Source organism: Pseudoalteromonas sp. ASV78 (assembly GCF_047806705.1).
Taxonomy (GTDB): Bacteria; Pseudomonadota; Gammaproteobacteria; order Enterobacterales; family Alteromonadaceae; genus Pseudoalteromonas; species Pseudoalteromonas prydzensis_A.
The window spans coordinates 1,095,102-1,210,444 of sequence record NZ_JBLOPA010000001.1 but is presented as its reverse complement, the minus strand read 5'-3'; the positions used below and the strand labels follow the sequence as shown (position 1 = coordinate 1,210,444).

General features: G+C 41.0%; 98 protein-coding genes and 2 tRNA genes (2 of these 100 cut by a window edge). 53 read left to right on the top strand and 47 right to left on the bottom strand.

The features are described 5' to 3' along the window. Positions 1–740, bottom strand: partial view of a LysR family transcriptional regulator gene (locus ACMVDV_RS05500; RefSeq protein ID WP_304185643.1) — the 5' portion only. Its footprint begins 208 nt before the window's first position; the window shows 740 of its 948 coding nt (coding positions 1–740); it begins with the start codon at positions 738–740; its stop codon lies beyond the left edge, outside the window. A 104-nt stretch (positions 741–844) separates the two neighbouring features. Here ACMVDV_RS05500 and aceK point away from each other — a divergent pair, with 104 nt between their 5' ends. From aceK to ACMVDV_RS05480, 4 genes are all read left to right on the top strand, one after another. Beyond that, positions 845–2,635, top strand: coding sequence for a bifunctional isocitrate dehydrogenase kinase/phosphatase (gene aceK / locus ACMVDV_RS05495; RefSeq protein WP_416157464.1), 1,791 nt, complete (start codon positions 845–847; stop codon positions 2,633–2,635). Positions 2,636–2,717: 82 nt separating this feature from the next. Beyond that, positions 2,718–3,110 carry a hypothetical protein gene (locus tag ACMVDV_RS05490; RefSeq protein WP_304185546.1) on the top strand — a complete coding sequence of 131 codons (393 nt, stop codon included), beginning with the start codon at positions 2,718–2,720 and terminating at the stop codon, positions 3,108–3,110. A gap of 27 nt (positions 3,111–3,137) precedes the next feature. Further along, positions 3,138–4,100: a zinc-binding dehydrogenase gene (locus tag ACMVDV_RS05485; RefSeq protein ID WP_416157463.1), complete on the top strand. Its 963-nt coding sequence runs from the start codon at positions 3,138–3,140 to the stop codon at positions 4,098–4,100. Between the two features lie 76 nt (positions 4,101–4,176). Next, complete coding sequence (locus tag ACMVDV_RS05480) at positions 4,177–4,431, top strand: DUF2999 family protein (protein ID WP_304185542.1); 255 nt, start codon at positions 4,177–4,179, stop codon at positions 4,429–4,431. Between the two features lie 89 nt (positions 4,432–4,520). Here ACMVDV_RS05480 and ACMVDV_RS05475 read toward each other — a convergent pair whose 3' ends face one another. After that, complete coding sequence (locus tag ACMVDV_RS05475) at positions 4,521–4,979, bottom strand: GNAT family N-acetyltransferase (RefSeq protein WP_416157462.1); 459 nt, start codon at positions 4,977–4,979, stop codon at positions 4,521–4,523. Positions 4,980–5,117: 138 nt separating this feature from the next. Continuing rightward, positions 5,118–5,816: a flagellar brake protein gene (locus ACMVDV_RS05470; protein ID WP_304185540.1), complete on the bottom strand. Its 699-nt coding sequence runs from the start codon at positions 5,814–5,816 to the stop codon at positions 5,118–5,120. Between the two features lie 190 nt (positions 5,817–6,006). Between ACMVDV_RS05470 and lepB the strand changes: the two genes are divergently transcribed. Beyond that, positions 6,007–6,654, top strand: coding sequence for a signal peptidase I (gene lepB, locus ACMVDV_RS05465; protein WP_416157461.1), 648 nt, complete (start codon positions 6,007–6,009; stop codon positions 6,652–6,654). 124 nt (positions 6,655–6,778) lie between these two features. Here the strand turns inward: lepB and ACMVDV_RS05460 are convergent, their stop codons facing one another. Further along, positions 6,779–6,955, bottom strand: a complete 177-nt coding sequence (locus tag ACMVDV_RS05460) for a DUF6435 family protein (protein WP_416157460.1) — start codon at positions 6,953–6,955, stop codon at positions 6,779–6,781. Between the two features lie 202 nt (positions 6,956–7,157). Beyond that, a complete protein-coding gene (locus ACMVDV_RS05455) occupies positions 7,158–7,946 on the bottom strand; it encodes a hypothetical protein (protein WP_416157459.1) in 789 nt (262 codons plus the stop codon). A gap of 287 nt (positions 7,947–8,233) precedes the next feature. Between ACMVDV_RS05455 and ACMVDV_RS05450 the strand changes: the two genes are divergently transcribed. Beyond that, complete coding sequence (locus ACMVDV_RS05450; RefSeq protein ID WP_304185534.1) at positions 8,234–8,641, top strand: hypothetical protein; 408 nt, start codon at positions 8,234–8,236, stop codon at positions 8,639–8,641. Positions 8,642–8,714: 73 nt separating this feature from the next. Here the strand turns inward: ACMVDV_RS05450 and ACMVDV_RS05445 are convergent, their stop codons facing one another. After that, the gene (locus ACMVDV_RS05445; protein WP_416157458.1) at positions 8,715–9,884 is read right to left on the bottom strand and encodes an MFS transporter; all 1,170 of its coding nucleotides are present in this window, start codon (positions 9,882–9,884) and stop codon (positions 8,715–8,717) included. A 301-nt stretch (positions 9,885–10,185) separates the two neighbouring features. Between ACMVDV_RS05445 and ACMVDV_RS05440 the strand changes: the two genes are divergently transcribed. The 3 genes from ACMVDV_RS05440 to ACMVDV_RS05430 all read left to right on the top strand — a co-directional run bounded on the left by ACMVDV_RS05440 (position 10,186) and on the right by ACMVDV_RS05430 (position 14,666). Then, the gene (locus ACMVDV_RS05440) at positions 10,186–11,103 is read left to right on the top strand and encodes a Gfo/Idh/MocA family protein (protein WP_416157457.1); all 918 of its coding nucleotides are present in this window, start codon (positions 10,186–10,188) and stop codon (positions 11,101–11,103) included. A 48-nt stretch (positions 11,104–11,151) separates the two neighbouring features. Beyond that, positions 11,152–11,661, top strand: coding sequence for a M23 family metallopeptidase (locus ACMVDV_RS05435; protein ID WP_416157456.1), 510 nt, complete (start codon positions 11,152–11,154; stop codon positions 11,659–11,661). Positions 11,662–11,747: 86 nt separating this feature from the next. Continuing rightward, positions 11,748–14,666, top strand: coding sequence for a UvrD-helicase domain-containing protein (locus ACMVDV_RS05430; protein ID WP_416157455.1), 2,919 nt, complete (start codon positions 11,748–11,750; stop codon positions 14,664–14,666). Between the two features lie 43 nt (positions 14,667–14,709). Here ACMVDV_RS05430 and ACMVDV_RS05425 read toward each other — a convergent pair whose 3' ends face one another. Beyond that, complete coding sequence (locus tag ACMVDV_RS05425; RefSeq protein ID WP_416157454.1) at positions 14,710–15,657, bottom strand: sodium-dependent bicarbonate transport family permease; 948 nt, start codon at positions 15,655–15,657, stop codon at positions 14,710–14,712. A 145-nt stretch (positions 15,658–15,802) separates the two neighbouring features. Here ACMVDV_RS05425 and ACMVDV_RS05420 point away from each other — a divergent pair, with 145 nt between their 5' ends. After that, positions 15,803–16,747, top strand: a complete 945-nt coding sequence (locus ACMVDV_RS05420; RefSeq protein WP_416157453.1) for a LysR family transcriptional regulator — start codon at positions 15,803–15,805, stop codon at positions 16,745–16,747. A gap of 25 nt (positions 16,748–16,772) precedes the next feature. Here the strand turns inward: ACMVDV_RS05420 and ACMVDV_RS05415 are convergent, their stop codons facing one another. From ACMVDV_RS05415 to ACMVDV_RS05375, 9 genes are all read right to left on the bottom strand, one after another. Then, entirely contained in the window at positions 16,773–17,774 is a 1,002-nt protein-coding gene (locus ACMVDV_RS05415) for a LacI family DNA-binding transcriptional regulator (protein WP_416157452.1), read from the bottom strand. Between the two features lie 68 nt (positions 17,775–17,842). Next, complete coding sequence (locus tag ACMVDV_RS05410) at positions 17,843–19,369, bottom strand: MFS transporter (protein ID WP_416157451.1); 1,527 nt, start codon at positions 19,367–19,369, stop codon at positions 17,843–17,845. Positions 19,370–19,435: 66 nt separating this feature from the next. Further along, the gene (locus ACMVDV_RS05405; RefSeq protein WP_416157450.1) at positions 19,436–20,764 is read right to left on the bottom strand and encodes a GH1 family beta-glucosidase; all 1,329 of its coding nucleotides are present in this window, start codon (positions 20,762–20,764) and stop codon (positions 19,436–19,438) included. A 183-nt stretch (positions 20,765–20,947) separates the two neighbouring features. Further along, positions 20,948–21,079, bottom strand: a complete 132-nt coding sequence (locus ACMVDV_RS05400) for a hypothetical protein (protein ID WP_416157449.1) — start codon at positions 21,077–21,079, stop codon at positions 20,948–20,950. Positions 21,080–21,144: 65 nt separating this feature from the next. Further along, entirely contained in the window at positions 21,145–22,647 is a 1,503-nt protein-coding gene (locus ACMVDV_RS05395) for a tryptophan halogenase family protein (RefSeq protein WP_416157448.1), read from the bottom strand. Beyond that, entirely contained in the window at positions 22,644–24,197 is a 1,554-nt protein-coding gene (locus tag ACMVDV_RS05390; protein WP_416157447.1) for a tryptophan halogenase family protein, read from the bottom strand. Before ACMVDV_RS05390 ends, ACMVDV_RS05395 begins: the two co-directional genes overlap by 4 nt. Positions 24,198–24,287: 90 nt before the next feature. Then, complete coding sequence (locus tag ACMVDV_RS05385) at positions 24,288–27,260, bottom strand: TonB-dependent receptor (RefSeq protein ID WP_416157446.1); 2,973 nt, start codon at positions 27,258–27,260, stop codon at positions 24,288–24,290. 281 nt (positions 27,261–27,541) lie between these two features. Further along, positions 27,542–28,672: a GGDEF domain-containing protein gene (locus ACMVDV_RS05380; RefSeq protein ID WP_416157445.1), complete on the bottom strand. Its 1,131-nt coding sequence runs from the start codon at positions 28,670–28,672 to the stop codon at positions 27,542–27,544. A 119-nt stretch (positions 28,673–28,791) separates the two neighbouring features. Beyond that, positions 28,792–29,685, bottom strand: a complete 894-nt coding sequence (locus ACMVDV_RS05375; RefSeq protein ID WP_416157444.1) for a TIGR01777 family oxidoreductase — start codon at positions 29,683–29,685, stop codon at positions 28,792–28,794. A gap of 130 nt (positions 29,686–29,815) precedes the next feature. Between ACMVDV_RS05375 and ACMVDV_RS05370 the strand changes: the two genes are divergently transcribed. Continuing rightward, a complete protein-coding gene (locus ACMVDV_RS05370) occupies positions 29,816–30,847 on the top strand; it encodes an AI-2E family transporter (protein WP_416157443.1) in 1,032 nt (343 codons plus the stop codon). 12 nt (positions 30,848–30,859) lie between these two features. On the opposite strand, the gene ACMVDV_RS05365 is transcribed toward ACMVDV_RS05370, so the two are convergent. From ACMVDV_RS05365 to ACMVDV_RS05345, 5 genes are all read right to left on the bottom strand, one after another. Then, positions 30,860–31,267, bottom strand: a complete 408-nt coding sequence (locus ACMVDV_RS05365; RefSeq protein ID WP_304185509.1) for a hypothetical protein — start codon at positions 31,265–31,267, stop codon at positions 30,860–30,862. Next, positions 31,254–32,591 (bottom strand): ATP-binding protein, encoded by a 1,338-nt coding sequence (locus tag ACMVDV_RS05360; protein ID WP_416157442.1) that lies wholly within the window; start codon positions 32,589–32,591, stop codon positions 31,254–31,256. Before ACMVDV_RS05360 ends, ACMVDV_RS05365 begins: the two co-directional genes overlap by 14 nt. Continuing rightward, positions 32,585–33,259, bottom strand: a complete 675-nt coding sequence (locus ACMVDV_RS05355) for a response regulator transcription factor (protein WP_016709350.1) — start codon at positions 33,257–33,259, stop codon at positions 32,585–32,587. The genes ACMVDV_RS05360 and ACMVDV_RS05355 overlap by 7 nt, the downstream gene beginning before the upstream one ends. Before the next feature lie 3 nt (positions 33,260–33,262). After that, complete coding sequence (locus ACMVDV_RS05350; protein ID WP_304185504.1) at positions 33,263–33,526, bottom strand: PepSY domain-containing protein; 264 nt, start codon at positions 33,524–33,526, stop codon at positions 33,263–33,265. Between the two features lie 217 nt (positions 33,527–33,743). Continuing rightward, positions 33,744–34,046: a YciI family protein gene (locus ACMVDV_RS05345; protein ID WP_304185502.1), complete on the bottom strand. Its 303-nt coding sequence runs from the start codon at positions 34,044–34,046 to the stop codon at positions 33,744–33,746. A 212-nt stretch (positions 34,047–34,258) separates the two neighbouring features. On the opposite strand from ACMVDV_RS05345, the gene ACMVDV_RS05340 reads away from it, so the two are divergent. Continuing rightward, positions 34,259–35,683, top strand: a complete 1,425-nt coding sequence (locus tag ACMVDV_RS05340; protein ID WP_304185500.1) for a sodium-dependent transporter — start codon at positions 34,259–34,261, stop codon at positions 35,681–35,683. Between the two features lie 61 nt (positions 35,684–35,744). Here the strand turns inward: ACMVDV_RS05340 and ACMVDV_RS05335 are convergent, their stop codons facing one another. Further along, positions 35,745–36,386, bottom strand: coding sequence for a CPBP family intramembrane glutamic endopeptidase (locus tag ACMVDV_RS05335; RefSeq protein WP_416157441.1), 642 nt, complete (start codon positions 36,384–36,386; stop codon positions 35,745–35,747). Positions 36,387–36,446: 60 nt separating this feature from the next. After that, positions 36,447–37,040, bottom strand: a complete 594-nt coding sequence (locus tag ACMVDV_RS05330) for an inner membrane-spanning protein YciB (protein WP_416157440.1) — start codon at positions 37,038–37,040, stop codon at positions 36,447–36,449. Between the two features lie 173 nt (positions 37,041–37,213). Here ACMVDV_RS05330 and ACMVDV_RS05325 point away from each other — a divergent pair, with 173 nt between their 5' ends. Then, positions 37,214–37,483 carry an HU family DNA-binding protein gene (locus ACMVDV_RS05325; RefSeq protein WP_192540707.1) on the top strand — a complete coding sequence of 90 codons (270 nt, stop codon included), beginning with the start codon at positions 37,214–37,216 and terminating at the stop codon, positions 37,481–37,483. A gap of 59 nt (positions 37,484–37,542) precedes the next feature. On the opposite strand, the gene trpA is transcribed toward ACMVDV_RS05325, so the two are convergent. From trpA to ACMVDV_RS05295, 6 genes are read right to left on the bottom strand one after another with little or no spacing between them, the layout of a single operon-like run. Next, a complete protein-coding gene (gene trpA, locus ACMVDV_RS05320; protein ID WP_416157439.1) occupies positions 37,543–38,373 on the bottom strand; it encodes a tryptophan synthase subunit alpha in 831 nt (276 codons plus the stop codon). Further along, positions 38,370–39,554 carry a tryptophan synthase subunit beta gene (gene trpB / locus ACMVDV_RS05315; protein WP_304185489.1) on the bottom strand — a complete coding sequence of 395 codons (1,185 nt, stop codon included), beginning with the start codon at positions 39,552–39,554 and terminating at the stop codon, positions 38,370–38,372. Before trpB ends, trpA begins: the two co-directional genes overlap by 4 nt. A gap of 7 nt (positions 39,555–39,561) precedes the next feature. Then, positions 39,562–40,926 carry a bifunctional indole-3-glycerol-phosphate synthase TrpC/phosphoribosylanthranilate isomerase TrpF gene (gene trpCF, locus ACMVDV_RS05310; protein ID WP_416157438.1) on the bottom strand — a complete coding sequence of 455 codons (1,365 nt, stop codon included), beginning with the start codon at positions 40,924–40,926 and terminating at the stop codon, positions 39,562–39,564. After that, the gene (trpD, locus tag ACMVDV_RS05305; protein WP_416159054.1) at positions 40,919–41,947 is read right to left on the bottom strand and encodes an anthranilate phosphoribosyltransferase; all 1,029 of its coding nucleotides are present in this window, start codon (positions 41,945–41,947) and stop codon (positions 40,919–40,921) included. The genes trpCF and trpD overlap by 8 nt, the downstream gene beginning before the upstream one ends. A 56-nt stretch (positions 41,948–42,003) precedes the next feature. Beyond that, positions 42,004–42,618 (bottom strand): aminodeoxychorismate/anthranilate synthase component II, encoded by a 615-nt coding sequence (locus ACMVDV_RS05300; RefSeq protein WP_416157437.1) that lies wholly within the window; start codon positions 42,616–42,618, stop codon positions 42,004–42,006. 1 nt (position 42,619) lies between these two features. Then, positions 42,620–44,188, bottom strand: a complete 1,569-nt coding sequence (locus tag ACMVDV_RS05295) for an anthranilate synthase component 1 (protein ID WP_416157436.1) — start codon at positions 44,186–44,188, stop codon at positions 42,620–42,622. A gap of 427 nt (positions 44,189–44,615) precedes the next feature. On the opposite strand from ACMVDV_RS05295, the gene rnm reads away from it, so the two are divergent. The 5 genes from rnm to ACMVDV_RS05270 all read left to right on the top strand — a co-directional run bounded on the left by rnm (position 44,616) and on the right by ACMVDV_RS05270 (position 48,261). Further along, positions 44,616–45,473, top strand: coding sequence for an RNase RNM (rnm, locus tag ACMVDV_RS05290; RefSeq protein WP_304185484.1), 858 nt, complete (start codon positions 44,616–44,618; stop codon positions 45,471–45,473). Further along, positions 45,466–46,086 carry an L-threonylcarbamoyladenylate synthase gene (locus ACMVDV_RS05285; RefSeq protein ID WP_304185482.1) on the top strand — a complete coding sequence of 207 codons (621 nt, stop codon included), beginning with the start codon at positions 45,466–45,468 and terminating at the stop codon, positions 46,084–46,086. Before rnm ends, ACMVDV_RS05285 begins: the two co-directional genes overlap by 8 nt. A 9-nt stretch (positions 46,087–46,095) precedes the next feature. Next, positions 46,096–46,923, top strand: coding sequence for a segregation and condensation protein A (locus ACMVDV_RS05280; protein ID WP_416157435.1), 828 nt, complete (start codon positions 46,096–46,098; stop codon positions 46,921–46,923). A 201-nt stretch (positions 46,924–47,124) separates the two neighbouring features. Then, positions 47,125–47,679 (top strand): cytochrome b, encoded by a 555-nt coding sequence (locus ACMVDV_RS05275; RefSeq protein WP_416157434.1) that lies wholly within the window; start codon positions 47,125–47,127, stop codon positions 47,677–47,679. 3 nt (positions 47,680–47,682) lie between these two features. Beyond that, positions 47,683–48,261, top strand: coding sequence for a YceI family protein (locus ACMVDV_RS05270; protein ID WP_304185476.1), 579 nt, complete (start codon positions 47,683–47,685; stop codon positions 48,259–48,261). A gap of 37 nt (positions 48,262–48,298) precedes the next feature. On the opposite strand, the gene ACMVDV_RS05265 is transcribed toward ACMVDV_RS05270, so the two are convergent. Next, positions 48,299–49,144, bottom strand: coding sequence for a TIGR02285 family protein (locus ACMVDV_RS05265; protein WP_416157433.1), 846 nt, complete (start codon positions 49,142–49,144; stop codon positions 48,299–48,301). Positions 49,145–49,271: 127 nt separating this feature from the next. Then, the gene (locus ACMVDV_RS05260) at positions 49,272–49,415 is read right to left on the bottom strand and encodes a hypothetical protein (RefSeq protein WP_167542961.1); all 144 of its coding nucleotides are present in this window, start codon (positions 49,413–49,415) and stop codon (positions 49,272–49,274) included. Between the two features lie 443 nt (positions 49,416–49,858). Between ACMVDV_RS05260 and ACMVDV_RS05255 the strand changes: the two genes are divergently transcribed. The 6 genes from ACMVDV_RS05255 to icd all read left to right on the top strand — a co-directional run bounded on the left by ACMVDV_RS05255 (position 49,859) and on the right by icd (position 60,190). Then, positions 49,859–50,410, top strand: coding sequence for a dienelactone hydrolase family protein (locus tag ACMVDV_RS05255; RefSeq protein ID WP_304185474.1), 552 nt, complete (start codon positions 49,859–49,861; stop codon positions 50,408–50,410). A 135-nt stretch (positions 50,411–50,545) separates the two neighbouring features. Continuing rightward, on the top strand, positions 50,546–51,436 hold the full coding sequence (locus ACMVDV_RS05250; protein WP_349768660.1) for an acetoacetate decarboxylase: 891 nt from the start codon (positions 50,546–50,548) through the stop codon (positions 51,434–51,436). Between the two features lie 10 nt (positions 51,437–51,446). Then, a complete protein-coding gene (locus tag ACMVDV_RS05245; protein WP_416157432.1) occupies positions 51,447–53,690 on the top strand; it encodes an NAD(P)-binding protein in 2,244 nt (747 codons plus the stop codon). Positions 53,691–53,799: 109 nt separating this feature from the next. Beyond that, the gene (locus ACMVDV_RS05240; RefSeq protein ID WP_416157431.1) at positions 53,800–56,064 is read left to right on the top strand and encodes a TonB-dependent receptor; all 2,265 of its coding nucleotides are present in this window, start codon (positions 53,800–53,802) and stop codon (positions 56,062–56,064) included. A 30-nt stretch (positions 56,065–56,094) separates the two neighbouring features. Beyond that, a complete protein-coding gene (locus tag ACMVDV_RS05235; protein WP_416157430.1) occupies positions 56,095–58,797 on the top strand; it encodes a 7TM diverse intracellular signaling domain-containing protein in 2,703 nt (900 codons plus the stop codon). A 133-nt stretch (positions 58,798–58,930) separates the two neighbouring features. Then, on the top strand, positions 58,931–60,190 hold the full coding sequence (icd, locus tag ACMVDV_RS05230; RefSeq protein ID WP_416157429.1) for an NADP-dependent isocitrate dehydrogenase: 1,260 nt from the start codon (positions 58,931–58,933) through the stop codon (positions 60,188–60,190). Position 60,191: 1 nt separating this feature from the next. Here icd and ACMVDV_RS05225 read toward each other — a convergent pair whose 3' ends face one another. Further along, positions 60,192–60,641 carry a hypothetical protein gene (locus tag ACMVDV_RS05225; RefSeq protein WP_416159053.1) on the bottom strand — a complete coding sequence of 150 codons (450 nt, stop codon included), beginning with the start codon at positions 60,639–60,641 and terminating at the stop codon, positions 60,192–60,194. Between the two features lie 280 nt (positions 60,642–60,921). Further along, complete coding sequence (locus ACMVDV_RS05220) at positions 60,922–61,665, bottom strand: YciK family oxidoreductase (RefSeq protein ID WP_304185462.1); 744 nt, start codon at positions 61,663–61,665, stop codon at positions 60,922–60,924. A 250-nt stretch (positions 61,666–61,915) separates the two neighbouring features. Here ACMVDV_RS05220 and ACMVDV_RS05215 point away from each other — a divergent pair, with 250 nt between their 5' ends. Both ACMVDV_RS05215 and sohB read left to right on the top strand, forming a co-directional pair. Next, positions 61,916–64,384: a VolA/Pla-1 family phospholipase gene (locus tag ACMVDV_RS05215; protein WP_416157428.1), complete on the top strand. Its 2,469-nt coding sequence runs from the start codon at positions 61,916–61,918 to the stop codon at positions 64,382–64,384. A 96-nt stretch (positions 64,385–64,480) separates the two neighbouring features. After that, positions 64,481–65,497 carry a protease SohB gene (sohB, locus tag ACMVDV_RS05210; protein WP_416157427.1) on the top strand — a complete coding sequence of 339 codons (1,017 nt, stop codon included), beginning with the start codon at positions 64,481–64,483 and terminating at the stop codon, positions 65,495–65,497. Positions 65,498–65,564: 67 nt separating this feature from the next. Here sohB and ACMVDV_RS05205 read toward each other — a convergent pair whose 3' ends face one another. Beyond that, positions 65,565–66,896: a dicarboxylate/amino acid:cation symporter gene (locus ACMVDV_RS05205; protein ID WP_304185458.1), complete on the bottom strand. Its 1,332-nt coding sequence runs from the start codon at positions 66,894–66,896 to the stop codon at positions 65,565–65,567. A gap of 205 nt (positions 66,897–67,101) precedes the next feature. On the opposite strand from ACMVDV_RS05205, the gene ACMVDV_RS05200 reads away from it, so the two are divergent. Together ACMVDV_RS05200 and topA are read left to right on the top strand one after the other, a co-directional pair. After that, positions 67,102–70,527, top strand: a complete 3,426-nt coding sequence (locus ACMVDV_RS05200) for a hypothetical protein (protein ID WP_416157426.1) — start codon at positions 67,102–67,104, stop codon at positions 70,525–70,527. Positions 70,528–70,786: 259 nt separating this feature from the next. Next, positions 70,787–73,489 (top strand): type I DNA topoisomerase, encoded by a 2,703-nt coding sequence (gene topA / locus ACMVDV_RS05195; RefSeq protein WP_416157425.1) that lies wholly within the window; start codon positions 70,787–70,789, stop codon positions 73,487–73,489. 127 nt (positions 73,490–73,616) lie between these two features. On the opposite strand, the gene ACMVDV_RS05190 is transcribed toward topA, so the two are convergent. From ACMVDV_RS05190 to ACMVDV_RS05180, 3 genes are all read right to left on the bottom strand, one after another. Continuing rightward, the gene (locus ACMVDV_RS05190) at positions 73,617–73,859 is read right to left on the bottom strand and encodes a hypothetical protein (RefSeq protein WP_416157424.1); all 243 of its coding nucleotides are present in this window, start codon (positions 73,857–73,859) and stop codon (positions 73,617–73,619) included. Between the two features lie 177 nt (positions 73,860–74,036). Beyond that, complete coding sequence (locus tag ACMVDV_RS05185) at positions 74,037–74,534, bottom strand: ABC transporter permease (RefSeq protein ID WP_416157423.1); 498 nt, start codon at positions 74,532–74,534, stop codon at positions 74,037–74,039. Between the two features lie 104 nt (positions 74,535–74,638). Further along, on the bottom strand, positions 74,639–75,016 hold the full coding sequence (locus ACMVDV_RS05180) for an ATP-binding cassette domain-containing protein (protein WP_416157422.1): 378 nt from the start codon (positions 75,014–75,016) through the stop codon (positions 74,639–74,641). 145 nt (positions 75,017–75,161) lie between these two features. On the opposite strand from ACMVDV_RS05180, the gene ACMVDV_RS05175 reads away from it, so the two are divergent. Next, a complete protein-coding gene (locus ACMVDV_RS05175; RefSeq protein WP_416157421.1) occupies positions 75,162–76,580 on the top strand; it encodes a sigma-54 interaction domain-containing protein in 1,419 nt (472 codons plus the stop codon). A gap of 144 nt (positions 76,581–76,724) precedes the next feature. Continuing rightward, on the top strand, positions 76,725–78,107 hold the full coding sequence (ccoG, locus tag ACMVDV_RS05170) for a cytochrome c oxidase accessory protein CcoG (RefSeq protein ID WP_416157420.1): 1,383 nt from the start codon (positions 76,725–76,727) through the stop codon (positions 78,105–78,107). Position 78,108: 1 nt separating this feature from the next. Here ccoG and ACMVDV_RS05165 read toward each other — a convergent pair whose 3' ends face one another. The 3 genes from ACMVDV_RS05165 to ACMVDV_RS05155 form a co-directional block, all read right to left on the bottom strand. Continuing rightward, entirely contained in the window at positions 78,109–78,534 is a 426-nt protein-coding gene (locus ACMVDV_RS05165) for a hypothetical protein (protein WP_416157419.1), read from the bottom strand. Between the two features lie 175 nt (positions 78,535–78,709). After that, complete coding sequence (locus ACMVDV_RS05160) at positions 78,710–79,624, bottom strand: M14 family metallocarboxypeptidase (RefSeq protein WP_416157418.1); 915 nt, start codon at positions 79,622–79,624, stop codon at positions 78,710–78,712. A gap of 112 nt (positions 79,625–79,736) precedes the next feature. Further along, positions 79,737–80,303: a hypothetical protein gene (locus ACMVDV_RS05155; RefSeq protein WP_416157417.1), complete on the bottom strand. Its 567-nt coding sequence runs from the start codon at positions 80,301–80,303 to the stop codon at positions 79,737–79,739. Between the two features lie 517 nt (positions 80,304–80,820). On the opposite strand from ACMVDV_RS05155, the gene ACMVDV_RS05150 reads away from it, so the two are divergent. After that, positions 80,821–82,104 carry a diguanylate cyclase domain-containing protein gene (locus ACMVDV_RS05150; protein WP_416157416.1) on the top strand — a complete coding sequence of 428 codons (1,284 nt, stop codon included), beginning with the start codon at positions 80,821–80,823 and terminating at the stop codon, positions 82,102–82,104. A 62-nt stretch (positions 82,105–82,166) separates the two neighbouring features. Here the strand turns inward: ACMVDV_RS05150 and ACMVDV_RS05145 are convergent, their stop codons facing one another. The 6 genes from ACMVDV_RS05145 to ACMVDV_RS05120 are packed head-to-tail and all read right to left on the bottom strand — an operon-like array spanning position 82,167 to position 84,870. Continuing rightward, positions 82,167–82,844 carry a pseudouridine synthase gene (locus ACMVDV_RS05145; protein WP_416157415.1) on the bottom strand — a complete coding sequence of 226 codons (678 nt, stop codon included), beginning with the start codon at positions 82,842–82,844 and terminating at the stop codon, positions 82,167–82,169. Between the two features lie 2 nt (positions 82,845–82,846). Continuing rightward, complete coding sequence (locus ACMVDV_RS05140) at positions 82,847–83,176, bottom strand: TusE/DsrC/DsvC family sulfur relay protein (protein ID WP_304185438.1); 330 nt, start codon at positions 83,174–83,176, stop codon at positions 82,847–82,849. A gap of 3 nt (positions 83,177–83,179) precedes the next feature. Further along, complete coding sequence (locus ACMVDV_RS05135; protein ID WP_304185436.1) at positions 83,180–83,446, bottom strand: DsrH/TusB family sulfur metabolism protein; 267 nt, start codon at positions 83,444–83,446, stop codon at positions 83,180–83,182. Next, complete coding sequence (tusC, locus tag ACMVDV_RS05130) at positions 83,443–83,799, bottom strand: sulfurtransferase complex subunit TusC (RefSeq protein ID WP_304185434.1); 357 nt, start codon at positions 83,797–83,799, stop codon at positions 83,443–83,445. Before tusC ends, ACMVDV_RS05135 begins: the two co-directional genes overlap by 4 nt. Further along, on the bottom strand, positions 83,796–84,149 hold the full coding sequence (gene tusD, locus ACMVDV_RS05125) for a sulfurtransferase complex subunit TusD (protein ID WP_304185433.1): 354 nt from the start codon (positions 84,147–84,149) through the stop codon (positions 83,796–83,798). Before tusD ends, tusC begins: the two co-directional genes overlap by 4 nt. Before the next feature lie 55 nt (positions 84,150–84,204). Next, complete coding sequence (locus ACMVDV_RS05120; RefSeq protein WP_304185431.1) at positions 84,205–84,870, bottom strand: Bax inhibitor-1/YccA family protein; 666 nt, start codon at positions 84,868–84,870, stop codon at positions 84,205–84,207. A gap of 253 nt (positions 84,871–85,123) precedes the next feature. Between ACMVDV_RS05120 and ACMVDV_RS05115 the strand changes: the two genes are divergently transcribed. From ACMVDV_RS05115 to ACMVDV_RS05015, 21 genes are all read left to right on the top strand, one after another. Next, positions 85,124–85,214, top strand: a tRNA-Ser gene (locus tag ACMVDV_RS05115). 53 nt (positions 85,215–85,267) lie between these two features. Then, positions 85,268–85,358, top strand: a tRNA-Ser gene (locus ACMVDV_RS05110). Between the two features lie 143 nt (positions 85,359–85,501). Beyond that, on the top strand, positions 85,502–85,897 hold the full coding sequence (locus ACMVDV_RS05105) for a hypothetical protein (RefSeq protein WP_304185429.1): 396 nt from the start codon (positions 85,502–85,504) through the stop codon (positions 85,895–85,897). A gap of 125 nt (positions 85,898–86,022) precedes the next feature. Then, entirely contained in the window at positions 86,023–86,484 is a 462-nt protein-coding gene (locus ACMVDV_RS05100) for a GAF domain-containing protein (protein ID WP_304185427.1), read from the top strand. After that, positions 86,481–86,759: a hypothetical protein gene (locus ACMVDV_RS05095; RefSeq protein ID WP_064666123.1), complete on the top strand. Its 279-nt coding sequence runs from the start codon at positions 86,481–86,483 to the stop codon at positions 86,757–86,759. The genes ACMVDV_RS05100 and ACMVDV_RS05095 overlap by 4 nt, the downstream gene beginning before the upstream one ends. A 15-nt stretch (positions 86,760–86,774) precedes the next feature. Beyond that, entirely contained in the window at positions 86,775–87,425 is a 651-nt protein-coding gene (gene proQ, locus ACMVDV_RS05090; protein WP_304185424.1) for an RNA chaperone ProQ, read from the top strand. A 28-nt stretch (positions 87,426–87,453) separates the two neighbouring features. Continuing rightward, a complete protein-coding gene (gene prc, locus ACMVDV_RS05085) occupies positions 87,454–89,493 on the top strand; it encodes a carboxy terminal-processing peptidase (protein ID WP_416157414.1) in 2,040 nt (679 codons plus the stop codon). Between the two features lie 172 nt (positions 89,494–89,665). Continuing rightward, on the top strand, positions 89,666–91,129 hold the full coding sequence (nhaC, locus tag ACMVDV_RS05080) for a Na+/H+ antiporter NhaC (protein WP_416157413.1): 1,464 nt from the start codon (positions 89,666–89,668) through the stop codon (positions 91,127–91,129). Between the two features lie 44 nt (positions 91,130–91,173). Continuing rightward, positions 91,174–93,768, top strand: a complete 2,595-nt coding sequence (gene pepN, locus ACMVDV_RS05075; protein ID WP_416157412.1) for an aminopeptidase N — start codon at positions 91,174–91,176, stop codon at positions 93,766–93,768. Positions 93,769–93,771: 3 nt separating this feature from the next. After that, a complete protein-coding gene (locus ACMVDV_RS05070) occupies positions 93,772–93,993 on the top strand; it encodes a DUF2835 family protein (RefSeq protein ID WP_416157411.1) in 222 nt (73 codons plus the stop codon). 246 nt (positions 93,994–94,239) lie between these two features. After that, complete coding sequence (locus tag ACMVDV_RS05065; RefSeq protein ID WP_304182287.1) at positions 94,240–96,336, top strand: DUF1302 domain-containing protein; 2,097 nt, start codon at positions 94,240–94,242, stop codon at positions 96,334–96,336. Between the two features lie 10 nt (positions 96,337–96,346). Continuing rightward, entirely contained in the window at positions 96,347–97,711 is a 1,365-nt protein-coding gene (locus tag ACMVDV_RS05060; RefSeq protein ID WP_304182307.1) for a DUF1329 domain-containing protein, read from the top strand. Positions 97,712–97,842: 131 nt separating this feature from the next. Further along, positions 97,843–98,844, top strand: coding sequence for a WD40/YVTN/BNR-like repeat-containing protein (locus ACMVDV_RS05055; protein WP_416157410.1), 1,002 nt, complete (start codon positions 97,843–97,845; stop codon positions 98,842–98,844). Continuing rightward, on the top strand, positions 98,844–101,168 hold the full coding sequence (locus tag ACMVDV_RS05050) for an efflux RND transporter permease subunit (protein WP_416157409.1): 2,325 nt from the start codon (positions 98,844–98,846) through the stop codon (positions 101,166–101,168). Before ACMVDV_RS05055 ends, ACMVDV_RS05050 begins: the two co-directional genes overlap by 1 nt. A 210-nt stretch (positions 101,169–101,378) precedes the next feature. Continuing rightward, positions 101,379–106,220: an NAD-glutamate dehydrogenase gene (locus ACMVDV_RS05045; protein ID WP_416157408.1), complete on the top strand. Its 4,842-nt coding sequence runs from the start codon at positions 101,379–101,381 to the stop codon at positions 106,218–106,220. A gap of 114 nt (positions 106,221–106,334) precedes the next feature. Next, positions 106,335–107,345, top strand: coding sequence for a quinone-dependent dihydroorotate dehydrogenase (gene pyrD / locus ACMVDV_RS05040; RefSeq protein ID WP_304182291.1), 1,011 nt, complete (start codon positions 106,335–106,337; stop codon positions 107,343–107,345). A 121-nt stretch (positions 107,346–107,466) separates the two neighbouring features. After that, entirely contained in the window at positions 107,467–107,997 is a 531-nt protein-coding gene (locus tag ACMVDV_RS05035) for a cell division protein ZapC domain-containing protein (protein WP_304182292.1), read from the top strand. A 90-nt stretch (positions 107,998–108,087) separates the two neighbouring features. Continuing rightward, positions 108,088–110,205 (top strand): bifunctional 23S rRNA (guanine(2069)-N(7))-methyltransferase RlmK/23S rRNA (guanine(2445)-N(2))-methyltransferase RlmL, encoded by a 2,118-nt coding sequence (gene rlmKL / locus ACMVDV_RS05030; RefSeq protein ID WP_416157407.1) that lies wholly within the window; start codon positions 108,088–108,090, stop codon positions 110,203–110,205. Then, positions 110,198–110,434 (top strand): glutaredoxin family protein, encoded by a 237-nt coding sequence (locus ACMVDV_RS05025; protein ID WP_416157406.1) that lies wholly within the window; start codon positions 110,198–110,200, stop codon positions 110,432–110,434. The genes rlmKL and ACMVDV_RS05025 overlap by 8 nt, the downstream gene beginning before the upstream one ends. A gap of 15 nt (positions 110,435–110,449) precedes the next feature. Beyond that, entirely contained in the window at positions 110,450–112,369 is a 1,920-nt protein-coding gene (locus ACMVDV_RS05020; RefSeq protein WP_416157405.1) for an ABC transporter ATP-binding protein, read from the top strand. Between the two features lie 11 nt (positions 112,370–112,380). After that, positions 112,381–114,117, top strand: a complete 1,737-nt coding sequence (locus ACMVDV_RS05015) for a DUF3466 family protein (protein WP_416157404.1) — start codon at positions 112,381–112,383, stop codon at positions 114,115–114,117. Between the two features lie 104 nt (positions 114,118–114,221). Here the strand turns inward: ACMVDV_RS05015 and ACMVDV_RS05010 are convergent, their stop codons facing one another. Then, positions 114,222–114,728: a DUF2062 domain-containing protein gene (locus ACMVDV_RS05010; RefSeq protein ID WP_304182297.1), complete on the bottom strand. Its 507-nt coding sequence runs from the start codon at positions 114,726–114,728 to the stop codon at positions 114,222–114,224. Between ACMVDV_RS05010 and ACMVDV_RS05005 the strand changes: the two genes are divergently transcribed. Beyond that, a protein-coding gene (locus ACMVDV_RS05005) for a DNA internalization-related competence protein ComEC/Rec2 (protein WP_416157403.1) crosses the window boundary here: on the top strand, positions 114,708–115,343 show its beginning. 1,644 nt of this gene lie beyond the right edge of the window; 636 of the gene's 2,280 nt are visible here — the first part of the coding sequence; it begins with the start codon at positions 114,708–114,710; its stop codon lies off the right edge, out of view. The two genes, ACMVDV_RS05010 and ACMVDV_RS05005, sit on opposite strands and share 21 nt — an antisense overlap.

Genomic DNA, 115,343 nt, shown 5'->3' with positions numbered 1-115,343 from the left:
CAGAGCAAGCTGGCGACCATATAGTGGCGAGTAAACACCCGAATATGACGGGTTTGTTCAAGTTGCCACAATGCTTCATCTACCCAACCGAGCTTTTGGCTGCCCGATTTATTGGTCACTGCCGCTTCTGCTCCCCAACCAGCACGATTAACCCAAATATGCTCACTCGCTAAATACTGCGCTAAATCAGGTTGTTTTAAATAAGGGTTTGCAGGGTGCATTAAACAACAGTAATTGTCACGCCACACACTGGCTTGGTGAAACGAGCGGGGCAAGCCATTAAAGCGATTGATAGCTAAATCTATAGTGCCTTTTTCCATATCTTGTAGGCTCACATCGCTTGGGCTGAGTACATCAAAATTAAGTCCTGGGTGTTTGTTAAGTTGCGCGGTGATAAAAGGGGCGACTAAGGTTGATTCTAAGTAATCGTTGGCCATTATACGAAAGGTCATTTGCGCAGTGCTAGGGTCGAAAATATCACTGGGTTGAGTGATCGCTTCGGCCATCTTTAATAAAGCCTCAATTTCAGGCTTTAAACTCAGTGCTTTTGCGGTTGGAGTCATAGAGCCTGCGGCGCGTACCAACAAAGGATCATCAAATAAATCACGTAAACGCTTCAGGGCATTACTCATCGCAGGTTGAGTGAGAGCCAGTTTATTCGCCGCTTTAGAGACATTTTGCTCATCTATGAGTACATTTAAGTACACCAGCAGGTTGAGATCGACATTACGTATATTCATTTGATCAATCTTATTCATTCGCTGTATTAATTACCTAAATTAAAGCCTGCTTGCTAAGGTGTGTAAACCTATAATGATAAATAGTCGCCATAAGTGATAAAAATATGCCTGAATTAGAGCCGCAAACCCCCTTATTAATTGAGCAAGAAAACGCGCTACAACAAGTGATTGCGACTAAGTTAGCCCGTGCGGTATTTGCAGGTTTTGAAGCCATGTTTGCAGAGTTTTTAAATATCACGCTGGGGGCGCAAAGTCGTTTTGAGCAACAGCAATGGCAAGCTGTGCAGTCGGCAATGCGCGAGCGATTACAAGTCTACGAACGGCAAGTTAAAAATGTCAGTGAAGCCGTGCGGATCATTGCTTTTCAAGAACTGCACGAGCCACTACTTTGGCAACGGGCAAAACACATTTATGGGCAAATGGTTGCTGAGCATGAAAACCAGCCGATTGCGCATACTTTTTTTAATTCGACCTTTGGCTCGATTTGGGACGATAAAAAAATTCGCACTGTGCATTTGTTTGTACTAAAAGCCAAATATCGCGCCAAGCCACGACCATTTGATAAGTTAGTGAGCCGTATTTCCTTACAAGCTGGCTTTACCCACGCAGTGCAGCAACTTATTTACCGCCAAGCTTTTCGGGTTAAATTTACCGATTTAGCTAAAGACATTGATAATTTACAAGCTACGCTCAGACTAGGCGCAAAGCAGCAGTGCCGCCAAGTGTATGAATTAATGAACTTGAACGACGGCTATATTGAATACGCTAATTCACTGTTTTTTAGAAATAAAGCCTGTTATGTGATTGGCCGCTGCATTGCTAAAAATGGCGATAATATGCCCTTTGCAATCGCCATTTTAAATACAGATGACGGCTTAAAGCTTGATGCAGTAATGATGGGAGCCGATCAACTGAGTTTATTATTTGGCTTTGCGCGCACTTACTTTATGGTCGATACCGATCAACCTGCGCGTTATGTTGATTACTTATCAGTACTGATGCCTCACAAACAACGCTTTGAACTATTTAATGCCATTGGCTTTATTAAACATGCCAAAACAGAGTTTTATCGCTACAAGGTAGACACCACAAAAAATAGCCCAATTGAGGATAAGTATATTACCGCCCCAGGTACGCCAGGCATGGTGATGCTGGTATTTACCACCCCAGGCTCTGACTATGTGTATAAGGTGATAAAAGATAAGTTTAATGCACCAAAAACAGCCACCAAAGCACAAGTTATGGCGAAGTATGATTTTGTAAAGCAAGCCGACAGAGTGGGGCGCTTGGTCGATACCCATGAGTTTCGTTATTTAGCGTTTGATTTAAGTCGTTTTAGTGATCAGCTACTTGCGCAAATGCACGGTAATATTTCCAGTAGTATGTCGATTGCAGACAAAGCATTGGTACTTAAACATGTGTATGTTGAGCGTAAAATGACCCCGCTTAATTTATATATTAATCAGTGTGATGATAACCAATTGAAGAAGGTAATGCATGATTATGGCCAAGCAATTAAAGACTTAGCGGGGGCGAATATTTTCCCTGGTGACATGCTGATGAAAAATTTTGGCGTTACCCGTTGGGGGCGCGTGGTATTTTATGATTATGATGAGATTTGCCCACTCACACAGTGTAATTTTCGGCAATTACCCAGCAGTGAAAATAGCTTTGATGAACTCAGTAATGAAAGCTATTTTGATGTTGCCGAGAATGACGTGTTTCCTAGTCAATTTAAGGTATTTTTTAGTGCTGATCAGCGTGCATTCAGCTATTTTAGTGAGCAGCATAACGACTTATTTAGCCCTGAATTTTGGCAGCAATGCCAAACGCAAATTAATGCCGGCTACGTGTATGATGTTTACCCTTACAAACAGAGTTGGCGATTTGGATAAATTAGCCACAAGTCTGATAGGTGTTTTTTACAGCAACAGGTACAATTTATAAACAATATAAAAAAACATCAAAGGACATACCATGAAAACACTGATTTTAACGGGGTTATTAGTTGCCTCTCCTCTGGTTTTGGCTAACCCGCTACTCGGCAGTTGGGAATTTGTAGAAGGAAAATACGCGGTAGAGCAGGGCTATGTAACCGCTAAAGCACCTGAGCTTACGTCAATTAAGTTAATTACCGCCACCCACTTTAACTACATTACGCAAAAAAACGGTGCATTCCATTATGCTGGCGGCGGCAAGTATACCCTGAAAAACCAACAGTTTGTTGAAACATTTGCGTATGGCAATATCCCCTCGTTACTGGGTAAAAGCATGGCTTTTGATTACAAAATTGAGGGTAATTTATGGCATCATTCTTTAACCGAAAATGGTAAGTTAGTGGAAGCCGAAGTATGGCGTAAAATCGATTAAATTTAGCCAACCTAGCTAGGAGCCACAATGCAATTTATATCTCATCACGATCAGCAACTAAGCTTAAGCGAAACAGACAAACCATCATTGCAGCCTCATGAGGTATTAGTAAAAGTGGCGGCAATAGGGGTCAACCGAGCCGATTGCATGCAGCGCCAAGGTAAGTACCCCGCGCCAAAAGGCGATAGCCCCATTTTAGGACTTGAGTGCGCAGGTACTGTGGTAGAGCTTGGTGCTGAGGTAGATAGCAACTGGCTTAATCAAGCAGTGTTTACTTTATGCGCCGGCGGTGCATACAGCGAATATGTGGCTGTGGATGCAAGCCAACTGATGCCGTTACCCGAGAGTCTCACGATGGCGCAAGGTGCGGCAATCAGTGAAGTCTATTTAACCGCCTTTGGCGCACTGTTTCAGCTTGGTAATTTACAACAAGGGCAAACTGCACTTATTCATGCCGGTGCCAGTGGAGTAGGCGGCGCGGCTATTCAATTGGCAAAACGTGTTGGGGCAACGGTGGTGATCACCGCAGGCAGTGATGAAAAATGCCAGCATGCTAAAGAGTTGGGTGCCGATCACGCCATCAACTATAAAAGCAATGACTTTGTTGAATATATGCAACACCATCAGTTAACAGCCAACGTCATTGTTGATCCTGTCTCTGGGCGCTATTTAAATAAAAATGCTGAGATTGCCGCATTGGATTGCCAAATCATTATGTTAGCATTTTTAGATGGTCGCTTTGCAGAAGTAGACTTTGGCCGTTTATTGCAAAAGCGAATTTCCTTTCATGCTTCAACACTTCGTAACCGCAGCCAAGCATTTAAACGCCAACTTAGGGATCAGTTTGTTGCACAGTTTTATGATGATATTGCCAATCAACGCTTTGATTTTAATATTTATAAAACGCTACCATGGCAACAGGCTGCTCAAGCCCATGAAATATTAGAACGTAACGAAAATGCCGGAAAAGTGGTATTAGAAGTTCAGTAATTCAATTGTGCAGGTTTAAAACCAGCAATTTGCCCATATAACTGTGCGTAACTAAAAAGCGATTTAAGGCAAAAATATGAACCCAATTATAGCAACATTGCAAGAACATAACGTCAGCGACGAAAAAGTGCATGAGCTTTTTCAAGCATTTACCCAAAACCCAATGATGGCAATGGCGCTTGTGCAGCAGCTTGGTATTCCACCAGAGAAACTGCAAGCGTTAATGGGGTTGGTAATGACTCAGCCACAGTTAATTAAAGAAGCCGCAGCGTCTTTAGGTATTGCCGATGGTGAGCTTGAAAAAGCCAAACAGCAGTATAAAAATCAATAAGCGTTGATTTGTAAGCTGTCAGCTTTGGTTTGTAATAGAAGTAGAGCTGACAGGTGATTTCAGTAATTTATAGTATTAAACTGCTGAAACTATGCTTTAACCATATATAAGCAATTGGCTAAGGGGATTTGCTCTGGATAGTCAGTAAATGAGAAGCCAAATTTTTTATACGATTTGATAGCACTTTCATTATGGGCTAAGACAAACAAAGAGCAGCTTGTTAATTTTAACTCTCGTCGTCCTCGCTCACATAAATGAGACATTAGCTTTGCTGCGATCCCTTTACCGCGAAACTTAGGGTTTACTATTAAGCGCCCTAAATGGCATTTATCTAAACGTTGATAATATTGCCCAAATGCTAAAAATTCAGACTCATTTGATGTAAGTACACATGAACTAATTGAGTTCATTTTTAGATCTTCAGTAAACGAAGATAAATTAAATGGATACCTGAAATTTGGACCCGACCAATTTTGTAGCTCTTGTTCATCAGAAAACCAATTCATCATTTCTATTAAGTGATGCTCTTTGGCTTTAATCAATTTCATATTTATCAAGTACTCATTTAAATACATGGCAATAGTCTCATAAAGACGCTTAAGCTGATCTGTTGATAAGGTTTCCCGCCACTAACGTACCGTTTTAACTAACCAAAAAATGACTGCTTGTGCGTTTATTGAGCAGTATTATTGGCCAATATCAATTGCGTAAGCGGCCAGTAAATTATGCATTTTCTGCTGCTCTGACTCTGCAAATTCAATCCCAACATTTAAACGGTTGCCTTGCATTTGGTTATTACGAATATGAGCACTGATCACTACAGATTCATTGTCGATGGGGGATAGTAAGTGCACGAATACTTGGCGTTTTTTTAGGGCTAAAAATCCAGAGTTAACGTGCACGGTAAAACGACAGCCGGTGGCGGAAATATCAATGATGATCCCTTGCAGTAGGTTTTCGCTGTCATAATGTTGATCTTTGTTGATACTAATTTTTGCTGGGATGTGGGTTTGTAATCGGTTTACTTCTCGCAGTTGCCGGCTTTCAATTTGTTTAGGGTAAGCAAGGTAGATTAATTTTTCTGGTCGAAATGCAATGGCTAAAATTGTGGTTGAAAATGCCACACACTCACCCCGTTCACCTTCAACAATGTAACGTACTATCGCGCCATTACCTTCTTTTAACACATCGCTATATTGATTGTTTTTTGCTTGAGGAGGGTACTTTAAAATTAAGTATTTTCCTGCCTCATAGCCAATCAAGGTTAATTTAAACCTGACCGTTAATGGGTTGGTAAATTGAATATCAATTATTTTGCCAGGTAATAAATCTAAACAAAACTTGGTTTTGTTATTCTGGCTTGGTTTGGCTTGAGTAATTTCCATATATTTTGTAGTAATTATTATTTGTTTCCAAATAGTATCCTTTAAAATAGATTAAAAATCACTACGACAAACGAGTGGTATTAACTGTTTATTTTAAGTAGAACAAAGACATACTTTGTTACAAAGTTAACTGAACGGATTGGTGCAGAATTTGTCTATCGAACACTAGTAAATTGAATGGATCAACACAATGAAATACCTTTATAAAATATGGAAAAATAACCGCTCCCTAATCGTATTTATTTCGCTTATGTGTGTTTTTAGAAGCGCAGTAGCAGACTGGTATGAAGTGCCTACAGGGTCGATGAAACCGACAATTGTTGAAGGAGACCGTATTTTTACAGATAAAATGGCCTACGATTTACGAGTGCCATTTACGAAAATTTCATTGCTACAACTAGCCGAGCCGCAAGCGGGTGATATTATCGTATTTGATTCTGTTGCAGCGCAAAATCGCTTGATAAAACGGGTTATCGGTGTGCCAGGTGACAGCGTTGCTTTGGTAGATAATCAGTTAGTGATCAATGGTGAAAAATTAAATTATGATCCAGTGAGTGAAACCGCTATAAATCGCGTAGAGATAGAGAATCTTAATGGTATAAAGCACGCCGTTGAGTTGTCTAAACAGCGCTCTGCAATGCAAAATCTTGCACCTGTTATCATTCCTGAAAACATGTACCTAGCAATGGGCGATAACCGTGATAATAGCGCTGACTCTAGAGTAATAGGTTTAGTCCCCAGAGCTGAATTACTTGGTAGAGCAAAGCGGGTTATCGTGTCCCTTGATTACGATGATTATTATTTACCCCGTAAAGATCGGGTTTTAAAAGCACTTTAACTACAAAATTCATACAGGCATATTTACTCTAGTGGTTTAAAGTTTTCTATTGTCCATGCTTGATAACAGCACTGCAATAACGTGCTGTTATCAAAAAACAAGTGACACTGATAAGATTTTGTATTTAAAAGATTTTACTTTCAAGGACTTTAATTTTATCGAGTATTTGCTCCGCTTCAAAGGTTAGTTGCGAGTAGCTTCTTATATCGCCATTTCGCTGCGATTGCATCGCTTGCTCAAGCTTTGCGCTGTATTGTTTATTAAGTTGTTTTAACGGGTCTTTTTTAAAAAATGAAAACATTATTGTTCCTTGCCTTTTAAGAAGGTCCTATACCTTTGCAAGTAATACGTAAAATGAACAATAATCGATTAGTTATGAGTTGGATTAAGTAACTACCTTATAAAATCGGATGATAATTACAGCATAGCTGGGAATTAAATAGACTGTCTTGCAATCAATTTGATTCTTTATTTATCAATCAGGTAGTTATAAAAACCATTTATTAAGGGGTCGGGCAAGCTGGGTGTTCTGCAAGCACTTGAGTGACAATTTGCCCAAACAGAGCTTGTTGCTGTTGATCTAATTCAAGAGCCGAAGTATAGGGGATTGCATCGGCTAATTCACCGCTGATAATTTCATAAAAGGTCATTGCAGTCAGTATATTACCCGCATATGAGGCATGGTTTCCATCAGCATTATACAACTTAGCTGTTGGCATAACAGCTAATAAGCGGTTCCAAACCAAACCTACTGGCGCAATACAACTTGGTTCTTGTTGGCTAATCGATTGATGTAAATTATAGACACGCTCTGCTTCAGCAGGGTTACCACGTTGAGGATGCTCTGGGAATAAAATAGGCATGATATTGTTTGACTTCGCGGTTGCGATTAAACGCTGCGTTGCTTCTGTTGAATAGTTTGTAGTTCCGGATTGGGAGTATTTTTGTCCTTGAAATATAGCGTGACTCCAACTGCTTTGTTGCAATTGTGCTAAATTTCCAGAAACGGCGACAATCTCATCTAAAAACCGGCCACTTATTGTTACTGTTTCAATTGTACTGTTTGGCAGTTGACTAGTGACAAGTATTTTAAGTATTGAGCCTAATTGTGCACTGTGACTGTTACCATAAATAATCACCCGGTAATCTGCGCGAGCGCTATTATCAACTGGGTTGGTCGTTTCGGGTTGCGTTGCTTGCTTTGGCTTATCACTTGTAGTGCCAGAACCACAGGCTGCCAGGTTGAACAAAATTAACATCCACAATGTAAAAGCTAAGCATTTTGACAGCATGATTACTTCCGAATAAGTGTTTTAAAGTACATAGGGAGTTAGAGATAGCTGAGTGTATATGTAAATTCATAAGTTATCAATTTAGTAACAAAAATGCTACTTTGATAGGTTTAACTGGAGGCAGTTTTATTTGTTATCAATTACTCATCACATGGTATTAGACTAAAGTCTATAAGTTAATTTTATTCACCTATTAGGTTTATTTTTATCGTTTGTCGAGATTGCCCCAACGCACTAAAGTTTAATTGTCGGCAACAGATACGACGTAACCAAATAGGAATATAATCATGAAACGTACACTTATCAAAACCATTGCTCTTTGCTCATTATTTACTTGCTCAGCGGCTGTTATGGCTGATCAGAGTGATTACAAACTAGTGGTTATCGAGCAAGAGACTGCACCTTTGCAATTAGAAGAGTCATTTAATAGTTGCGCATTAAATGTGAAGTCAAAAAATTATGAGCAAGCTGAAGCTATTTGCACAAAAGCAATTGCCTTGTTAAAGCAAAGTGACGGGCCAAGAATGAAAGTGCGTGAGTTAACCTCATTTGCATTTAGTAATCGCGGTGTGTCTCGTATGATGGCAAACAATGATGCGGCTGGCCTTTCTGATTTTTATGAAGCAGCGCAAATAGCAGATAGTGTAATGGTTTCTCATAACCTAGCGCGGGCTAAAGAAAACCTTTCTTTATAGATAGTTGTTATAAAAGCAAAGTATTTTAGAAAACCCCATACTGGGCATATCAGTATGGGGTTTTTGTTTTTCATTATCCAGCCACTGGGGTATTGTCAGTGGAGATACCTTTAAGGCTTTTGATCAGCATATAAATACAGGTGGTGAATAAACAGCCGCCTAAATACAACATGATGCCGTGAGCTGAAGCAAATAGATTGGCAGCAAGCAACGGGCCAAAGACCGAGCCAAAGCTGTAACTCAGTAACATGATTTCCGTTGCTGAGACTATTTTTTCGATTGGCAACGCGTCACAGGCTAAGGTGATGGCAATGGGGTAGAGTGCAAAACTTGCAGTCCCTAAAATAAAATAACTCGCCATTAATACGTTGAAGTGCACAGCTTGCATAATACCAACTACGCCCATCGCGCCAAATAAACAAAACAGTGCCATTAATAAGCTTTTTGCCATTCGTGTAGATAAATAGCTCACTAGCGGTTGTACTAGCATGCCGCCTAAAATGATCACCGCCATTAATGTACCAGTGAAAGCGGCCTGTTCGCTCTGTGCGGCAATATATACCGGCATTAAACCGTAAATTGGCCCAAGTACTAATCCTGATACTAAGCAGCCTAAAATTGCTGGGCGACTGAGCTTTTTTAATTCCGTTAATTGCAGCTTTTGCGAGTGCTGACTTTGCGGTTGCCCTGATTTAATCAGTAGCGGTGCTAACATCGCTAAAAATAACAGAGCAATAACAAACAAATAGGGAAGTGCGCCACTGGTGCCAAGTGGATCGATAGCCAGTTGACCAACGGCGCTGCCACCGTAAAGGGATGTCATATACAAGCCTAACCGTTTTGCTCGGGCTTTGGCTGTGTCGGTCATTAGTAGCCAGGATTCAACCACCACAAATACGCCAGCGACGGCAATACCTGCCACAAAGCGGGCGAAAAGCCACACGCTGGCTTTAGGTAAAATCAGCTGCGCTGCAACACTGAAAATTAATAAACCTAGAAATGCCATAAAGGCATGGCGATGGCCTATTTTTGTAACAATACGCTCAATAAAAAAAGCACCAATTAACAAGCCTAGATAAAACACACTGGCCAGCCATGAGGCAAGCTCACTATCAAGCCCAAAGGCGCTCAATGATAAAGGAATTAGGCTCATTAAAAAGCCTGATGCGATAGCAAAAAAAGACAAACCAATAACAGGCGCAAGTGGGTTATTTGGTTTATGATCTGCTGTGAGCTCAACCATTAAAGTATCCGATGTAAAGGGCATAAATAATTGCGTTAGAGTGTTTTAATGGCTGGCAATTATTTTTGATTGGTTAATTTTGCGGCGAATTTAAGCCGATTTTGAACACAAGTAAAGTTATATTTGCATATTCAGCCAACATTTTATTTAGAGCGATCAGTTAAGTAAAACAATCGGTTATTTGCGTCATTTTGGTATAAATTATTTAGCAAGATTGTTTCAAATTTGTAGTTGTTTTATCAATCTAAATAATAACTTGGTATGCTATATTTGGGTTTTCTTTATCTAGTAAGGCAGTAAAATGAGTCAGCTGACAATCGCTTTAGTAGGGCTTGGGGATATAGCACAAAAAGCATATTTACCGATTGCCACGCAACATGCGCAGATCGATCCTATTTTTTGTACACGAAACCTCACAACATTAACGCAGTTGGCAAAGCAATATCGGGTAGAAAAATACTTTACAGATTACCAAGATGTACTTGCGTGTAAGCCCGATGGGGTGATGATCCACACTAATACTGAGTCTCACTTTACGTTTGCAAGGCAAGCGCTTGAGCAAAAAATTGCCACGTTTGTAGATAAGCCTTTAGCGTATAGTTTTAGTGAAGTTACACAGCTAGTTGAGTTAGCAACTAAACAGAATACACCATTATTTTTAGGTTTTAATCGCCGCTTTATACCAATTATGGCTGACATTGCAAAGCCACAGATACGCCATCTTAAATGGCAAAAAAACCGCTTGAATTTACCAGCACAGCCGCGCACATTTATTTTTGATGACTTCATCCATGTGGTTGATAGCTTATGTCACTTTGCAAATGTAGAACGTTTTGATCAACTTACTCAGTTACAGCTGTTTTCACAGCTGGATCCACAAGGACTCTTGGCAGCTATTCATGTTAGCTTTGAGTTTGAAGGGCGGTTATTTCAAGGTGCTATGGACAGGTTAAGTGGCTGCAATGAGGAAGTGGTTGAAATAACAGCTTTGAATGAAAAATGGCGGATTGAATCGTTAACTAATATGACTTACATGGTAAATGGAGTACAGCAGGCAAGTTTACAAAATGACTGGCAGTCAACACTATATAAACGGGGCTTTGCGTCTATGTTAGAGGCATGGTTAACGGCGGTTAAAGCTAAGCGGGTTGACTTAGTACAGCTTAAAAAAGATAGCTTAACCCATGAGCTGTGTGAGTGGCTGGTTGCACAAGTTTAAACCAAATCGCGGGCCATTTTATTGTTAAACGTTTGCAAGGGATGAACAATGAAAATGATAAAGTATGTGGGACTAGCACTGGTTATTTTACTTGCTATTGGGCTACTCATACCTGAAAAAATAGTGATCCCAGTCAAAGGTGCTACAGCAAATGATTGGCATCACAACACCTTTTGGTACGCCCCTTGGGGGAAATCAGGTGTGCATAAAGGCATCGATATTTTTGGCAAAAAACACACCCCGGTGGTGTCATCCGTCAGTGGTATTGTTGTTTACGCTGGTGAGCTAAAGCGTGGTGGTAATGTAGTGGCATTACTTGGGCCTAAGTGGCGACTGCATTACTTTGCCCACTTAGAAAGTTATTCGGTAAGTGCAGGAGACTATGTTGCAGTCAATGAGGTGATTGGTAGCTTAGGAGACACGGGGAATGCAGCCGGTAAACAACCTCATGTGCATTACGCTATTTTATCGCTGCTGCCATATCCATGGTTAATGACCACACAAAACCAAGGCTGGAAAAAAATGTTCTTTTTAAATCCTGATGAAAAACTACGTTAAAATAATTGCTGTTATTTTCACACTTATTCTGCGGATTAACTTAAAATACCGATAATTCACTCTTTTCATTTAGGAATTCAGCAGTAATGAATTCTATTCCAGTTAGTCTGTTTGGCAGGATGTTTGCTACTAAAGCCATGTTGGCGTTTGATCAGCATATGCTGATTATTCGCCAAGGCAACTCAACCATACAAATAAGTTGGAGTGAGTTGGAGGCACCGCCGTCGTTTGCTTACGGTTTGTTTGGGCAAACGATTTCTTTTATTACGGCGCAACAAAATTATACATTTTCGCTGCTGGCATATGGTGTTCACCGTAAATTTCAAGCTGAATTTGAACGGTATTGGCTGAACGCTAATGTCGCTAAGCTTGATACTTTTCTTAATAAAATAACAAAACTGGTCAAGCAGCGATATTTACGCCAGTCCTATGTTAGTCGTATTCAGCGGTTGGCGCAGCAAGAGCATGATCGTTGGTTACCGTGGATAAAAAACAGCCCCGCATTGACTCTAGTTGCTAACAAAATCAACGTATTAGAGCAATATGCAAACTGGGATGCTGCACTTACGCAGTATCTACAACAAAAATACGTGACTAAGCAACTTGACCTACACCACGCTTTTTTTGACAGTGTTGAAGCTAATCCATTAACACTAAGTCAAAGGCGTGCTTGTGTGATTGATGACGATAATAACTTGTTATTGGCGGGCGCTGGCACCGGTAAAACCAGTGTTATGATTGGCAGGGCTGGGTTTTTAGTGCAAAGCCAGCAGGCAAGTTACAGTGATATTTTATTGCTAGCCTATGGTCGCAAAGCTGCCGATGAAATGGATCAGCGGATCCAAAATAAGCTCGCCACCGATAAAATAAAAGCCGCGACGTTTCATAGTGTAGGACTGGCGATTATCTCACAAGTTGAACATGCTAAACCAAATATGAGTGTGTTTGCAGAAGACGAACAAGCGAAAGCAAAATGGGTGCAGCAGTGCTTTGAAGCACTGATTGAAACCAGTGCCGAGTATCGTCGTCTGGTTTTAGATTATTTTAGTAAATACTATTATGTTGAAAAAAACGAATTTGATTTTAAAAGCTTAGGTGATTACTACAGTTACTTAAATGATAACGACATCCGTAGTCTAAAAGGCGACAAGGTAAAAAGCTTTGGTGAGTTATATATTGCTAATTGGCTGTTTTATCACGGTATAGATTATCACTACGAAACGCCTTATAAAATTGCCGTAAAAACCATTGAACGCAGCCAATATAAGCCTGATTTTTACTTACCTGAGTACGATATTTACATTGAATATTACGGCATTGATGAAGCTGGCAATACGGCGCCTTACATTGATAAAGCGCAATACCATGGCGCAATTGACTGGAAAAATACCACTCATGCCAGTAATAACACTCACTGTATAGCTTTGACTTATGGGCAACATAAACAAGGCAAGCTGTTAAGTGAACTTCAACAAGCGCTTTTAAGTGCGAACATACAAACGCAGATATTGCCCGTAGAATCACTGCTCGAAAGCTTAAAAGAAACTGGCAGGATCACCGTATTAGCTGCGTTATTTAGTCAACTGCTTAGTTTATATAAGGCGGCTTATTTAACTGATGCCGATGAAGTTGATGTCATTAAACGCTCCCTTGATGCCAAGCAAACAACGCAAGCGTTGGCGCTATTAAAACCAATTATATCTAACTACAACGCTCACTTGCAGCAGCGCGGTGAAATAGACTTTGAAGACATGATCAGCAAAGCAATTAGCTATGTAGAGTCAGGGCAATTTGTATCGCCTTGGCGTTATATTATGGTTGATGAATTTCAGGATATATCACATGCACGAGCGCGATTAGTTAAAGCGCTACGTGATAGCCGCAAAGGTTGTTCAGTATTTGCTGTGGGCGATGATTGGCAAGCGATTTACCGATTTAGCGGCGCAGATATAAAGTTAACCACTGAGTTTACCAAGCACTTTGGTTTTACCAGCCAAGCGCAGTTGGATGTTACTTTTCGTTTTAATAATAAAATTGGTGAAGTTGCCTCAGCATTTATTAGTAAAAATCCCGCGCAGCTTAATAAAACCATCACGTCTTTGGCTCAAGTAGCTCAGCCTGCGATATCAATATTAAGACGCGGCAATAAAGCGCCGACTACTTTAAATCATTATCACAGCGAGCTACCTGAGCTTGCCAATGGCGCGATAGATGATGTGCTTAATGCAATTTGCGGCACAGTGTGTAAACCAACCTCGGTCTATTTTTTAGCCCGCTTTTGGTTTCAACTACCTACTAATGCAGATATTAAAGCCATGCAAGTGAAGTATCCGCTGTTAAACATTCAGTCGCAGACTTTTCATGCAGCGAAAGGTAAAGAAGCCGATCATGTAGTGATCATCGGCTTACAAAAAGGTAAACATGGTTTCCCCTGTGAAAAAGTAACGCCCGCAATTATTGATGCTTTATTACCAGCGCCAGAAAACTTCGCTTACGCAGAAGAACGGCGGTTATTTTACGTTGCCCTAACGCGGGCAAAACAGCGCGCCTACATCATTGCTGATATGGCCAATAGTAGTTGTTTTGTCTCGGAGTTAATTGCTGAACATGACATCGAACTGGATGAATTTACCAGTGATGTTGATCAATTACATATCGCAGATATAAACTGTATGCGCTGTGATACTGGGGTTTTAAAAAAGCAAACGGGGCGTTTTGGGCCATTCTACGGCTGTTCGTTATTTCCGCGTTGCGAGCATAAAGAAAACCCCTGTCAGCAGTGCCAAAGCCCAATGACCCGCAGCCGCTATACAGGGTTTAAACTATGCGTTAATCAGTCGTGCAATCACATGCAGCCTATTTGTGATAAATGCGGCGCTGAGATGGTGTTACGGCAAAGTGCTAAAGGGTCGTTTTGGGGGTGTAAAAACTATCAAGGTAATGATCCACTGAGCTGTAAAAATGGCAAAGACAATAAAGCAATTCAATGGCCAGAGCTGGTTTAAGCGGGCTCGTTGTATGAGCCCCTTAAAATGATTATTAAGTAATTTATTGCATTGCTACTGCCAGTTGATGATACAAACCAATCCCTATAGTGACGTTAAATGCGAAGGTAATACCAAGTGAGCTAAGCATGGCTAAGCCTATATCCGCTTTTGGGATCGCAGCTTTAATAGCCGCAGGAGCTGCTATGTATGAGGCGCTGGCCACTAAGCTTGCTAACACAACCACAGATCCTAGCTCGAGCTTTAATGCTGTGCCGACAGTGACGCCAATCACGCCTAACAACAGCGGTGTGACTAATGCAAACAGCGCAACTCGCCAATGGTGCCAAGGAATAGGGCGCAGTGTTTTGGCTGCGGTTAATCCCATCTCCAGTAAAAATAATGCCAACACCACTTTAAAACTGCTAGTAAGAAGGGTGGTGACTTGGCTACCCTGTTGCGTGCCGTAAAGCATGCCGATAATAACGCCACCGACTAAAAGAATGATGCTTTTATTGGTAAGCGTCTCATGCCAGAGTGTTTTTAATGAAAGCGTGCGTGTAGTGTTGTTTTCTTTATTAAGACGTCTGTAAAGTAATAACCCTACAATGATTGCCGGTAATTCTAGCATCACCAAATAAAGTGTGACCTCTGCACCAACGATGAGCTGATACGATTCTGCATAAGCAAGCGCAACGGCAAAAGTCCCTGCGCTGACTGAGCCGTAGTGCGCTGCAATACTTGCGCTATTAGCGACAGAGAGTCTCACTAGGTATTTTAAAACAGGGTAGAGCATTAACGGAATAAACGCGCCCAACAACATTACAGTGCCCATTTCTGGTAGCAACTGCCAGCTTAAATTACCGTGTAAAACCATGCCGCCTTTTAAACCAATTGTTAGCATCAACAACAAACTGAGCGTTTCGTAGGTCGCTTGCGGTATTTTTAAATCAGATCGCAATATCCCAGCAACTAAGCCTAAAACAAAAAACATCACAACAATATCTGGCACACTTTTCCCCTTTGTATTTGAAGTGGCGCTATTGTAATGAAAATTTTGTATAGTAAATAATAAAATGATTGGTGGTTATATATAGGTTATTATCTATGGGTTGTTATTTCTAAGTTGCTTATTAACTTTGCTTTAAGGGGCAGGCATGGACTTAAGACACATATCATTTCGACTCCTTGAAGTATTTATGAGTGTGGTAAAAACTGGCTCAATCAGTGAGACTGCAAGAGCGCTGCATTTAACTCAGCCTACGGTATCGCTGCAAATTAAGCGCTTACAAGAGGCGGTTGGCGAACCTTTAATTTTGATGCAACAGCAAAAGTTAACGGTTACTGAAGCTGGGCTGGAATTATTTAAAACCGGCCAGCAAGTGTTTGGTCAATTTGATGATTACAAAGATTTTTTAGCCGAGCTTAGAGGGGGTGAACGCGGTCGTTGCAAAATCGCCATGGTCAATACGGCGCAATATATTTTGCCGAAATTACTTGGGCCATATAGTAATTTGCACCCACATGTTGAGCTGCCCCTAGAAATAGGTAACAGGGCTGAGGTATTAGCACGGTTTGAACGCGGTGAGGACGATATTTATGTATTTAGTCACCCGCCATCCCTTGAGCATGCAAAAGCAGCACGATTTTTACAAAACCCACTTGAATTTATTGTGCCTAGTGAGCATCCACTTGCAGCAGCAACTGATATTACATTGGCTGAGCTGACACGCTATCGGTTTTTATTAAGAGAGCCCGGCTCAGCGACGCGAATGTTGTTTGAAAGTGAGTTACAGGGGCGGGGCTTAGTGTTAAGTGACAGCGTACAAATGGCCAGTAATGAGGCGATTCGGGTTGCGGTGTCATCAGCAATGGGCGTAGCAGTGCTTTCGCGCCATGTTCTACCAAAAGGCGATGAGGGTTTCAAAGTACTCAATGTCAGCGATACGCAACTTGCCAGTCATTGGTATTTTGTTATTCGCACCGACCGACATCTATCCCATGCTGCGCGCAGTTTTTTACAATTTGCAGAGCACAACTTAGAACGTTATTTAGATGCTCGCTGGGTTTGCAACGAGCTCTGCGGGCTTGAGCTAAACTGAGTCACTATTGTTATTTGCTCACAGGTTATTTAACCGTGGGCGTTGAGTCGCGTAAAATTAAATTTGGCTGAAATATGTGGTTAATGGTAATGCCGCTGTGCTTATAAATATCTTTAAGCACTAAATTAGCAGCCATTTTGCCCATCTCTGGTACTGGGTTATTGATAGTTGTAAGCGTTGGGTACAAGTAATTAGTAAAAATGACGTTATCGTAGCCCATAATGGCAAGATCGCTAGGCAGGTTAAAGCCGTGCTCTCGGGCATATTTCATGGCTCCCGAGGCCATTTCGTCATTGGCACACACCAGTGCTGTAAAGGGGACTTTGCTCTCTATAAAGTACTTCAAACCATCATTGCCACCCGTTTCTTTAAAATCGCCAATGTAAAATAAGTTTTCATTAAACTCGATAGCAAATTCACTAAGGGCTTGTTTATGGCCTTTTAGTCGATCAGATGCATCTATTTTAAATTGTGGGCCTGCGATATAGGCAATATTTTTATGACCTCGGGTGATCATGGTTTTAGTCGCTAAGTAACCGCCCATTACGTTATCTAAACTAATGCAGTTGTCTTTAATTTCTTCAACATAGCGGCTCATTAAGTAAATCGGTGTTTTACCTTTACTCAGTTCAATTAAGTACTCGTTTGAGACGGCTTCAACATGGGCAATGATGGCATCGCAATTACGACTGATCAAAAATTCAAAGCCGCTTTTTTCCTTGCTTTCATCACTGTGTCCTGGGGTTATAATGACGTGCTTGCCTGCTGCCCGCAGTTGCTCTTCAATCGCTGACATCATTTGCCCGAAAAATGGGCCATCTAACTCAGAGACTAAAATACCAACACTGCTGGTTCTGCTTGAAGCGAGTGAACGCGCGATAGAGCTTGGTTGATAGCCAAGCTGTTGCATTGCTTCCATTACTTTCTTTTTAGTTTTTTTACTCACATAGTCATTATTGTTCAGAACTCTGGACACAGTCGACAGGGAGACACCTGCAAGCTCTGATACCTGATAAATTGTAGCCATTGCTTTCCTAACGTTAATGCTCTGTTTTATATGATATTTTATAAATCAGTATTGAGTGTTAAGGTAATTTACACATTACTGCGCCTAATTGCCAAGTCTTCTGTAATTTTTTGTGTCATTAGTGAAGTAAGTGGGTATATTAGCATCAAAATAGCCCCTAAGAAGGCAAATGCAGCCGGTATCCAGCTCATTAATAGTTGCATGCCGGGCAGCGACTGCGCAATGCTGGTTTCATCCATGCCGTTATAACCGTAACCTGCTAACACAACCAGCACGAGCGCGCCTGCAAAACCTCCTCCAGTTTTTTGTACAAAGGTGCCAGCAGAATAAATTAAGCCAGTGGCACGGCGTTTGTTTTTCCACTCAGAGTAGTCGGCTGCATCACCCAGCATACTAAAGAACAAGGTTGGCATCATCGCGGCAAAAAACTCAGCAGCGCAACCGAAGGTAAATATCGCGACAATATTGCCACTTGGCACCCAATAGAATGCGGTAGTTAATAAACCACTTAATATGAGTGAGAGGATAAATAAATTACGTTTACCCATCAACTCGGCTAATTTACCGGTGGCGAGCGCACCAAAAATAGAGACAATTAATAATGCGACAAAATATTGCCCAGCCATAAGTTCATTTGCGACCTGATATTTAAAATAATAGGCTATCACACCATATTTAATGCCGTTAAACATCATAGTTAAAAAACCAATACCGAGCAGAATAAGCCAAGGTTTGTTGGTTAATAAGTCAACCATATCTTGCTGCGTGCCTGTTAAATTGGACTGCTCTTTGTTGAGTAATTTTTTGATTACGAAAGTCATGGCCGCCATAACTAAAGCGAAAAATAAGCCACTGTAAATATCACGATAGTAAAAGAATAAAGTGGTTGCGAGCAGCGGTAAAATAATAAACGGCAGGTTCTTTGTTAGATCTTTTAGCTCTGACTTTAAACACCTGCCGTTTGCTGCATGGGGAATAACACGCTCTTTTGTCGAGACAAAAGTGATCACCATCAATGCAATTAATAGCGCTGCAAATAAATACATGGTTAATTGGTAGCCTTTGGCATTGTCGCCCCCCCCAAAGTAAGCCACTAGTTCGGGTAAAAATCCCATTACCAGTAATCCGCCTGTAAAGGCTCCTGCAAATCGAAAGCTTGATAGTTTAGTCCGCTCTGTATCATCAGGACTCATAACGCCCATTAAGGCAGAGTAAGGCACATTACTAACTGTATAGGCTAGAGTTAAACCAATATAAGTAACGTAGGCGTAAATTAATTTATTGGTTTCATTAAAGTTAGGAGTGGTAAAACACAACACCATAAATAAGCCTAAGAAGGGGGCCGACCAAAGTATCCATGGCCTAAATTTACCGAAGCGGGTGTGAGTTCTATCAGCAATCATGCCCATAATAATATCGGTAACGCCATCAGATAGACGCACCACTAAAAATAACATGGCAGCTGCCGCCGCTGATATACCAAAGGTATCGGTATAAAATACCGCAAGGTAGGCGAGGGCACCACGCCAAACTAAATTGGCACCGGCATCGCCCATGGCGTAGCCGATTTTTTCATATAAAGGTATTTTATTCACTGTGTGTTTCTTATCGTTGTTTTAAGTGACTAGCCGATTTTATTTTTAATCATCGGCTAGCATAAATTACCGGCTTGTGATCAAGTTACTGTATGCGAGGCCACTGGCTTTAACTGTACGTTGTTGGGTGTGATAATCAACGTATACAATACCAAAACGCTTTAAATAGCCCTCAGCCCATTCAAAGTTGTCCATTAAGCTCCAAGCAAAATAGCCATCAACGCGCACACCTTGTAAAGTTGCATTGTGCAGCGCAGTTAAATGTTGTTGATAGTAGCTAATACGGTCTAAATCGTTTACTTCGCCATTATCGAGCGTATCCTTCATTGCAGCACCATTTTCCGTAATATAAACAGGCGGTAGAGTATACTTTTCGTTTAATGAGACTAACAACTCGGTTAGTGCTTGTGGGTATATTTCCCAGCCAATATCTGTCAGCGGCCCTTGATGTGGACGTTCGTCGTAAAAGTCATCATCACTTGCTTGATAATGCAGACGAGTATAAAAATTAACGCCAAGGTAGTCTAAAGGTTGTGCGATGATCTCCATGTCACCGGGGTGAATATCTGGGCGCTGTTCAATTGGTAATTGTGCAATAATATCAGGGTATTTACCTTCCATTACAGGGCGCATATACCATTGATTTATGTAGTCATCCGCAAATGCAGTGGCTTTTAAGTCAGCTTCACTTTGGCTCACTGGGTAGCAAGGCGTAAAATTCAGCACAATACCGTTTAAAGCGTTAGGGCTGTTTTTAGCAAGTACTTGCATTGCTAGACCATGGCCCAGTAATAAGTGATGCGCAGCTTTTCGGCCAAACTCTCGACCAACTTTACCTGGTGCATGAACACCAATTTCGTAACCTAAGTAGGAGCTACAAAATGGTTCGTTTAGTGTTGCATACGAATAAACACGTTCAGCAAAGGCTTTGCTTACCAAATCTACATATTTTGCATATGCAAAGGCGGTATTACGATTAAGCCAGCCACCTTTATCTTCTAAATGCTGTGGTAAATCCCAGTGATAAAGGGTTACAAAAGCTTTGATGTCGCGGCGTGCCAACTCATCTAAAATATCTGTATAAAACTTAACCCCAACAGGGTTTAGACTGCCATCAGCTTTGATCACGCGCGGCCAAGATATTGATAAACGATAAGCATCAACACCCAAAGAGTCAATTAACTCAATATCGTTTGCCCAGTTGTTATAGTGATCACAAGCAACTAAACCGTTTGAATTATCGGCAATCTTACCTGGTGTGGCACAAAATTTATCCCAAATACACGGAAGACGGCTATCTGCACCACCTTCAATTTGAAATGATGCTGTAGCAACACCAAAAGTAAACTCTTTGCTAAGTAGCGGTGAGTTAGCGGGTAAAGATAATTGTTTCATTAATTGAAAACCTCTGCTTGCTTATACAGTTTGTAGATACGTTTTTATAGTAAAAATGCAATATATGTGAAAGCGCTTCCATAATTAATTTGATTAATGCTCTAGTATGGTATTCAACGTTGTTTCGGGAAGCGCTTCCATATTTAGGTTAGTGACTATTTCTTAGCAGGTCAATAGTTAAATTTAGATAACAATAAATACTTGTTTATTGGTCATAGCAAAAGCGGCACGCTGATTTAGCGGCAACGGTACTATTCCCCAGCCAACGCTGTTAAACCAATCACTGATAAATGCTAGGTATATAAAAATGATCAAACACTTACCCCCAACAACGTTAGCTGTGTTTACCAAGCATTATGCAAAGGGCTGTTTTCATCGTTTTATGGCTGCTTCAGATCAGTAGGGCAATATTGTTGTAAAAACGTTTTATGGGATGGCAGTGCTGCCACCCGTTGCGTGATCTGCTGTTTAATGCTACTTAGAAAACGGGTTAACTCTGCATCACTCATTAAACTGGCAATTAAATGATGTTGCTCAGGTTTAATGCCTTGACCAAGCATTACTTGCACCCATGAGTCGACTCGAAAGATATCGCCATCATCTAAGAATACCCGTCCTGTGTGTTTAAATAAGCTAATTTTATGCGCTAGGGTGTCGGGTATCTCCATGCTATTACAGTGGCGCCAAAATTCACTGTCGGTGCGATCAGTCACTTTGTAATGCAACACGATAAAGTCGCGAATATTTTCGATTTCACTTTTTAGCTGCTTGTTATATTCACTGACTGCTTGCTCGGTAATGCCATTGAACGGAAATAGCCGCATAAAGCGAATAATTCCCGACATGATCAGGTGAATACTGGTGGATTCGAGCGGCTCAACAAAGCCACTGGCAAGCCCTAAGGCAAGGCAGTTTTTATTCCAACCTTTACGCCGGCGACCGGTTTTAAACTTGATGATTTTTGGTTCAGTTAAAGTGTCACCTTGAATGTTTGCAAGCAATAACTGCTTTGCTTGATCATCCGCTAAATAACGGCTGCAATAAACTAAACCATTACCAACACGCTGTTGTAGCGGTATTTGCCATTGCCAGCCTGCATCGTGGGCTATGGCGCGGGTGTAGGGTTTTATATCCTCATCAACGGCGGTTGTTTGCACTGCAATGGCGCTGTCGCAGGGCAGAAAATGAGACCAATCTTCATAACCGGTATGCAGTGCTTGTTCAATTAGTAAGCCACGAAAGCCCGTGCAATCAATAAAAAAATCACCCGCTATTGTGCTGTTATCGCTAAGGGTTAAGCTGTTAATAAAGCCTGAACTAGGGCATTTATTTACATGAGTAATTTTACCTTCGCGGCGAGTAACCCCCAATTGTTGTGTAAATTCACGTAAAAATAATGCATAACGACTCGCATCCATGTGAAATGCATAGTTAATCGGGTTTTGTTGACTAAAGGCAAACTTATTTTGCTTGGCCGCTTGCAGTTCATAGCAGTATTGACCAAATTCAGACTCTAACCCTAACGATAAACTGTGTAGCCAAAAATGATGAAATTCACCAGCCCAACACTCTTTACCGGTCATACCGAATGAGTGAATGTATTGTGTATTTGTTTGCCCCCAGTTCTCAAAGCTAATGCCTAATTTGAAACTCGCTTGAGTGGCTTGCATAAATTCTTGTTCATTAATACCGAGCAATTTATGAAAGGTGCGAATGGGCGGAATTGTCGCTTCACCAACGCCAACCGTGGCTATTTCGTCAGATTCAATTAAGGTGACATTAATATTTTTACCGACTAATTTACTCAGTGCAGCCGCGGCCATCCAACCGGCAGTGCCGCCGCCAGCTATTACTACGTTTTGAATAGTGTTATTGTGCTTCATAGCAGGGCCTTTTCGTTAGTTGTTTGCTCAATCAGTTGCTTTAATAATGCGCGATTTGTTGGCAGGGCGTGTAAATATTGCGCTATTTTTTCACGGTTTTGCTGATAAAAGTAGTGACCCGTTTCAGGGTTATTAAACGCATTATTGGCTTTATTATTTTCGGTATTAAACCCCATGCCATACAGTACATATTGGTAACTTGCTGAAGGAAATATTTCTTCATTTTCAATAAAGTCAAAGCGACTGGGTGGTTGATATTGCCAAAGTTCCATAAGTTCTGCTAAACGGGGTGGGGTACTTGCTGCGGTTTTTATATCCTGCCAATATTGGCTGTCATCACGCTTACTTAAGATATAGTGTAACTTTAAAAAGTCGATCACTCGTTGCCAGCGATAACTAAAGCGTTGATTGAACCGAGTCGCTAATAAGGCCATATGCTTACGGTCTTGCGGCATTTGTTCGCTTAACATCGTTAGCGATAACTCTACCATCGCAAGCGCTGATGCTTCCAACGGCTCTATAAATCCTTGCGACATGCCAACAGCAAGACAGTTTTTTATCCAAAATTGTTTTCTGTAGCCGGGGGTAAAACTCAGTTTTCGGGTTTGTAGTTGCTCGGCAAGTTCTGCGCCTACCGATTGTGCAGCATAGCGTTTTAAGGTATTAATTGCAGTTTGCTCGTCACAGTATTTATCGCAGTAGGTATAACCAATACCGCGGCGGCTAGGTAAGCCTATATCCCAGATCCAACCATGTGACTGCGCCGTTGATAACGTTGCACTAGCAATCTCTTGTTGTTCATTTGCATACGGAAGGTGTGCGGCAATAGCAGTATTATTAAACAGGGTATGCTGTTGATTGATAAACGCTGCATTATAATGCTCAGCAATTAAGCGAGCGCGTGCACCAGAGCAATCAATAAATAAGTCACCCGTTATTTCACCATGCAGTTTAGTTGTTAATGAGCGAATATAGCCGTCACTGTCATTATTTACAGCCACTACATCATCGACAATATGGCTTACGCCCAGCTGGTTTTGGCAATGGTTTTTTAAAAAGCTTGCAAATTTACCAGCATCTAAGTGATAACCGTAATTAGTCACCGCTGCATATTCTGGTGTGGTGACTTGTTTTGGAGCAAGACCTGCTTGGCAAACAAAGCTTTGCATATTTAAGGCGTCAGCGTATTTTTGTGTTGCAGCATGTTGTTGCCAATAAGCATGCAGGTTGGTTGCTAAATAGCCGTGTGGCGTCATAAAAGGGTGATAGTAGTTTTCACCCGGATTTAAATTGCGCCAGTTTATAAACTTAGAGCCTTGCTTGAATGACGCATCACAATGCTTTAAAAAATCGACTTCTTTAATACCGATGCGCTTTAGCGTATTTCGCATTGATGGCCAAGTGCCTTCGCCGACACCCGAAATAGCAATAGTGGCAGATTCAATCAGGGTGATATGTTTATCAGGATGCTCAGCGCCAAGCAACCCTGCACTTAGCCAGCCTGCAGCACCACCGCCTAGTACCACAATGTGTTGGATGTTGTTATTCATTGTGTGCTCTTCTATGTCTAATTTGAACGACAAAAGCCGCTAACAGGTAGCGGCTTGATACTCATTGATTTGCTGAGTAAATACCATTACTTAAAAGTTATAGCGCATGCCAATGTTATAACGCGCGCCATTTTGCTCCAAGTTCCATAGTTGAGCTTGGTAACGGCCATGCTGACGCATGTTTTGCTCAGTAATATTAAGCCCTTCAACGAAGAATGACATTTTTTCATTGAAGTTATAGGCAATATTAAAGTCGATTTGATAATACTCTTCAGTGAAGCTTGGCTCATTAACATAACGTGCTGCACTATTTAAGAACTTATCACGCCAATTATAGGCAATACGTGCTTGAAACTTATCGTTTTCGTACATAGCTATGAAGTTAGCGGTATCACTTAACCCCACCAGTGCAAATTGTGTGGTTGTTGGATCCGCTGCTACATTAAAGTCGATATCACCATTTACAATGGTGTAGTTAGCTTGCAGGCCAAAACCACTTTCGCCAAAAAAGTGTTGTACTGCAAACTCGTAACCATCGATTTTGGCATCTTTGTTATTGGTTGGCACCTGCGCTGTAAAGTCCATTAGTGGGTCATCACTGTTTGGTAAAACATCGTAGGCGGCTTCAAACTCTTCATAACTCATTGAGTCAAAAGCAACACCGTTTTCCATTGCGGCGACCATTTGGAATAAGTTTGCATCGGTAAATGCTAAGCCTCTTGCTTCAAGCTCCGCTCTTGCAGCTTCGGCGCGCGGGCCTGCTGATGCATCACGTAAACCATAGTAGTTTTGTGTCATTGGCGATAGGCCAATAAAGTTATCCACTTTTTTATTAAAGTAGCCTACTGACACATAGCTTAGATCAGTAAAGTACCATTCAGCAGAAACATCAAAGTTGTCAGATTCTAGTGGCACAAGCCCTGGGTTGCCCGTCGCAGCGGGTGCATTGGTAGTGCCTGGAATAATACTCGGGCCTGTTGGAACACCTACGGTTGCCGCAGAGCTTAAATTATCATAAGTAGGGCGGGCAATCGTTGTGCTATAAGAAGCACGCAGCGTGACATCTTCAACCACATTAATGTCAAAGTCTAAGCTGGGTAAAAAGTGGTTATAGCTGGAACTTAAAGAGTAATCATCTTTATTGGTACCGTAGCGTACATTGAAATCGTTGTTACCTTCCCATGCCACAGCATCCGGTAAATCAATATTAGCAGTTGAAGTAATATCGGTTGTTTCATAACGAGCACCTATTACTAAATTAAATGGCATACCACTAATTTCGTTACTGTAGTTGTATTGTACAAAGGCTGCCTTGATATCTTCTTCAATTGTGCGGTTGGTTGCAAATGCGCCATCCGCAGCAAAATTAAAACCATATTGCTCTGCTGCCCAATAACCAATTTGTGAAGCACTTCCGGTAAAACCTTGATCAAATGAGCCACTGGTATCGTAATCGTCAAATTCAGCTAAAAAATTAGTTGGATCTAAATAGCCATCAGGTAGTTCGCCTGGGTTTTCAATGCCCCAGTTACCCATGGTATTACGGGTAAGCGATTGTAAAGAATGACTTTCCATAGAGCGCGATTCAATACCGAAATCTATGCTGGCGTTGTCCATTACATAGTTACCCTGTAGACGAAACTCATCAACGGTTGACTCTTGGCTGGCAAAGTTTGCATCTAAGATAGAGGTTCCTACATCAGCTTGCTCTAATGCGCCTGAGCAGTTTAGGTTTGCACGACTACAGTCATCAAAATCGATAATCATAGATGGCAGCTCTTTGCTGAAATCAACCTGTTGTGCCGCAACCACATTTGCGCCTAAACCGGCATTTATCCAGCTGCCATATGGCGCATCGGGTTTGCTGGTGGCTTTTGAGCTATGGGCGTCAAACATAAAACGAAGTTGGTCGCTAAAGTAGTACTCAAGATTTAAACCAAGCGATTTATTTTCATTTACTTGGTTTTGTTCTTGTAATGCTAAACCTAAATCGCGGGTTGCTAAATCACGACGTTCTTCACGGTAATAAATAGGGGTTTTAACGTCATTATCATCAAATATTAACTGGGTTTTATAGTTATCCATCCAAATTGATTGCTCTGCTCGCGCTTCAAATAACTCTTGTTGAGAGTAAGTATAATCAAGCGTTGCAGTGAGTGAGTCTACAGGGCTGTATTGCAAGGTAAGTTGTGCATTAGTACGGGTACGTTCACGGTCAGCAATTGTGTAACGTAAATCTGATGGCATAGAATAATATTGGCCCATGGCAGGGGCGTTTTCTAGCACAATGTCATCAGCTGCTTGTAGAATTGTGCCATCGTATTCGGTGGTTCGCCACTCGCCGACAAATGCACCCGTAGCAGAGCTATCACGTTGCTGCATACTGGCGGTAAGCGATGCACCAAATTTAGCATCTTCATCTGTCCAGCTGAAGATGCCAGAAATTTCTGGCGTAACATCATCGCCAACACGGTTGGTAGTATCGTGCTGTGCTTTCACACCAACATTAGCGATTAAGCCTGGATTATCAAGTGGGCGAGCTGTGTTGATATTGATTGTTGCGCCAATACCACCTGATGCAATACTGGCTTTACCGGTTTTATATACTTCAACCGATTTAACACTTTCAGAAGCAAGGTTAGCAAAGTCATAAGCGCGAGAGTTTGGTGCACCGCCACCTGCAGGCAGTGATGCCGCTGGCATAGTACGACCGTTTAACGTCACCATATTATAATCAGGGCCAAAGCCACGGACGGTTACTTTAGAACCTTCGCCGTTGCTACGATCAATCGATACACCAGTAATACGTTGCAAAGATTCTGCGAGGTTAGTATCAGGGAATTTACCAATGTCTTCAGCAGATATTGCATCAACAACGCCTGATGAATAACGTTTTAGTTGCGTGGATTCTTTAATACTACCTTTAAAACCAGTGACTTGAATTACTTCAAACTCTTCTTGTTTAGCAACTTCAGCTGCATAGGTCGATAGTGTGGTTGCTGCACCTAAAATCAAAGATAAGCTGGTCGCTAACTTTGTTTTTTGTAAAATATGACTCGCCATTAGGTTTCCCTCGTACTGTTATCATTATTATTAACCGCTTTTATTGATAGCGGTATTATCGTGTGTGGAAGCGCTTCCAGAAATGGCTGTGAGTATTTGTGGGAGCGCTTCCAGAGAAGGCTAGTGCAATTTTTATGTTACGTCAACAAGTGTGTTTAATTAATTGAAATAAAATTGTATCTAAAATGTATCTTAATGTTTTTCTTTAATTATAAATAACTTTAAAATTACTACAGGCTGTAGTTAAAAAGGGAAATAAGCTGGGGGAATAAATGACAATGCTAAATAGCCACAACAACTTGATTGCGGCCATTATGTTTTGCTTGATACAAACCTTTATCTGCTTGCGCAAGTAAGTCATTGATATTGCTGCCTGTAGAGCGTTTTATGACGCCAATGCTGAGTGACAAAGAAATACTTTGTTGCTTATAGTTAAACAGTTGGTTATTGATCGTAAGTCTGATCCGTTCGGATAAAGCCTGGGCATTTTTTTCAGATGTATTAGGCAGTAAAATCGCAAATTCTTCACCGCCAATACGGCCAACAATATCATGCTCTCTTAGCTGTGCTTGAATTTGTTTGGCAACCCATTTTAAAGCCTCATCGCCTGCATCATGACCAAATTTATCGTTCACTTTTTTGAAAAAATCAATATCAATCATCAGTGCACACAATTCTTTTTGGCAATCATTGGCCTGCTGTAGATGTGTGGCACTGAGGTTTAAAAATGCGCGTCGATTAAGCAGCCCTGTGAGAGGGTCTAAATTTGCTAAATCGGTTAACACTTGCTCTGATTCTAAAAACATTAAAACAGGCCAGACTAACGCCGTACAGGTGGAGATCACAATGTGGCTAATTAAAATTATTGCAAGGGCTTGCTGAGTATCGAGCAATGCTGTTGCTGCAGAAAGTAACAGTGCGGCTTGGCAAAACATTATTATGGCATGTACAACAAAACAAATTTGTAACAGTAAAAAGTGGCTAATGCGACCTAAGTGCAATTTGTTTAATGCATAGGCGGCATAACAAAAGCAGCATGCGATCACCACTGTGGTATAAAGTTGTCCAATGGGCGAACTATAAATAGGGAGTAGAATAATCATTGATGCCAGTAATACCGCAATACATGCGGTGAATTTGTTTTGCTCGGTGCTGTTGTATGCATGTATTCCGAGTATTGCCGCCAAAGGCGCGGCGATGATAAATAGATCTGCTATGTAGTGAGTGACAAAACTTAAATCAATAAATGCCCGCAGTGCAGCAGTGACTTGAGCAAACACAAAAATTAAACAAGAGCAGCACCAATACAAATAGGTTTTTTGTTTTCTGAGCACATACAAAGACATCAAAAATGAGCTAATGATGGTATTAAGTATTATGGAAATGATGATGATAGTGGGCAAATGCATCATCTGTGGTCTTTCCTATGCGCCAAGCCTAGTCGCCTTTATTGTATGTTTTGAACTGATTGTTAATTATTATGTACTATTTAACGAATAGCAAGCTAATAAAAAGGGACTGATCAACGCACTCAGGTTAATAAATTTTCAAGTGCTTTTGGTAATGTTGGATAGTTAAAACTAAATTGCTGCGCCAGTACTTTGTTAGGCACAACAAATTGCCCATAAAGCAATAAATCGGCCATTTCACCCATAGCTAACTTAAGTATAAAACTAGGCATAGGGATAACAGCAGGGCGTGCCAGGGCTTTGCCTAATTGGCGGCTGAATTCTTTATTGCTTACCGGGTTTGGTGCCGTGGCATTAATTGGACCGCTGAGCTCCATGGTCACTAATACAAATAATATCAGCTGCACCATATCATCAATATGGATCCACGACATGCCTTGTTCACCACTGCCTATTGGCCCTCCTAAGCCAAATTTAAATGGCGGCAGCATTTTCGCTAATGCGCCCGCTTGTTTGGCTAATACTATTCCTGTGCGCAGCGTACACACGCGGGTGTTAGCAGATTGGGCCGCGTATGCCGCTTGCTCCCACTGAGCACATAGTTTATGGCTAAATTCAGGGGTTACAGCGGTAAAACTTTCATCAATAGGCGTATTGTCTTGACGGCCATAAAAACCAATTGCACTACCGGATATAAACGTATGGGGTGGTGTTTGGCTATGCTGTATCGCTGTGCTTATTTGCTGAGTCAGTTGAATTCGACTATCAAGCAGGCGTTGCTTTTGTTTGTTGCTCCAACGCTTATTTACAATGGCTTCTCCAGCAAGGTTAATTACACAGTCAACTGTATTGAAATCAATTTTATCTAGTGAATCTATCGCCGTGATAGCTGAGCCAAGTAGTCGTGTTGCTTTAGCTGGGTCGCGTGATAATACTGTTAGCTGATGGCTTGCAAGTAACAACGGGCATAAGTGACTGCCTATTAAGCCGGTGGCGCCAGTAATGAATATATGCATGGTAGTGACCTTTTTAAAGACTGTAAGTATCTTATACGTACCATAGACGGCTTTGATCACTTTGCAATGATTTCATTCTCGTTACTTTTCACATACACTAAGTGCAGTTTATATTTTCAAGGATCGTCGTTTGGCTAGTTTAACTGGGGTAAACCGAAGTTTAGTTATTTTTGCAGCGTTAGTGATTGTATTGGCAGGAGTAAAAGCAGCGAGTGTGATTGTTATTCCGTTTGTATTGGCAGCGTTTATTGCCATTATTTGCAATCCATTATTAAGTTTTTTTGGCCGCTATAAAATCCCGAAAGGTTTGGCAATCATGTTGGTAATGCTGATGGTGGTTGGCATTGGCGTTAGTTTAGCGGGCTTAGTGGGGCAATCCTTAACTGATTTTTCGCAGCAATTGCCACAATATAAAGCCCAACTTAAAGAACAGTTTATTTTGCTCGTGGATATGGCAGCAAAATACAACATCTTGATCAATAAAGAACAAATAATTGCCATGTTTGACCCAGGCAAAATCATTGATGTTGCGACCGGCATGCTCACCGGGTTAGGTGGCGTTATGGCCAATTTATTTTTAATTATTTTGACTGTGGTGTTTATGTTGTTTGAAGGGCCAATGCTCAGCCATAAAATACACATGGCGCTAGATGACCCTGATCGTAAGATGCAACAAATTGATCGCTTTTTGGAGTCAATTAATTCCTATCTAGCAATTAAAACGGTCGTCAGTTTAGGCACTGGCGTGCTTGCCGGTAGCTTGCTGTGGTTGTTAGATGTTGATTACTTTGTATTATGGGCTGTGATGGCCTTTATGTTTAATTATATTCCTAATATTGGTTCTATCATTGCCGCAGTGCCTGCGGTATTGCTGGCGTTGATCACGCAAGGACCGTTTGTTGCAAGTATGGTGGGGCTTGGTTATTTAACTATCAATACAGTAATGGGCAATATTGTTGAGCCTAAATACATGGGCAAAGGCTTAGGACTGTCAACATTGGTGGTATTTTTATCATTAATATTCTGGGGCTGGCTGATGGGCACGGTTGGTATGTTGTTATCAGTGCCGTTGACTATGATCGTTAAAATAGCGCTTGAAACCAGTGAAGAAGGGCGCTGGCTGGCAACTTTATTAGGTAATGGTGAAGAATTAGAGGAATAGCCTTTTTTTAGGTTAAATGGGCTGCTTTAATACCGCTATGTGCTGCTCTAAAATACGTAATTCACAGCGCTTATAGACAATTGCAGCTTGGGTTCCGTTGGGGATCTTTTGTAAATAGCGCCACTTACAGCTATCTTCTAAATATTTGCTTTGGCTTGCCATGCTGCGTTTGAAAATCGGTAACAACTGTGTGTTACCGGTTTCTGCTTCAATGTTATTTAGATCTAAGGTGATCTTATTTACCCACGTTTGCTGGATGCGCGTTAAGTTTGCTATTTGTTTATCTAAACATTGCAGATAGCTTTTGGCTTCATCAGGGGTTGCTTGATCAACTAAACTGCATGGCTCATCTGCCTGTGTTGTAGCACTAAGCAGTAAAAGTAGTGTGCAGCTTACCAAACGCCGATTATTTTTTATCATTATAATTAAACTCTAAAATAAATTTTGCGCCACCTAACGTATCAGCATCTAAAATAGTAAGGGTGCCGTGATACGACTTTACTAAGTCTGACACAATTGCCATTCCCACGCCGTGACCGCTTTCGTAGGTATCTAAGCGAGTACCTCGGGTGAGTAACGACTGGCGTTTATCAACGGGGACACCTGGGCCATCGTCACTAATTGTTATTGCCAGAGTGCGTTTTTGGACTACTTGTATATCGACCTGTGAGCGACAAGCTTTACAGGCATTATCAATTAAATTGCCTAGTAGTTCGAGTAGGTCGGTTTTATCCCCTAAAAAATAGTTTTTCTCAGTGACGTCGCAGGTAAAAATAATGTCTTTATCGCGATATACCTTGCCCATTGCATTGAGAATTGAATCGAGTACAGGTTTAATGACAGTTTGCTTTTTCCAGGTATCGGAAGCACCGCTTGCTGCGCGCTTTAATTGATGCTCGATCATCACATTAATACGATCAAGCTGTTCTTGTGCGTCAGCATCATTTGCCAAAGGACTTGATTTAAGTACCGCAAGGGGCGTTTTTAAAGCATGCGCTAAGTCACTTAGTGAGGCACGGTAGCGTTCTTTTTGACGTTGTTGAGTTTCGAGCAGTAAATTTAAATCGGCTTTTATTGTTTGCAGTTCAACAGGGTACAACCCTTTAATTTCTTGAATATCACCAGATTCAATGGCTTTTATTTCTTTATCCAAGCGTTGTAATGGTCGCGCACTCCACACAAAACCTATCGCCATTAATGCTGCAATGGCAACACCCATGACATACATCCAGTTTACTAAGGTTTGTTTAAAACCATCCATTAACCGTAATAAGGCATCATTGCGTCTTAATAAAATAAACCGGGCCTGTTCGGATTGATCAATATTATTTAAAATAACAGTTAAGCTGAGTTGCCAGTACACGTTATTTCTATATTCCACGCGACGAAAATCGGCAGCACCGGCTTTGGTTTCTATCTCGTCAGGCACAAAGTTTACATTTACCGCGGATTCAGAGTGCCAAACAGGCTGTTCATCACGATAAATCATTGCATAGGTATCAGAGTTTAAACGATTTAGCTCAGGCGCTAAAATCGTGCTTGGCATAATAATACCGCGCTCAGTAAAATCGACTTCTGAAATTAATGAATATAAATGGGCTTCGAGGGTTTTTTCGGTGGCTTCTACTAATGATGCATAGTACGCCTTGCCAATTGAGAAAAACAAAATAGGTAAGGCGACTAATAAAACAAAGACAAGGATAAATCCTTGCCTTACTTTTAACGGTATTTGCGATGCTACCACTGACTTTTAAGCCTGTAACCGCGTCCGCGCAGTGTTTCTACAGGGTTAAGTGTGCCATCAGGATCTAGCTTTTTACGTAAGCGCAATACGAATACTTCGATTACGTTTGAATCTAAATCAAAATCTTGGTCATAAATATGCTCTGTCAACTCAGATTTAGAGATCACTTTTTGTGGATTAACCATTAAATACTCAAGTACTTTGTATTCGTAGGCGGTCAGACTTAACTCTCTATCATCAACCCACACTTGTTGTGAACGGGTGTGAATTTTAATTGGTCCGGCCGTCATTTCTGGGTTTGCTTTACCTGCACTGCGACGAATAAGCGCGTTACAACGAGCGATTAACTCTTCAACATGAAATGGTTTTGTTAAATAGTCATCAGCACCGGCATCCAACCCTTCAACCTTGTCTTGCCAACGATCTCGTGCTGTTAAAATAAGGATTGGAATGGTGATCCCTTGGGCTCGGGCTTTATTGATAAGCTCAATACCGTCTATTTTTGGTAAACCTAAATCAACCACAGCCATATCAAGAGGGTATTCTGTGATGTGGAATAAACCCGCTTCGCCATCATGACAAAGGTCAACACTGTAGCGCTCTTTTTCCAATGCATTACGCAAGTTATCTGCTAAGTGTAAATCATCTTCAATTACTAAAATTCGCATTTATTAATCCTTTTTCACTTCGCCGGTCTTTTTATTGACATGAACGTCGACGACATGGCCGTCCGATTTTAAAATTCTTACGGTATAAATATCGTTAAGTACGGTAATTTTAAGAGTTTTACCATCTTCGGTTTTTTTAGCAAGCTCAACAGCTTGTTTTTTATTGATCTCAGTTTTGTTACCTTGAGGTGCAGCTTGGCTATTAGTCGAACAAACACTCAAAAATAGCACAATGATGGCGACGCTGAGAGCTAACACAGTACGCATGATGGGAGACTCCTAAACCAGACCTGAATAGTGTAATGAACCAAGTAGCTAAAATTCAAGTAAAACCACTAAATTCTATGATTCAATACAACGGATCTTAATTAACAACCCGTGAACAAACACTGAATTATTGTGATTTGGTGCAAAGTGATTATAGCAATTGAATTAATATCTTGGTCAAATAAAGACTAATATTCTATCTGGTTGTTGGTTTTATTTAACTAGGGAACACTTTTTTAAACGGTTTTACTACTGAATTATCATAAACGCCGCCGCTAACGTATGGATCTGCAGCAGCCCATTCACGGGCGGCTTCCAAAGAGTCAAACTCAGCAATCACTAAAGAACCAGTAAAACCAGCTTCACCTGGATCCGCACTATCAATCGCTGGTAACGGGCCTGCTGTAAATAATCGGCCTTGTTCATCTAATGCTTGTAAGCGTGCTAAATGAGCCGGACGGGCGGCTTTTCTGTGTTCTAAACTATTTTCAACATCAGTTGAGTAAATCATATACAACATGGCGTATTCTCTAATATTAATAGTATGAAATTGTTTTGATACTAGCACAGCAGATTTAATAGGCGAATAAATTACGATTAGTTTTCGCTTTGTGGTCAATCAATAAGCGGGTTTACAGCACTAAACTATTTTTAAACGGAATCTGCTTGAAAAGCTCACTGCAACACTGGTAGAGTCGCTTGAATGATAGAAAATAATAATAAGGTTTTTAAATGAGCGATACTCGTGAGCATTTTAGCTCCCGCCTCGGATTCATATTAGCGGCTGCTGGTTCAGCGGTAGGTATTGGTAATTTGGTTGGGTTTCCTGTCTCAGCTACAAAAAATGGCGGCGGTGCATTTTTACTCGTTTATGCGTTATTTGTGGTGTTTATTTGTTTACCGGTGATGATGGCCGAAATGGCGATGGGTCGCCAAGCGCAAAAAGATCCACTTGGTTCGTATAAATTATTATCGGGTAATGATAAAAAGTGGAGCTTTGCTGGTTTTTTAGCGGTATTAACACCGTTTATGATAGCCGTTTTCTATATGGTAATAACGGTCTGGATTTTTGGTTATTTGAGCCAAGTTGCCATTGGTAACTTAGATGTGTTGGCTGATCCAAAAAGCTTTGGGGTGTTTATTAACAGCTCTAGCGTGTTTGGTTATATGGCGGCAGTGGCTATCATAGTGAACTTAATTTTAGTTGGCGGTGTTAAACAAGGCATTGAAAAAGCTGCTAAATTCTTAATGCCTGCGCTGTTTGTTTTGCTAATTGCATTGGTGGTTTATGTGTTGACACTGGATAATGCGATGGCGGGTGTAAAGTATTATATTATTCCTGACTTTACCAAAATGAATGCCAGTGTATTGAACGGTGCATTAGCGCAAGCGTTTTTCTCGCTATCATTAGGTATGGGTATTTTGATGACATACGCATCATATATCTCGAAACAAGATGACATTGTGGGCAGTGCTAAAATGGTCGCATTAACGGATTCATTGGTGGCGTTTATTGCCGGTTTAATGGTGCTACCGGCGATTTTTAGTTTCAACCCCGATACTGATCCGGCTAAGTTATCAGATTCTTCAGTGTCGATGATTTTTGAATTCTTGCCGAAAATCTTACTCGCGTTACAAACCGATATTGGTTATATCGGTGCCTCGATAGTGGCATTTATATTTTTCTTATTAGTATTTTTTGCCGCCATTACGTCGTTGGTATCGATTGTTGAAGTACCAACCGCAACACTAAGTGACCGTAAAGGCATTAGCCGTAAAATGGCATTATTGATTTTAACGGGCAGCATTGGCTTGCTTACCGTACTTTGTACCATGTCATTTGGTATGGTCGAGAGCTTAACGTCATTCACTAATTATGGCAGTGGTTCGAAAAGTTTGTTTGATATCGTTTATGATGTTTTTTACGACACTATATTACCGCTGAATGGGTTAATGGTGTGTTTATTTGTGATGTATCGCTGGAAAAAAGTACGTTTAAGTGAAGAGCTAAGCCAAGGGTGTCCAGGGTATGCGGGCAGTTTTACTGAAAAATACGTTAATTTTTCACTCTCAACTTTTATTCCAGTCATTTTACTGCTGATATTTGTAAATACCGTAGCCACTAAGTTTTTTGCGATGAGTATTTTCGGCTTTTAACCAGTTGTGACTGTTTATCAAGAAAACCGTGCTGAGCAGCACGGTTTTTTATTAGCTAACGTTAGGCCATTGCGGCAGAATCTAAATACTGGCCTATGCCTAAGGTAAACATCCACAGTCCCCATAAACTATGCTCAATCACACACACAAAGGTAGAGCGACTTTGTGCGTAGGTAAATGAAAACAATAAGCCACCAATAAATGCCAGTAGAACTGCCACCCAGTTAGCATAAACAATATGCGCTAATGCAAACACAGTGGCGCTGATCACGATGCGTACGCTCTTCTTTGGCATGATGCGTTTATAGCGATGAAAAAAGTAGGTTCGAAATATTAATTCTTGCGGCAGCACCGATAATAACGGATATAACGCTAGCAACATCAGCCAGTCGTGGAACGAGTTACGCGGCAACAAAAACCAATTACCTTGATTGATGATCCCGTAAAATACCCCAGAGAAGAGCGCGCCAATAAAAAAGAAACTAAATAATCGACGTTTCACGGCAGAAAATTCACCAAAGCTGGTGAGCCTAAAGCGCTTAAAGTGAGGATCGCCAAGTAGCAACATGCCACAGACGCTCATTAATACAATGAGTGCGGGGATCAACCAATTAGCAAGGTGAGCGCGAAGGTAAAAACCCAACAAAGGCAGGCAAACAAAGATCAGTGTAAATTCAAACCAGCGGTATTGATTGGCGTTCAAGGTCGTCTCAGCATGATTTTGTATAATAGACTATCAAGCTCAGACGACAGATTTATGACATTAAGAAGGCTTGCTATCGTCGCTGTTAGGCTCGTCTTCATCAGGTAAATATTTATACAACATGATGATAGTGGCAAAAATACTGATAAAGGTAATAGCCATCAGCCCAAATACTTTAAAGTTAACCCAAAAATCGAGAGAGAAATTATAGGCGATATAAATATTTAGCGCTGCTATTGCTGCTGTGATCGCTATCCAAAGTAGGTTGAGTTTGTCCCACAGTGGTTCAGGTACGCTAATGGCTTGCTCTGTCTCTGTGGCATTATTTAACACCGCACTCAGTGCTTGTTTGACTAGATTTTTGCCCATAAAGTAGCGGCTGATCAATAATGTTAAAGACAACACCGCATAAATGATTGTGGCTTTCCATTTTACAAATTGCTCATCATGAAATACGAGTGTTAACGTGCCCAAAATGACGGCGATGGCAAAAAATAACCACAGCCGTGTTGGTACCTTGCCTGTTTTAAAATAACAATAAGCAACTTGAATAAGCGTGGTGCCCATCAATAACGCTGTTGCCCAGTAAATATCAACTAACTTGAAGACCGCAAAAAATAAAACTAGCGGAATAAACTCGATTAATGCATGCATATACTGCTCAAAATGTGATGCTAAAAAATAATTGCACAGGTTGTATCAACTTATTGTGTTATTTACAAGGTTGACTTAGTGGTTACTAACCCTTAGCCTGCGTGCCTTTGTATCAATCATTACCAAGATCCACTGAACAGTCACTGAGTAAGTGGTATTTTTAGGAGCATTTTATGAATAAAGCAGAACTTATCAGTGCTATGTCAGCGCACAGTGAATTAACCAAGAAAGATTCGCAAGCGGCTTTGTCAAGCATGCTAGCTGTTATTACACAATCATTGTCGGAAGGCGATCAAGTACAAATTAATGGTTTTGGTACATTTGCCTTGAGTTATTACCCAGCACGCACAGGGCGCAACCCACAAACCGGCGCGGTGATTGAAATTGCAGGGGCTAATAAGCCGGTGTTTAAAGCCGCTAAAGCATTGAAAGACAGAGTGTGAAGCGTTTAACATAACCAATATAAAGGGCCTGAATAGGCCCTTTTTATTTTTACAATAACTTACAGTGCTGTTGCAGCTTTCATACTCGCTACAAACGCTTTTAAACCGCTGAGCATCGCATCAGGATTATTCAGGTTTGCTTCAATAATTTTAACCACGGCAGAACCAGATATTGCCCCCGCAGCACCGGCATTGAGTGCCGCTTTTACATCCTCTGGGGTAGAAATACCAAAGCCAAGTAACGCAGGCGCACTGTGGTATTCTTTTAACTTAGTGACGATAGAAGAGGCTGGCATTTGTGCCTTGGTTTCAGTGCCTGTTACACCCGCGCGTGAAAGCAAATAGGTATAACCACGGCCATAAGAGGCACATTCACGTAATGTATCATCGGGTGCGTTAGGCGTGGCAATAAAAATTGGGTCTATGCCATTACTCATTGCAGCTTTGCGAAACATTTTAGATTCATGCAGCGGTACGTCTGCCACTAAAATTGAATCAACACCCACCGCTTTGGCGTCTTTATAAAAAGCCTCTAAACCGCGTTTGAATACTAAGTTTGAATACAACAGCAAACCAATTGGAATATCAGCATTGTATTCACGTACTTGCTTAATAATATCAAAGCAATCTTGGGTGTTAATATTAACCTCAAGGGCGCGAATGTTCGCGGCTTGAATAACTGGGCCATCTGCGATTGGATCTGAAAATGGAATACCCAGCTCTAAAGCATCTGCACCACCATCAATTAAGCTTTTGATGATTTCAACACTGAGTTCTTTGTTGGGATCGCCAATGGTCACGAAGGGCACAAATGAGCCTTGATTTTGCTCGCTTAATGCGGCGAACATTTTTCCGTAGCGATCTGTTTTTAGCGGGGTTGCTTGGCTCATAGCTGATCTCCTTTTGAAAGTACATCCATAACGTGTGCTAAGTCTTTGTCGCCGCGACCACTTAAATTCACCACTAAAATGGTGTCTTCTGTTTGTTGCTCAGCATATTTTAATGCGTAGGCAAGGGCATGGCTTGATTCAAGCGCTGGGATAATGCCTTCGTTTTTAGCCAATAATTGGAATGCTTCTAATGCCTCTGTATCGGTAATGCCCACATATTGTGCGCGGCCCGTTTCATGTAAAAATGCATGTTGTGGGCCTACCGCTGGGTAATCAAGTCCCGCGGAAACTGAGTAAGACTCTTCGATTTGGCCATCATCATTTTGCATAATATAGGTGTACGTACCGTGTAAAATACCTTTGGTGCCTTTACATATTGTTGCACCATGTTCATGGGTATCAAGGCCTTTACCAGCAGGCTCTACACCAATCAGTTTAACGCTTGGTTCATCAATAAAATCAGTAAACATACCAATGGCGTTAGAGCCACCACCGACACAAGCAAGTACGGCATCAGGCAGGCGGCCTTCTGCTTTTAATACTTGCTGCTTTGCTTCTTCACCAATTACTTTTTGGAACTCTCGAACGATAGTAGGGAATGGGTGCGGGCCTGCCGCTGTGCCAAGTAAGTAATGGGCTTGTTGGTAATTTGCAGACCAATCACGCAGCGCTTCATTTACGGCATCTTTGAGTGTGCCAGAGCCTGCGGTGACAGGAATAACGGTAGCGCCCATTAATTTCATTCTGAACACGTTTGGTTGCTGACGCTCAACATCTTTAGCACCCATGTAAATACGACATTTTAAACCCAGTAATGCGCAGGCAAGCGCCGTGGCAACCCCGTGTTGGCCAGCGCCGGTTTCAGCAATAACCTCTTTTTTGCCCATGCGTTTTGTTAGCAGTGCTTGGCCTAACACTTGATTGGTTTTATGAGCGCCGCCGTGCAGTAAGTCTTCACGCTTTAAGTATAATTTTACTTTTGGATTTTTAATTAAGTTACGCGTTAATGTCAGTGGTGTAGGACGCCCTGCATATTCATTAAGTAACTCTTCCAGTTCAGCTTGAAAAGCCGGATCTGTTTGTGATTTATTAAATTCATGTTCGAGTTGCTTTAACGCAGGGACTAGCAATTCTGGGACAAACATGCCGCCAAATTCGCCGAAGTAAGCTGGATTATTCATAGAAACCTCAATATTTACGGATGCTGATAAACGCATCATTTAATTTGTTTTGGCATTTTTTACCGGCACTTTGCTCAACCCCTGAGTTTAGGTCGAGGCCATGAGCGCCTTGGTATAGTGCACCTTGAATGTTGTTTGCATTTAAGCCACCAGCAAGCATAAATGGGCTGCTGGCATGTTCTAAAATTGACCAATCAAACGTTTTGCCGGTGCCGCCCGCTTGTGTATCGCTGTGGGTATCGTATAAGTGACGATCAACCCCATCAACAGGCGCAGGCAAACTGTCTTGCACGGCTTGTGCTTTCCAAATCTGGCAACTGCTTGGTAGTAAGGGACGCAACTGGTTAATGTAGGTTTGGTCTTCTTGACCATGTAATTGTACGGCTGCAAGTTTTAAGCTTTGCGCGTGCTCTACGACTTCAGCAATGCTGGCATTGACAAATACACCCACGAAGGCAAGCGGGGCGCTTTGGGTAATTTGCAAGGCACAATCTAGGTCAACATAACGTGGCGACTTAGGCGCAAAAATAAGCCCGCCAAATACCGCGCCGCTGTTATAGGCGTTAATGGCATCTTCGCTGCGGGTTAAGCCACAGACTTTATTTTCGCCTAAAATTACGCTGCGACAAGCGCGTTCTAAATCACGCTCAGCCATCAGCGAACTGCCGATCAAAAAGCCATTACACAAAGGCGCCAGGCGTTTCACATCTTGGTGAGTGTAAATACCGGATTCGGAAATAACCACTTTGTTATCAGGAATTAGCTTTCGTAGTGCCTCTGTGGTTGCTAAGTTTGTGCTCAAATCACGTAAATCACGGTTATTAATACCAATAATTTGCGCATTGAGTGCAAGGGCTCGATGTACTTCAGCTTCGTTACTCACTTCGGTGAGGATTGCCATGTTTAGGCTTTTTGCAACTTTTTCAAGCGATTGATATTGCGCATCATCGAGTACTGACAACATTAATAAAATAGCATCGCCGCCATAAATGCGTGCCATATAAATTTGGTATTCATCAATAAAGAAATCTTTGCAGATCAATGGCTGCTCAACTTGGCTGCGGACAAACTCTAAGTAATCAAAACTACCCTGAAAATATTTTTCATCGGTTAATACGCTAATACAGCTGGCGTAGTTTTTATAAACCCCGGTGATCTCGGCTAAATCAAACGGCTCACGAATAAGGCCTTTAGAAGGTGAGGCCTTTTTACATTCCAAAATAAACTGCGTGCCAGGTGCTGCAAGGGCTTTATAAAAATCGCGCTTTGTTGGCACTGCTTGATGTTTAAAGCTCTCAAGCGGGCGCTTGGCTTTACGCGCTGCGAGCTCTATTTTTTTATCTGCGACTATTTTGTCTAATACATTAGCCATTAGTTACCTCTGAATTTGTTACTGCTTTATTACTTTGCTCTACTATGGCATTTAATGTGCTTAATGCGCGGCCGCTTTGTAAAACCTCTTTAACTTGCATGGCTGCACTTTTAAAATCGTCGGCTTTATTGGTTAAATAAAGTAACGCGGCAACGTTGACAATGATGGCCGCATTGTGTGCGTCAGTGCCGTTACCCGCTAAAATCGCGCGACTTGCCTTGGCGTTATATTCTGGCCCTTCACCGGCTAATTGTTCAAGTGAATAGTTTGCAAGACCAAAATCCGCAGGGAGCAGCGTGTATTGAGTGATCTCACCATTATTTAGCTCTGCGACGGTGGTTTTACCATGCAAGGCGATTTCATCGGTGCCTGAGCCATGCACGACCATAGCACGCGGTGTGCCGAGCGTTTTTAAGGTTTGCGCCATTGGCAGGCATAAACTTTCGTCATATACGCCCAGCAGTTGTACATCAGGCGCTGCAGGGTTTGCCAATGGGCCTAATATATTAAAGATAGTGCGGGTTTTTAAGGTGGTACGTACGCCCATCGCATGGCGAACTCCGCTGTGGTAATGGGGCGCAAACAAAAAGGTAAAGCCGGTTTGCTCTAAGCACATAACGGCTTGTGCAGGTGTCATATCTATATTAATGCCCAGCGCTTTGAGTAAATCGGCAGAGCCGGAGTTACTCGATACGCTGCGGTTACCATGTTTAACCATATTGACACCGCAGGCCGCAGCAAGGATTGCCGCGGTAGTACTAATATTGATGGTATTTGAGCCATCGCCACCGGTGCCACAGCTATCCGCTAAATTGCTTGCTGTTGTTGTAAATGGCACCGCGTTGGCACGCATTGACGCTGCCGCGCCGGCGATTTCATCGCTTACTTCACCTTTAATTTTTAACGCAACTAAAATAGCAGCCAGTTCAATGTCGTTTACATTGCCCTGCATGATGGCATCAAATAACTGCCGACTTTGATTAAAGCTTAATGATGATTGCGTTAATAACACATCAATCATTGCGCCAATGCTCGCCTCACTGGCTGATTTTTGGTTTACTGACATACGATCCTCTACTACTGTGCATTGGCTAAAAATTGCATACTTTGTTGAAGTAGCGCTGCGCCATTTGGCGTCAAAATAGACTCAGGATGAAATTGATACCCCAGCGCTTTATCGTCGTGGTGATAAATTGCCATCGGAATTGTTTCATAATGAGCTATCACGGCTACACTCGCTGGTACTTTAGTGGCCATTAGAGAATGATAGCGGGCCACTGGCATACGTTTTCCCATTCCGGCAAAAACAGGGTGTTCACCCAGCTCAATAATGGATGATTTCCCATGGACAGTTTCGCCAGCATGACCGATAACACCGCCATAACTTTGTGTCAGCGCTTGTTGACCTAAACATATTCCTAACATCGGGAAGCGGCCTTTACATAACTCTATTAAGGCCATTAAACACCCCGCTGCTGTGGGCGTGCCAGGGCCTGGTGAAAGGACTAAAATAACCGCTTTAGTCTCGCTACACATTTTGTCAAAAATCAGCTGCGCATCTATGTTGTTACGATATACCACTAAATCGCTGCCCAACATAGAAAGTTCATCGACTAAGTTATAACTAAATGAATCAAAATTATCTAAAAAGTAGATTTTTACATCGCTTAGCTGGTTAATTAATGCGCTCATTTTAGTGTCCTTGATAAGTCGATTGAATCGCTGTGATCACCGCTTGTGCTTTAGCGCGGGTCTCGTTTGCTTCAGATTGTGGATCTGAGTCATACACGACACCGGCACCTGCTTGCACATAGGCGATATTATTTTTAACAAAGGCTGAACGAATAACAATACAGCTATCCATAGCGCCATCACCGGTTAAGTAGCCAACAGCGCCACCATAACTGCCACGGCGCTTACCTTCGGTTTGACGAACCAGTTCAGCGGCGCTGACCTTGGGGGCGCCGACTAAGGTGCCCATATTCATGCAAGCTTGATAAGCGTGCAGGGCATCAAGCTGTGGCTTTAATGTGCCAACAACCCGTGACACTAAATGCATTACTTGCGAATAACGGTCTACTTTTAATAACTCTTTGGCGTGACGAGTACCGGGTACGCTAATACGAGCCACATCATTACGCGCTAAATCGACTAACATTAAGTGTTCAGCACGTTCTTTTTGATCATTACGTAATTCAAGTTCAATACGGCTGTCTAAGTCCGGGTTGATTTGACCATTAGCAAACTTACCTCGCGCACGGGTGCCTGCAATTGGATACACTTCTACTTGCTGAGTTTGCGGACAAAATTTTAATGCCGATTCTGGTGAGGCACCAAACAGTGCAAACTCGCTATCACGCATATAAAACATATACGGGCTTGGGTTTTGTTTTTTCAGTTGGCTATAAGTATGCAGTGGGTTAGCGCACGCTAAAGAAAATGTCCGTGATGGCACGACCTGAAAAATATCACCGTCAACAATGTGTTTTTTCAACGTATTGACCTGCTGACAATAGTCGTGATCACTAATATCAACAGTTACTTCACTGCTGCCAGTGCTTAGCTCGGCACTAAAGCTATCGGCTTGGTCGCATAATACATTTAAGCGCTCTAGCTTTTTACCTACTTCAAAGCAATTTGCATGGACATCAGGGCCATTAAATACATTACCGATCAACTCGGTGGTTTTGGTTTGATGGTCGATAACCACTAAGGTTTCAGCTAAGTAGAATACATAATCAGGGCAGCTGTTCTCACCATCAGGCACCTCACTTAACTGTTCGAAATTAGCCACCATGTCATAAGCAAATACACCGCCTAAAAATAACGAAAATGGATTTTTGGTGGTACTGCTTATATTGTTGATACAACTGCGCAGCGCGCTAAAGGCATTATCAGCAATCAGTTTTGACGCTTCGTCAATGTTGCTGTCTGTGCCTTGGTATTCAATGTTCAGGGTTTGCCCGTTTAATTGCGCACGGCAATTGTTGAGTTTAGTTTGCAAATAGGGCAGTAATTGCTGGCCATTATTAGATTGTGCTGTCACTGTAACTGTTCTGCCAGTACAGATAATTTTCAGTGCACAATCAACCAAAATTAAACTTTTTACACTGTCTTTCGAGTCAATTTCAGCCGACTCTAATAACAGTGAATTGTCTTTATCAAGTAACCCATATAATGCCAATGGGCTGTGAATATATTCTCGCACTTCGGTGATGCTGGTGACTTCACCTGGCGTTGTTGTTATGTGACTAAAAATCAAAGCTCATTCCCTCAAAAAAATAAACCCCGCAAGCTACGCTGTGCGGGGTTTGAATAACGATACTTAAATAAAATTAAGATAGACCATTACCGTCCCGCTATACCAGGCGCCACCACCAATGATGTGTAAAAGTTGCTACGTTATTCATGTTTGTTACCCCAAAAATTTAAATATAAAAAAACCCGCAATAAGCGGGTTTAGAATGTGTTAGACACGACAATTCGTCACCCGATAATTTACGAGTGCCACCACCAGATAGTGTTTTGGATTGAATTGATCATTGTTTTTGTTCTTTGTGTGTCTTAAGTGGCTACAGTAAACCGTATCAACAGTATTAGTGTCAAGTATTTATTTAAAACAATTTATTAAAAAATTTTGTTATACTTAATAACAACTTTCGCACATTTAATATGAGCAGTCTTCTCTTTTGATAAAATACGATTTACATAGCCACACAACGCATTCTGATGGGCAACTCACTGTTGAGCAATTATTGTTGCGTGCGGTTGAAAAAAATATCGATGTGTTTGCAATCACCGATCACGATACCACCGCAGCAATAAAACCAGCACAGGCTTATATTCAGAGCCAAGCATTACCACTTAAATTGATCAATGGTGTTGAAATTTCCACCAAGTGGGAAAGTTTTGAGATCCACATAGTGGCATTAAACGTAGATATCGATGCGCCAACGTTGACCAGCTTATTGACGATACAACAACAAAAGCGCGCTGATAGAGCAATCGAAATTGGTCTTCGGTTAGAGAAAAATGGCTTTGCTGGTATTTATCAACAAGCACAAGCGCTTGCCGAAGATGCGCAAATAACTCGTGCACATTATGCTCGCGCATTAATTGCTCGCGGTGTTGCAACCACAATACCTGGGGTGTTTAAAAAATACTTAGGACGCGCAAAAACAGGTTACGTGCCAAGTGATTGGTGTGATATGCAAACGGCAATTGCTGCTATTCATGCCGCGGGAGGCGTTGCTGTTATTGCCCATCCTGGGCGTTATCAAATGTCGAATAAATGGCTGCGTAAGTTATTGAGTCAGTTTAAAGCGGCCGGTGGGGACGCAATGGAAGTTGCCCAGCCACAACAAGCGCCGAGTGAGCGACAGTTTTTAGGCGAATTAAGCCGCGAGTACGATTTACTGTGTTCGCAAGGATCTGATTTTCATTTTCCTACTAGTTGGCTAGAATTAGGAAAAAATTTATATTTGCCAAAAGATTGCCAAGGCGTTTGGCAAACTTGGGAAGGGCAAGCAGGAGACGCACATGAGTGATTTTTTTCATATCCATCCGGATAATCCACAACCACGATTAATTAACCAAGCGGTAGATATTATTAAGCAAGGTGGCGTGGTGGTGTATCCAACTGATTCTGGGTATGCAATAGGCTGTAATTTAGGTAACAAACAAGCAAAAGAGCGTATTGAACGCATACGTGGCATTGAAAAGCACCATAACTTTACCTTGGTATGCCGCGATTTATCTGAGTTATCGACTTATGCACGTGTAGATAATCAATTGTTTAGGCTTATTAAAAATAATACACCAGGGCCATACACGTTTATTTTTAAAGGTACTAAAGAAGTGCCTAAACGATTATTAAACGATAAAAAGAAAACCATTGGTATTCGTGTCATTGAACACCCGATCACGTGTGCGATTTTAGCCGAATTGGGTGAGCCTTTAATGTCGTGTTCGCTTATATTACCTGGCGAACAATTTACAGAATCGGATCCTGATGAAATACGCGATCGCATTGGCCCACTTGTTGATTTGATTATCCATGGTGGGTACTTAGCGGAGCAAGCAACCACAGTGATTGATTTATCAGAAGATACAGTTGCAGTACTGCGTGTTGGCTGTGGTGATACAGCACCGTTTGAATAACACCTCGCGATGACGCAGTTACCCACTGATAACGTTACGCAACAGCCGGCGCAGCAAAAGCTGCCGCTGGCTTTTTTGCATGGTAAAGAAGTCATCGCTGCACCAGAAGACTTATATATCCCCCCCGATGCCCTTGAAGTTATTTTAGAAACCTTTGAAGGCCCACTTGATCTGTTACTCTATTTAATTAAAAAACATAAACTCGATATTTTAGAACTGTCAATTTTTAGCATCACTGAACAATATGTTCGCTATGTTGAAATGATGAGTGAGTTTCAGTTAGAGCTGGCTGGTGAATATTTAGTGATGGCGGCGCTGTTAGCACAAATAAAGTCGCGCTTATTATTACCGAAACACGAAGAGCTGGAGGAAGAGGAAGATCCTCGTGCAGAGCTTATTCGTCGTTTACAAGAATACGAACAATTTAAAAAAGCGGCAGAAAACCTTGACGAAGTGCCCCGAGTTGGCCGCGATATATACATTGCTGAGGCGTTAGTGCCAGAGCAAAATGAACAAACACAATTACTCCCCGATGTTGATTTAAAGGATTTATTATTTGCGCTCAGTGATGTGATGGCACGCGCTAAAACCTTTGAGCATCATCAAATAACCGCCGAAGCACTGTCAACCCGAGAGCGCATGAGCTTGATTTTAGCGAAACTCTCCAGTGCAGGCACACAATTAGCGTTTAGCGAACTTTTTACCTTAGAAGAAGGGCGCAGTGGGGTTGTTGTGAGCTTTATCGCCATGCTAGAACTCATCAAAGAAAACCTGATCAGCTGTTTGCAAGTGGACCCTACAACGCAGATATACATTGGTTTAGTTGAAAATAATTAAATAATGATGAGCTCATACATGCTTATAATTGATTAACTTGCTAACTTGCTAACTTGCTAACTTGCTAACTTGCTAACTTGCTAACTTGCTAACTTTCAGCCCATCTGTGCGTATACGCACATAACTTGTTTGTTTATCGCTATTTTCTTTTATCTGGGGACGGGCTATGCTGTTGTTATTGTATAGCGGAGTGGGTAACACATGTTTAAAAATACAAAATCTTCGTATGGTATTGTTGCAATTGCATTGCATTGGCTCATGGCTGCAATGGTAATTGGCTTGTTCGGCCTTGGTTTATACATGGTTGAACTCACTTATTATGATAGTTGGTATAAGGGTTCTTTAGATTTACATAAAAGTGTCGGAGTTACGCTTGTAGCGCTATTAATATTTCGATTCGCTTGGCGTGCGCTAGGAACACAACCTGAACCTTTATCAAACAGCAGTCCGGTGTTAAATAAAGTAGCGCATACAGCGCATCTATTTTTATATGTGTTACTTTGTATCATCGTTATTTCAGGGTATTTGATTTCTACTGCAGATGGTCGCTCGATTGAGGTGTTTACGTTATTTAGTATTCCCGCAATTGATGTTTCAGTAGCTAATCAAGCAGATATTGCAGGTAAAATTCACTACTATGTGGCGTGTAGCTTAATAGGACTTGTGGTATTACATGCACTTGGGGCGTTAAAACATCATTTTATCGATAAAGATAAAACCTTAATTAGAATGATCAAACCACAAAAGGATGATTAATAAATGAAAAAATTACTTTTATCAGCTGCTGTTGCGGCAACACTGTTTGGTACAACGGCTGCACAAGCTGCAGACTATGTTATTGATACCCAAGGTGCGCACGCATTTGTAAACTTTAAAATTAAGCACTTAGGTTACAGCTGGTTACATGGCCGCTTTAATACCTTTGATGGTAGCTTTAGTTATGACGCAGCTAAGCCGAATGCTTCACAGATCATGGTAAATATAGATACTAAAAGCATCGATTCAAATCATGCTGAGCGTGATAAGCATTTACGTGGCGGTGACTTTTTAAATGTTGATAAGTTTCCAACAGCGACATTTAAAAGTACTTCAATCAAATTTGATGAGGATGGCGATGAAGCTGATGTAACAGGTGAGTTTACCCTTCATGGTGTGACAAAAACGATTACCTTTGAAATCGATAAAATTGGTGAAGGTAAAGATCCATGGGGTGGTTACCGTGTTGGTTTTGAAGGTGAAACTAGCCTGAAATTAGCTGATTTTGGTATCGACTACGACTTAGGTCCTGCGTCTACGCATGTTGATATTGGTTTGTACATTGAAGGTGTACGCAAGTAATATCACTTTCAATTCAGTGATCTTGTAAACGCCTCACTTAGTTGAGGCGTTTTTGTAGGCGCTGTTCGAGTATCGGTTTTAGATTATCCGGTAACCAACGTAATAATACTTCTTGGTAGGCTGGTTGTTGTTTTACCTGCTCAAGCGCTGCATTCAATACATTTGCCTGTTCAATACCTTGTTTATTACTAGTACAACCAATATAACCATAACTAAGCTCAGCAGCTTCAGTGAGCGGTAATTGCATTAGCTCATCCTCAAATCCCATCGATTTTGCTAAATAATAATGTTCACTTGGATAGCCTAATAAAATATCAACGCGTCTTTTCTTCAGCATATAGGTCAAACTGGCTAAGGTATCTCGCCCCGGGCGAATAATAATTGAAGCATCTGCACTATTATTAATTACCGAATCAATAGTATCCCCGTATGAGCGACTCATAGAAATACCCAATGCGAGTTGATATTTATTAAGCAAGACTGCTAATGATACTGGCTTATTAAGATCAAGTTTGAGTTGCTGTGCAAGCTCTTTACGAATAGCAACGGAAGGCGACAGGCCAGCCGTGGAAGTTTGCTCGCTAAAGTAGATATGCTGCTTACGGTGTGGGCTTTGGTAAAGTGACAACATGCAATAGGTGTAATTAGGGTTTGTAAGCTCTTGAATGGTTCGACTCGATGGTAAAATAGTGCGCTTGAATGTATAAGCTGGAAGTTGTTGCTCAAGTAATGTAATAACACTTTCATCACGACCAGTGCCTGCATATTGATCGCTAAAAATATAGTAAGGGGCGAAGTCAGTAACTATCCAATTGATTGTTTTAGCATGCACAGGACTGCTAACTAACAGTAATGAAAAAGTAACAAGAAAAGCATACTGCATTAATTCAACCACACAGAAATGAATCGTATGATTAAGTGTAGCAGTTGTTCGCGAAAGGGTGGCATAAAACGCAAAACGCCAGCATTTGCTGGCGTTATTTAATTGCAATAATGCAGTTCAGTATCGCTTAATTGGCTTTTAACCATTTAACAAACTGACGTGCGTCACTAGCTTTAGTGAACAAGGCATTTTTTAAGCCTTGTGTATCAGAAAAAATAACACGTTGTTTATTTACTGAAATTGATTGCACTGGATGTGCGATTTGGATCATAGATCCGTTGTAACTATAAGACATAATAAAACTCACTTTTTTCTTGTTATCTTTAATGTGCGCTAATTTCTTTATTAGCTTTCAAAGCACAATTAGATAGACCGTGTTGTGTTTAGCTTCATTACAGTGTTGACGATCTTTATGACATTTATGCGACTATTAAAAATAATATGCCGTAGTCTGAATTGGGGTTCTCGCCGTACAATAACTTAGCTTTATAATATACGTTTTGCGGGGCTTACTGGATCAGGGTAAAGAGGTTAACCGCGAGGCTTTTTTAAGACCAAGAAGCGAATTTACCTCAATAATTTAATTTAAGCAAGCGTTATTTTGCTAGTCATGGTATTTTAATTGCTGTATTTTAAATAGGTAATTTGAAAAAGGCGTTTAGCGGTATTTTAACTGTTGTGCGGTAATTTAACTGTAAATAATAAGATTTGGCTATGGAATACATTATTGTTAGTGATATTTTTGGTAAAACCGCTCATTTGAGTCACTTTGCACGGCAATTTACCACTAAAAGCATTATTGTTGATCCGTACAATGGGCACTTGCAGCCAGTGATTGATGAGCAATTACAATATGATTTATTTATCTCTGAGTGTGGTCACGATAATTATTTTAACAAGCTTAATACTATTCTTAGCAGAGTAACTAAAGCAACTACGTTAATCGGTTTTAGTGCCGGTGGAGCAGCTGCATGGCGAAGTCAAGCAGCAGTAAAAAATCCACAGATAAAAAAATTAGTAGCGTTTTATCCTAATCAAATTCGCCATCATTTAGATTTAGTTGCAAATGTGACCTGCGAGTTTATTTTTGCAAAGCAAGAAGCGCACTTTGATGTTGGTCCTATTGCGGCTAGCTTAGAGCAACAAGCTAAAGTGAAATGTCAGTTAGTCGATTACGGTCATGGGTTTATGAACCCCTTGTCAAAATGTTTCGATAGCTTTGGTTATCAACAATATAGCCACTATCTGCTGACTGAAAATAATTAACTTAAATTACTACCTTGTAATAATTTTTGGCTATACTTATTTTTTTATCTAACAAAATAATTATAAATCATGACCGTACCACTACCTCCTTATAGTCACTTTTTATCAAACCCTGTTGCAAAGCCACCATGTCGAATGACTAATGCAAACATGTATGGTTTTTTTGCAAAAATTGACCAGCTCAAAGTTCAACACTATATCGATGCGACACTTAATATTGTAGCAACGGATGAGCTGTATTTTAAAGGGATCGGTGCATACGCATTACTGACTTTTACGGATATAGAAAAAATTGCCTCATTAACGCCGCCCTTTAGTGAGCATGGCTGGATGCAAGAGACTGATATTATTATTTGGCTACCGATCGCAAAGGTAGAGAAGCAGGACAATGATGAAGATATTACCCATCTTTATTGGTATCCGGCGTTTATTTGCGTAAATAATGTTTATGCATTAATAAACGGTAGAGAAACATGGGGTTACAATAAATATTTATGCGATTATCAGATGCCTAGCTCAGTTGAGCAACTCACTGATTTCTCAGTATCGCTTGATTGCTTTAAGCATTTTTCGCCAACTTCAAAATTACAATCACAGCAGCTGTTTACTGTCACGAAAAACGCGACTATGCAAAGTGATGGCTTGTTATCTGCATTGGAAAATTTTGGTGAACAGGTTGCTAACTTGTTCGATGGAGATCATCTTGGTATTGATCTGTCGCTGTTAAAACAGCTGTTGCAGGGTTTTGTCAATCCGCAGATGGATCAAATACTATTCAAACAATTTCCCGATGGGCAAGGTGATAAGGCGGTCTATCAAGCTGTTATGCACTCTCCTTCAGAAATAAAAAAAATCCATCAATTTAAGCTACTCAGTGGTGATTATCAGCTACATTTGCAGCAATTAGATAGCTTCCCTTTAGCGCAAATGTTTGGTTTACAGCTAGGAGCACAAGCAGTGCATCTGCCGTTTTATATCAAAATGGATTTTGATCAACTTCAAGCAACACAAATACTCCCAGTGTAAAGGCATCAGCATGGCACAAGAAAAAATAGTTATTATTGGTGGTGGTGTTGCGGCAATGACGGCTGCTTTATACCTGACTGAACAACCTAATTGGCAGCAAAAAAGACACCTTACTGTGTATCAACAAGGTTGGCGTTTAGGAGGAAAAGGCGCCAGTGGCCGTAATGCCGCAATGGGGCAACGTATTGAAGAGCATGGTTTGCATGTCTGGTTTGGTGCCTATGTTAATAGTTTTAAAACCATTGAAACTGTCTATGACAAGCTACAGCGACCGCCAACGAGTGCGCTGAGCACTTGGCAACAAGCACTTAAACCGCATAGTTTTATTGCCCTTGAGGAGTACATTGATGAGCAGTGGCAAACGTGGCCTATCGATTTTCCCGTTTTACCGGGCAACCCAGCGAATGGTAGTTTAGATATTACCGTATGGGACTTTGTGAAAATGACCCTGGCATGGCTGAAAGAATGGATACCACAATTTGAATCTGCCGCTAGTAACCAAGCTAAAAGCACGCAATTAACGACGAAAAAATCACGAGATAGATACCTACTACGTCATTTTCATCAACAAATTCAAACGCTGGTTTCTGATGGCAGTGAGGCATGGCAAACGTTTACCAACGATATACAAAATCTCAATCAAGAAATCACTTCAACACCTAGTTTACTTGTCGATAAATTAAATAGCTTTGTGCAAAGTAACCACACACTGCAGCCACAAATTTCTGAGAAGAAAGATAGTTTAGTGATTTGGTATATCGTCAGAAAACTAAAACGCTGGATCAACCAAGAGTTAACCGAGTTGCTGGATGAGAATGCACAGCTGAGGCGTATTTATATTTGTGCCGATTTAGCGATAGCGATGCTGGTTGGATTGATTAAAGATAAAGTTTACCGTGATGGTTTTGCTGTAATTAACAAGTATGACTTTCGCCAGTGGTTATTAAAAAATGGTGCAAATAAACAATACAGTGTCGATTCTGCGCCTGTGCGAGGATTTTATGATTTAGTGTTTGCCTATCCTCAGGGGGATTTTAATAAACCAAATGTAGAAGCGGGAGTTGCTGCACTTGCGATGCTCAGAATTGCATTATGTTATCGCGGTGGGGTAATGTGGAAAATGCAGGCGGGAATGGGCGATGTTATTTTTGCGCCATTGTATGAACTATTAAAACAAAGAGGCGTTAAGTTTGAGTTCTTTCACCAACTGCAACAGCTCACCCCAGGGGCAGATGACAATGGCCAACACTGTGTTGCTACAGTGTTATTGCAACAACAAGTGAGTTTAAATACGAGTGCAGAATATCAGCCATTAGTTAATGTGAAAAATTTACCTTGTTGGCCAAGTGAGCCACTTTATCAACAAATAGACTTAGAACAAGCTGAGTTATTACAACAGCATAATATAAATTTAGAATCATTTTGGAGTGATTGGCCTGGGTGTTATGAAACGCATTTTGGCGCTTCGCTGCCCACTAAAACACTGCAGTTTAAGGAGGATTTTGATCGGCTTATCCTGGGGGTTTCGGTTGCATCATTAGAACATGTTTGCCCGCAATTATTAGCAATAGACGAAAACTTTGCTGCACAAGCGAAAAATGTGCTTACAGTAGCAACACAGGCGAGTCAGCTTTGGTTAACTAAAACAGATCAACAGTTGGGCTGGCAATATATGCCGCCAAGCGAAGAAGGGCCTATTTTGAGTGGTTTTAGTGAACCATTTGATACTTGGGCTGCAATGCAAAATTTAGTTGAAAAAGAGCAGTGGCCAGAAAACAATACGCCACAGAATATTGCTTATTTTTGTAGTGCATTTCCCTGCCAAGCATATCCGCCGCAAAGCGATCACAGCTTTCCAACTAGAGCTACAGCACAAGTCAAAGCAAATTTAACACAATTGGTAACGACTAATTTGCAGCCGTTATGGCCGTTAGCATATAACAATAGTGACTTTGATTGGTCGGTATTGTATGCGGATGATGCAACGGATCAAGCGCGATTAGAACAACAATATTGGCGTGTAAATGTCGATCCTAGTGAACGCTATGTGTTGTCAGTTACAGGCTCTAGCCAATACCGTTTAGCAACGGATGGTACCGTGTTTAGTAATCTATTGATCACCGGTGATTGGATAAAAACAGGTGTTAATGCGGGCTGTGTAGAAGCTGCTGTGATGGCTGGCATGCAAACAGCGCGCGCACTATGCGGGTATCCGCAGCAGATCAGTGGTGAGGATGCGTTTAAGTCGCTATAAAACTAACCACAGCATCGGTTATTTAGGCGACTTTAATCAATAAATTAGTCTATAATCACAACTAATTACAGTATGTTTACATATGTTCGGTATTAAGGTTTATTGTCTTATGAAAAGCCACAGCTCAGCTTTGTCAAATAGTATATTGCTACTGTGCTCATCGAGTCTGGTTTTATCTGCGCTTGCGCAAGCACACGATGAGCATGTCGCCAAAAGTGGCCTAGAAGTGATTGAAGTGTATGCGCAAAAGCGAGCGCAAGCAATTGAAGATGTCAGTATTGCAATAAGTCAGGTAAAAGGGGATAGCTTAAAAAATCAGCATTACAAAGATTCAACTGAGCTGTCGGTGTTCGCGCCTAATTTAAAAATTAGTCAAAATGCCGCAGAAGGTACGCCGCCTGCGGTTAATATCCGTGGTGTTGGTTTAGTTGATTATAATACTGCGAATACGTCTCCTGTGGCCATTTATGTTGATGATGTTGCCGTAGGCTCAGCAAGCAATCAAATTGTAAATTTTTTTGATATTGAGCAAGTGGATATTTTGCGTGGTCCGCAAGGCACTTTATTTGGCCGTAATGCAACCGGTGGGGCTATTTTAATTCGCACTAAACGCCCTGAATTTAACGAGTCGGGGTATTTAACAGCGGGTATAGCAAATAACAACGCATTTAACATTGATGCTATGTATAACAATCAATTGAGTGCTAATACTGCATTTCGTGTTGCTATTAATCATCAAGATTATGAATACTCAACAAACAACGTTTTTACCCAAGCACCGACGGCGGGAATGGAGCAAACTAATGCCCGGTTATCAATATTAAGTGATTTTGCTGATGTACAATTACTACTGCAAGGCCATTTAGAAGATTGGCAAGGAATTGTACAGCCAGTGGGGAACATCGGTGTAGTTGCTAACCCGTTAACAGGTGAACTATGTAGCCCTAGTCAAGCGGGTTCAACAAATTGCTTCGACAACTTTGGCTTTAATGACGGCAGTGATGATTTTTATACCGTGAAAGTAAATAATGATTCGCCTCACAAAACGGATGGTAAAGGATTCAGCGCACATATTAAGTGGCAAGTAAATGAGAGCAATGAAGTTGTTGCTATTAGTAGTTATAAGCAATTAGAGCGCAGTCATGCGTTTAATTGTGATGGTTCACCAGCACGTTTATGTGAAGGGAATTTAGGACTTGATACCCACTTATTTAGTCAAGAGCTACGCCTGCAAACGCAGTGGGATGAGCACACTTTAACGAGCGGTTTGTACTACGCGGATGAATCAATTAAACAAGATAACATTAATGATATACTCCGCGATTTTCGGGGTATTCTAGCCTCTGACTTAACCGCTACCTTCTTTTACGATAATCAAATTGATACGCAAAATATTGCCGCTTTTAGCCAGTTCGATTACCAGCTTAATTCTGACTGGTTAATAAGTGCAGGATTGCGTTATTCGTATGAGTCACTTGATTATGATTCAGTCGCACAGCTAAATATTGTCGTAGATCCTACGGATCTAGCCGGCATCTTAGTGCCATTTTATCATGTACAAGGGCAGCAATCCGACAATGGTTTTTCTGGTCAATTTGCAGTGAACTACCTTATCAGTGATACAACCCACGGTTATTATCGCTTTGCTAATGGCGCCAAAAGTGGTGGCTATAATGGTGGTTTCTTATCTTCGCCTGAGCAAGCTGAATTAGCGGATTACGGTAAAGAGCGCTTAAATGCGCATGAGGTTGGTACAAAGTCATGGTGGCCAGCGCAAGGTGTCCGGTTTAATTGGGCCGCTTTTTATTACGACTATAATGATCAGCAAGTATTTATGAACCAGCCCTCTGAATCAGTGCAAAAACCACCGGTGCAACTACTTGAAAATGTGGGTGACTCTGTGATTTATGGGCTTGAAGTCGAAATTGATTATCAAGCAACAGATGCTGTTTCGATGCGTTTTGCACTGGGTTATATTCCCCATGCGGAATTTGAAGAGTTTGTAGATCCTTTAGGTAATAGTTTAACTGACAACCGCTTACCATTTACATCAAAATGGAATGTCAGTGCCGGCGTTGAACATCGTATAGAACTTGCTGGTAACCCTTTAACAACACAATTGCTTGTTGATTATCAGTCAGAGTATTACTTTGATCAAAATCAAAACCCGTATGCCATGCAAGACGGTTACAGTTTAGTAAATGGTAATATTCGTTATCAATTGGATAATCTGAGTTTGGTATTTTGGGGCAAAAACTTATTCAACACCGAGTACAGCAATTTAAAATTTGATTTAAGTTCATTTCTTGGCATGCTAGAAGACTTCAAAGGAGAAGGCCGTCGCTATGGTCTGGATGTTAGTTATCAATTTTAATAACTTGCTTATAAAACGAAGGTCTATTGTATGTTGTTAAAGGTAGTATATGGTCTGTGCAGTGTCATTTTTATTGGCCTATTAACAACTTATACTTGTGAAGTGCGAGCAACAACAACCCCTGATGTATTTATATATACTGAGCAACAGCAAGACATTAATTTGTTCCAAGTTGGTAGGTTACTAGCCGCTAGTAATGATGGTTTTCCGCGCTCTAGTTCGCAGCTCAAAAGCTGGCTTGATGATAAACAGCCACAATCCACTACCACGTATTTCGGTGGCAGTTATTGGTTGGTTGTGGAGCTGGAAAATCAAACTCAGTTAGATGAATTAGTGTTGTTCCCTTACAACACCTTAGTGTCGCGTATCGAAACGCGCGTCTATGATATGACCGATCCTACGATTGCCTTTGCACGCTATCTGAGCGGTGGCGTCGAAAAAAACGAATTTGCTTTTCATTATGGTAATAAAATAACGCTTACCCCCGGCAAACGCTATTTTATGATCACTAAGTATGAAAGCGATTATTTTTATACGCCGCCAAAACTGGTATTAAAACCCTATTCAGACTTCTTTGCGCAGATCACCATCGAGAATATGGTGATGATGTTGTGCTTTGGGGTAGGCATTGCGCTGGGTTTGTATAACTTATTAATTTATTTTGGCGCACGGGATGTGACTCATCTTTATTACGCCTTGTTTACAGCCTGTTGGGTATTTGCTTGGAGCCAGTTTTTTCATATCCCCGATCAAATTTTTGGTTATTACAGCTCTCATTTGCACTGGGTTGGCTTTGTGCTAATACCATTAACGAATATTTTATTTTTCAATAGCCTACTTAAACTCAAAGAAAGCTTTCCGCAGTTATCATACGCATCTTTTATATTGGCTGCTATATCAACCGCAGGGGTGCCTTTTGCGATAATATGGCCAGGTTTTGGGTTTATCTGGGCGACTATAGTCACGGGGGCAACTTTATGCCTAGGTTTGTACATAGGCATACGCAGTTGGATGAGTGGCTTTAAGCCAGCACGTTTTTTTGTATTTGCCTACCTTGCGATGGCTATACCGAACATGGTGGGAAACCTCACTAATTTAGGTGTTTTGCCACAGATCACTATTGATTTATACTTGCTCGGCTTAATAGGAACTGCCCTCGATGCTATGTTATTGGCTTTTGCAGTCGCGAATAAATTTAGTATTTTACACGACGAAAATGTTGAACTGACAAAAAACCTAGAGCAAAAAGTTCAACTACGTACCCAAGAATTACAGCAATTAGCCGAAGAGCTGCGCGATGCCAGTGAAGCGAAAAGCCGATTTTTAGCAAATATGAGCCATGAAATTCGTACCCCCATGACGTCAATTATTGGCTACGCAGATGGCATTATCTTAGGTGATATCAAACCCCATGAACGCAATCATGGTATACGGGTTATTTTACAAAACAGTCGTCATGTGTTGGGCTTAATTAATGACATCTTGGATATGTCAAAAATTGAAGCTAATCGTCTTGAGATTGATTTAGTTGAGACTGACTTATTTGCAACCATAGCCAACATTGAGTCATTACTGGGTAAACAAATACGTGATAAAGGCCTTAAATTTAAAGTTGATTATCAATTCCCATTGCCCGATTGGATAATCTCTGATCCAACGCGATTACGGCAGATATTATTAAATTTAACTGCTAATGCATTAAAGTTTACCACGGTAGGGCATATTCAATTAGTGGTGAGTTGTACTGAAGAGCAGCTGGTGATTAAAGTGAAAGACACCGGCATTGGTATGACAGATGCCGAACAAGCTGATCTATTTACGCCATTTTATCAGGCCGATTCATCGATTTCCCGTCAATATGGTGGTACTGGGCTTGGCTTAAATATTTCAAAAAGTTTAGCTGAAAAACTAGATGGCACTATCACCGTTCATTCTCATGTTGGCAGTGGCAGTGAATTCTGTCTTACTATGGCGTTGTACATGCCAGCGCGAGTGCGCTGGATCACTAGTTTTGAAGAAATATCTGCAAGCACAGCAAAAGAGTTGCCGAGTCAGTGCCAACGAAACTTAGTTGGCGAAGTATTGGTCGCCGAAGATCATCCTGAAAACCGTGAGCTTATTAAGCGTATCTTAGAGCGTATGGGGTTGACGGTTACCGCAGTTGAAAACGGCCAAGATGCAGTGCAAGCGACTTTAGATCATCAATTTGATTTAATATTATTAGATATTCAAATGCCGATAATGGACGGCGAACAAGCGATACATATTATGCAGGCAACGGGTATAACGACACCGATTGTTGCGTTAACGGCTAATACCATGAAGCATGAAATTGATCGCTATTTAAAACAAGGCTTTATTGACCATATCGGTAAACCGATTGATCGCAGTGAGTTTAGTCAAAAAATCGCTAGTTATTTAGATATTGAAATGCATGAAGAAGTGAAGCTCCCAGAGCATGAATTTGCAGCACTCAAGCAAGTATACATTGATGGCTTAAAAGCACAGCGAAGTACACTCACTAAGCAATACGCGGAGGGTGATATTGACGGCTTTTCGCAAAGTGTACATATGTTAAAAGGGACCGCAGGTATGTTCGATTGCGATACTTTATATCAACATGCACTCAAGTTAGATAAAGCATTGAAAGCAGACAGGGTTATTCTCGATAGCCAGTTAGTGTCTAATGTACTCACTGAAATCGACGATATAGTGTGCCACTCAACGCCGTAAAGTGTTATATCACGGCAATAGCGTCATTATTTTATTGTTGAATGGTAAGTATAACGCTCAGAGCCACGACATAGGATCATATCCATGGTTTAATTGTTGTATCAACACTCTATAACAAAAACATGGCAATAGTATGAGTTATCAACATATTGAAATTCCGCCTCAGGGTGAACAAATAACGATTGATAACAAAGGTGTTTGGCATATACCTGAACAACCTATCATCGCTTATATTGATGGCGATGGCGTAGGGCAAGATATTTCCCCATGCATGCGTAACCTCGTAAATCATGCTGTGCAATTATGTTACCAAGGGCAGCGTCAAATTCATTGGATGGAAGTGTTTAATGGTGAAAAAGCGGCGCAGTTGTACGATGGCGATTGGTTTCCTCAAGAGACGATCCATGCCGTTCGGCAATTTAAAATAGCAATAAAAGGGCCGCTAACGACCCCTATCGGTGGTGGTTTTCGCTCACTCAATGTTGCTTTGCGCCATGAAATGGATTTATTCGTTAATATGCGCCCTATCAAGGGCTACAGTGCATTGCCTTCGCCATTAAAGCACCCTGAAAATACCAATATCGTGGTTATTCGTGATAGCTCAGAAGATGTCTACTCAGGTATTGAATGGCAAGCGGGCAGTGTGGAAGCTGAAAAAATGCTGGATTTTTTATGCCAAGAGATGGGAGTAACTCGGCTGCGATTCGATCAGCAATGTGGAATTGGCATTAAAAATATCTCTAAAGAAGGCTCAGAGCGGTTAGTACGTTATGCGCTGCATTATGCCATGGCGCAAAATAGCAGCTCAGTCACCTTAGTCCATAAAGGCAATGTACTTAAATTCACAGATGGTGCATTTAAGCGTTGGGGATTTGCTTTGGCGGAACGAGAATTTGCAGCGCAAGCACATAGTAATGGACGCTGGTTAGAGATCCCCCGCGAAGGACAAGCGCCGCTTATTATCAAAGAAGTGATTGCCGATAATATGCTGCAGCAAGCGTTAATGACCCCAGAGCAATTTGATGTAGTCGTAACCACAAATCAAAATGGTGATTATTTGGCGGATATGTTGACCGCACAAGTAGGCGGCATTGGCATTATGCCAGCGGCTAATTTGAATAACGAAGTGGCTTTTTTTGAACCCACGCATGGCACATTTGCGCGGATAGCGGGGCAAAATAGTGCTAACCCCACAAGCAGTATTTTAAGTGCGGTGATGATGCTGCGTTTTATGGATTGGCATGAAGCTGCACAGGCGATTGAAAATGCATTAGCGCAGACATTAAATACGGGTGAAGTGACATTTGATTTACAGGAGCAACAGCAAAACTCGACTATCCTCAGTTGCAGTGATTTCACACAAAGGATAATCGAGCGTTTAAGCAATTCATGATTTACGCTGCGTTGGCGCTTTTAAGCGCTGCACGATACGTACAAGGTCGGTTAGTCAGTGCTGCAGCACGTTGATAAATTGCCTTTGCGCCATGTTCATCGCTTGGTGTTCCGCTTAAAGTATCCATTAAAGCAACCACAATAATTGCTGGAACCTGACAGCAATATTCATCTAATACGGCGGTTGTGGTTTGCGCATCAACATGGCAATGCGGATGATTTTGTTCAACTTGATAAGCATGCAGTAACGTTTGAACATCTAAACTATCATTTTCAAGGTGTTTGTTTTTACGGCATTGACAGCCAAACTCATCTACTAGTGTTGCTAATGCTTGATAAACATCAGCACAATCAAGGGTAACTTGCTGACAAAGTTGTTGTTCAATGAAGGCGTGTAAATGACCGTCGATGAATAATCCGTCTTGTTGGGTAAAGCTTGCTGTAGTTTGCATCATAATGTTGTCTCTTAGTTGTTGTGTAACTCATTGGGTATGAGTTCACTTTAGTGCTAAGTTCACTATTTATGAAATTATTGTTTTCAATAACTGATATTGATTTAATCAATAACAAGTTGAGCGCTGAATTAAGGCTAATAGCCAAGCTGCTGTGAAACGTTGCATTCTGCATCTTAAACTGACGAAAGGGGGGAGTTGTAGCAACACGCCAGTCAGTATTTACGAACTGGCATGATGACAATGAACGACGTGTTAAATAATAAACGAAAGAATTAGCTTATTTTGTTTGCGCGTCTAATGATTGACCATTCACATCTTTTGAATCATCACTCATTAAGTATAAATAAGTTGCCATTAAGTCTTCAGGACAGGCTAGTTTGTCACGATCTTCACCAGGGTAGACACTGGCGCGCATTGCCGTATGGGTTGCACCTGGGTTGATACAATTAATGCGAATATTGGTTTTACCGACTTCACACGCCCATGTTTGCATCATGCCTTCAACGGCAAACTTTGAAATGGCATACGCGCCCCAAAATTCACGACCTTGGCGGCCAACGCCAGAAGAAGTAAAGATAATTGACGCAGCAGGCGATTTACGCAAAACAGGAAACATGTATTTTGTGATCATCGCTTGAGCGGTAACATTCACTTTGATGATGTTATCAAACGTTGAAGAACAAAAATGTTCAAGTGGACCTAATGAACCAATAATACCTGCGTTATTAAGTAAACCATCAAGCTTACCGAATTGTTGTTCGATAGTAGCGCCTAAATCACGGAAATTTTGTTTACTTGCGCCTTTTAAATCCATCGGCACTATTGCCGGTTTTGGACCGCCAGATGCCACTATTTCATCATAAACCGCCTCGAGCTTGCTGGTGGTTTTACCTAATAAAATAACCGTTGCGCCATGTTTTGCATAGGTTATTGCCGCTACGCGGCCAATACCATCACCGGCACCAGTTACTAAGATCACTTTGTCTTGTAGGGCATTATCAGCCGCTTTATAGGTTTGCATAATAAAGGTCCAAAAAATCAATTTGGTTGATTTTAACATAGCAAAACACCAAGTTATCGAATTTATTGCAAAATAAGGTGGCGAAATTTGAAACTTTACGTTAACTTTAACTGGTCTAATGTCTTATTAATAACCTAATTACATTATTTTAACTAAATATTACGCGAAAACTTAAAAGAATTAGTAACAAAATTAGCTACACTTATTTATCAACACACATAAAAAAAAGATTACGTGCGGAGCAAACAATATGAAAAAAATGCTACTCTCACTTGCAATTACAGCTGCTCTAGCTGGTTGCGGCGGCGGTGAAACGTTAGAAGATGTTAAAAATGATACACCACCAGTTATTCCATCAGCTACAGTGAAGTTTGATCCCGCAAATGGGGTTATTTCAGTACCAAATGACTTATTAATGAGTGGTACAAAAGATGGCACTATTAATATCCCCGGTGAGTTGGGTGCTAATGGCGTATCAGTGCCAAGAAGTGCCTATGCTAACCCGTCACTGGCACTAGGTGCACTTGATGGCTGGTCTAGCCAAGTTCCTTATAAAGTAGATCTTACCTTTCCTGCGAATGTTAGCCTTGATGAAAGTTCGGCTGGTGCGCCGGGATCTGTGCGTATTTTTGAAGTTGTTATGGGCGCGAGTTTAACAGATGCAGATTGCGCAGCGGTACCTGCTGGAGCTGGATGTAAATTATTAGGTGAATTAACCTTTGGCGTTGATTTCATCACTAAAGCAAGTGGCAATGCGGTTGCTATTATTCCATTAAAACCGTTTAAAGCTGGCAGCTCTTATATTAATGTGCTGACGACTGAACTTAAAGACTCATTAGGGCGTTCTATCGAGCCTTCATCAACTTATGGTTTGGTTAGTGAGGAGACGCCACTGATCACCGAGAGCCAGTTAGCGCTGCAAGGCGTGGTAAACAGTTATGAAAATGTGGTCACCTCAGGTGGCACTATTAGTAAAGATGATATTATTTTTAGTGGGGCGATGACTATTCAGTCTGTTGGCCCGGTACTTGGTACTATTAAAAAGTTACTAGCAGCGAGCTTGCAAAACCCAGTCTTGCCAACACCAATGGTTCAAATCCCAGAACAATCAATGCTAACGGTTGAGCAAGTCTTTGCTTCACAAGGTGTTACTGGACTTTCGCCAGCATTTGCAGGTGTTCAATATCAAAAAGGTAGTGTGACACTGCCTATGTATTTATCTCAACCTGAAGGGAAAGAAATTGCAAACTTGGCTGATACATATTGGCAAGGCATGTGTTCAAGCCCTGTTGCCGTTCTTAATCAGCAAGCAGCTGATCAAGCGCTGCGCGAAGCAGGAAAAGAAGATGAAATTGATCCTACCATGTTTGATGTTGGTCCATATGAGCCGCTTTGCCAAGGTTTAAGTGAGGGGAGATTACATGATTACCCGAAAATTGATATTACTCGTCACTTAACAAAATACAATCCGATCCCTAAAGTGCAAAGCCAGCAAGAAGTGCCTGTTCAGATAACAAAACCTATTTTGCCTGTAATAAATTTTATCAGAACACAAAGTCTTGGTATGTCGGCACTTGAAATGCCTGCGGGTGGTTGGCCTGTTGTTATTATGCAACACGGTATTACTTCTAAAAAAGAAGATATGTTGGCATTAACGGCTAGTTTAGCGATTCAAGGCTTTGCAACGGCCTCAATAGACCATCCAGTGCATGGTGAACGTGGTATAGACGTGGATGACGATGGTAATGATGATTTTAATGCATCAACAGGTTCTGTTCTGGCGTATATGAACTTGCAATCATTACTAGTAGCACGTGACAATTTAAGACAGTCTGCAGCTGATTTACTTGCTTTACGTCTAGGTCTAAACTTTACAAACGATACATCACTTAACACTTCTGATGTAGTGTTTATTGGCCATTCACTAGGTTCGGTAGTTGCTCCCGCTTTTGTTACTCAAGCTAACACACCTTTAGATAGCCAAGTTGATGGTTTGTTCAAAGTCAATAGTGTCGCACTTGCTAGCGGTGGTGGTGGGATAGCCAGCTTCTTATTAGAATCAGCGAGTTTTGGCCCATTTGTGCAAGGCTCTGTATTATTAGCCGCAGGCACTGCTGAATCAGCTGAGTTTGCAACCTTCCTTGAAACGGATGCTGTATCTAACTGTGGTGCTGTTATTGCTGATCAACAAGCTTATGTAAGCTGTGCTTACCCTGAATATATTGCTTCTTTGACCGTCGCTGACGAAAACGCCAAAATAGCCAATATTCAAGGTGTAATGACGCAATTTTCATTTGCGGCACAGACGGCACTTGATAGTGGCGATCCAACAAATTATGCCGCAGCGGTTCAAGCGCTTGGTACGCCAGTGTATATGAATGTGGTGGTTGGCGATGGTGAAGGGAATAAACCAGATCAGGTTATTCCGCCGACAACAGTGAATAATCCACTTGCTGGTTCACTTCCTTTAGCTAATTTAATGGGTTTAACGACTGTAACGCAATCGCAAGCACCAACGGATGAAGGGATGAGCTATTTAGTGAAATTTACTAAAGGGCATCATAGTTCGGTACTTACACCGGCAGCAAATGCAGCTGCTGGGGCTACGGCACAAGGCAGTGCTGCAGCGACAACTGAAATGCAATTGCAAATTGCCACTTACTTGGTAACCCGAGGTCGTGCGTTATCTATTCAAAATACCGAGATTGTCACTGATTAACTTTCTAGCGTATTAAGATAAATGAAAAGCCACTGAGAAGTGGCTTTTTTTTGTTTGAATGGTAAATTAGGTGAAATTTTTATTTGGAGAATACGATTGGAATTTTTATATGAGTACGGGCTGTTTTTTGCCAAAACGTTAACATTTGTAATTGCTGTGGCAGCGATCGTCGCCATAATTGTTGCAGCTGCGGTGAAGCCTAAAAGTAAAAAAGGTGAAATTGAGATTGATGATATATCAGAGCAACTCGATGATTTAAAAAATAACTTTATTGAAAGTACCTTATCAAAAAAAGCCTTAAAAGCGCACCATAAAGCACAAAAAAATGAGGCTAAAAAAGCGCATGAAGCAGATAGCAAACCACGTTTATATGTACTTGATTTTAATGGCAGCATGGATGCCCACGAAGTAGACTGCTTGCGCGAAGAAATTACCGCGATCGTATCAATTGCTGACTCTAAGCAAGACAAAGTACTGGTTAGATTAGAAAGTGGTGGCGGTGTAGTGCATGGTTATGGCTTAGCTGCATCACAGCTGCAACGCTTGAAAGATAAAGGTATTCACCTTACTGTTGCGATTGATAAAGTGGCAGCCAGTGGTGGCTATATGATGGCCTGTGTGGCCGATGAAATAGTTGCCGCACCGTTTGCTATTGTTGGCTCAATTGGTGTGATAGCGCAAATTCCAAACTTTAATAAAATTCTCAAGAAAAATGATGTTGATTTTGAACAGATCACGGCGGGAGAGTTTAAACGCACGTTAACGTTATTTGGTGAAAATACCGATAAAGCCCGAGAAAAATTTAAAGATGAAATAGAACAAACCCATGATTTATTCAAACAGTTTGTCAGCAGCCAACGTCCTAGCCTAGATATTAATTTAGTTGCAACAGGCGAGCATTGGTTTGCAACTCAAGCAATTGATAAAGGGTTAGTTGATAAAATTCAAACCAGTGATGACACATTACTAAATCATCAAGATGAGCGACAAATTTATAAAGTGCAATATAAAGTTAAAAAGAGCCTCAGTGACAAGTTTGCTATTGGCTTGAGTAACACAGTTAATAAAACGGGTATATCGTTAGTTTCCCGTTTTAAAGGCTTAAACCCATAAAGGTTAAAGTTATTAAATGAAAAAACCCGCAAATTTGCGGGTTTTTTTCATTTATACACGCACAACATTAGTCAGTTGATTTATGATAGTCCTCTAAATCTTTAGCAGCGTCAGGGTCGTTAAATACGTCTTCATCCAATTCACCTTCAGATTTAGCCACCACACAGGTCACCATACAATCGCCCGTAACATTGACCGCCGTGCGAGTCATATCAAGTAATCTGTCAACGCCAATAATGATGGCAATCCCTTCAACAGGCAAACCAACTTGATTAAGAACCATGGCAAGCATGATCAAGCCTACGCCTGGCACACCTGCGGTGCCGACAGAGGCGAGCGTGGCAGTTAGAATGACCATTAAGTAATCTGAAATGGTTAGATCAACACTGAACACTTGAGCGATAAACACCGTTGCAACACCTTGCATAATTGCCGTGCCGTCCATATTAATGGTTGCACCTAGGGGTATTGTAAATGAAGCGACTGAGTTCTTTGCGCCTAACTTTTTCGTGGCTGTTTCTAATGTGATAGGCATTGTTGCACTTGAACTGGAAGTACTAAAGGCAAATAGACACGCGTGTTTCATTTTCTTCAAGAAGATAATTGGATTTAAACCGGTTAAAAACTTTAATAATAACGTGTAATTTACCAGCGCATGGATAAACAAGGCCGCCACTACAACACCAAAGTATTTGGCTAAGCTGACGATTAAGTTCAGCTCAATGGTGGTAAATAGTTTCGCCATTAAACAGAACACCCCATAAGGTGCTACGTTCATTAATAGGGTAACTAATTTTAAGATAACGGTATTTAAATCTTCAAAAACGGCTGCGACTCGTTTGCCTGCGCTGCCACTGAGTGCCATAGCAATACCAAACAGTAATGCAAACACAATAACCTGTAACATGTTACCACTGGCCATCGCATCAATTGGATTGGTTGGAAACATACCAATGATAACTTGCGCAAGGGTTGGTGCTTCTTTTGCGCTATAAGTAGCGTCAGAAGGTAAATTAATGCCTTCACCGGGATTAACTAATAATGCCAAGGTAATTGCAACTGTAATCGCAATAGCAGTAGTAATAAGGTATAGCCCGATTGATTTACCGCCCAAACGGCCTAGTTTTTTCGGGTCACTTAAACTACAAGTACCGCAAACAAGCGATACAAATACCAGTGGCACAACCAACATTTTCAAACTGGCGATAAATATTTGTCCACCAATATGAAATAAACCATCAACAAAAAAGCTCTTAATTGGCAAAGAGAATAATCCAAGTGGGATTAGATAATCGTCTTCGCCAGCTAATATTGCTTGGAAAATAAAACCTACAGCAACCCCCAAAAACATACCTATCATGATGCGGGTGGTTAAACTCATTGAACGGATTTTTGACATAGTAACAATCTATTTTTTATAAATTTGCCATAGCCTACCAGCATGTAGATTTTTATACAGAAAAAAATGATAAATATGAAAAAAAATATCGCTCAAAAAAAACCATAAAAAAGTAATAAAAGTTGTGATTTTAAAGCTTGATATAGGTTAATATTGGGTAAATTTTATATTTAAATAATTAATAACAAACGCTAGGGAGAGGGCAATGCCTTTAATGCGATGGCTCAGTGTCGTAATGTTAAGTTTTTTGATCACGGCGTGTGGTGGCGGTGGATCACTTGAAAAGGATGGTGGAACAATTGGCGGTGATGGAACTGCTGTATACACAATTACTGTTCAAGGTTTTTCCATGAGCAGTGGTGAGCAAGTGAATGCAGTAGCAAATGAAGCACCATTAGAGCTTGTATCACAGGTGATGAAAAATGGTGCTGCTGTGTCTAATCAGCGAGTGAATTTTACATTAGCTGATAGCATTGGTTCACTGAATCCAACTTCTGGTTCTGCATTGACAGACAGTACTGGTACGGCACGTATTCAGCTTCTTGCTGGTACCACTGAAGGGGCTGGTCAAGTCACGGCAATTTTTACAGATGGCGAACAATCCTATTCAGCTACGTTTGCGTTTACATCCGCAGGTGACGGTGGTGATTCCGGGGGCGATGGGACTTTCGCCCTTGCCTTACAAATTGTTGATCAATCCGGTTCTGCGTTTACTGAGGAAAGCCCGGTAAGTAAAAATAACAAAGGAGTTGTAACTGCAACTCTTACAGAAAGTGGATCTCCACTAGCAGGGCAACTGATCAGTTTTACATCTAACTTTACAGGTAAGATCACTCCCGAGTTAGGTACGGCGTTAACGAATGAAAATGGTATTGCTAAAGTAACACTTAGTAGTGGTTTATTAAAAGGTGCCGGTCTAGTTGTTGCTACTTATGAACCAGAAAACAGTAATTCAGTCACACAAACAATTGGCTTCATATCAAGCGGTGATGATGCGTCTGTTGCTACTGCAGTTGCAAATGTTGATGTGAAACTTTTGCAAGGTTGTGTTGATGGCTGGGATGCTAACCGCAACACAGTTTCATTGGAATCGACTTACCTTACGTCAGGTTGTACAGAGGTGAATCAGTTTTCTTCTGAAGAGCTAATCGATGTATTAGTAAAAGTAACAGATACAAGTTCAGGTGATGGTTTTGCTGGTATTATTAGTGAAACAACAACAGATCTTGGTAAGTTGTTACCTGAATCAGGTAAAGCATTGACTGATAACTTTGGTTTTGCGTTGTTGAAATTGCAGCCTGGTGCTAACAGTGGGGCTGGTGAGATTACAGCGACAGCAAAATCGGCATCTAATCAAAAAGCATTTGAAATTGCGACAGCAGACCTTAGCGTTACTATCACTAATGGCTTGTATAATAAACTTGATGCTAATGGCAACGTTATCGCGGATGAGTTTATCCCTCTCGCTGCAGGTGCGACGACCGTAATTACAGTTAAAATATTCGATTCAGAAGGTAATTTGGTTGTTTCTAATCTCGATGTAGAATTTACCTCTGGGTGTGTTCAGAATGAGTTATCGGTCATGGACACTAGTACGACTAGTATCAGTGGCGTGGCAACAACTACGTACCGTACAAATGGTTGTAGTGCAGCTCAAGGAGATACTATTACAGCGACAGTGTTAACTGGCGGAGCACCCGTTGTGAAAACAGTTAATATCCCAGTATCAACTGCTGCAATTGAATCTATCGAATTTGTTGGTGCTACTGAATCTGTGATTGCGCTAAAAAGTACCGGTGGCCAGTCGCGCTCAGAAACGTCTGAAATTACATTTAAACTAAAAGACAAAATTGGCAAAGTAGTGGCAAGTAAACGGATGGATTTTCGTTTAAGTGCGACAAATGGTGGTATTAGTTTATCCCATGACCGTGTTTTCACAGATGCAGAAGGTTTAGCTCGAGTACAAATTAACGCGGGTTATGTCCCTGCGGCTGTCCGTGTGCAAGCATGCTTTATCCCAGAAGAACAAATACCAGAAAACCAAACGGACGATGTCACCTGCTGGCAAGATGTTTACCTTGAATGCCAAAAAGATCCAGCAGTACGTGATCAAACTGTTTCATGTCCTCAAGGTGAGATGTTGCTAGTTGGTTTAGACGAGCAAGTTATTACAGTATCTGATTTAGTGTCTATTAGTTCAGGCCTGCCAGATGGCAACAGTTTTACAGCCGGTGCAGAAATAATAAATATTGAAGCACTTGATTATATTGGTGATATAAACAATATTTCCGTGTATCTAGCTGATCACTTTAATAACCCTGTTCCTGATGGTACTGCTGTCTATTTAACAACGGAAGGTGGCGCTGTTGGTACTCTTGATGGTGAAGCATTTAACCCGCAATTAGAATGTCGTACCGTTGATGGTGAATGTAATGCGCAGTGGCGTAGTCAAAATCCAAAACCATTTACAGAAGCAAAGTGGGGCAATCAAATTAGTTCGATAAACCCAAAAACTAATGCAATAAATTGCGACTTGTATATGGGGAATCTTCCCGCTCCTTGTTTAGCAGGGATCTTAAATAATAGAGTAAGCCCACTTGGTGTGCCATTAGGTGGCCGTGTAACTGTACTAGCTACAGCGAAAGGGCAAGAGTCGTTTATTGATATAAATGGTAATGGTCGATTCGACACTAATGAATACTATAGCGGCTATGATTTACCGGAAGCGTTTGTCGATCATAACGAAAATGGTACTTATGATGGCTTGGCTGCGATTTATGATCCTGTCACCGCACAAACAGTTAAAGATGCTAGTTTTTGTAATGAAGGTGATGCGAACGATCCATGTAGCCCTGCAAATACTAATGGGGCGCATTTTGAGGAAAGCTTTGATATCGATCTCAATGAAATGCATACATTAGCTGATGGTAAGTACAATGGACTATTGTGTACAGAAGCCGCAACATCACCAGCAGCCGATGCAACATTTGCAAGTTTATGTAGTAAAGATTTAATTGATGTGCGTGATTCGTTTGTGATTGTTATGTCGGGTAGTGCAGTCTATAGCCGTTTCGTTGTTGCAAAAGCAGAGTTAGAAAGTCAATTCGCTAGTTCATTAAATGAATTTGAGGTTGATGGAACAGGTGCACCAATTTTAGATGGAAATGGTAACACCATACTGACAGCTAATGCTGTTCAGTTGGCATTGGACATTCAAAGTTGTAGCTCGATTTATGAAGAGGCAGGTAATACTACTACAGATTTAGTCGTTGCATTAGAGCTTACAGATAACACTGCATACTGTGACTTAGGTACCATAGACCTAACCCCATCAGCAGATGGCGGTAATGAGCTAGCGGCATTATCTTTTGCACTGTATTATTCGGATCGGTATAACAACCCAATCCCATCAGGCACGGCTATTTCAATTAGCACAGATAATGGTAAATACAGTGGTATTGATGGATTTACCATGCTAGAAAGTGCAGCAACAGCAGCACATTCAATTCCACTTTCGATCAGCCGTGAGGCTGAACCAAATAAAAGTGAAAGCGGCTTTTTATCTGTAAGTTTCATAACTCCTAAAGAAGTAGAAACGGTCGCACAACTTGCGATTAGAGACGCTGGTTAATTTTATCCTAACCGATATAAATTAATAAATGCCAACCTTAAGGTTGGCATTTTTGTTGCTATTCTATATATTCCACTGCAAATACCGAAAAACATCGTTTTGTCTAAATTAACGACAATAATTGTTTAATTATTCATTAAAAGCAGAAAAGTTTGTATTAAAAGCTTGTAACAATTGGTGTTTGTAGATATACCTATAAATATTCGCGCCCGTAAATGGGCAAAACACATTTAAAATACTTGGTTAGAAATAGGCAACTATGGGCAAATCGCTAGTAATTGTAGAGTCTCCTGCTAAGGCTAAAACAATTAATAAATATTTAGGAAACGATTTTATCGTCAAGTCCTCTATTGGGCATGTACGAGATCTTCCTACCTCCGGTTCAGGCAAAACCAAAACGGCTGCTATAAAAACGCCTGCAGAAGTGCGAAAAATGGCACCAGAAGAAAAGGCCGCGTACAAAAAACAGCGTGATTATACTAATCTAGTTGCTCGAATGGGGATTGATCCAGAGCAAGGTTGGCAGCCACATTACGAAGTATTACCAGGTAAAGAAAAAGTTGTTCAAGAATTACAAAAGCTTGCTGAAAATGCTGACCAAATCTATCTCGCAACGGATTTGGATAGAGAAGGTGAAGCCATTGCTTGGCACCTGCAAGAGATCATTGGTGGCGAGCCAGAGAAGTATAAGCGCGTCGTATTTAACGAGATCACAAAAAATGCCATACAGGCTGCCTTTGAAGCACCTGGAGAGCTAAATACCGACATGGTCTATGCCCAACAGACTCGTCGCTTTTTAGACCGTGTGGTTGGTTTTATGGTGTCGCCATTATTATGGGCTAAAGTGGCCCGTGGTTTGTCTGCTGGTCGCGTACAGTCTGTTGCTGTGCGTTTGTTGGTGGAGCGTGAGCGCGAGATCAAAGCATTTATCCCTGAAGAATTCTGGGATATTCATGCGGATGTTAAAAATACTGAATCTAACCTTCGTTTAGAAGTCGTTAAACAAGGCGATAAAGCCTTTAAACCAGTTAACCAAGCCCAAGCTATGGCTGCAACCGCAGCACTAGAGCAAGCTGAATATAAAGTTGTTAGTGTTGAAGAAAAGCCCAGTAAAAGTCGCCCAAGTGCGCCACTTATTACCTCAACCATGCAGCAAGCTGCCAGCACTCGCTTAGGCTATGGTGTTAAAAAGACCATGATGTTAGCGCAGCGCTTGTATGAAGCCGGTTACATCACTTATATGCGTACTGACTCGACGAATTTGTCGAAAGATGCTGTTGCAATGTGCCGTGATTACGTAAGCGAGCAATTTGGCGATAAGTATTTACCGAAAGAGCCTATCAATTATAGCTCGAAAGGAAATGCTCAAGAGGCGCACGAAGCGATCCGTCCTTCCAGTGTTAGTGTATTGTCTGGGCATTTAGATGGCGTAGATCCAGATGCTAAAAAACTTTATGAGCTAATTTGGCGTCAATTTGTTGCCTGTCAAATGGTTGCTGCTGAATATGACTTAACAACCTTGACCGTTAACGCCGCTGATTTCCAGCTCAAAGCGAAAGGGCGTGTGTTACGTTTTGATGGTTGGACAAGAGTACAACCTGCAGTGCGTAAGAAGAATGAAGAAGACCAATCACTGCCAGCAATAAAACAAGGCGAGATATTAAGCCTGGTTGAACTTGATCCTAAACAGCATTTTACTAAGCCGCCAGCGCGTTTTAGTGAAGCGAGTTTAGTTAAAGAACTTGAAAAGCGGGGTATTGGTCGCCCATCTACCTATGCATCTATTATCTCAACGATTCAAGATCGTGGCTATGTGCGCGTTGAAAACCGCCGGTTCTTTGCAGAAAAAATGGGTGAGATTGTTACTGATAGATTAGTTGAGAACTTTACTGATCTAATGAACTTTGACTTCACTGCAAAAATGGAAGGTCGCTTAGATGATATCGCTGAAGGTGAGCGCGTTTGGACTCAAGTACTCGATAAATTTTACGCTGACTTTTCTACGCAACTGACTTTAGCCAGTGGCGAAGAAGATGAAGGCGGAATGCGCAAAAATGAAATGGTCGAAACGGACATTGACTGCCCAACCTGTGGCAGAAAAATGGGTATTCGCACCGCTTCAACAGGTGTATTTTTAGGCTGCACAGGCTATAACTTACCACCTAAAGAGCGTTGTACCACAACGATGAATTTAGTGTCAGGTGATGAAGCGGTTGCTGCTGATGTTGAAGATGTTGAAACCGAAACATTAATGCAAATGAAGCGTTGCCCAATTTGTGAAACGGCGATGGATTCATACCTGATAGATGAAACTCGTAAATTACATGTCTGTGGTAATAACCCCGCGTGTAAGGGCTATGTAGTCGAGCAGGGCACGTTTAAAATTAAAGGCTATGATGGCCCTATCATTGAATGTGATAAGTGTTCATCGGATATGCAGCTTAAGTCTGGTCGTTTTGGTAAATATTTTGGTTGTAGTAATGATGAATGTAAGAACACTCGTAAATTACTACGTAACGGTGAAGCTGCGCCGCCAAAAGAAGATCCAGTTCAGTTACCTGAACTTGAATGTGAAAAATCGGATGCATACTTTGTACTACGTGACGGTGCGGCCGGTATTTTCTTAGCCGCTAATACCTTCCCTAAATCGCGTGAAACACGTGCTCCTAAAGTAGAAGAGTTACAGCGTTTTAGAGATCGTATCTCACCTAAGTTTTATTATCTTGCCGATGCACCAGCGAAAGATCCTGATGGCAACTTAGCAATTGTTCGTTATAGCCGTAAGAATAAAGAACAGTATGTAATGACTGAAGTTGATGGCAAAGCAACAGGCTGGACTGCGCATTTCAATGCCGGAAAGTGGGTTGCAGAGGCGAAGAAGAAAGCAGCACCGAAAAAGAAAGCTGCGGCCAAAAAAACGGCGCCTAAAAAAGCAACTAAAGCGAAAAAAGACGCTGAGTAAAATGAGCAGCAAGCGCGCTTTTTAGCGTATTTGCTAGGTTCATACCTCATAACAAAAAAACCGGAACGCACACCCTTGTGTCAGTCCGGTTTTTTTATAGCAAAATTTCGCAATGGCAATTTTGAGATTAAATTTTTACGTCAGTGACTTTTTTGTAGCCTTCAGACTCAAGCTCATCATTAACGCATTTTAACACGTATGGTTTAAGCTCTTCATTGCTGATGTCGTCGTCTTTAGCCCAGTTTAGACACATTTCTGTGTATTCTTTAATTGTTTCGGCTGGAGCGTCAACAGCATCACCTGCAACGGCAAATGTTGTATAAACGGCAAACAGAGGTGCGACAATAAGTGTTAGCAATGCTTTTTTCATTCGTTCATTCCTAAAAAAGTAGTGACTGTTGTTTTATGGATTCAAAAACAACAGTGATCCAATCAAGCAATACGCTGTTGGTAAGTGGATTTTTAAACGAAATGACAATAAAAGATAACGAAATATTTTTATCGTAAAGACAAATAGAGTGTAATAAGAGACTGTAAGATTGTGTTGTTATTTAAAGATACTCAACCACATAGCCTTTAAACTCGGTTCTTGTGCATACATATTCATGCCCATTTTAAAGGTGCGCGCGGCAAAAATACGTAAGTAATAAAAGCAGCCGATGCTCAGCAACAGTGATAACAGAGGTTGCCAAAATGCGAGCTCAACCAGCGACATACGTACTGGCATGACAGCAAATGCGGTAATTGGTAAGTAGCTCAGTACAGTTGTTAATAGACTATTTGGTGCATCAATAACAAAGAAAGCAATGCAGATAGGGGCCACAGGCAGCATCATTAACGCGCTTTTACTACTGTGGTTAGGATCATCAATGCCCGCTGCAACAGCGGCCATAAATGCGGCGCAGATGCTAAGTCCAGCAATCGCAAAGGCAAAAAACCAAGGCAGTAATGACCAATTCACAAAATGTAAATCAAGCGCTTGTTGTTTAATCACCACAGTAAAAAACAGCATAGATAATACAATCGACAATAGCGTGCTAAGCATGGTTTTGACTGCAAGCAATATTTGCCCCAGTAACTTACCATCGAATAGCCGTGATCAATTGGATTTTTTGCTGATTTCCTTTCGAAAGTGATTTTGAGGATCGTTTAACGCTCAGTTAAATTAAACTTAGCCAGCCAATAGGCGCAATGCTTATTAAACTCGCTATCTTTAACGCCGTGTAATGCTGCAAAAAACTGTAGATTTTGTTTTAGTGTTTTTTCTGGGTAGAGGCCACGATCCTCTGGCAGATAACCAAGTAAGTGGGCTGGGATCGACGCATATGTGTGCCCTGAATCAGTCAGTTCAATGGAGCCACTGTTTGCGCTAGAAAAGCCAACGAGCATTTTGACTAACGAAGATTTACCCGCACCATTGGGACCAAGTAATGCAAAAATTTCCCCAGGTTGTACAGTAAAAGACAGTTTATTCACGGCGACAACGCTTTGGTGGCGTTTCTCAAGATTGTTAATGATTAACGACATGTGTTCACTACACTGTTTTTTCTTATCTTAATAGTTAAAAGCTATTTATGTAACAGTTTATAAACAGCAAATTGTAAGTAAAGATGTAAAAAGGCATCCATATAGGCATAATGCTCGTGATATTTCACGAATTTGGTGCACTGCAATGATAAAACAATTTTTAGACGATCCAAGCTTATTGTTAAACGCTGTGGGTGAGGGCATTTATGGCTTTGATCTAAGCGGTAATGCGGTGTTTGTAAACCCAGCCGCAGAGCGAATGACCGGTTGGCGAGCAGATGAGCTATTAGGTAAAAAAATTCATCAGTACCACCATCATAGCCATGCCGATGGTCGCCCTTATCCAGCGAATGAATGCCAAATATACTGCACTATGTTTGATGGTAAACACCGCCAAGTTAAAGGGGAAGTGTTTTGGCGTAAAGATGGTAGCCGCTTTGCTGTGGAATATACATCAACCCCAGTATATAAAGATCAGCAATTGATAGGAGCAGTCGCGATATTTCGCGATGTATCAAAGCAGCAACAAACCGAGCAGGCTCTACGCGATGCGTTAGCGCAAGTAAACCACTTAAGTGAGCAATTAAAAGAGCAAAATAACTATCTAATTGCAGAGCTTAATGAAGACTGGCAAGAGTCTGGTTTAGTTGGCAAAAGTCATATTTTTCAAACTATGCTAGAGCAAATAAAATTGGTTAGTCCAACCGACAGCACAGTATTGATCTTAGGCGAGAACGGCACGGGTAAAGAACTTGTCGCGCGCAATTTACATCGTTTAAGTGCACGTAGTAAACAATCGTTTATCAAGGTCAATTGTGCAGCATTTACGGCCAGTTTATTGGAGTCAGAGCTATTTGGTCATGAGAAAGGTGCGTTTACTGGGGCCAATGAACACCGTAAAGGTCGATTTGAATTAGCCGATAATGGCACGCTATTTTTAGATGAAATTGGAGAATTGCCACTCGAGGCACAAAGTAAATTACTGCGGGTACTGCAAGAACATGAATTTGAGCGAGTAGGCAGTAGCCAGACACGTAAAGTGAATATTCGGGTGATTGCTGCCACTAATCGTGACTTATGGGAGATGGTGCAATCAGGACGTTTTAGAATTGATTTATATTATCGGTTAAATGTTTTCCCAATTACAGTGCCACCATTAAAACAGCGTAAAGAAGATATTCCCTTGCTATGCAGTAACTTAATTGCACAGCTAAATAAACGCCTTGGTAAGCAGCTCAAAGGAGTGAGCAAAAAAGCCATAGCACAGTTACAAGCTTATGACTGGCCAGGCAATATTCGCGAATTACAGAATGTACTAGAGCGTGAGGCGATTTTGTCTAAACAGTCGGTATTACAGCTAAGTCAACCACTGCGTAGTGGAGCAGCTTTGATCAGTAATACAGAGCTGAATTTAGATGAGGTACAGCGGTTACATATTCTAGCGGTGTTAGAGCTGTCAAATTGGCAAATTTCTGGCAGCCAAGGCGCTGCAGTTAAGTTAGGTATGCCGGAGAGTACGTTGCGCTCAAAAATGCGCAAGCTTGCAATCAATAAAAGGTCGTGATATATCGCGATTTCCGTTATATATCGCGAAGTTGATTCCAATATTTAATTTTAATTCCTTAATATTCATATAGTTATTTTATCTTTCAGTTTGGTCTGAAAGTTGCAAAAGAGTGCTTAACCGTCACATTAAGTACTCGTAATTATGAAATTTGATATTAAAGAAGAAGATATGATCATCAAGCCCTATAACCATGAAGGGCCTATTTATATTCGTGAGCAAAAAGGATTTTTTCAGCGTATTCGCCGTAACTTGGGTTGGTTACTGATGCTGACATTTATTGTTATTCCTTGGCTCCCATACCATGGTCAGCAAGCGGTATTGCTCGATGTTGCGAGTCAAAAGTTTACTATTTTTGGGCTGACCTTACTGCCTCAAGACTTTATGATCTTGGCGTTGCTATTTATGCTAGGTGCCTTTGCGCTGTTTTTTGTTACCAATTGGCTTGGCCGGGTATGGTGTGGTTATACATGCCCGCAAACTATTTGGATGTTGATGTTTTCGTGGGTGGAGCAACGAATTGAAGGAACGCGTAATCAACGTATTAAATTAGATAAATCTGCCTGGACATTATCAAAATGGCAAAAGAAAATAATTAAACACAGCGCTTGGTTGATCATTTCTTTATTCACTGCCACATCGTTTATGGCGTATTTTATTCCGGCTAAAAGTCTGTATGGGGATATGTTTACTCTGCAATGGTCGGGGATCACTAGTTTTTGGGTATTTTTGTTTGCCTTTTGTACTTATGGAAATGCTGGTTTCTTAAGAGAAAAAATGTGCACCGTTGCTTGTCCATATTCACGATTTCAGGCAGTAATGTTTGATAAAGATACATTACTTGTCACTTATGACAGTGCGCGAGGGGAAAACCGTGGTCCACGTAAACGTAAGGCCGATCCGAAAGCGTTAGATTTAGGTGATTGCGTAGATTGCAATTTATGTGTGGAAGTGTGCCCAGCAGGGATTGATATTCGCAACGGCCTTCAATATGAATGTATTAACTGTGGTTTATGTATCGATGCTTGTGATGACACTATGGATAAATTTGGCTATCAAAAAGGCTTGATCAAGTACGCAAGCGAAAAACAGATGGCTGGCGAGCAAACTAATCCATACCGGTTGAAACTGGTCGGTTATGGTGCGCTCACGGTTTTATTAATGGTCAGTATGTTAGCGTGGTTAGTGCAACGCACGCCAATCGAAGTATCAGTACTACGTGATCGTAACGCATTATATCGGGTAAATTATGAGGGCTTGGTTGAAAACCCCTACACCCTGACAATTATTAATAAAACTCAGCAGTTAGTGCATTACCGAGTCGCGATCAGCGGTCTTGATGTGGCTAAGTTACAGAGCCCTCAACTTACAGCTGTCGAAGCTGGTCAAATGAAGCGCATCCCAGTCACTGTTGTTGCCGATGGCTATGATTTACCAAATAAGCTCAATGCACTTGATTTTGTGATCACAGCCGAAGAAGACCACAGTATTAAGGCATCAATAAGCAGTGTTTTTTATCGCGACTAAGTTACGCAAAGTGCAATTGAGCTGCTTTATCGGCCATTGTTTGGTTAACAAAGGTTTTAGCTTGTGCTAAACATTTAAACAGACGATGGCGAATATCCACGCTCAGACCTGCATTGTGAATAATGCGTTGCATTTGATTGATTACGATAGCTGAATCAAAAATATAAGCGCTGGCAATGCATCCATTATGAACCATGGCAGAGGCTAACAGTGTAAGTTGTTGCTCTGCTTGGGGAGTTGCAGCCAACAGATTTTGAGAATTACTAATATATCCCCATGGTTTATTGGCAAGCTGACTAACTTGTTCAAATAAGCCATTGCTAAATGCGGTCACTAAGCTTGCATTAAGATTGCCGCAGAAATCAGCGATGATAATATTTTGCTCGCGGTGTAAACTAACTTGACCATGTTTATTGCTAAATTTCAACGTGCTTCCTTGTGAGAAAATTTAAGAGCGCGAATTTTATACAATTTAAACGCGGAGTCTAGGTATTTTTTAATTTTTTATAAATTTGCATTAATTAATCAGTGAACAATATATAACCAGATTAAAAATGTCAGAATAGGGCCTAAATATAATTACCAATAGACCCTCGCGATAATTATTTTGTGAGCAGGTGATCCAATGCACCTTTAATCGCTGCAACTTGAGCTGTAATACATAGCTCCTCTGTTGCCGTTGGACTATCTGGGTACACCTCAGTCGTCGTGACATACTGTGCATCTGTAAAGCCCATACATAAACCGAGTTCTCGTGCTGCGTAATTGATCACACCATGTTGCTCTAGTGGCACACCAATGAGTTGATTGTTTTCATCACTGGGCGCGATTTGAGTTACTTTAGTGACAGTGTCAATAATCGCCTTTTGGAATTGTGGTTCAGGTTTATTGCTATCAGCGACAAGATAAAACCCATCAGGAATATTCCAATTAGTGTTCACCTTGCCGTCACGAGCCGCAAGTGCAGGGCGAAACTCACTGTTGTCAGTGTCAGTTGTTTCATGCAGATCAATATGCGCTAATAAAGGTATATTTTGTGCTTTAATATAATTTATTAGTGCTGCTGACTCTGGTGCTGGGCTTGGTGAATAAAACGAACGGTTTGGATCTATGGCGGCTGGATTCCAACGATTAATGGTTTCATATCCCCATGGGCTAATACAAGGGGCAACCAGTAAGTTAAACTCTTTTGTATATTTCATACCTAGCGTTTTCATAAAATGTAATGCGCCATGAACACCGCTTGTCTCATAGCCATGCACGCCACCGGTGATCAGGATGCTCGGTTTATTCGATGCCCACTGTTTTGATTTAATAATAAAGAGAGGATAGCGAGTAGGATCAAAACTGAGCGCACCATATTGCTCAACCTCGAAATCATTATCCAGTTGGTTGATTAAAGTGACAACTTGTGATTGATAACTGCGTTTAATCGTTTGTTGGTTAAACCAGCACTGTTTATCTTTATCATGCCAAGGCGTGCCTTGAGTACCTATTGGATAGTTATTTTCGCTCATAGAACCTTCATTTATTACAACAAAGGTTTAGCTTATCGCTGTGCTAACTTCACTGCAACTAGCTGCGACTAACACACAACGGTGAATTATCAATATTAAGCTTTATAAGCGGTTATCTGGACTCATATAAATTGGCATGTTGGCGCTTATGGGCTTCGAATAAATAGGCCCTGAGATGTTCTTTCCCTTGATGAATATGAGTGATCTTGGCGGCCATGCCTCGCTTACTAAAACGTACCGGCTCGATGTCGATAGTAATATTTCTCTTGTTTGGCAGGGTTAATTTTATTTGTTGATCAACCGCTAAAGGAGCCTTTTGAGTCGTAGATTTTAGAAAAAGCCCAGTACTTGAGATTGATTCTACTTCAAAGCCTTGGCTCTGAATATTGAGATTATCACCACGCCAACAGCGTTTTATTCCTCGTGTATCAATAACTTCAGGGGCGCTTAGTACTGGGGTCAAAACGCCTGTTTTATCAATTTTTATTGCAAGTGGAAACCATAATTGATAATCGCCAACTTCAGCCAGTAGTGTTAATTTTGTATTGTTTAGTAATTCAGCAATATTGGCAGGGACAGCGCTTTGTAATGTCAGCGTATGATTGTCCTGCAATTTTGCAGGAGCCGTCACTTGAAAAAGATCCGTTATAAAATTTAGTTCTTCATTGGTCATATCCATATAGCACCTGATCCCATGCACGCGATAATGCAATTAACACCGTATTTTCAAGTCGATAATCTATACATACAATTATGTATAACGGCAGCGCAGTAACATACTTGAGTTATTTAAGAAAATAAGCATATTGTGCGCCATAAAGTCGTCTTTTTAGATTGTTAACATGTACAGGGGTTAGCACTTTTATACAGAGTCAGATGATAAATCTACCCTTATTTATTCTTATATGAGAGATTTTTATTGCTTAAATAATCATCGGCTAAATTTTAGTGCTAGAATTCACATAAATAACTGGACCTGATAAAGCTATTAAGGGTATTTTAAAGTTGTGATTTTTTACTGCAATTATAAAAATAGTTTTAGCATTGCTACCTTACTTTTATCTCGTTTACATTAATCAACTGCTCTTTACGAATCTTTTCACGCCGAATACTTTCATCTGCTTATATTCCTTTAAATTATTCTGGTGTACTTTCAAGTGCACGGTTTTTACGCGCACGTAATTAATGGGCAATATATGGACAATATTTTCTATCAACAATCAATAATTAACTTCATTGCACAATATGCCTGCAACTCTAAATCACAATTAGTAACGATGGTTGATGATACGCGCAGTACTTTAAGAGTTGATGCGTATCGGGTGTTTGAAAATACTCTTTCAAATTATCAACAATGGGGTGTAATTGAATACAGTAGCTTAGATAGTCTGCTCAAAAGTGTTGCTGTGAATTTGAAAACGACAAGTGAGTCTGAGTCTTTTCTTGTTTCACAGCTAGCAACTTGGTGGCAAGAATGGCATTTCGCGCTATTGATGCATACAACACCGAACCAGCATAATTTTGTTTCGGTACACCATAATATTGAACATTTAACGCAACATAATAAACCATCAACCCGTCAGCATGATTTGAGCGAATACGTTAATTTATTTACGCAAGTGCCCATACCTTTATGCAATGTATGTATGCACACCGAAAATATAATCCGCATAAACCAACGTTTTGTTGATGTGTTTGGCTACACTATTGACGATATTCCAACACTCAATGATTGGTGGCTTAATGCTTACCCTGATCCACACTATCTGATGTGGGTGCGACAAACGTGGCAACAAGCTCTTAGCTTTGCGTTAGAAAATGATACTGATATTCAACCACAAGTTTATTGTGTTACTTGTAAAGATGGCTCTCATATAATGATGGAAATTTCGGGAAGATATTTTAAACACGAATTTTTAGCTATTTTTAAGGATGTAACACAGCATTTAGCTGTTGAAGATACACTTCGCGACATGGCTTTTGTAGACTCATTAACTCAAATTGCCAATCGACGTTGCTTTGATGACAAGTTAGTCAATGAACTTGAATTAATGCATAAAAAAATAAAACCGTTATCAATGCTCTTAATCGACATCGATTATTTTAAACAATACAACGACAACTACGGCCATATTAAAGGCGATGAATGCTTGTATCAAATTGCGCAATGTATTGCGGCGACGATAAATCACGAAAAGGATTTTGTTGCACGTTTTGGCGGTGAGGAATTTGTGGTGTTACTGCCAGAGGCTGATCCGAAAAAGGCTTTACATAGTGCATTACAAATCCAGCAAGCCATTAATCAGTTAGTTATTAAGCATGAATATACTGATATTGGTTATATAACACTAAGCATGGGCATTAAAACTTTGCATAATCCCCAAACTGGCGATTATACCTATTTTGTTGATGCGGCAGATAAAGCCTTGTATCAAGCAAAAGGACAAGGCCGTAATTGTATTGTTGTTAGTGAAGATTGATAGCAAAATCAGCTAGCGCTGCTAGGCGCATTTAAAATAGCAGCGCTCAAATTTAGCTTACTTTATTGTTCATCAGTGATTACTTTATAATGGCCATTATCAATTCCTTTTAACGTGTAGCCACCAATACGATAACGGATTAAACGTAAAGTAGGGTGGCCAATATGTGCTGTCATCCTTCTTACTTGGCGATTACGCCCTTCGGTAAGAGTAATACTGAGCCAACTAGTTGGAATGTTTTTTCGCTCTCTAACGGGAGGATTACGTGGCCATAAAGTTGGCTCATCTATACGTTTAACAATGGCGGGTAATGTGAGTCCATCTTTGAGCTCGACGCCTTGGCACAGTTGTTTAATTGCTGCATCAGTTGGCTCACCTTCAACTTGTGCCCAGTAAGTTTTACTGGTTTTTTTGTTTGGCGCTGTTAAAGTGTTTTGTAACTTGCCACAATTAGTGAGCAATAGCAGGCCCTCACTGTCTCTATCTAATCGTCCTGCTGCATACACATCTTTAATGGCAATAAAGTCAGCCAAGGTTTGTCTGTTTGCTTCATCAGTAAACTGGCACAACACATCAAAGGGTTTATTAAATAAGACAATTTTGCGCTCACTTGCGGCAATGGCTGGTTTGATCTCGCGCTTTATTGAGTTATTCACTTTTTTGGTTGTAATTGCACCGCGATTATAACTACGGCCGCTATTTCGACGTTTTGCTGTATTACTTGGTTTAGCAGTTGTCATTGTTAGATGCACCGTGCCGGTTTTGGTAAACCGGCTATTTTAGTTGCTTGCTTAGCAGGGCCTTTAGGAAACAGTTTATAAAGGTAGATACTATTGCCTTTATCTTCACCTAGCGCTTTTGCCATTGCTTTTACTAACATTCTTATTGCTGGGCTGGTGTTGTATTCTAAATAGAAATTACGCACAAAATGGATCACTTCCCAGTGTTGGGAGGTTAATTCAATGTTTTCTTGCTCGGCAATAACGCAGGCTAATTGTTCATTCCATAACTGATGATCAAGTAAGTAACCTTGTTTATCCGTGTCGATAATTTGATTATTAAATTCAAGCATGCATTACCACGTAATAGAGTGAGATGTAGCTAATGTTAGCGCGACAAAGTCGTCATAACTAAGCGAGTGATCGGGCTGATTGATTGTGATATCTCGTACCTTGGCGTCATCAGCAAGTATTAATAAGTGCGTTGCAAGTTGTCTAAATTGGCTAATAGCAAAGCATGCGTCACTTAATAATAATACTTTGTCCGTTGGCTGGATCAGGTTAACTAATTGATCTGTGTTGTAATAGCCAAGTGGCTTGGAAAATATATGTAAGGTGCTCATAAGTTCACTATCTGTTGTTGCTGGGCAATCAGTTGACTTTGCTGCTGATAATTAAGCGCTTTTACTTCTACTACCAGGTTATGTTTATCAAGGCCATACTCGAGCAGAGACTTTTCACATACATAAATGTTTTCAACATCGTAAATTTCTAGTGTTTTAATGGTTTTAAAGTAATTTTTTAAACCTATCTGTTCAGGTTGTTGATGTTTTTTTAAGGCAAGTACCGCAGGACCGCTAAATAACCAGCTAATATTTTGCTCAACAGCAGCGAATATTAATGTCATATCTAATGCATCACGAATATGTAAGTCATCAAAAGGACTATGTTGGCTTAATACCAGTACATTGATCATTTAAACTGCACCCATTTGTCGGCATCACTAGCCAGCATGGCAAATTCAGCAAGACCTGCAACAGTGAACACACCGGTATTGTTTATGTCTACACCACGCTTTTCAGCGGCAGTAACGCATAACATTAAATTGACCCCTTGCTGATGTAATTGTTGCCATAACGCATTAATCGGTAATTCATCAGCAGCCAAATCTAGTTGCTCGTTGGCATGAAAAACGCCGTTCTGATACAAAAAAATGGCATCGATGTTATGCCCTTGTGTTAAACATGCTTGTGCAAATTTAACCAAACGTTGCGTGGTATCATGATCCGATGGTGCATTGTGCAGAGAAAGTACAAATCGTGCCAAAACTATTCCAATAAAAAAGCCCCTAAAGAGGGGCTATTTTAACAGAACTATTTAATTAGTCATTATTTGCGCCAAGTAGTGCAAGCAATGAAGTAAATAAGTTATATACACTTAAATATAAAGAAACAGTTGCACGAATGTAGTTAGTTTCGCCACCGTTAATAATGCGGCTAGTATCAAATAAGATAAGACCAGACATAATTAATACAACCGCTGCATTGAGCACCATAAACATCAATGAACTACCAATGAAGATATTCACGATACTGGCGATGATCACAACGATAAGACCCACTGTTAAAAAACCACCCATAAATGAGAAGTCTTTCTTAGTGTTAAGTGCATAAGCAGACAGGCCTAAAAAGATCAAAGCCGTAGAACCTAACGCTTGCATAATAAGCATAGGGCCATTCGGCATAGCAGCATAATGATTAAGCAGTGGACCAAGGCCAGCGCCCATTAAACCCGTGAATGCGAATACCCATGCAACGCCTGATGCACTGTCAGCTTTTTTATTTACCACAAATAATAGGCCGAAAGAAACAAGCGTGAAAACTAACCCCATAAAATAAGGGAGTTGTAATGCCATTGAGATACCAGCCGTCACAGCACTAAATGCTAATGTCATAGCCAATAAGAAATAGGTGTTTTTAAGTACCTTGTTTGTTTCAATGGTCGACATAACCGGTCTAGCGGTATTGTACGAATGATTAAATGCCATTTTAGAGCTCCTTTAGAAACCTGTTTTTAAGTTGTGATAATTAAACTGAAGTTAGATTACCAATACTTCTATATTAGGGCAAACCTTTGTAGTTCAATAGACCGATAATTAAAAAGAAAAGTTCAATTTTGCATGGTTTTTACTCTGCGCTGTGTTAAGAGTGTACAAATTAATGGTTTTTTAAGCAGTTAAACTTTTTTTTGAAAAAAAAGCTTCACAAAGACCACGGCCTTCTCTATTATGCAGGCCGTGCGGAGAGATGGCAGAGTGGTCGAATGCACCGGTCTTGAAAACCGGCAGGGGTTTATAGCCCCTCTAGGGTTCAAATCCCTATCTCTCCACCACCTAATTTAAAATAGTTGTGAGTACACTCTTACTCGTAACTTAAAGCAGTTTCGGAGAGATGGCAGAGTGGCCGAATGCACCGGTCTTGAAAACCGGCAGGGGTTTGTAGCCCCTCTAGGGTTCAAATCCCTATCTCTCCACCATATAAAATAGCCCGCTGATTAAGCGGGCTTTTTTGTGCCTAAAGTTTTTATTATTGAAAATTACGACCATAGTCTCTATTTCGATGTTGTAAAACATCATGCATCCTTAGTATTTATTCTAAGCCTGATTTTAAGGACGTATTATGAAGCATCGGCTTGCAAAAAGTGTTGGGTTATCATTACTTTCACCTGTGATCATCGGTAGTGTGTTAGGCGTTTATTATGCATTAACGCTCAATACCGATCCGCTGACTACCTTTTTCCAGTTACTCATGAGTGCGATAGCCAATGCACATATTGTCGGTTTAACCATGGCTGCGTTTGTCGTACCTGGGTATTTATTGATGTATAAGTACGCAAAAGTAAATTACTCAGGGGTACTGACATTAGGCTTACTTGGTGGTGCAATATTTAGTTATTTACTCAGCGCCACAGGCGGTATGGTATTTTTGATTAACACTGTAATGTCTGCACTTGCAGCAGGGTTATTTTTATATGGCCTAAGACAAGGTGCAGTAAAACAACAACCTCCTCAATAGCAGAATTATTAACCAAGCTTGCTGAAATTTAGGGCAAATTGTTTTTTTTTGCTTTGAAAAGGTTTCAATTATTGGCGACAAAGAGTACCTTTAGCTACTGTATGTTTGATAAGAAGTAGTTTGGTATGCAAAAGCAAGAATTTTACCAGTCATTAGTTAAACAAACTGAATCGCTAATTACTGGTGAGCCTAATATTATTGCCAATATGGCGAATATCAGCGCGCTGTTATTTACGTCACTTGATGATGTCAATTGGGCTGGGTTTTATTTAATCGACTCACCTACTGAATTAGTGCTTGGTCCGTTTCAAGGTAACCCTGCATGTATCCGTATTCCTGTCGGAAAGGGTGTCTGTGGGACTGCCGCTGCAACTGCGCAAACTCAACTTGTTGAAGATGTACATGCATTTGCAGGACATATTGCCTGTGATGCAGCGTCTAACTCTGAGATAGTAATACCTGTCCATAAAAATGGTGAAGTATTTGCAGTCTTAGATATAGACAGTCCAAGTATTGCTCGGTTTGATGCGGATGATCAGCAAGGTTTAGAAGCACTCGTAGCGTGTTTTGAGGCAACAATTGCATGAAAGACTTAGTAAATGTACAGGATTATCTGTTTGCCATCACTGATGTAGGTGATTGGGAAGGGGATGAAGAACATGTAGCGGAAACGCTCAACGATTTAATTCATATTGCTTGGGATCGCCTTCCTGATGACACGGAATGTGAATTAATTGATGAAATAATTAATGGTATTTGGGAACACCTTCGAGGTGATATGGCTGTAATTGAAGCCGACTTTGAAGAGCTGGTCGACTGGGTAACACACTACGTCGATTCGTCCCTTGATGAAAAGATGTGAAACATAGGTTCTAAAATGGAAACCACAAACAAGCTAAAAGATATTAATGAAGTGTTGGAATTTTTATATCAAGAATTCCCACAATGTTTTAAACAAAAAGACGGTATCAAGCCGCTGAAAGTAGGTATCTTTAAAGATATCGCTGAGCGAATTGAAGGGTCTGAAAAAGTTAGTAAAACGCAGGTTCGTCAAGCGCTTAGAAAATACACGTCGAATTGGCGTTATTTAGAAGCGGTGACTAAGTCTGAGTTTCGTATTGACTTAGATGGTAATCACGGCGCCAAAGTTGAGCAAGAACATATTGATCATGCTCAAAAGGCCCTTGAAGAAAGCCGTGCGAAAATGGCTAAGCGTAAAAAAGCGCAGCGCCCACGTAATGATTCAGACACAAAACCTTACAAAAAGAAACCTGGCCAATTCAGCAAGTCAGCTGATAAAAACGTTAAAGTTAACACTGCACCAGCGAAGGCTGCGCCGGTTAAACGTTCAGGTAAAATTGAACCTTTACCAGCAAGTGAGGTCAAGGTTAATAACAAAGTTAAAGTTAAACTTGGCCAAGCCCTTGTTAATGCCGTAATCACTGAAGTGAACAAAGATGATGTTCATGTTGAGTTGGTAACGGGCATGCAAGTTAAAACTAAAGCAGACAGCCTGTACATTATCTAAAAGCTGTATATAAATTAAGGAGTTGTGTATGAGTCAGAAGTTTACGCTCATTCCGTTAGTTGCGGCCCTGTATTCGGGTTTATTATTTGCATCAGATGTTGCTGATGTCGCTGAAGTTGTTACGGCAAAAGACTTGCCAGTCCTTGCACAAGAAAGTCAGCATAGTACGGCTAGCAAACGGGTGACGAACTTATTTACTCGTGCACATTACAAACCTATTCGTTTTGATGACGCACTTTCAAGTAAAGTGTATGACCGTTATATCGAATCCCTTGATTTTAATAAAAGCGTCTTTTTGGCTGCGGATGTTGCCTCATTTGAGCAATACCGCAACCAATTTGATAATGCGCTGACCACAGGTAAGCTTGATTTTACCTTTGATATTTTCAACCTTAGTATGAAACGTCGTTTTGAACGTTATGAGTATTCGTTAAGTTTACTAGAAACAGAAATGACGTTTGATGAGGCTGATGAATATTACTTTGATCGTGAAGATGCTGAGTGGCCACAAACGCAAGCTGAGCTTGATGAGCTTTGGCGCGAGCGTGTTAAATATGATGCACTACGTTTAAAAATGACCGGCAAAGATTGGGCTGGTATTAAAAAAGTACTGACTAAGCGTTACCACAATGCGCAAAGACGTCTAGTACAAACCAACAGTGAAGATGCATTTCAAATCGTAATGAATTCATTTGCGCGTAGCATTGAAGCGCACACCTCGTACTTATCACCACGCAGAGCGGAACAGTTTAAGATGGACATGGATCTTGAACTTGAAGGTATAGGTGCCGTACTTAGCTATGACGAAGATTACACGGTTATTCGCAGCCTAGTTCCTGGCGGACCTGCTGATAAGTCTGAGCAAATTAAAGCGGACGACCGCATTATCGGTGTTGCGCAAGATAAAGAAGAATTTGTTGATGTAATTGGCTGGCGTTTAGATGACGTAGTTGATTTAATTAAAGGCCCTAAAGGCACTAAGGTGCGGTTACAATACTTAAAAGGTGTTGATGATCATGGTGCGCCAAAAGTCGTTGAAATTATTCGTGACAAAATTCGTTTAGAAGACCGCGCCGCAAAATCAGAAGTCTTTGCGGCAAAATACTCTGATTTAACCAGTAAGATAGGGGTCATTGAAATTCCAGGTTTTTATAATAACCTCTCTAAAGATGTAAAAGTTGAACTGGCTAAGTTAAAAGAAGCCAAGGTTGACGGCATCATTATCGATCTACGCCAAAACGGTGGTGGCTCACTTTATGAAGCAACACAACTATCTGGATTGTTCTTCGACCAGGGCCCTGTGGTTCAAATACACACTTTGAATAACCGCATTGAAGAACAAAAAGACCGTGACGGTGTCACATTTTACGATGGTCCATTAACCGTATTGGTTGATCGTTATAGTGCGTCTGCGTCTGAGATTTTTGCAGCCGCCATGCAGGACTATGGTCGTGCAGTTGTTATCGGTGAGCAAACGTTTGGTAAAGGCACAGTGCAGCAGCATAAGGGCTTAGGTCGTGCTTATGATTTATACGATAACCCACTTGGCAGTGTGCAATACACCATTGCGAAGTTCTATCGCATTAATGGTGGTAGTACCCAACATAAAGGCGTGATCCCAGACATTTCATTCCCATCAGCAATTGACCCAGCAGAGTGGGGAGAAAGCCAAGAAGATAATGCATTACCATGGGATAGCATTATTCGTGCAAAATATAATTCAGTCGATGACTTAGATGCAGCAATAGCTTACTTAAGCAAAGCCCATGATGAACGTATTAAGTCTGAGCCTGAATTTAACTATGTGTTTGAAGATATTACACGCTATAAAGAAGAGAAAGATCGGAAAACGATTTCATTAGTTGAAGCTCAACGTATTAAAGAAAAAGACGAAGGTGAAGCGCGTGCATTAGTACGTACTAATGAAAGACTCGTTCGCTTAGGTGAAAAGCCAGTTGAAAACTTGGATGATGTGCCTGACGTTTTAGACGATTTAGACCCATTTTTAGAGGAAGCCGCATTAATTACGCAAGACTATATTAAATTTGGTCGTGTAGCTAAGAAATAGGGCGATTTTCCCGATTAATTTAAAAGGCGCTTTTGCGCCTTTTTTGCTGCCTAAAGCTCTTGATATTGCTATAATTGCTGATTAAACGCAGATAATTAGTTACGCTCAATGTCGTGTTCGTGCTAAAAATAATAATTAAACGCGTATATAAATACGTGTAGGAGCCTCTATTTTGAAGTCATTAGAAGAAAAACCTATCCCACAGGCCAGCTTTTTTGATGCCCTGATCCCTATTACTGTACTGATCTGTTTACTTGGTGCTGCGGTTTACCTATTTGGTGATAGCTCATCATCTGGACCAAACCAAATAGCCTTGTTGTTTGCAACCTTTACAGCAGCACTGATTGGCCTGAAAAATGGCTACACCTGGAAAAAATTAGAGCAAGCAATGATTGAAGGGATCACTTTATCATTGGGCGCGATATTAATTTTGTTAATGGTTGGTGCGCTAATTGGTACTTGGCTGCTTTCAGGCACAGTGCCAACGTTGATTTATTATGGCTTGCAAGTCATCAACCCTAGTTGGTTTTATGCCGCAAGTTGCTTAATTTGTGGCATCGTGGCAATGAGTATTGGTAGTTCTTGGACCACTGCGGCAACAATAGGTGTTGCATTACTGGGGGTTGCCACAGGACTTGGTTTAGAGCAGACAGTGACAGCGGGTGCGGTAATATCCGGTGCTTACTTTGGCGACAAGCTCAGTCCATTGTCTGAAACAACCAATTTAGCCCCGGCGGTTGTGGGCGCTGATCTATTTGAACATATCCATCATATGCTGTGGACCACGGTGCCAAGCTTTGTCATTGCTTTGATCATTTTTGTGTTTATGGGCTTTAACGCTACGGCCTCCAGTGAAGCTGGCCGTATTGATGAGATCACAGCCATTTTGCAGCAAAACTTTAATATTGGTTTTGAAATGCTGGTGCCATTATTAGTTTTACTCGTGTTAGCGATTAAAAAAATGCCTGCATTTCCAGCGATTTCAATTGGTGCGGTGATTGGTGCGGTTTGGGCTATGCTGTTTCAGTCAGACTTAATTGCATCACAAATAGATGGCTCAAAAGGCGAGCTTGTTGGTTATTTCAAGCTAGTTTGGACGACCTTTTTTGATGGTTTTAGCATCGCAACGGGTGATGAAAAAATGGACTCATTGCTCAGTGGTGGCGGCATGTCTGGTATGTTAACCACGACTTGGCTGATCATGACTGCCTTGATGTTTGGTGCCATTATGGAAAAAACTGGCTTGCTTGATATTTTTGTAAAAAGCATTCTTAAAATTGCGAAAAGTACCGGTTCGTTGATCACCGCGACAATCGCAACCTGTATTGGTACTAACGTGATTGCAGCTGATCAGTACATCGCCATTGTGGTGCCTGGTCGGATGTTTAAAGAAGAATATAAAAAACGCGGCTTGCAGCCAGTTAACTTATCAAGAACATTAGAAGATGGCGGAACGATCACCAGTCCTCTGATCCCATGGAACACCTGTGGTGCGTACATGCAAAGTGTCTTGCTGATCAATCCTTTTGATTATGCGCTGTATGCATTTTTTAATCTTATCAATCCATTGTTAGCTGTTGTGTATGCTTACCTCGGCATTAAAATCTTACGTATTAAGCCTAAACAACAGGCATAAATTAGTTGCTCCCCGCTGTCGGGGAGCCATTTTTGGAGTTTTCCATGACTGCATCAAAAAAACCTCAAGCCCAGTATCTTAAAGACTACCAAGCTCCACCGTATTTTATTGACCATGTTGATTTAACCTTCGATCTTGCACCGTTAAACACCCGTGTAACAAGTGTGATGACCATTCATAAAGTGATTGCGGGCACGGCTGACTTAGCGCTTGATGGCATTGATTTAACATTAATTTCAATTGCTGTGGACGGCACTGCTTATACTGATTACACGTTACGTGATGAGCAGCTGGTGATCCATAATTTACCAGCACAGTGCCAAGTAACTATCGTTAATGAAATTGCACCAAAAACGAACACTTCTTTAGAAGGATTATATTTATCCGGTGGCGCGTATTGTACGCAATGTGAGGCACAAGGTTTTAGAAAAATAACCTATTACCTTGACCGCCCAGACGTACTTGCCAGTTTTGACGTGACTATTATTGCTGACGAGCAATTTACTCATTTATTATCAAATGGGAATAAATTAGCGGAAGGTAAATTAGACAATGGGCGTCACTTTGCTAAATGGCAAGACCCATTTAAAAAGCCAAGTTACTTGTTCGCACTTGTTGCAGGGGATTTTGATGTACTTGAAGATAGCTTTGTAACAAAAAGTGGTCGCAATATTGAATTAGCCTTATTTGTTGATAAAGGGAATTTACCGAAAACCCCTCACGCCATGGCATCACTTAAAAAATCAATGCAGTGGGATGAGCAGCGTTTTAATCTTGAGTATGATTTAGATATTTACATGATCGTTGCTGTGGATTTTTTCAATATGGGCGCGATGGAAAATAAAGGGCTAAATATCTTTAATTCTAAATGCGTGTTAGCGAATCAAGAGACCGCCACAGATAAAGATTACCACACTATAGAGTCAATCGTTGGCCATGAATATTTTCATAACTGGACAGGAAACCGAGTGACCTGTCGTGATTGGTTTCAACTGTCGTTAAAAGAAGGCTTAACGGTTTTTCGCGATCAAGAGTTCAGCAGTGATTTAGGCTCGCGAGCATTGAATCGTATTGATGCGGTCAAAGTGATGCGTACCCATCAATTTAGTGAAGATGCAGGCCCAATGGCACACCCGATCCGTCCTGAGCAAGTTATTGAAATGAATAACTTCTATACAGTAACTGTATACGATAAAGGTGCTGAAGTTATTCGCATGCTGCATACCTTATTGGGAGAGCAAAAATTCCAGCAGGGTATGGCACTGTATTTTCAGCGCCATGATGGACAAGCCGTTACCTGCGATGATTTTGTTGCAGCCATGAATGACGCCTCAGGCATAGATTTAACTCAATTTAAACGCTGGTACAATCAAGCAGGAACACCACGCTTGATTGTTAAGCAAGATTATGATGCCCAGCAGGGCATTTTCTCACTTAACATAGAGCAGCTTGCGCCGCTCAATCAACCCGATAACGCGCCTTTACACATCCCATTTGCCATTGAGTTACTTGATGCGCAAGGACACTCAGTGCCATTGAGTTTTGCAGGCAATCGTGTTGACCATGTGCTTGATGTGACAAACAAACAGCAAAGTTTTAGTTTTGATGGCTTAACGGCAAAGCCGGTTGCAGTGCTATTAGAAGATTTTTCAGCGCCGTGCATTGTACAGCAGCAAACTACCCAGGCTGATCTATTACATATAATGCGTTTTGCCCGCAGTGATTTTTCACGTTGGGATGCCCAGCAACAATTATTTATTAGCGCTGTTAAAGCCGCGATTAAAACGCCAACACAGAATCTGCTTGATGATGAAGTTATTAACGCGTTGCGCAGTTTAGTTATTGAAAAACAAGGTGATTTAGCTCTTATTGCCGAGCTGTTAAAATTACCTAGCTTTGACACCTTAGCCGCTGAATTTACGGTGATCCCAGTGGATGAAATTGTTGCTATAACACAACAATTTGAACAGCAAATCGCCGAGCAATTACACCGCGAGTTCACGACATGTTATCAAAGTTTAATCGATGATGGCTCTGTGAGTGCTGCAGCTGTCGCAGTGCGCGCACTAAAAGGCATGTGTTTACATTACTTAGCAAAAATCAATGAACTTGAGAATAATCAATTACTGATCAGTGCCGCTAATTCCCATAATATGACTAATGTATTGGCTGCCCTTAGTGCTGTTGTTAAAGCTGATAGTTCATTAGCGAGTGAATTATTAAACCAATTTGACAGTCAGTGGCGCCATGATGTGCTGGTGATGGACAAATGGTTTGCATTACAAGCAATGCAAGGCGCAGACAACGCCATTGCTAACATTGAAAAGCTATATCAACACCCTTGTTTTGATTTTTCAAATCCAAATCGGGTTAGGGCGTTAGTCGGCAGTTTTAGTCATTTTAATACCGCACAATTTCACCGTAAAGACGGTGCAGGTTATCAGCTGTTAGGTGATTTATTGGTTAAGTTAAACGCCATTAATCCACAAAATGCATCGCGTATGCTTACGCCATTTATGTCGTGGCGTCGTTATGATGAAGTACGTTCAGTGGCGATGAAAACTCAGCTACAACGCCTTGCTGAACTGGACAACTTGAGCGATGATCTATTTGAAAAAGTTGATAAAGCATTACACTAAATTATGGTTGAATATTATTTTCTACTTAATCTTACCTACAAGCAGTGTATGGATTATTACGCAGGGAAATACACTTCGGTACAAGTAATTGAAGATGGCGGCAAAACAGTTCGTTTTGCCGCAAGCCATTTACGCCCTTTTATTTCTTCTTTAGGAGTGAGAGGGCGCTTTCGGCTTTTGCTTACTCCTGAACATAAATTCTTACGTTTGGAGCGCGTTGCCTAAAACAATATTTTAAAATAATTACTTATAATATTGTTTTTTTGTTAATTCGATTTGTTCTATTGTTAATTTACGTGTATAAATTATCTGGTAGGACGTCTTACCATTGCGTAAACGCCAACTAAACAGAAAAATTATGACGGATTGAACGCGTTCTATTTGTAATTTCTTTATTTCGCTTCTATCGTTACGACTACACTAAAAACAATAACTTGATCACAAAATTACCCGCGACAGGGGGAACACACAATGATAAGAAGATCGCTTTTTGTTAAAAACAAAATATTTTTAGGCCTAGCTGCTGCAACGTTAGGTTTATCAACGGGCGTAACACACGCTGCTACATTTGAGGCTGGAGGGTTTGATATTACCTTCGACTCTACTTTTTCTTATGGGCAAAGTATCCGTGTTGAAGACCGAAACTTTAATCTAATAGGTAAAAGTAATAATCCGTCTTTTGATTGGACAGGTTATAACTCAGTTTTAAATCCTATTTATTCCGCGCAAGATGTCTGGGCTCAACCTGGCTCGTACTCTAATAACGGCGACGCTGGTGATTTGAACTTTGATAGCGGTGAATCTTTTTCAAAGCTTTTGAAAGGGACACACGATTTATCCATCAACAAAGACAACTACGGCCTGTTTACCCGCTTTATGTATTTTTATGATTTTGAATTAATGGATAGCGATCGCGCTTATGTTAATCCAACTTCAGGGCAAGGAGTTGATCCTTGTGATGATAAAGACACCAAAAAGCAAAGTTGCGCGGATATTCGTCTCCTAGATGCTTATGTGTGGGCTAACTTTGATTTAAATGACGGTCATAATCCACTTTCTATTCGCCTTGGGCAACAGGTTATAAACTGGGGCGAAAGCACATTAATTTCTCACGGTATTAACGTAAATCCGGTTGATATTGACCGATTAAAAGCGCCGGGTGCAGAGCTAAAAGAGGCCTTTATTCCGGTTGGTATGTTATGGGCGTCTTTAGGGATCACTGAAAATGTGACTTTGGAAGGCTTTTACCAGTACCAATGGCATGAAACACGCTTACCTGCAGCTGGCACGTATTTTTCGACCAATGATTTTGCCGCAGAAAATGGTTATCAGCAAAATGTACAGCTTGGTTTTACTTCCAATCCTGATATTGATTTAGCGTTCTTAACGGATAGCTTAAATAATTTGATGACTACCTTTGGTCAAGCTGCAGCGGCTAAAGGGATCGACCCTGCAAGTCCCGAAGGGCAAGCATTATTGGCACAAACTTACCTAGCGTACCCAACTAAAGTCGCGCTTAAAGGCAAAGGGGATGATGGTAAAACTGAGCCGGATGATGGTGGCCAATATGGCTTACGTTTAGGGATGTTTTTACCAGAGTTTAATGACACTGAGGTTGCACTTTACCATGTAAACTACCATAGCCGTCGTCCGCTTATTTCAGGTCGCGTATCTAACTTTACACAAGCGTCACTGGCTCAAGATTTAGCCATGTTAGCAACGACAGAAATTACCTCTGACAATGTCTCTGATTTAAAAGCATTTGCTAAAGCAACCAACGAATATCCTGAAGATATCAAGCTTTATGGTTTGAGCTTTAATACTTCGCTTGGCGAAACAGCATTCGCAGGTGAGTTTACTTTTCGTGAAGACGAGCCGCTGCAAATTGATGACGTAGAATTACTTTACGCCGCGATGCCTGAGCAATTAGCGTTAGCGGGACTGCGTCCTGAGTTTGCCGGTATTTCACAAATGAGCCCGGGTGACGCGATTAGCGTAGTAGGACCAGGCGAATTAGCAAAAGGTTATATTGAGCGTAATACTAGCCAATTACAGTTTACTGCAACGCATTTATTTGGTCCTTCATTAGGGGCTGATAGTTGGGCGGTTGTGGGTGAAATTGGCGGCGTGCACATAAATAATATGCCTGAATACGATGAAATGCGTTTAAATGTTTCAGGTACTGGTCGCAGTGGTATTATGACTGGCCCTAATGCAGATGATTACTCAGCATTGCATATGGCTTTGTCTAATGGCCCAGAGCAAAAAGAGTTTGCGACAGCATCATCATGGGGATATCGTTTAATTGCCAAAGGCGATTATTATAATTTCTATAAAGGTATTAACTTTTCACCGCGCTTTGTATTCTCACACGACGTAAATGGTAACACACCTGATCCGATGTTCTTGTTTATTGAAGATCGCAAGTCACTTGGTGTTACAGCCAACTTTAATTATCAAAATGCATGGTCATTTAACTTTAGCTACAACTCTTTCTGGGGTGGCGGTGATATCAATACTTTCTCAGACCGTGATTTTGTTTCTTTCAATATTAAATATTCAATTTAGGGGTATCATGATGATAAAAAAACCTACCCTCATTGCACTAACGCTATGTAGTTTATTTTCTACAACAGCAGTTGTTGCTAAAATGACCAGTGAAGAAGTGGCGCGTTTAGGTGCGGATTTAACGCCATTAGGTGCTGAAAAAGCAGGTAATGCTGATGGTTCGATCCCTGCTTGGACTGGCGGTATTACTAAAGCACCCGCGGGCTATACGCCGGGAATGCATCACCCAGATCCATATGCCAGTGATAAAGTGCTTTTCACCATTGATAAATCAAATGTTGATAAATACAAAGCAAATTTAAGCCCTGGTCAAGTTGCGCTTTTTGAAGCGTACCCAGATACCTTTAAAATGAACATCTATACCACTCATCGTAGTGCTTCAAATCCTCAGTTTGTTTATGATGCAACTAAACAATATGCGCCAACTGCAGAACTGATCGAAGAAGGAAATGGCATTAAAAATACCGCTATAGGTATTCCGTTTCCAATTCCAAAAACTGGCTTAGAGGCAATCTGGAATCACTTATTACGTTATCGCGGTTTGTCTATTGAGCGTTTTGGTGGTCAAGCTGCACCGACCGCATCTGGTTCATATAATATGGTTGGCTTTGATGAGCAATTATTAGTTAAATATTCTGATCCAAAAGCAACGCCTGCAGAGCTGCAAGAATCTAATATTTTGTTTAAATTTAAACAAAAAGTAACGCAACCCGCTCGTTTAGCTGGTACCGCATTATTAGTCCATGAAACCATGGACCAAATTTTAACACCACGCCAAGCATGGACATACAACTCTGGGCAGCGTCGTGTTCGTCGTGCGCCAAATGTGGCGTATGATGCACCGGGAACCGCGGCTGATAGCTTACGTACCACCGATGACTTTGACATGTTCAATGGTTCTCCAAATCGTTACACGTGGACACTTAAAGGTAAGCAAGAGCTTTATATCCCCTATAATAGCTATAAGCTGCACAGTGAAAAGCTACAATATGATGATATTTTAATGGCTGGGCATGTTAACCCTGAGCATGTGCGTTATGAAAAGCACCGTGTTTGGGTGGTAGAAGCAAACCTGAAAGGCGACACACGTCATATCTATAAAAAACGCGTATTTTATATAGATGAAGATAGCTGGCAAGTTCAAGTAACCGATATCTATGATAACCGTGACCAAATGTACCGTGTCGCTATGGCACATACTATTAACTATTATGATGCGCTTACGAACTGGAGTACGCTCGATGTGTATCATGATTTGAACTCACGTCGTTACCTTGCAATTGGTTTAGATAACCAAGAGAAAATGTACGATTTCTCACAATCGTTTAACGATAATGAATTCACCTCAAGCGCACTGCGCCGCGAAGGTCGTTAATATACTCAAGCACCTGGCATGAACCAGGTGCTTTTTTGTTCCAAATCGCGTTTGTCACTCTGACACGTACTGGGTCCCCCCAATTGCTCGTTATATACCGACAAACACACCTTTCAAGGCGATTTAAATATATGAAGTACATGCTCTATGCAGGCCTTGCCATTGCTGCAAGCCTTTCAACTCAATCAATAGCGTCTGAACCGCTTGCAGCCATTACGGCAATAAAAGCAGATAAAACGTTGTTGACTGATATTGAATACACAGGAAAGCAACTGGTCGCTGTAGGGAAGCACGGCACGATTATCACAAGTAGCGATGCAAAAGATTGGCAACAAGCAAGCGTGCCAACGCAAGTGTTATTAACTGCGGTTACCTTTAACGGCACTGAGCGTGGTTGGGCGTGCGGCCATGATGCAACTATCATCAACACTACGGACGGTGGTGCTAATTGGCAATTACAACAAGTAAATACTCAATTAGATAAACCCTGTTTAGATATTTTATTTACCACTGAGCAACACGGTTTTGCGGTTGGCGCTTATGGGATGTTTTATGAAACCACGGATGGCGGAAAAAACTGGCAAAAACGCTTTTTAGATTCATTGTTATTTGCAGAAGACCAAGAATACTTAAATGACTTAAAAGAATCTGAACCAGACGCCTATGCTGCTGAAACTGCCTCAATACTGCCGCATTTCAATCGCATAGTTGCAACTGACAGTAAACTTATGTTGGTTGGGGAAATGGGTCTACTTGCTCACAGCACGGATAACGGCAAAACTTGGCAGCGGGATGAAGAAATTTATTTGGGATCATTTTTCGCATACGCCAGTGATGAACACGGCGAGGAAATTGTGGCGGGATTGCGCGGCAATATTTTTAGTCGTCACCCAGCAGGACAGTGGCAACCAATACACAATAATAAAACAGCCACAGTGAATAGTATCATTAAAGCAGCTGAAAACCATTGGCTATTGCTTGCTAATAGTGGGGTGATTTTTCATTACATAAATAATCAATTAAGCGTTGAGCAGTTAGCCGATGGTAAGGCTATTCTAGATGCTATTATTTTTGACAATCAATTGGTTATGGCATCAGAAAATGGCATTAAAGTGAAGGGGATGGCTGAATAATGCATGCAATCGTAGAATTTTTAGAAAAAGTTGTTTTTCGTCATCGTTTAGTTATGGTGATGAGTTTTATTGTTATCACCTGTTTTTTAGGCTTTAAAGCCACTCAAATTCAACTAGATGCTTCATTTAATAAAAATATTCCACTTAATCATGATTACATGAAAGTGTATTTAAAACATGAAAAGCAATTTGGTGGGGCAAACAGTATTTTGATCTCCGTGTGTGATGATAGCGGCGATATTTTCAATCCTGAATTTTTTAGTCAATTAAAAGCCGTTCATGATCAGCTGTATTTTATACCTGGGGTGAACCGTCCGTTAGTGAACTCAATTTTCTCACCCAGTGCACGTTTTGTGGAAGTGGTTGAAGACGGCTTTGCGGGAGGGCCAATTATACCTGCTAACTTTACTGCCGATCAGCGTGGCTTAGCTGTTGTTAAAGAGAATATCGAAAAAGCGAAAGTAGTTGGTAGGATGATTGCCTCTGACTATTCGTGTGCCATGGTGACCGCCCAGTTGATGGAAACGGATCCGCAAACGCAAGAAAAACTCGATACCTTAGCATTCGCAGAAAAGCTCGAAAGCGAAATTCGCGAGCCATTAAGCACTGATAAAGTAAGTATCCATATCATTGGTTTTGCCAAAATGGCTGGGGATATTGCCGAAGGCGCGAAAGGGGTTGTATTATTTTTTGCCATCGCCATTGCGTTTACTTTTATCATGGTTTGGTTATTTTGTGGCAGCTTAAAGCTCACTATTTTACCTATAGCCTGTTCAATCATTGCTGTTGTTTGGCAGTTGGGCATATTGTCGAGCCTAGACTTTGGTCTCGATCCTATGTCGATTTTAGTCCCATTTTTAGTGTTCGCCATAGGCGTAAGTCATGGCGTGCAAATGATCAATGCGATAGGTAAAAAAGTTGCCGAAGGGCACTGCAATACGCGCATTTGTTGTCAGGCTAGTTTTAGATCGTTATTAATACCCGGAGGCATCGCATTACTATCTGATACGGTTGGCTTTTTAACCCTATTGACGATTGATATCGGGATTATTCGCGAGCTGGCAATTACGGCAAGTTTAGGTGTCGCGGTTATTATCTTCACTAACTTGGTGTTATTACCTGTGTGGGCATCCTATATGCGTTTTGACAGCACAGTTCATATTCAATCAGGTAATAGTAATAAGCCTAATATGCTTGATGCTATGCGTGATTTATTAGTGAAAAGCACGGATCGAAAATGGGCTAAAGTCATTATAGGCAGTACCTTAGTGCTATTTGCATTGGGTTATTGGCAAGCGGGTAAGATGCATATTGGTGATTTACACGCAGGTGCACCGTCACTGCATCAAGATGCCCGTTATAACCAAGATACCTTCTTAATATCGGACAAATACACGATTTCATCGGATATTCTCAAGGTGATTGTTGAAGCGTATCCAGCAGCGTGTACAGAGCACGATGTAATGGAACGTATTAGCCGTTTTCAATATAAGGTTGAAAACCTTACTGGGGTACAGTCTGCTGTTACTTTGAGCTCCGTTGCGCAATCGGTTAATGCCGGCTATAACGAAGGTAATTTGAAATGGCAAAGCTTGCCACGTAATACGGCAAGTTTAGTGCAGTCAACGGCAAGAGTAGAAACCAGTACCGGCTTACTCAACGGTGATTGTTCGGTAATGCCGGTGATAATCTTTTTAGAGGATCATAAAGCGCAAACCATTGAGCATATTATTGGCAGCATTAAGCAATTCGCGATTGAAGAACAAACCGACACGTTACAATTTAAATTGGCATCTGGGCCTGTTGGCGTGATGGCTGCAACGAATGAGTCAGTATCAGCGGCGCAATTGCCAATGATGCTCTATGTTTATGGCGCCGTGATCATCTTATGCTTAATTAGCTTTAAGAGCGTTAAAGCGACCATCGCCGTAGTGTTACCTTTGTATATTGTATCGACTCTCGCGCAAGCTTTGATGGTGCAGTTGGAAATTGGTCTTACTGTATCGACCTTGCCAGTGATTGCACTGGGGGTGGGCATTGGTGTTGATTACGGAATTTATATTTTGTCATCTATGATGGGGCAATTAAAGCAAGGTGTTGCATTGCCAATAGCGTATCGTAATGCGCTCGTTGAGCGTGGCAGTGCGGTATTATTCACTGGTATTACCTTGGCTATCGGTGTCAGTACCTGGATTTTCTCTGATCTGAAGTTCCAAGTAGACATGGGAATATTGTTAACCTTCATGTTCTTGGTCAATATGCTCGGTGCAGTGTTACTTTTACCGGCAATTGGCAGTTTGCTCTGGACTGACCAGAAAAAATAATGTGAATAATTTTGCTCCTAAATGGCCTGTATAGGCCATTTATATCTATAATTTGTGAATAGATGACCAAATAGCTGAAATGCTTAAAATGTTTTCATCGAAAGGGCTGTTTATTAATTTTAAAAGGGTTAGAATTTGCCTGACTCCACACAATAAATTGCTGTACAAATTTTCCACCTAAGTAGGTGGTATAGATTTAAGGAACATGTAATGACACGAAATGAAGGGCAAGCCTCGGTTATCTTAGATAATGTCTGTAAGCTGATCCAGAAAAAAGTTCACGCTGATAATGTGTTACTCGTTGAGAAATTCGCCAAATCCTTGTACAGCAATATGTCTAAAGAAGATTTGGCACATCGCAATGATAGTGACTTATATGGCGCTGCACTTAGCCTATGGAACTCGCTAGAAAAAAATACCTCTGATGATGCGGTGATCCGTGTTTTCAATCCTGAAGTAGCAAAAGATGGCTGGCAGTCATCGCACACAATCGTAGAAATTATCGCTAAAGATATGCCATTTCTAGTTGATTCGGTGCGTATGGCGATGACCCGTGAAAACATCGCTTCTCACTTGCTACTGCATAGTCCACTTAAAATTCAACGCGATAAAAACGCCAAGATCTCAGCCGTTTCTAATTTAAAAGCGGAACAAGAGTCCAGCTCTACTAAAACGGTGTTTTTTATCGAAATTGATCGTCAAACAGACTCGTCAGTGATTGACTCGTTTAAAAAAGAACTTGAGTCAGTGCTGAATGATGTTTCTACTGCAGTAGAAGATTGGCAACCAATTCGCAAAAAATTGATTGCGGTTAGTAAAGAATTACCAAAGCGTAATCACAAAAACAATGCCAGTGAAGTGGCAGAAACGGTTGAGTTTTTAGATTGGTTAGTTAAAGATAACTTTACCTTAATGGGTTATCGTCAATACGATTTATCGCCAGTGCAAGGTGATTACCAGCTTAAAGGTAAAATCGAGAGCAGCTTAGGTTTAATGAAAAATTCAACCGAAGAGCATTCTCGTCTACTCTCTGAATTACCTGAGGTTGCTCGCCAAGAAGCACGTAGCAATAATCTGTTGATCCTTACAAAAACCAATTCGTTATCACGCGTACACCGCCCAGCATACATAGATTATGTTGGTATCAAGCGTTTTGATGATGAGGGGAATGTGATTGGCGAAGACCGTTTCATCGGGTTGTTTTCATCAAGCTTTTATAATAACAGTGCTGCTGATGTACCTGTGCTAAAAAGCAAAATTAACCGCATTATGGAAATGTGTGACTTTGCCAAAGGTACGCATGCTTATAAAGCGGTGTTAAATATTCTTGAGACTTACCCGCGTGATGAGTTAGTGCAAGCACGTGAAAGTGAGTTACTTGAAGTCGCGATGGGCGTACTACAAGTACAAGAGCGCGATATGTGCCGTTTATTCGTGCGTAAGGATGCCTATGGCCGTTTCTTCTCTTGCATGGTGTATGTGCCTCGTGAGCGTTATAACACTGCATTGCGTCGTGAAACTCAGTCTATTTTAGCCACCGCATTTAATTCCGACGATAAAGTCGAATTTACTACTTTCTTCTCTGAGTCAACACTGGCGCGTACTCACTATACCGTGCGTGTGACTGACAACAATATAGAATATAACGTGAAAGACATCGAAAATAATTTAGTAGAAGCTGCTCGTACTTGGGAAGACAAATTACAATCAGCCTTGTTAGAATCTGCAGGTGAAGCACGCGGTAATGAACTTAACCGTAAATATTGCAATGCGTTTGCTCGTTCATACAAAGACGAAGTACTGCCAAGTGCAGCCGTTGTTGATATTGAAAAGCTTGAATTACTTAATGACGATAACAAATTGGAAATGTTGTTTTACCGTCCGCAAGAAGAAGCAAACAGCAATATTGTGCGTTTGAGCTTATTCCATAAAGATGAGCCAATTCACTTATCCGATGTTATGCCAATGCTTGAAAACTTTGGCTTACGTGTAATTGGTGAAACACCTTATGCAGTTAAAACCAGTGATGATGGTATTAACTGGATCATGGATTTCTCTATGCTACTTGATAGCAAAGGCATTGCTGACTTTGATAAAGTATCGGCACGTTTTCGTGCAGCATTGACCAGTGTATGGAGCAACCGTTTAGAAAACGATGGCTTTAACCGTTTAGTGTTAATGGGGGGCTTAACGGGGCGTGAAGCATCAATTTTACGCGCGTATGCAAAATACATGCGCCAAGTTGGGGTGACTTTCTCACAAAGTTACATTGAGAGCACGTTAGCAAACTACCCGCATATTGGTTCACAAATTGTCAATTTATTCGCTAAAAAGTTCTCAGTGAAAAGCCCAGCGAGTGTGAAAACACTTGATAAGCTAATTGCGCAAATCTACCTTGAACTTGAAAACGTAGCGAACTTAGATGATGACCGTATTATCCGTTTATACGTAGATATGATCATTGCCACGCTGCGTACTAACTACTTCCAAAAAGATGCCACAGGTCAATTTAAATCCTATGTGTCATTTAAAGTTAATCCGAGCCTAATTCCAGATATGCCATTGCCATTACCGGCATTTGAAATCTTTGTTTATTCGCCACGTGTTGAAGGTGTTCACTTACGCGGTGGTAAAGTTGCCCGTGGTGGTCTGCGTTGGTCAGACCGTCGTGAAGACTTCCGTACTGAAGTATTGGGTTTAGTTAAAGCGCAACAGGTTAAGAATACAGTCATCGTGCCGGTTGGTTCTAAAGGTGGCTTTGTGTGTAAACAATTGCCAACAGACCGTGATGCGTTCTTCAAAGAAGGCCAAGAGTGTTACAAAATCTTTATTCGCGGTTTATTAGACATCACGGATAACATCATTCAAGGCGAAATTGTGCCACCAGTTGATGTAACACGCCATGATGAAGATGATGCATACTTAGTGGTTGCAGCAGATAAAGGCACGGCAACCTTCTCAGATATCGCCAATGGCATCGCCAATGAATATAACTTCTGGCTAGGTGATGCGTTTGCATCAGGTGGTTCTGTGGGCTATGACCATAAGAAAATGGGTATCACAGCTAAAGGTGGTTGGGAGTCAGTTAAACGTCACTTCCGTGAAATGAATGTTGATACGCAAACGACCGATTTTACCGTGGTTGCTATTGGTGACATGGCCGGGGATGTGTTTGGTAACGGCATGCTGTTATCTAAGCATATTCGCTTACAAGTGGCATTTAACCACTTACATATCTTCATTGATCCGACACCTGATTCTGCAGCGTCATACCCAGAGCGCGAGCGCTTGTTTAATCTACCTCGTTCATCGTGGGAAGACTATAACAAAGACTTGATTTCAGCGGGCGGCGGAGTGTTCTCACGTGCAGCTAAATCAATCACCTTAACGCCAGAAATGAAAAAAATGCTCGGCACTAAAAAAGCCAGCATGACACCAAATGAGTTGATCAAAGCCAGCTTGATGATGGAGTTTGATTTATTATGGAATGGTGGTATCGGTACTTACATTAAGAGCAGCAAAGAAAGTGATGCAGATGTAGGCGACCGTGCCAATGATGCGCTACGGATCAACGGTAGTGAGCTTGGTGCAAAAGTACTCGGTGAGGGCGGTAACTTAGGTGCGACACAATTAGGGCGTATTGAGTTTGCCGGCAAAGGCGGGCGTGTTAACACCGACTTTATCGATAACGTTGGTGGTGTTGCGTGTTCTGATAACGAAGTAAATATCAAAATTTTACTGAATGGTTTAGTGACGGCTGGTGATTTAACCCGTAAACAACGTGATGAATTACTGTACTCAATGACTGATGAAGTTGCACAACTGGTACTGAAAGATTGTTATCGTCAAACGCATACGTTGTCAATTACGCAATCAAAAGGCTCATCAACGCTGAAAGAAAAAGTACGCTTTATTCATGCGCTTGAAAAAGAAGGCAAGTTAAACCGTGCGATTGAATTTATTCCAAGTGATGAAGAGTTAGCTGAGCGCGCTGCAGCGGGTAAAGATTTAACTCGTCCAGAGTTATCGGTACTCGTTTCTTATGCGAAAATGGTACTGAAAGAGTCATTAGTGACTGATGAAATTACTGAGAATCCGTACTATCGTCAGTTGTTAGTGAAATCGTTCCCATTACCACTGCGTGAAAAGTTCAACGCAGCGATGGATAATCACCCACTGCGCAAAGAGATCATAGCAACAAAACTTGCTAACAATATCGTTAACGATATGGGCCTTAACTTCATGGTACGTATGCATGAAGAAACCGGTGCAAATGAAGCTGAAGTTGCATTATGCTACTCGGTTGCCAGTGAAGTGTTCCAAATGCGTGATACTTGGTCTGCCATTGTGGCACTGGATAACAAGATCCCAGCAGCAGTACAAACTGAAATGTTGTATCAATTACGCCGTACGGTACGCCGTGCAACGCGTTGGTTCTTACGTCATCGTAATAAAGCGCAAAATATTGAGCAAACAATTGCTTTCTTTGCACCAACCTTTGCTGATCTAAGTGCCAACTTAACCAGCTACATGGTTGAAAAAGAAAGTGAGCGTTTAGACAACGCTGCAGAAAAGCTAATCGCTAGTGCAGTACCAGCAGAATTAGCAACACGTATTGTGTCGCTATCTAGTTTGTTCTCAGTAATGGATCTTGCGGAAGTGGCAGCGAATTCTGGCCGTAGTATTGATATGGTGTCGAACACTTACTTCAAACTTGGTGCGCGGATGGGACTACATTGGTTCTTGGATCAAATTACCAACCAACCTGTGGCAAACCATTGGCAAGCATTAGCACGTGCTTCTTACCGTGAAGAGCTTGATTGGCAACAACGTACATTATCAGAAGTGGTGTTAAACAATTTCACTGGTGATGACAAAGATGTTGATGGTCAAATTGATCAGTGGATGGACAGTAAAGATTTATTACTACAACGTTGGAAGCATATGCTGGCTGAATTTAAAACATCACAAAGCCATGATTTTGCTAAGTTCTCAGTCGCGCTTCGTGAACTGATGTTACTGAGCCACAACTGTGATACATCGACAAAATAAGCGATTCCGAGTGCCTCACTATTTTCTCAACTGAAAATAATGAGTTAATCACTAAAATTGTTATACAATACCCCAGCCTAGTCTGGGGTATTTTTTTATTAAGAGGATTATTTGATGTTTTACGATCTAGCTCGCCGTTTTATGTTCACCCGTGATGCGGAATGGGCCCATGAATTTGCACTGCATAACTTACGCCGTTTTAATAATACGCCATTCAGTGCTGCATGGTCGCAATCAGTGGCAGATCGCCCCGTCGAATTTTTAGGCTTACAATTTAAAAATCCAGTTGGATTGGCAGCTGGCCTTGATAAAAATGCTGAATGTATCGATGCGTTTGCAAAAATGGGTTTTGGTTTTATTGAAGTGGGTACAGTGACACCGCGGCCACAAGCGGGTAATGATAAACCGCGTATTTTTCGCCTGCCAGAGTCTAATGCCATTATTAACCGCATGGGCTTTAACAATAAAGGGGTTGATAACTTGATCCATAACGTTAAAGCAGCGCAATACGATGGTATTTTGGGCATCAATATCGGCAAAAATAAAGATACCCCCAATGAGCAAGGTAAAGACGATTATATTCATTGTATGCGTAAAGTGTTCGAGCATGCATCGTACATTACGGTTAATATCTCCTCACCAAATACCCCGGGGCTTCGTGATCTTCAATATGGTGCTGCGCTGGATGATTTATTGCAAAGCCTTAAAAATGAGCAGCTTGATCTGATCGCAAAACATAACAAGCAAGTGCCAATGCTGGTAAAGATCGCGCCAGATCTAGATGCTGTACAAATTGCCCAAGTGAGCGAGTCATTATTAAATAATAATATTGATGGCGTGATCGCAACTAATACTACATTAGAGCGCGCAGCAGTGCATGGTCAGCAATATGCTGATGAAGCCGGAGGCCTGTCAGGTCAGCCAGTACGTGAGCGCTCCACTCAGGTCGTGCAAGAATTAAAACGTTTAACCGCAGGCAAGCTGCCAATCATTGGTGTCGGTGGTATTGATGATGCCGCCAGTGCCAAAGAAAAGTTTGCAGCGGGTGCTGATCTTGTTCAGGTATACACCGGATTTATATACAAAGGCCCACAATTGGTAAAAACGATCCTGCAAGGCTTATAAGGATCAGTTATTTAAGCTTTTGATCATTCGATAAATGTTCTAAAGAAATGTTTATTAATTGGTCAAAAGCCGTTATAATCCGCTATTCATAAGATTAATTTCTAAGGAGCATAGGGAACGCATGTTACAAGCATCAAAGCAATGGAAATGGATTGCTTGTCCAGTACGAAATCGCTTGTTGATCGATTTAGATCAAGATATGCAACTGTGCACGCCTTATAAACTCCGCCAACTTACCGATGCAGTCCTTACGCAAGCAAATTTTAGCTTAGCAGACGCTGCTTTTTATCAGCAAGTGTACCAATACCTTGATGGCTTTAATGTCTGGAAAGGCGCGCAATTGTGTCAAATCGCACTTAATGCAACGGCTGCAAAGTTTTACTTAAAACCTATGCTGGCAAAAAGTTGGTTCTTTGACCCATACACAGGCAGTGAGCCAAGTGTGGAAGCGGTAGTAAAACTGCATAGCCGACTGCAAGCTGGCGAGTTTTTGATTATTGAGCACTGTAAAGATGCTTCTTTATGTATAAGTTTAGCTGAGCATTTTCAGTTAGATGAAAACTTAAGCTTGAATCAATTCGAGGCTATCCGGGTCCTCAATAATCGCGTTCACCCAATTTATAATCACGCTCAAAACAGCAAAACAGCTTAAGCATATTTTTTGTAGTTCCTGCCTTTATCGCGTGTTTGTCTGCCAACCTATGTTATAATCCTGCGCAATTAGCTATCAAGGGTTATTACTTTGCATTTTATCGCACTTACTTCTATCGGAATCGAAAATTTATTAGTTGAAGAACTCACTGACATTGGCGCTACGGTGACCAAGCAAACAGTGGGTTCTGTACGCTTTGAAGGTGACACTACATTAGCACAAAAAGTGTGTTTAATGAGCCGCTTTGCAACCCGTGTACTTATGTTGATTGAAGAGAAAGAGGGCGTAAATGATAAAGACAGCCTATATAAATTTGCTCGCTTGCAACCATGGCAAGAATGGTTTGGTCCAACACAAACCTTTGCGGTTGACTTTAATGGCACTAATGATGCGCTGAAAAATACGCAATTTTCTGGTTTAGTGATCAAAGATGCCATTGTTGATTACTTTAATGACCTATATGAACAACGTCCAAACGTAGATAAACAAGATGCCAATGTCCGCGTTGTTGCGCGCTTATCGCGCCAAGGTGTTGCCATGTACATTGATTATTCAGGCCCTCGTTTATCAGAACGTGGTTACCGTGAAGGCCAAGGTAAGGCACCTATTAAGGAACATTTAGCAGCGGCGCTGATCAAACGCAGTGGTTGGCTTGAAAATGTGCAACAGCCATTATTTGACCCGTGCTGTGGTGCCGGTACTATTTTAATTGAAGCCGCCGGTATGGCGCGTAATGAAGCGCCAGGTTTATTCCGCGAGGGTTTCGCATTTGAGCGCCTACCAAGTTTCAGAATCGCGAAGTATAAAGAGTTAAAAGAACAGTTAACGGCGCAAATCACCGATCCTAAATTATGGCTTATCGGTCATGACAATGACGCTAATGTACTGAGCAAAGCCGTAGATAACGCGCGCAGAGCTGATCTAGGCGATGTGATCAAGTTTAAACAAAGCGATGCAACCAAATTGACCTCAGTGGCAAAATTACCTGGCGTGGTTATTTCAAACTTGCCTTATGGTGAGCGTATTGGCTCTATGGCCGAATTGATAAGTTTGCACAGTGCCTTAGGCACAGGCTTTAAAAAACATTTTAATAACTGGAAGCTGGCGCTTTTAGGCATGGATGAGAGCCTGTTTAAATTATTAAAACTGGTGAAACTCAAGCGCTATAAGTTTAAAAATGGCCCACTTGATGTGGTGCTTAATTTATATCAGCTAGATGATAAACAAGTAAGCCAAAGCTCAGAAGATAAACCCGCCTTGAACTTTGAAGGCTCAATGTCGTTTGCTAATCGGGTCAAAAAAAATAAGCAAGGCTTGAAAAATTGGCTTAAGCAAAATGATATTCAGGCTTACCGTGTTTATGATGCCGATATTCCTGAATACAATGTAGCCGTGGATATTTATGGTGATTCAGCGGTAATATTTGAATACGCTGCACCGAAAGAAATTGACGATGTGACAGCGCATAAACGTTTACAAGACGTTATTTCGTTAACCTCACAACAGCTCAATATCGCACCGGGAAATATTGCTGTAAAAGTCCGTAAAAAGCAAAAAGGTGAAGAGCAATACACACCAATGGCTAAGCAAAATCGTACTCAAGTAGTTGAAGAGTTTGGCGCTAAGTTTAAGGTAAACTTATTTGATTACCTAGACACCGGGTTGTTTTTAGACCATCGCCTCGCTCGTCGTTATATTCAAGAAAACGCCAAAGATAAACGCTTCTTAAACTTGTTTGCTTATACGGGCACTGCCTCTGTGCATGCCGCCCTCGGTGGCGCGAAAGCGATAACCACGGTTGACTTGTCAAAAACCTACTTAAAGTGGGGGCAAGATAATTTTGAGCTGAATAACATCAGTAATACTCGTTATCGCTTTGAACAAGCCGATTGTTTGAAGTGGCTTGAACATGCCACTAGTCAATATGATTTGATCTTTTTAGATCCACCGACGTTTTCAAACTCAAAACGGATGAAAGACGCGTTTGATGTGCAAAATGACCATATTAAGCTGCTCACATGGGTTAAAAAAATCCTCAGTCCATCAGGCACATTGATTTTCTCAAACAACATGCGCGGTTTTACTATGGACGAAGTGGGTTTGATTGGTTTAGGTTTAAAAGCGGTAAATATCTCTGAGCAGACAATTTCTCCAGACTTTAAACGCAACAAAAAAATACATAATAGCTGGTTGATCACGCATGGCTAACTGGGTTTTATATCACACCGATGGTTGCCATCTGTGTGAGCAAGCACAGAGTTTGATCACGCCATTGTTGGTTGATGATTCATTACAGCTAGTTGATATTATGAGTGATGAAGTGCTCATAGCAGAATATCAAACCAGCATACCGGTTTTAAAAAGCGAACAAGGCTCGCAATTATGTTGGCCTTTTACTGCGCAAGATGTGCGTCAGTTTTTTACGCAAATAGAATAAGAGTAAACAGATCATATGGATTTAATTAGAATTTCTAAAGCTCAACTGGCGTATGGCACACATCCGCTACTTGATAATGCCGACGCAGTCATTGAAACCGGTGAACGCGTTTGTGTGGTTGGCCGTAACGGCGCCGGTAAATCAACGCTATTAAAAGTACTTGATGGCCAAGTTATCTTAGATGACGGCGAAATAAACCAGTTAGGCAGCATTAAAATATCGCGGTTAGAGCAAGATCCACCCAAAGGCGCGAGTGGCTCGGTGTTTGATTATGTTGCTCAAGGTATGCCTGAAATAGCTAATTTACTCATTGATTTTCATCATGTTAGTACCCAGTTACAGACCGAATGCACGGATCAACTATTAAATAAATTAGAGCGTTTATCAAATCAGCTTGAAGCGGCTGATGGCTGGCGTTTTGATAGCAGAATTCAACTGGTATTAACCCGTTTAGAGCTTTCTCCAGAAGCGAAACTTGAGTCGCTCTCAGGTGGTTGGTTACGCAAAGTGGCTCTTGCCCGTGCGCTGGTCAGTGAGCCAGATTTATTATTGCTTGATGAGCCTACCAACCACTTAGACATGGAAAGTGTGATGTGGCTTGAGCAGTTTTTAAAAGAGTTTAAAGGCGGCATTGTCTTTATTTCTCATGACCGAGCGTTTATTCGTGCAGTGGCGACTCGTATTTTAGATTTAGACCGCGGTAAGTTAATTTCATACCCAGGCGATTATGCTACTTATTTAGAGCAAAAAGCCCATGATTTGAAAGTCGAAGAAACACAAAATGCGTTGTTTGATAAACGCTTAGCTGAAGAAGAAGCGTGGATCCGTCAAGGTGTTAAAGCACGTAGAACGCGTAATGAAGGCCGTGTACGCGAACTAAAACAGTTACGTAATGAACGCAAACAACGTGTGGATCAAGTGGGTAAAACTGACTTTAACATTGAAACCGCGGATCGTTCTGGCAAATTAGTGTTTGAAGCTAAGCATTTAAATCATGCGTTTAATAAAGACAAAGTGATTGCTAATGATTTTTCTACCATTGTTATGCGCGGTGATCGCATCGGTTTAGTGGGTCCAAATGGTATTGGTAAAACAACCTTATTAAAATTACTGTTTGGTGACATTGCAGCCGATGCCGGAGTTGTTAAACAAGGTGTTAACCTAGAATTTGCTTATTTTGATCAGTACCGTCAAAAGTTAGACGAAGAAGCGACAGTGCAAGATAACGTAGCAGAAGGCAAGCAAGAAGTGATGATGAATGGTCGTTCACGTCATGTGCTTGGCTACTTGCAAGACTTTTTATTCCCGCCTGCACGTGCGCGTACGCCGGTTAAAGCATTATCAGGTGGTGAAAAGAATCGCTTGTTATTAGCAAAACTATTTCTAAAACCGTCAAATATTTTAGTGCTGGATGAGCCAACCAACGATTTGGACATTGAAACGCTAGAGCTGTTAGAAGATATTATTAATCAGTATCAGGGGACCGTGTTAATTGTAAGCCATGACCGTGAGTTTATTGATAATACCTGTACCAGTGTTTGGGCGTTTGAAGGTAATGGGGTAATTACAGATATTGTTGGTGGTTACAGTGATTATGAAGCCTATACTAATTATTTAGCACAGGAACAAAAAAAACAGCTAACTACACCTGCTAAAAAAGAAGCAGTCGTTGCACCAGCTCCTGTGGCTAAAGCAGATAACAAAAGCAATAAACTCTCTTACAAATTAAAACTTGAATTAGAACAATTACCCAGTAAGCTGGAACAACTTGAACAAGCATTAGAAGCGCAGCAAGTTGTGGTTAATGACGCTGATTTCTTTAAACAAGATGCCAGTGCGACAACCAAAGAATTGAACCATTTAGCACAACTTGAGTCTGACCTTGAAGCCGCTTTGGAGCGCTGGGAAGAACTTGAAGATTTAAAGAATCAGTAGTAAGGACTAAAATGAAATATAAATTACTCGCTGCTAGTATTTTAGCTACTATGAGTACATCGGCACTCAGTGCAACGTATCAGTTAACCGAGTTGAGCACATTAGATGAAGCAAAGCATAACTACGTTAAAGATGTCAGCGAAAGTGGCCATATAATTGGTCTTGCTAACGGCATTTACAATTTACCTATTGATGTTAGTTATATAGATTTCACAGATAGCTTAATCGAAAGAGCGTACGATCAGCAAAAAGACTATTTTGAGTTAATTGATAAGCAAATTACCTTTACGCTAGATGATATTGAAAACAATAATGCGGCAGCAACCAATCCTGACGCGCACAGTTTTATGCTTTCTTTTTTAACAGCGCAAGCAGCGAACCCAGAATATCAAAAACTGGCAAATATTGTTGGTTATAATATTTTAAATGGTGAAGCCCAAGAGCAAGTACTATTTGATATTGCATCGGTTGATTATGATGGCTTAACGCGTTCGGTTAGCAATTTTTATAATGCAGTGGCAGAAGACGGTATCGCAGTAGGTTGGGGCAGTGCCCCATATGAAAAAACTGTTTTTACACCTGATGGGGAAACAGAAGAAGAAACTCGTTTTGTTCGTGATTTTATCTCTCGAGGTATTATCGTCTCACCTGATGGCGTGACTGTGCCTTTAGTCCCCGAGTTTGATGAGTACGGTGGTCTAAGTATTGCTAGTGATATTGTTAAAACAAACTCAGGCTATACGGTTGTTGGTCAAGTATCAACAGGGATACCAGCCGATCGACAAGAAAATATTGATGATACCTGTGACGGTGAAGATCAGCCAATATCCGTGTGTATTGAAGCCTTACATAGCAGCACTGCAGCGCATTTATTTGATACCCGCGCAGTTAAATGGAGTTTAGACAGCAATTTAAATATCACCAATACAGAGTTATTAGGTTTAGGGTTAACACCTGAAGAGGATGATGACTTTGCGTTTATCAGTAATGCACTTGCTGTTAATACTAATGGTATTGTAGTGGGTTCTTCTGATATTCGTGATCATGACCGTTCTTCTCGAATTCGTACTTTACCTGTTTATTATAAAGACGGTAAAGTTGTTGAAATTCTTAATCAAGATGATGATTGGACTGGTGGTAAAGCACTGGCAATCAATGCAAACGATGTGATTGTCGGTTATGGTATCAAAGCAATTGATGGTGCAAACCGATTCAAGTTTTTCTATCATGACATAGCAAGCAACAGTACTGTGTTTCCAAGCGATTTCTTTAATAGCTCTGCGTCAATAGCCAATGATATTAATGATAATGGCTACATTGTCGGTGAAGGTGAAACCGACGTATTCAATGTCGGCTCACGACGCCGGGAAGGCTTCTTATATAAGATTGGTGAAGATAGCATTACTAACCTCAATGATTTCTTACCGTGTTATGAAGCCGACGGTGAAACGCGTTATAAATACGTGGTGTCAGAGGCAAAAGTAATCAACAATAATAATGAAATTTTTGGTGTTGCCACCAAAACAGTGGAAAAAACTGATTCATTAGGCGGCATTGTCCGTGACATTAACGGCAAAATAGAATACGAAAGTATCGCTGTACCAGTAAAGTTATCACCTATCAATGGTGAAGTTGAGAGTTGTACAGATCCTGAAACAGATACTTACGAACGTCAATCAGCTAGTTTCCCTTGGTATACATTGTTATTGTTACCTTTAGTCGGTTTACGTCGTGTGTTGCGTAATTAATAGCTAAACCACACGAGTTTCATTAATCGTATGCAAATAAAAAACCCTGCTTTAACTCAGCAGGGTTTTTTTTGTCTATACTTTTACTAAATTAGGAACGTTTACTATTTGTGGCGATTTAACCAGGCTTTACGTACTGAACGACGCCACAATAAATCAACACCAAAATAGCCTACTGCTGAGGCCAGACTCGCACAGATCAGTGAACCGACTAAAAAAGCAGGGCCGATGGTGGTTAAGCTTTCTAGAAACCATTGCCAACTAGGCTCAAATGCAAAATGTTGTTCAGGCTGACCTAACACTAATACGCCAATTAAATATGAACAATAAAATATAGGCGGCATTGTTAGCGGGTTGGTGATCCACACTACGGCGACTGAAATAGGTAGATTGACTCTTAACGGTATAGCGAGTGCTGCAGCAAGCACCATTTGAAAAGGAACAGGGATGAAAGCGAAAAATAAACCGACGGAAAAAGCTCCCCGAGCTGAGCGACGATTTAAATGCCATAAATTGGCATCGTGGAGTAAACGACCAAAAATTTTTAAATATTTATGATGTTTAACTTTATTGTGATCGGGTAAAAACCGTTGGATCGTTTTTTTAGCCATTTAAAGCAACCATTTACATCTGTTTGGTTAAGCGTTGGGTTTGTCGTTGGTTGTATTGTAACCGTTTTTTATTATCAGACCCTTGTATTTACAGTTTTCGCATTATCTCTGTTAGTTGCGAGCGCTTATTTTAAGCCGTTTTACAGTGTATTGTTAGGTTTTATTTGTGGAATTTGCTGTGTTTGGGGACATTTTTCTAACTTCTATACAATTTCACCTTTAGTTCTGCATGAAAATCAACCATATCACAGCCACATCACTGTTGTTGAGATTATTTCTCAGCGCGATCATTATTATTTAAAAGTTCAGCTTAATAAGATTAACCAACAAACTCAGTCAATCATTAAACCTCCTTTTGCACTGATCACGTTAAAAAGCGAGCAGTTGCTTGAAGTTGGCGATGATATTACAACTTGGCTGCAGTTAGCTAAATATCGCAGCCAAAAAAACTATGCTGTGTTTGATAAAGAGCGTTATGCATTTAGTGAACGGGTATTCTTTAAAGGCAAACAAATTGGGAATTATATTGAAATATCTAAAAGCACAAGCACTGATCTGATCAAATCGTATCGGCAATTTATCAAAAACACTTACCAGAGCAGCACCTTAAATTGG

Coding starts and splice junctions, on each gene's coding strand:
- ACMVDV_RS05395 (WP_416157448.1), bottom strand. CDS start 22,647: ATGAAGCACAATAACACTATTCAAAACGTAGTAATAGCTGGCGGCGGC.
- ACMVDV_RS05490 (WP_304185546.1), top strand. CDS start 2,718: ATGAAAACACTGATTTTAACGGGGTTATTAGTTGCCTCTCCTCTGGTT.
- ACMVDV_RS05160 (WP_416157418.1), bottom strand. CDS start 79,624: ATGAGCGAAAATAACTATCCAATAGGTACTCAAGGCACGCCTTGGCAT.
- ACMVDV_RS05450 (WP_304185534.1), top strand. CDS start 8,234: ATGAAACGTACACTTATCAAAACCATTGCTCTTTGCTCATTATTTACT.
- proQ (WP_304185424.1), top strand. CDS start 86,775: ATGGAAACCACAAACAAGCTAAAAGATATTAATGAAGTGTTGGAATTT.
- prc (WP_416157414.1), top strand. CDS start 87,454: ATGAGTCAGAAGTTTACGCTCATTCCGTTAGTTGCGGCCCTGTATTCG.
- ACMVDV_RS05190 (WP_416157424.1), bottom strand. CDS start 73,859: ATGAAAAAAGCATTGCTAACACTTATTGTCGCACCTCTGTTTGCCGTT.
- ACMVDV_RS05060 (WP_304182307.1), top strand. CDS start 96,347: ATGATAAAAAAACCTACCCTCATTGCACTAACGCTATGTAGTTTATTT.
- ACMVDV_RS05055 (WP_416157410.1), top strand. CDS start 97,843: ATGAAGTACATGCTCTATGCAGGCCTTGCCATTGCTGCAAGCCTTTCA.
- aceK (WP_416157464.1), top strand. CDS start 845: ATGCCTGAATTAGAGCCGCAAACCCCCTTATTAATTGAGCAAGAAAAC.
- ACMVDV_RS05105 (WP_304185429.1), top strand. CDS start 85,502: ATGAAGCATCGGCTTGCAAAAAGTGTTGGGTTATCATTACTTTCACCT.
- ACMVDV_RS05475 (WP_416157462.1), bottom strand. CDS start 4,979: ATGAAATTGATTAAAGCCAAAGAGCATCACTTAATAGAAATGATGAAT.
- ACMVDV_RS05250 (WP_349768660.1), top strand. CDS start 50,546: ATGACTAATGCAAACATGTATGGTTTTTTTGCAAAAATTGACCAGCTC.
- ACMVDV_RS05345 (WP_304185502.1), bottom strand. CDS start 34,046: ATGTTGTATATGATTTACTCAACTGATGTTGAAAATAGTTTAGAACAC.
- pyrD (WP_304182291.1), top strand. CDS start 106,335: ATGTTTTACGATCTAGCTCGCCGTTTTATGTTCACCCGTGATGCGGAA.
- ACMVDV_RS05180 (WP_416157422.1), bottom strand. CDS start 75,016: ATGTCGTTAATCATTAACAATCTTGAGAAACGCCACCAAAGCGTTGTC.
- ACMVDV_RS05095 (WP_064666123.1), top strand. CDS start 86,481: ATGAAAGACTTAGTAAATGTACAGGATTATCTGTTTGCCATCACTGAT.
- ACMVDV_RS05330 (WP_416157440.1), bottom strand. CDS start 37,040: ATGCATGCATTAATCGAGTTTATTCCGCTAGTTTTATTTTTTGCGGTC.
- ACMVDV_RS05390 (WP_416157447.1), bottom strand. CDS start 24,197: ATGAATAACAACATCCAACACATTGTGGTACTAGGCGGTGGTGCTGCA.
- ACMVDV_RS05350 (WP_304185504.1), bottom strand. CDS start 33,526: ATGCGTACTGTGTTAGCTCTCAGCGTCGCCATCATTGTGCTATTTTTG.
- icd (WP_416157429.1), top strand. CDS start 58,931: ATGAGTTATCAACATATTGAAATTCCGCCTCAGGGTGAACAAATAACG.
- trpCF (WP_416157438.1), bottom strand. CDS start 40,926: ATGGCTAATGTATTAGACAAAATAGTCGCAGATAAAAAAATAGAGCTC.
- ACMVDV_RS05175 (WP_416157421.1), top strand. CDS start 75,162: ATGATAAAACAATTTTTAGACGATCCAAGCTTATTGTTAAACGCTGTG.
- ACMVDV_RS05380 (WP_416157445.1), bottom strand. CDS start 28,672: ATGATGCATTTGCCCACTATCATCATCATTTCCATAATACTTAATACC.
- ACMVDV_RS05225 (WP_416159053.1), bottom strand. CDS start 60,641: ATGCAAACTACAGCAAGCTTTACCCAACAAGACGGATTATTCATCGAC.
- ACMVDV_RS05015 (WP_416157404.1), top strand. CDS start 112,381: ATGAAATATAAATTACTCGCTGCTAGTATTTTAGCTACTATGAGTACA.
- ACMVDV_RS05260 (WP_167542961.1), bottom strand. CDS start 49,415: ATGATCCAAATCGCACATCCAGTGCAATCAATTTCAGTAAATAAACAA.
- ACMVDV_RS05355 (WP_016709350.1), bottom strand. CDS start 33,259: ATGCGAATTTTAGTAATTGAAGATGATTTACACTTAGCAGATAACTTG.
- ACMVDV_RS05135 (WP_304185436.1), bottom strand. CDS start 83,446: ATGAGCACCTTACATATATTTTCCAAGCCACTTGGCTATTACAACACA.
- topA (WP_416157425.1), top strand. CDS start 70,787: ATGGGCAAATCGCTAGTAATTGTAGAGTCTCCTGCTAAGGCTAAAACA.
- ACMVDV_RS05460 (WP_416157460.1), bottom strand. CDS start 6,955: ATGTTTTCATTTTTTAAAAAAGACCCGTTAAAACAACTTAATAAACAA.
- pepN (WP_416157412.1), top strand. CDS start 91,174: ATGACTGCATCAAAAAAACCTCAAGCCCAGTATCTTAAAGACTACCAA.
- ACMVDV_RS05435 (WP_416157456.1), top strand. CDS start 11,152: ATGAAAATGATAAAGTATGTGGGACTAGCACTGGTTATTTTACTTGCT.
- ACMVDV_RS05300 (WP_416157437.1), bottom strand. CDS start 42,618: ATGAGCGCATTAATTAACCAGCTAAGCGATGTAAAAATCTACTTTTTA.
- ACMVDV_RS05420 (WP_416157453.1), top strand. CDS start 15,803: ATGGACTTAAGACACATATCATTTCGACTCCTTGAAGTATTTATGAGT.
- ACMVDV_RS05010 (WP_304182297.1), bottom strand. CDS start 114,728: ATGGCTAAAAAAACGATCCAACGGTTTTTACCCGATCACAATAAAGTT.
- ACMVDV_RS05340 (WP_304185500.1), top strand. CDS start 34,259: ATGAGCGATACTCGTGAGCATTTTAGCTCCCGCCTCGGATTCATATTA.
- ACMVDV_RS05280 (WP_416157435.1), top strand. CDS start 46,096: ATGACGCAGTTACCCACTGATAACGTTACGCAACAGCCGGCGCAGCAA.
- ACMVDV_RS05215 (WP_416157428.1), top strand. CDS start 61,916: ATGAAAAAAATGCTACTCTCACTTGCAATTACAGCTGCTCTAGCTGGT.
- ACMVDV_RS05430 (WP_416157455.1), top strand. CDS start 11,748: ATGAATTCTATTCCAGTTAGTCTGTTTGGCAGGATGTTTGCTACTAAA.
- tusC (WP_304185434.1), bottom strand. CDS start 83,799: ATGATCAATGTACTGGTATTAAGCCAACATAGTCCTTTTGATGACTTA.
- ACMVDV_RS05100 (WP_304185427.1), top strand. CDS start 86,023: ATGCAAAAGCAAGAATTTTACCAGTCATTAGTTAAACAAACTGAATCG.
- ACMVDV_RS05065 (WP_304182287.1), top strand. CDS start 94,240: ATGATAAGAAGATCGCTTTTTGTTAAAAACAAAATATTTTTAGGCCTA.
- ACMVDV_RS05245 (WP_416157432.1), top strand. CDS start 51,447: ATGGCACAAGAAAAAATAGTTATTATTGGTGGTGGTGTTGCGGCAATG.
- ACMVDV_RS05415 (WP_416157452.1), bottom strand. CDS start 17,774: ATGGCTACAATTTATCAGGTATCAGAGCTTGCAGGTGTCTCCCTGTCG.
- ACMVDV_RS05205 (WP_304185458.1), bottom strand. CDS start 66,896: ATGTCAAAAATCCGTTCAATGAGTTTAACCACCCGCATCATGATAGGT.
- ACMVDV_RS05485 (WP_416157463.1), top strand. CDS start 3,138: ATGCAATTTATATCTCATCACGATCAGCAACTAAGCTTAAGCGAAACA.
- ACMVDV_RS05185 (WP_416157423.1), bottom strand. CDS start 74,534: ATGCTTAGCACGCTATTGTCGATTGTATTATCTATGCTGTTTTTTACT.
- ACMVDV_RS05365 (WP_304185509.1), bottom strand. CDS start 31,267: ATGATAAAAAATAATCGGCGTTTGGTAAGCTGCACACTACTTTTACTG.
- ACMVDV_RS05470 (WP_304185540.1), bottom strand. CDS start 5,816: ATGGAAATTACTCAAGCCAAACCAAGCCAGAATAACAAAACCAAGTTT.
- ACMVDV_RS05285 (WP_304185482.1), top strand. CDS start 45,466: ATGAGTGATTTTTTTCATATCCATCCGGATAATCCACAACCACGATTA.
- ACMVDV_RS05235 (WP_416157430.1), top strand. CDS start 56,095: ATGTTGTTAAAGGTAGTATATGGTCTGTGCAGTGTCATTTTTATTGGC.
- trpB (WP_304185489.1), bottom strand. CDS start 39,554: ATGAATAATCCAGCTTACTTCGGCGAATTTGGCGGCATGTTTGTCCCA.
- ACMVDV_RS05385 (WP_416157446.1), bottom strand. CDS start 27,260: ATGGCGAGTCATATTTTACAAAAAACAAAGTTAGCGACCAGCTTATCT.
- ACMVDV_RS05455 (WP_416157459.1), bottom strand. CDS start 7,946: ATGCTGTCAAAATGCTTAGCTTTTACATTGTGGATGTTAATTTTGTTC.
- ACMVDV_RS05145 (WP_416157415.1), bottom strand. CDS start 82,844: ATGACAACTGCTAAACCAAGTAATACAGCAAAACGTCGAAATAGCGGC.
- ACMVDV_RS05140 (WP_304185438.1), bottom strand. CDS start 83,176: ATGCTTGAATTTAATAATCAAATTATCGACACGGATAAACAAGGTTAC.
- ACMVDV_RS05445 (WP_416157458.1), bottom strand. CDS start 9,884: ATGGTTGAGCTCACAGCAGATCATAAACCAAATAACCCACTTGCGCCT.
- ACMVDV_RS05255 (WP_304185474.1), top strand. CDS start 49,859: ATGGAATACATTATTGTTAGTGATATTTTTGGTAAAACCGCTCATTTG.
- ACMVDV_RS05045 (WP_416157408.1), top strand. CDS start 101,379: ATGACACGAAATGAAGGGCAAGCCTCGGTTATCTTAGATAATGTCTGT.
- ACMVDV_RS05265 (WP_416157433.1), bottom strand. CDS start 49,144: ATGCAGTATGCTTTTCTTGTTACTTTTTCATTACTGTTAGTTAGCAGT.
- ACMVDV_RS05325 (WP_192540707.1), top strand. CDS start 37,214: ATGAATAAAGCAGAACTTATCAGTGCTATGTCAGCGCACAGTGAATTA.
- ACMVDV_RS05020 (WP_416157405.1), top strand. CDS start 110,450: ATGGATTTAATTAGAATTTCTAAAGCTCAACTGGCGTATGGCACACAT.
- ccoG (WP_416157420.1), top strand. CDS start 76,725: ATGAAATTTGATATTAAAGAAGAAGATATGATCATCAAGCCCTATAAC.
- ACMVDV_RS05200 (WP_416157426.1), top strand. CDS start 67,102: ATGCCTTTAATGCGATGGCTCAGTGTCGTAATGTTAAGTTTTTTGATC.
- ACMVDV_RS05375 (WP_416157444.1), bottom strand. CDS start 29,685: ATGCATATATTCATTACTGGCGCCACCGGCTTAATAGGCAGTCACTTA.
- ACMVDV_RS05025 (WP_416157406.1), top strand. CDS start 110,198: ATGGCTAACTGGGTTTTATATCACACCGATGGTTGCCATCTGTGTGAG.
- ACMVDV_RS05070 (WP_416157411.1), top strand. CDS start 93,772: ATGGTTGAATATTATTTTCTACTTAATCTTACCTACAAGCAGTGTATG.
- ACMVDV_RS05035 (WP_304182292.1), top strand. CDS start 107,467: ATGTTACAAGCATCAAAGCAATGGAAATGGATTGCTTGTCCAGTACGA.
- ACMVDV_RS05240 (WP_416157431.1), top strand. CDS start 53,800: ATGAAAAGCCACAGCTCAGCTTTGTCAAATAGTATATTGCTACTGTGC.
- ACMVDV_RS05220 (WP_304185462.1), bottom strand. CDS start 61,665: ATGCAAACCTATAAAGCGGCTGATAATGCCCTACAAGACAAAGTGATC.
- ACMVDV_RS05150 (WP_416157416.1), top strand. CDS start 80,821: ATGGACAATATTTTCTATCAACAATCAATAATTAACTTCATTGCACAA.
- ACMVDV_RS05440 (WP_416157457.1), top strand. CDS start 10,186: ATGAGTCAGCTGACAATCGCTTTAGTAGGGCTTGGGGATATAGCACAA.
- ACMVDV_RS05270 (WP_304185476.1), top strand. CDS start 47,683: ATGAAAAAATTACTTTTATCAGCTGCTGTTGCGGCAACACTGTTTGGT.
- trpA (WP_416157439.1), bottom strand. CDS start 38,373: ATGAGCCAAGCAACCCCGCTAAAAACAGATCGCTACGGAAAAATGTTC.
- lepB (WP_416157461.1), top strand. CDS start 6,007: ATGAAATACCTTTATAAAATATGGAAAAATAACCGCTCCCTAATCGTA.
- ACMVDV_RS05050 (WP_416157409.1), top strand. CDS start 98,844: ATGCATGCAATCGTAGAATTTTTAGAAAAAGTTGTTTTTCGTCATCGT.
- ACMVDV_RS05405 (WP_416157450.1), bottom strand. CDS start 20,764: ATGAAACAATTATCTTTACCCGCTAACTCACCGCTACTTAGCAAAGAG.
- ACMVDV_RS05275 (WP_416157434.1), top strand. CDS start 47,125: ATGTTTAAAAATACAAAATCTTCGTATGGTATTGTTGCAATTGCATTG.
- ACMVDV_RS05480 (WP_304185542.1), top strand. CDS start 4,177: ATGAACCCAATTATAGCAACATTGCAAGAACATAACGTCAGCGACGAA.
- ACMVDV_RS05120 (WP_304185431.1), bottom strand. CDS start 84,870: ATGGCATTTAATCATTCGTACAATACCGCTAGACCGGTTATGTCGACC.
- trpD (WP_416159054.1), bottom strand. CDS start 41,947: ATGATTGATGTGTTATTAACGCAATCATCATTAAGCTTTAATCAAAGT.
- ACMVDV_RS05155 (WP_416157417.1), bottom strand. CDS start 80,303: ATGGATATGACCAATGAAGAACTAAATTTTATAACGGATCTTTTTCAA.